This window comes from Bacillus paralicheniformis, assembly GCF_001042485.2.
In the GTDB taxonomy this organism is placed as follows: domain Bacteria; phylum Bacillota; class Bacilli; order Bacillales; family Bacillaceae; genus Bacillus; species Bacillus paralicheniformis.
Map to the genome: position 1 here is coordinate 1 of NZ_LBMN02000012.1, position 113793 is coordinate 113793.

Sequence of the window (113793 nt, forward strand, 5' to 3'; positions counted from 1 at the left end):
TTGTCAACAGTCTGAAGCTGCCTGATCAGGCAGCTTTGGGATGTCCGGATATGTCGATAAATGCCGCAGCTCACTGCCGGCGGACAGCGTCTTTAATGTCTTCATACTTCTTCATCGTTCTGGCAAACAGCTCGTCAAAGACTTCCGGCATGGCATTTTGAATGACCTCCGCCCCTTCTCCGGTTATGCCGCCTTTTGTCGCCACCCGATCAAGCGTTTGTGCAAACGTCATGTCTTTTTCCATTAACAGCTTGCCCGTTCCCAGCAATGAATGAATCAGAAATTGAAACGCGTCTTCTTTCGTAAGACTGCTGTTTCTGACGGCAGCTTGAGCAAATTCTTCAAAGATCGAAGCGATGAACCCTGGTGAAGAGCTTGTTAAATTGCTTGCAGCGTCAATATCTCTCTCATGTATCTGTTTGACTGTGCTGAAAACGGAAAGATATTCTTCCAGCCGGCTTTTGTCCGCCTCAGCAACTCGCTCGCCGTGGACAACAAGCGAAACACCGATCCCGGCTTCAGATGTGAGGGTCGGAATGTATCTCGTCACCTGTCCGCTTGTCCAGTCGTGAAGCCGGTCAAGCTCGACCCCCGCGGCAATCGAAACAATGTGGACATCCTTCTGAAGAAACGGCTGTATGTTCTCAAGCGTTTCCTTTACCGCCATCGGCGGTACACAGATGAAGATCAGGCCGCACTGTTCGGCGAGCTCTTCGGCTGATTGACAGGCGACATTCGGGTAAAGTTTTCTCAGCTCCCCTGTTTTCCCGTCATTCCTTGAGCTGACGACCACCATGTCATCGCTGATTTTCTCCTGATCAAGCAGTTTCACCGCAATCATCTGCGCCATGCTTCCGTATCCGATAAATCCAATCTTTTTCAACGTTTAGAACACCTCTGACATGTCATATTATAAATAGCACCCTATTTATTCTATCCTTTTTCTTTGACAATTTCCCACAATGTTTTCATGTTTATCCCACAGTCTTTGATTATGATTGAGGCATCAAAGGATATGATAACAATAGGAGCGTGAAAATGATGGAATATAATAGAGAAGATCAGCTTGAAACGAAAAACGAACTCATCGTCTCCGATCAAAAGCCCGACCAGGCGATAAAAAAAGCAGAACAGCAAAAGCGGAGACTCTCATGGATGACGCCGATCCTCAGCGGCATCATCGGGGGAAGCCTCGTTCTCGGTGTCACGACATACCAGCATAGCAAAGACGAAACGGCCAATACATCCGTCCAGACACAAACTAACGAGACGTCAAACTCATCGGCTTCTTCCACTAAAGCGAATACCGAAAAATTGTCCAGCACGAATTCGTCTGACATTTCAACAATGGTGGAAAATGTATCTCCTGCCATCGTCGGTATTTCAAACTATCAAAAACAAACGGAGAGCGGTATGTTTGGTTTTGAAAGCAACAGCAACAGCAGCAGCTCAAGCGAACAAGAAACAGGCACAGGCTCAGGTGTCATCTATAAAAAAGCAGACGGCAAAGCATACATTATTACAAATAACCACGTTGTCGAAGGCGCATCTAAACTGACGGTTTCCCTGTCCAACGGCAAAGAAGTGGAAGGAAAATTGCTGGGCAGCGATTCCTTGACAGACCTTGCCGTTGTTGAAATTTCCGCTGAACACGTCGAAAAAGTCGCATCTTTCGGCGATTCGTCAAGCTTGAAAGCGGGTGAATCGGTCATTGCAATCGGAAATCCGCTCGGCAAAGATCTGTCCCGAACGGTGACGCAAGGCATCATCAGCGGTGTTGATCGGACCGTTTCCGTTGATACGTCCGCAGGCCAAACCGAGATGAACGTCATTCAAACAGACGCGGCCATCAATCCCGGCAACAGCGGAGGCGCCCTTTTGAATACAAAGGGCGAAGTGATCGGCATCAACAGTATGAAAATCAGTGAAAGCGGAGTGGAAGGCATCGGATTTGCGATTCCAAGCAATGATGTCAAACCGATTGCAGAAGAGCTGATGTCTAAAGGAAAAATTGAGCGTCCGTTTATCGGAATCGGCATGATGGATCTTGAGCAGGTGCCGGAAAACTATCAAACAGGCACCCTCGGATTAAGCGGCAGCCAGTTAAACAAAGGCGTCTACATCCGCCAGGTCGCTTCAGGCTCCCCTGCTGATAAAGCGGGCCTTAAAGAGAACGATGTCATCGTCAGCTTTAACGGAAAAGAAACCGATACGGGAAGCGCGCTGCGCAACCTTCTTTACAACGATGCAAAAATCGGGGATACGGTAAAGGTTACCCTCATTCGAAATGGCAAAACAATGACAAAACAAATGACGCTTGACCAAAAAGAATCCGCATCATCTTAACAGCATGCCCCCTTTTAGGCTGTCGGCTGCGCCGGATGCCTTTTATATAAAAAAACGAGGTCCTTTTCGGGACCTCGTTTTCTATTGAATCGGTTTCAGCCGCGCTTCAATCTCTTTCCGCCGATGTTCCAGGTACGGCGGCAGCGCAAGGCTTCGGCCGAGCTCATCGATAGATTCATCAACGGCAAAGCCCGGCCCGTCAGTCGACAGCTCAAAAAGTATGCCGTTCGGTTCTCTGAAATACAGCGCCTTAAAATAATAGCGCTCCACAATCCCCGAATTCGTAAAGCCGTTCTCGTTGATTTTCTCATGCCACTGTTTAAGTTCTTCTTCATCTTTGACACGGAATGCGACATGATGGACGCTTCCTCTCCCGGGACGCTCTCTTCTGCCGTCATCTGACTCTTTCACATGCACCTCCGCGCCTGCTCCTCCTTCACCCGATTCAAAAATGTGAAGCGTACGGCCGGTTTCATCAGCCTGTTCCTCACCGATTTTATGAAAGCCGAGAATATCGGTCAGCACCGCAGCTGTCGGACCGGCGTCCTTGACAGTCAATTCGACCGGGCCGAGCCCCCTGATCGCGACCTCCTCAGGAATGACGCCGTTTTTCACAGGCACTCCATGATTTTTTCCCTTTTCATCAGCCACAAGCATCATGTTCTGTCCTTCATGGTCTAAAAAGCGGAGAACGCTCCGCCCCGCACGCGTCTCGATGTCGTAAGTCTCTGCGCCGAGCTCATGAAGCCGCTTCTTCCAAAATTCGAGTGCTTGTTCGCCGGGAACCCGAAGTGATACGGACGAAATGCAGTTCGTCCCTTCCCGTCTCCTGGCAAGCATCGGAATTTCGAAAAATGTCAAATCTGAACCCGGAGACGCGACTTCATCACCGTAAAACAAATGATACATCGTCGGCTCATCCTGATTGACCGATTTTTTTATCAGTTTCATGCCAAGCCCTTTGACATAGAAATCCAGATTATGTTGAGCGTTGGCAGTTAAAGCGGATACGTGGTGGATGCCATTTACGTTCATTCTATCATCTCCTCATTAAATATCTCGAATTCGAGATTTCTTCTTTCTCAAAAATAGGCGATTTGATTTGAAAAGTCAACCAAACCGTCTTACAGACCTTCTTTCCTGTCTGCCCCTAAAAAAACTAACAATAACTCCGAAATGACTTAAAATGGTTCGGTTATTCCTGCCCCCTTCGGGTTTTACGACCTTAAAATGTTTAACATACACAAAAAATGCGAAAATCTGAAAATTTATTTAATTTTTCTTTTTTAAAAAAGGTATTACAATATAAAAATAGTTTTCTATAAAAGAGATTACATCAATGGGAGGCATCGCAATGAATGCAGAAGCAAACGGACTAAAAAAAGAGATAGGCTTGTTATTTGCGCTATCTCTTGTGATTGGAACGATCATCGGTTCCGGCGTGTTTATGAAGCCCGGCAGCGTGCTTTCCTATTCCGGAAACGCACAAATTGCTCTTTTTGCCTGGATCCTTGGCGGAATCTTGACGCTAGCAGGCGGGCTGACAATCGCCGAACTGGGCGCTCAAATTCCGAAAACGGGCGGGCTTTACACATATCTTGAAGAAATTTACGGCGAGTTCTGGGGGTTCTTATGCGGCTGGGTGCAGATTATCATCTACGGACCGGCCATCATCGGCGCACTCGGATTATATTTCGGCTCGCTAGTGGCCAACTTGTTTTCCTGGGATAAATCATGGACTGCACTCATCGGCATTATCACCGTCGCCTTTTTATGCATCGTCAACATTGTCGGAACAAAATACGGCGGAGCGGTACAGACGGTCACAACGATCGGAAAGCTGATTCCCATTGTATGTATCATTGTGTTCGGTCTATGGCATGGCGATGAACATATTTTCAGTACAGTTACGGAGAGCATCGCCAGCCAAAACTTCGGAGCGGCGGTATTGGCGACGCTATTCGCGTATGACGGCTGGATCCTTCTTGCGGCACTCGGCGGAGAAATGAAGAACCCGGAAAAAGTGCTCCCGAAAGCGATGACAGGCGGGATACTGATCGTCACAGCCTGCTACCTGTTCATTAACTTGGCGCTGCTTCACATTCTTCCTGCCGATCAGATTGTCAAGCTTGGTGAAAATGCGACAAGCACAGCCGCTACAATGCTGTTCGGACCGATCGGCGGCAAGCTGATCTCCATCGGAATTATCGTCAGCATCTTCGGCTGCTTAAACGGAAAAGTTCTGTCTTTTCCGCGCGTGATCTTTGCGATGGCTGAGAAAAAACAGCTTCCGTTCTCCCGCTGGATCTCGCATGTTCATCCGGCATTCCATACGCCTTGGATCGCGGTCATCGTCCAGATGATGTTCGCTGTCATCTTAATGATCATCAGCAATCCGGAAAAGCTGTCAGAGGTTTCGATTTTTATGATTTACATTTTCTATGTCATGGCGTTTTTCGCGGTATTTATTTTGCGGAGACGGAAGAACGGCCAAGGGAGAGCTTACAGCGTGCCGCTCTACCCTTACCTGCCTGTTGCGGCTATTCTCGGGTCATTGTTTGTTCTTATCAGCACGCTTATCACTGACTTTTACAGCTGCCTGTGGTCAATTTTGATCGGCCTCGTCGGTCTCCCGGTTTATTTTTGGATGAAAAAAAGAAATAAAAACGGCTCAGCCGCCTGAGCCGTAAGCCGCCGGCTCATGAGCCAGGCGGTTTTTTTATCCCTTCACAGACCCGATCAGAATGCCTTTGGCAAAATGCTTCTGCAAAAATGGATACACGGCTAAAATCGGAAGCGTCGCAATGACGATGACGGCCAATTTGATCGATTGTTCAGGCGGCACCGTTTCCATCATGTCATTCGTCGTCCCCGTCAGATCCGAAAGAATCGTCACTTGGCGCAGCACCATTTGCAGCGGCCATTTCGCGCTGTCATTGATGTACAGCAAAGCATGGAAAAAGTCGTTCCAAATGCCGACCGCATAAAACAGCGCAAAAGTTGCAATAATCGGCTTTGACAGCGGCAGCGCGATCCTTAAGAACACGCCGATTTCTGAACAGCCGTCAATCTTTGCCGACTCTTCAAGCTCTTTCGGAAGCTGCTGAAAAAAGTTCTTAATAATAATGAGATTGAACGGATTAATCGCCATCGGCAATATTAGCGCCCAGTACGAATCGAGCAGTCCCAGTGATTTGACGACAATATACGTCGGAATCATTCCTCCGCTGAAAAGCATCGCAAAAATAACGAGATTCAAAAGCAGGTTTCTTCCCTTAATGTGCCGTTTCGCAAGAGGATAGGCCATCGTAAATGTAAAAAAGAGCTGGACGATCGTTCCCACAACCGTAATGAACACAGACACCCCCATGCTCCTGATAAATGTCGGCGTTGAAAAAATATAGCGGTACGCGTCAAGCGAGAATGTCTCAGGAAAGATAAAGAAGCTCTTTTCCGCCAGCTCGGCCTCCGTTGCAAAAGATCCCGCGATAATATACAGAAAAGGCAAGACGGTTATCAGCCCGCAGCAGCCGAGAAAGAGCACATTAAACCAATCGAATACCCGCCCCGCTTTTGTGTTATGGATCGTTTCCGCACCGGACATCCTTTTCACCTCCATTCATTAAAACAGACCGTCCTGGTCAAACTTTTTCGCGATATAATTGGCGCCGAATATCAGAATGATTCCGACAACCGATTTAAAAAGCCCGACTGCCGTACTATAGCTGTATGCACCTTGCGTAATTCCGACAACATAGACATACGTGTCAAAAATTTCAGCCACGCTCCGGTTTAAAGAGTTGGTCATTAAAAAAATCTGTTCAAAGCCGATGTTTAAAAAACTGCCGATTCTTAAGATGAGAAGCACGACGATCGTGCTTCTGATGGCCGGAAGGGTAATGTGCCACATTCTCCTTAATCTGCCTGCCCCGTCCATCACTGCCGCTTCATACTGCTCCTGGTCAACCGAAGCGAGCGCCGCCAGAAACAGGATCGTTCCCCAGCCCGTCTCCTTCCATATGCTTTGCAGCACAATCATCGGCCTGAACCATTCGGGATCCGAGAGAAATGCAATCTCTTTGCCCGTTATGCTTTGCAGCATTTTATTCATCACGCCCGTATCAACTGTAAAAAAGACAAATGTCATGCTGACGACGATCGTCCATGAGACGAAATGCGGAACATATATAAACGTCTGAATGCACCGTTTATAGATGGCATGTCGCAGTTCATTCAGCATGAGTGCGACAATCAGCGGAGCCGGAAATGCAAAAATCAAATCGAGAGCGGCGAGCATGAGCGTGTTGCGGAGCAGGCGGAAAAAGTCAGGGTTCATAAAGAAATCTTTAAAATACTCGAACCCGACCCATTCGCTCTGCCAAAATCCGAGATAAGGCGAATAATCTTTAAAAGCAATGAACACGCCCCACATCGGCCAATATTTAAATATGAGAAAATATAAAACACCGGGAACAAGCAGAAGATAAAGCCATTTATCCCGTTTTACGGCTTGCAGCCCAGTCGGTTTCTTTTCTGTCTCAACAGCGGTTTTCCCTGTTTTAGCGGTGATTTCCACGTGCTGCATCCCCCCTTTCGTATACTGGTTGAAGATCTGAGCTATTTCGTCTCCTTGTAGCGTTTGTTCAGTTCTTTCATCAAATCTTCACCACCGCTTTTATACCAAAGCTGCACGGCATCTTGAAAGCCTTTTTCATCGATGTCACCGATGATAAACTGCGTTTTGGCATCGAGAATGATGTTGTCAAGCTGTGCCCCTTTTTGGGTGTAAACATCTGAAACGAGCGATTCAGCCGGATTGAATACGGCGATTTTTTCCCCTTCTTTGAGAATCTGTTCACGGTGTTTGAACAGCTTTGATTCTTGTTTTTCCACATGGTATCTTTGTTCGGGAATGCCCATGCTGAACTGCGCAAGACCTTCGTGCTCATAAAGCAGTTTTTTATTATTTTTTTCAAGGGACGTGTACGTTCCGTTCTCAAGCTTATAGTTGCGCCCTTTTATACCGTTGTTGGCAATAATTTGTGCCTCTTCATCGTTCATTTTATCCAGGAAGCTGAGCACTTCTTTCAATTCTTTTTCCGTTTTGACGCTCGCTTTCGGAATGGCAATCATTCCGGCGTATCCCGATGTCGGGAATGTATACGTTCCTTTCGGGCCTTTGACCGTTCCGGTGACGTCGATCACATCCTTGTTAGCGGGATCTGCTTCTTCCATTGCGCTTTGAATTTGTGAGGCCCGCGAACCGGTATCGACGATGACACCCGCTTTTCCTTTGACGATTGGATCGTTCCACTTCGCTGAATCCATGACGGCGAAGTCTTTATTGATCAGTCCCTCATCATACAGCTTTTTGAAAAACCGCAGTGCTTCCATATACTCTTCTGTCGTGAAGTCCGGAATGAGTTCACCTTTTTCGTCTATTCCGTAGCGGTTTGGTGCGCCGAACCACGTCTGCATAATATCCCACGGGCTCCCGTTTCCAAGCCCCATCCATTTCGGCACCACCATGCCGTACGTATCGTCTTTCCCGTTTCCGTCGGGGTCTTTTTCTTTAAACGCTTTCAGCACGTCGTAAAATTCGTCGATTGTTTTCGGCATCTCCAGACCGACATTTTCGAGCCAGTCCGTTCTGATGATGATCGAAGCGCGGATCAGGTCCCTCGCCCTGTAAATACCGTAAATCTCGCCATTGATGGAACTGTTCTTCATCACTTTTTTATCGGCCTTTCCGAGGTTCGGGTAGTCTTTTAAATAAGGTGAAAGCTCCCAAAACGCACCTGATTTGACAGACTTGATAAACCCCGGGGACTTGTCCGTGACGACGATGGCTTGCGGCAAATCTCCCGAGGCCATGACGATGTTGAATTTATCATTATAGGAAGAGTTCGGAACCCATGTCACTTTGATTTGTTTTTTCGTGTATGTTTCGAGCGCTTTTAAAGACGGGCTGTTTTCTCCCGGACTTTCCGGCGACAAGAGCGGAGCCATAATATGAATGGCATCCTTTTCTTTTCCTTTCCCGTCTTGATTGGCCGTCTCATTTGCGCTGCACCCCATCAAGAGCAAAAAAACAGCGGGTGCAGCGAGCCATTTGTTTCCCTTCAGCTTCAGTCTTGCCATTGTACAATTCCCCCTTTTGATCGTCTCAATTGTTCCACTTAAATTTAAAGCGCTTACATTTTTCCGACAACCTTCATTTTTTGCCTTCATGTGCGAGCGGGATGTTCTTTCATTGCCTTGATGATCTTTTCTTGCATGTCCAGATCGGGCGGCATATCTTTAAGCAGCTCGAGCACGGCTATCAAGTTTAGGCACCATTGTGAGACGCAGTTTGTTGTAACCCAGGGAATTTCCGTGATCGTTTTCCAGGCATGGATTTGTTTTGGAGTGATCGGCAGCGGTGTATGGCTTTGTTTTTCATCGAGCAACAGGCGCCACACTTGTTCGGCGAGCTTCCGGTCTTGGCGGAGCCGGGCAGCGTAAGCGGCCATGGCAGCGGAGAACATCGGCCAGTGAAATAAATCATCGTGAAGCTTCCCGCCGCTCCTTTTGCGCTTTTCTTCATCAGTCAGCAAATAAAATTCGCCGAATTCCCCTAGCATCTCCTTCCATTCCACATCCTCAAGCAGTTCTGCAAGCTCCATCCATGTTTGCGGAGCGCCGAAGGCGATGACCATATGATAGCCGCCATGATTCCCGTCCCCCATATGAAGCAGATCTGAAGCTTCAGGATCGTATCCGAAAGTCGGTCCGGACAACAGACGAAGCGGCAGCGCTTTAAGCCGGCCGATCCCCCGTTTGATTTTATCAAGGTACGCTTCATCGCCTGTCCGCTCCCATTCCGTCAGCCAGTTGGAACAGAACGCCGCCCAGTCGGGGCCTACTCTTGCGTGGGCGGGAAACTCTTTTTCTGGATAATAAGCTCTCATCGGATCAAGCGTCTCAAGCGCTCGATCGGCATCTTTTACTTCAGATAACACGTCTCCCGTTCTCTCGTCCGCCGTCAAAAAGTAATAAGGCTTATGAAGGCCGGCCATGCTGATTCTCGCTTCCTTGCACCCGCAGCCCCAATGGAGGACATTGTGCCTTGAACCGAGGCCTTTATACTCCCCGAAATGATAGCAGTCGACTTCGCTAGTGTGACGGGTCATCGCTTCCGCCATTCTGAAGATGTCTTCCCTACCGGATCTGAAAAAAGACTGCCAAAGCCAGAGGTTCGGAACGAGTTCCGTATTTTGCCATGCATAGCCGCCAAGGTCGTACCGCCATACATGCCGGATGGCATCGTACGTATGCATCACATCACCGTAATGCCAATAGCCGTACCAGCTCCGCTGATCGACTTCGTTCATGTAAAACTTGAGAGCCTCGTCAAGCTGATCTTCAAGCACAGCCGAGAGCGGGCGCCGTTTATCTTTCAGGCTCCAAACGCCCAGCACGCGGGTGTGATAATAATAGTCAGGCTCACAAATAAGCAGCGGGGGATTTTGCCATTCGTCCGCCGCTCTATTCAGCTCTTCATCGATCGGCGGATTTGCAAAACAGGCGAGGCTGACTTCGCTCGTATTGGCAATGCCGACGGCCGTTGACCTCATTTCGGCAAACCCTTCATATGCGCTTTCAACATGAGTGTCTTTTGAATAATGACGGAAATCCATCGCTTCAGCTTCAGGAGGCCAAAACCATACCGCCAATTTCGTTTCCCCGCCGGCAAGACCTTTCGCTTCAAGCGATGACGGATATTTTTCAAAGAAGTTCCTGAGCCCGAGTGCGATGCCGCCGTTTTCCCCGCCTGCATACATCAGCCCTTTCGCTCTCTCCCCATGAATCGCGTCCACCCAGGCGCAGCCTTTGCCGGTTCGCTTTTTTAAGCGCCAGTGAACAGGGGAATCCTGGATGAGCTTGAAATCGTTCCAGACGGCGTTTCTCTCGGCATCGCGCACGACTGCCGACTTTTCCGGTACAGGCTGTCCCGCAATCTGTCGTTCATAGAGTCCGTTTGTTTCATTGAATCTTCTCGTCACAAGCAGCTGAGAAGCCTCTCCGTAAATCCCTCCGTCGGCCGCATAGCGGATATGCCTGTTTCTCGGCGCTCCGCTCAAAACCGCGCTCATCTCGAAACCGAGTCCTTTGATCCATTCTGTTTCTGCTTCACAGTCGATGAAGATCGTGTGCACGATCCGGATGGACGGATCACCGGCATAGAAAGACAGCCTGACGGTAAAAGGGAGCCAAACATCGATGCCTCCGCCGAGGTGGACGCCTTCAATCTTGACGACTGTCTTAACCGGACCGTTTTGTTCGATTGCCGTACGTTTGATCATGCTCTCAAACCGTTCAATATGATACATGCATTGTGAATCTGAGCCGCTTCTTTTTTCTTTTAAAGCGATGAGCCGCCCTTCTTTCGCCATCATTTCCCCGGAAATGGAAATCGAACGGATGAGTTCCGTCCCCGATTTTCCAAGCCTGCAGACTATCGCGCCCGTATTCACCGTGATTTCATCTTTCTGCTCACTGACATTCATGACGGTTTTAGGGACGCCGGCCCCCCCTTTTTTCAATGTAAATCGGCTACCGCTTTCTTTAGGGAAGACTGCGGCATGCCCCGTCCATTTAAGCGAGCCGTCAGGCCAATACGCGAGCGGCCATGTTTGCAAACACGGGGCGTTTTTCGAAGCAATGGCGACCGTCTCTCCTTTTTGCAGCACTCCTTTTGCCCAAGGAACTCCCCAGGTCACCCCGCCGAACGCGGCAGGCGCCCTATTCAGCCATTTTAGTTCAGTCTGTGCTTTCATAAGTGTTCCTCCTTTCTGTTTAACCGATTGGTCAGTGAATATTTTCCTGTTTAGCCTTTTGACCGTCAATATTCCTTTTTTGCTTATATTGGAGAGGTGTCTGCTCCTTTTTTTGCAGGCATCATCCCTTTTTTAGCAAAACGAAACAAAAAAGCCGCGGGCAAGCGCCTGCGGCGATTCATTTATTCTCTGAAAACAAAACCACGCGGTATTCGTGCGGGCCGAGTGTCACGCGTCCGGATACGGGCCTGTCGGACAATAAATCGGTTCCGTTTCCGTCAAGTGTCACTGCGCCTCCTTTGCCGTCCATATTGATCACGACCCAGACAAGACCGTCTGCTCCTTTCCGGGGCGCGACGACTGTTCCGGGAGTGGCATCGGTTTTCTGTGTAACACCCGCTTCTTCTGCGTAATGACTGATCAGCTTTTTCATCATGATGTCACCCGCTTCGCCTGCCGGCATCGACCCGAGCATGACGATTTTTCCTTTTCCGCATTTATGCTCTGTGATGAACGCTTTTCCTGACGCCGGGCCTTTTTCAATTATCCCGACAGCTTCGGTGCCGCCGGCTTTAAAAACAGCGCTCCACAGACTCAGCGGCGCCTTTACGCCAAACGCCGCTCCACTCGAGTTCCGCTCATCCATCGGAAATGTATAAAGCGTTTTGACTCCGGAACTTTTTTCCAACTCCCCTAATCCGCAATCAGTGTGAACCGTATGATTTTCTGTTCTTCCGCCCGTCAGCGGACCCGCAATCCAAATGCCGCCACTTTGTGCAAAGGCTTCGGCTTTTTTGATAAACGCAGGCGGAAGATAGTGAATAAACGGCGTAAACAGCAGTTTATAGCCGTCAAGCGAGCTCCCTTCAAGAATGACATCTCTGTGAATGCCCATCTTTAACAATCGGTTATAAAACTCGGTGATCAGTGTTCTGTAGTGAAGACCCCGATGTGGCTCCGTTTTCAAAAACACCTTTGCACGATCCGAATAGACGACGGCTGTTTCAGCCTGCAAAGGGTCCGTCGCCAGCATGATGTGCTCAACCTCCCGTCTCGCCTGCTCGACTTCGAGCACATGATCATATCCCACATCAGGCTCCCCCCATGCGCTGATCACTGATCCATGCGGCTGTTCAGATCCGGCTCTCTGCTGACGCCACAGCCAATAGCAGAACGCGGCTCCGCCAAGAGCATAAGAAGAGACCGCTTCAGCCTTCAAATAGCCGTTTTGATGAGGCACGGCATAGCTTTCAAGCGAAGCGCTGTAGGAAGGGCTCGTTTCCATTATCCAGAACGGCCGTCCTTTTTTAATGTTTCTCCATAAATCACAATTAAACAAAAAGGCGTCACTGTTTTCCTGGCTGGCGTACGTATCAAACGAGGCGAAATCAAGGCTCTTGAAAAGATCTTCATGATCAACGCCGAACATGACGCTGCTGTTATGGGTGATCGGGGCGTTGGAATATGTTCTGATCACCTCAGCCTGCTCACGCGCAAATTCAGAAATCTTGTCCATCGAAAACAGCTGATACATCGTCCTTAAAGAAGAATTGTGCAAAAACGGGGTCGGTCCGGGCTGCGGAACTTGCTCGAAGCGCTGATACGTTTCGCTCCATACGCCTGTACCCCAAGCCTCATTCAGACGGTCAATCGTCTGATAGCGGTCTTCCAGCCATTTGTGCCATAATGTGTTGCACGTTTCACACATGCATTCTGCGACATGGCATTTGAATTCATTGTCAAGCTGCCACCCGATCAATCCCGGCAGTTCTCCGAGCTCTTTGGCGATATGTTTGATGATCAGGCGGGCCCGCTCTCTAAAATACGGATGGTTTGTGCAGGCATGCTGCCTCGAACCGTGTCCCATCGTCTCTCCTTTTTCATTCACATGCATTCTTTCCGGATGCCCGTGGGTCAGCCAGATCGGCGGTGTCGCAGTCGGTGTGCACATGACCGTTTCAATTTTGTTATCGTGGAGCTTTCGGATGACGCCGGCAAAAAATCCGACATCGATCCTTCCTTCTTCCGGCTCCATCCTTGACCAGGCAAACTCCCCGATTCTGACGACATTAATCCCTGCTCGCTTCATCATCCAGATATCTTCATCCAGCACGTCCTCATCCCATAATTCGGGATAAAAGCAAGCGCCGTGGTACAGTTTTCCGTTCATCTTCATACCGTCTCTTTAACAAACGGCAGACCGAGCTCTCGAATGCCGATAGAGACAAGCTTCGCCATTTCCCGGGCCCCTTTTTTCGTAAAATGTGTGTAGTCGTTGACATTTTCCGAGATCATAAAATATTTAAATACCTCGCTGTACCCTTTTTCTGCAAAATGCTGCAGGCTTTTGTCCATTAAATCGATCAAGCGGACGTTTTCTTCACTTGCCACCTGCTTCATCGCGATGCAGTAGTCCGGGAAATCGTTCAAAAAGACGCCGTCCTTGTAATGGAGCCTTGCGACAGGCGTGATGAGAAGCGGCGAAGCTCCTTTTTGACGCGCGCCGTCGACGTACATTTTCAAGTATTGTTTATACGTTGTATACGGCTCAGTATAGCGTTCTGGTTTGTCTTTCGACGCGTCATTGTGCCCCATCTGAACGAACAGCCAATCGTTCTGTTTGATTACATCTAAAATCGATGCAAGCCTTCCTTCTTCAACGAACGTTTTTGAACTTCGGCCCCCGATGGCCCGGTTGATCACCTGTACATTTCCGGATACATAAGACTGGAGAAATTCGCCCCAGCCTCCTTGAGGCGAATCCGCCTTATAATTTTGCACGGTCGAATCGCCGGAAAGATAGATGCTGATTGTCATCACGACCACTCCTTTTTATGAAAGAATTTTATCAATTGTGTCGAGCTCTTCAGCTGAGAATCGAGCGGACTTAAGAGCAGCGGCATTTTCTTCGATCTGTTCGGTTTTGCTTGCACCGATCAGCACCGAGGTGACGCGCGGATTTTTTAAAAGCCAGGCTATCGCCATTTGCGGCAGGGATTGGCCGCGTTCGGCCGCCACTTGATTCAGCTTGCGGACTTTGCCGAGCACGTCTTCTGTGATGCTCTCGGCCTGCAAAAACGGACTGTTCACATCTGCGGCTCTTGACCCGGCGGGAATCCCAGTCAAATATTTCGTTGATAAAAGCCCTTGAGCAAGAGGTGTAAACGCGATCGCCCCGGCTCCTTTTTTCTGCAGCACTTGCAGCAGGCCGTTTTCCGGTTCTCTGTGGAACATTGAATATTTGGGCTGATGGATGAGGAGCGGAACCCCGTATTCTTGCAAAATATCGGCCGCCTTTTCGGTCTGTTCGGCGCTGTAGTTCGACAGACCGACATATAAAGCTTTTCCTTGCCTGATGATATGGGCGAGCGCTCCCATCGTCTCTTCCAGCGGTGTATGGGGATCAGGGCGGTGCGAATAAAATATATCGACATAATCTATGCCCATTCGTTTTAAACTTTGATCAAGGCTTGCGACGAGGTACTTTTTTGACCCCCAATCGCCGTATGGTCCGGGCCACATCGTATAGCCGGCTTTCGTGCTGATGACCATTTCATCACGGTAGCGGGCAAAATCGGTTTTCAGCGCTTTTCCGAAAGTTTCTTCGGCAGAACCGGGGGGCGGACCATAATTATTCGCCAAGTCAAAGTGGGTGATTCCCAGATCGAATGCTTTTCTTAACAGTGCTTTGGCATTTTGAAACGAATTGGCTTCTCCGAAATGATGCCAAAGCCCTAAAGACAAAGCAGGCAGTTTTAAACCTGAATGCCCGCAGCGGTTGTATTTCATATTTTCATAGCGTGTATCACTCGCCTGATACTCCATATGAATCCCTCTTTTCATTTTGGAATGAAATCGCTTACCATTCATTTTATGGGAACAGGCTGTGAGATTACAATCATACTTTTTTGTATATTTAATAAACCTGAATGTACCGGCGATCTCTGTCACTCTTCATGTCTCTTACAGGGAGCGGTATAAATATTCGGCCGGGGCGGCTTGTCCATTCCGGTTCCCAAATAAAATCCGGGGTGAGGCGGCTGATTGTAAGCGACATTTTGCCAGGCTACCCCCAAGCGGTAGACGGGATCGTGCATGAACGTATAGAAACGATGTTCAGTCAGCTCGGTCGTTGTGTATATTCGCAGAGCATCGCTTCGCGTGGTGCGGAATACGACATCTTCGCGCCAATCGCCGAATAGATTGGCCTGAAGCACGGGCGTCCCTTTCGTCCAATTGTTAGACAGCGTTCCCTCAGCAGTGAGCAGATTGACCAGCCTGCCGCTGTGATAGTCCCATTTATCAATTTTCGGGATGCCGGCGGGTTCTTTCCAATCGTGATCAAGCAGCTCGCGGAGAAGATCGCCGTCCCACCAAATCGCAAAATTGGCAGAAGCCGGAGCGGCGTCGCTGAGTTTTTCTCCCTTACTCGTATAGAGGCCGTATGCTTTTCCTTCATTACCCGGGGGATCGATCGCCCAGACAAGCGCACCTTTATAGCGAGGATCGATATGCGCGGCCATTCCCCGCCCAACATCTGTATCGGCCGGCACTCCCCAGAGGATTTCCCCTGTACCCGCATCGCGAAATGAGAGGCCGTACGGAAGGCGCGGGTCTTCATGCACTTGAAAGACTTCCAGCCCGGGCCGATCCGGGTCAAGATCACTCACATGCATGGCGTCACCGTGTCCAAGCCCTGTCGTATAAAGCCCTGTTCCATCATGATCCACGGCCATCGCACCGTAAATGATCTCATCTTTCCCGTCATCGTCGACATCAGCGACGCTCAGACTATGGTTTCCCTGCCCTGCATAGCCTTCGTTACCGGGCTTGTCGCTGTCAAATGTCCATAGCTTGGTCAGCTTGCCGTCCCGGAAGTTGTAAGCGGCAAGCACCGTTCTTGTGTAATAGCCGCGCGCCATAACAAGGCTCGGCCTTTCACCGTCCAAATAGGCGATGCCTGCCAAAAACCGGTCCATGCGGTTGCCGTATCCGTCTCCCCAGTCCTCAAGCCTGCCACGGGGCGGATCGTAATCCACGGTTGCCAATTCCCTTCCCGTTTCCCCGTGAAAAATCGACAAATATTCAGGCCCGTCCAAAATTCGTCCATCTTTATTTCTGTAATCGGCAGCCTGATCGCCGATCACCCGTCCGGTTCCATCAACCGTTCCGTCAGCCGTCTTCATGGCGATTTCCGCTTTTCCGTCGCCGTCAAGATCATAGACCATCAATTGGGTATAATGGGCGCCCGCGCGGATGTTTTTCCCGAGATGAATCCTCCACATGAATGTCCCGTCAAGCTTATAGGCATCGATGATGACTTCTCCGGTATAGCCGTTGTGCGCGTTATCTTTCGAATTGGACGGGTCCCATTTGAGCACAATTTCGTATTCTCCGTCGCCGTCGAGATCTCCGATGCTCGCGTCATTGGCGCTGTACGTGTACTGTACGCCGTCAGGTGTTGTCCCGCCATCAGGCTTGTTTAACGGAACATCCAAGTACGGCTTCTGCCAGACAGCTGTTTTGTGCGACGTCTCGACTTCCTTATCTCCAAGAACCTTTGTCACATAATAGACAGATTCTCCGTTTCCGTGTTTATCAAGAAAGTTGGTCGATGATGAAACGGGTGTTGAGTTGATTCTGTGACCGTTGCGATATAGGTTAAAAGCTGTTTCTTCCGGATCTGTTCCTAAGAGCCGCCAGCTGAGAAAAACCCCTTTTTTTGTTTTTATGGCCACAAGTCCGCGGTTTAAGTGTTCCATTTGCCTCGGTTTTGCCGCCGTTTTCAGCGGCCGAACGCGTTCAGCTGCTGCATGTACGTCTTTTTCTCCCATCGTCCTCTCTCCCCTTTACGGTTTGGAATGGTGAAACGGGAGAACCGGAGACCGGCTCTCCCGCGCCTTATTTTTTGAGCGAGTGTTTCAGCGGATACATGTTCAAATCGGAGATTTCTTCTGTCACGAGCCTTGCCAACTGGCTGGCACCGAACTCGTGAAAATGCACCCTGTCCTGGATTCCGTCTGGATAATTCAGGCTTTCTCCCGGCTCTAAAAACATAAATACGTTTTTAGTCGCTTCAACGCCGATCTCGTTGTAATAATCGATGCTTTTTTTATTTAAATCGATCACCGGAACGTTCATTTCCCGTCCGAGCTGTCTCATTGCGTTCGGATATTCTCCGATGCTGTTGTAAAAAACGCCCGTTTCATCATAGGTTCGTTTACTTTGAGAAGTGACGAGCACAGGCCGTCCTCCTTTTTCGCGGGCTTTGTTAATGTAGGTTCTCAAGTATTCCTGAAATGTCGTATACGGATCTGTATGACGGGCCGCATCTTGCCCGGCGTCATTGATGCCGAACTGAATCAACAAATAATCGCCCCGTTTCATCCGGTTCAAAATCGTATCCAGCGACCGTTCATCCACAAAACTTTTCGCGCTTCTCGCGCGTTTCGCCTGGTTGTCGATGACGATTTCATCCGAGAAATAGCCGCCTAAAAATTGCCCCCTGCCTGCCATCGGCGCATAACCTGGTTCATAATCGGAGACCGTGGAATCTCCCGCCAGAAAAACCGTCTTCTTGTCATCCGTTACATGATAAGCCGTCTTCGTCAAGACCAGCGCATTGAGGCGCGGCGCTGTTCTCGCTGCTATGGCTTGAATGGAAAGGCGGCCGCCGGAAATATGAATCGGAAACGTTTTTTCGTTGTATCCGCCCGCTTCCGCTCCAAATGAATAGAGCTGAATCATGCCATTTGCCCGTACGTCCATGTTCGTTTTTGCCCGGGCATCTCCGGTTATCAGCCGGACATGATATTGACCGTCAGGCAAATCGACCGTAAACGCCGTTCCATCCGGTATGCAAAAGTCTGAACGAAGCGGATCGGCGATACCGCGGTCCGTACAAGTCACCTTTGTTGTGTCGTCAAATCCGTAGCCTTTTAAAGGGGTATAAGCCGATTGCGCGTCTATCGGAATAAAGCCCGAAGCAAGAGGCCCGTCACCGAAATCAAACCGATACACCTTCGAAATTTCGACGGCATACACTTTTGGCTGAGGTCCTTTCCACTCCAAATCGAGACGCCCGTCATCCACCGTAACGGTGAACGCTTTTTCGGCTGAACTTCCCTTTGCTCCGGCCGGGATCGTCCCCATTTCCTCTCCTTCGGCATAAAGCTTCAATTCACCGCGGGATGAGGCAAATACGGTTACGCGGTATTCGCCAGGAGAAAGAACCGCCAGAAAAGCCGTCCGGTTCACGACACAATAGTCTTTCTTGAGCGCTTCTTTTTTTTGCGTCTTTTTGCACACAGCGTTCCCTGCCCGTGAAAACCCGTAGCCTTTACCATTTTGATACGCGGAGGCCTCGTTCACTTTCACATAATCCTTCTCAGCGGGACCTTTTCCAAAATCGAACAGAAAAAGATCCTGACTGTGATGTTCGGCAGCGGCTTTCGGCTGCGCAGGTCCCTCAATCCCCGTGCTGAAGAAGAAAAGGAGAAGGATGGCCCATACGCAACGAACATATCGCTTCATTATGCAGCTCCCCTTTTCCATCAGCGTGTATAAATGTTCGGCTTCTCAGGTGTCTGCATGCCTTCGCCTAAATAAAAGCCGGTGTGCGGCGGCTGGTTGTAGCCGACATTCTGCCAGGCGATTCCGAGGCGATAGACGGCATCATGCATCAGCGTATACAAGCGGTGTTCCGTCATATCTGTCGTCGTGTAGATGCGCAGTTCGCTGCTGTCATCTGCTCGCCAGATCACTTCTTCGCGCCAGTCTCCGAGAATGTCAGCCTGCAGGGACGGCGTCGCTTTTGTTCCGTTATTTGCCGAAGCTCCAGATGCTGTCAGCAAGTTAACGGTTCGCGAATTTCGATAATCCCATTTATCAATTCTGTTGCTGTCCAGAAGCTCTCTTTGGAGATCGCCGTCCCACCAGATGCCGAAGTTCGTTGATGAAGGCAATGTGCTCCCGATTTTTACGCCTTTTGCCGTATAAAGACCGCCGTTCGCCCATACTTCCGCTCCTTCGTAGCGCGGATCGATATCAGCAGCCATCCCGCGTCCGACATCCTTGCCTGCGTGCACTCCCCAGATGATCTTTCCCGTTTTCGCGTCCCGGAAAGACAATCCATAGGGAGAATTGCTGTTTTCATGCACTTGAAAGACTTCGAGTCCCGGTCTTGAGGGGTCCAGGTTTCCTGTATGCATGGCATCCCCATGTCCCCATCCGGTTGAATAAAGGCCTTTACCGTCATGATCGACAGCCATCGCTCCGTATATGATTTCGTCCTTTCCATCTCCGTCAACATCAGCGACGCTCAAACTGTGGTTACCTTGACCGGCATAGGCGCCATTTCCGGGAGCGTCCGAATCGAACGTCCACAGTTTGGTCAGCTTTCCGCCTCTAAAGTTGTAAGCGACAAGCACTGTTCTCGTGTAATAACCGCGTGCCATGACAAAACTCGGCCGCTCCCCGTCAAGGTATGCGACACCGGCCAGAAAGCGGTCAACCCTGTTGCCGTAGCTGTCTCCCCAATCGGCTACATTTCCCCGGGCAGGTTCGTAGTTGACCGTTGTAAGCTCAGCGCCTGTATCGCCTTTAAAAACCGTCAAATACTCAGGCCCTGACAAAATTCGGCCTTGGGCATTGCGATAATCGGCGTTTGCATTTCCGATCACCTTTCCCTTGCCGTCTTTCGTCCCGTCGGCTGTCTTCATGGCGATTTCCGCTTTTCCGTCGCCGTCAAAGTCATAGACGAGAAACTGTGTATAATGGGCGCCGGCGCGAATGTTTTTGCCAAGGTTGATTCTCCACATCATGGTCCCGTCAAGCTTGTATGCGTCAATCAGCACGTCTCCCGTGTATCCGTCCTGTGAATTATCCTTTGAATTGGAAGGATCCCACTTGAGAATGATTTCATATTCGCCGTCTCCATCAAGATCGCCGATGCTCGCATCATTGGCGCTGTATGTGAATGACACCCCATCAGGCGTTTTTCCCCCGGCCGGTTTTTGCAGCGGAACAGATTTGTATGGTTTATTCCAAACTCCGGCGGTTTCAGAAGGAGCCTGCTCCACGCCGTTCAAAACGGCGCGCACCTGGTAAACGGCATTCGAATCCCCGCCTGCATCCTGATAATTTGTACTCGATGTAATCGGGGAACCGTTCAGCTTCTTTCCGTTTCGATACACATTAAATGAAACAGAAGCGGACTCGGTTCCGAGCAGCCGCCAGCTCACAAAGACACCGTTCCCCGTTTTAACAGCGACAAGCCCCCGGTTCAGCGACTCCATTTGCCTTGCCTGCACAGCCGTCCGCCCGTCTGCTTCCGCTTGTTCCGAGAAGCCGGTCACAAGCGTAATGAATAAAAGAGATGACGCAGCCAACAGTTTTTTCCACCTTTTATTTCCTTTTTTCATCATCTTCTCCCTTCGCCTTTTTGTAAGTGCTTACTTAAAAGGGATTCTATTACGGCTTCCATTTTTATTCAATTGCACTTTTTTGCCGAAGGGAAAAGATGTGTTCAAGTCCGATTTAAAGCGGTTCTCCTTTTTCAATTGATACTTTTTTGCTCACTTTTCTCATTTTTGCACGGTTCAGCTAGCCTTCCAGGCGCAAAAAACAGCGATGTGCAATGAACATTAATACAAGAGCAAACAAACTGACACCATAAAATGGAATCAGTCCCGGAACCGTCAACAGCACATAAACGACAAAGCCTCCAGCAGCAGCCATTCCGGCCGTCGTCAAAGGACGAACGAGACCGATCAGTGCAGCCTGTGAAAAATAGCGGGCAAACGGCAGCTGAACGTGAACGTAAAGCGGAAAAATATACACGAAAACTACGACATACATGAGTCCGGCCATCAGTGTGGCATAGCTGATGATGATTGAAAATAAATCCTCACGGACGCGGAAAAATTGATAGTTTACTAATAAAATTGTGCCGGCGGCGAGGAGGATGAGGCCAAGTCCGTTTGTTTTGAAAAACTCTTTTTTATACGTTTGATAAAACGTTTTGAATACCGGTGCGTCCGTCCGGCCGAGCAGCCACTTGCGCACGACCGTGAACATCGCGGCCGTGCTCGGAGCCCAGCCGAAAACAACGCCTCCTCCCAGCGTGAATAGAACCCAGAGCGCGTTCAGCCAGGCGATTTTCATGATCGCTTCACAAGCGCCGTACATCATCGCCATCACGCCTTTTTCCCGCATGTCCGATCCCCCTTTCAGTCGCGCAGCAGCCTGCGCACTTCAAAGTTGGCGTAGGCTGCTTTCAGCGGAGCCATTTGCCTGAAACCGATTTTTCCTCCGCCGTAAACCGGGCCGAAACGCCTGCCATCATCCTCCCATTCTAAAATGGGCAGCCCGTTGATTGAAAAATGAACGCATGCCCCGTCTTTTATGAGCTTCATCCGGTAGGGAGGCAAAGCGTCATTAGCGGGCGGAAGCGGGTCGGCTCCCTCACAGACGAGGTGAAAACCGCGGCTTTTCCTGAGATTGCATGTTCGGAATGCTCTTTCATCAGCATGCTTATGTCTGAAATATGACAGGTGCAATGTATTAATGTCCCCTGAATGATATTGCGGATAATTCCCTGTTCTCTCCGCCAGCCGTCCGTCGAATAAATCTTCCCCATTCATGCCGGTTGCTGCAAAAAATATCATGCATAAGCCGGGCTCCCGCACAGGATAGAAATCCCACTTCACAACTATTCCATCAGGGAATGTCTCAGGACACCAGTAAACAAAATGGGCATCGTCCCCATATTGCTCAGCGTCGAGTTCGTTCTCCATCTGCAGGCGGCCGTGCGGAAAACGAACGATTCCTTTCCCTTCCATTACCCAGCCGCGGAGATCTTCAGAAGATGATAAAGGGTTTTGATACATCAGGCTTCCTTCTCTTGCATTACACTCCGGCACGGAAATCGCTCCTTTCACAATGAAGATAAGCCGCTAGAGGCAGACCGAGCTCTCTGATTCCTTCTGTTACCAGCCTGGCGACTTGGCGGGCCCCTGCCTCGGAAAAATGGGTATTGTCTTCGATTCCATTTGGATAATGAGGGTGTTCATCCGGCTGAAAGTGGACGAACAGCCGTTTTGAGCCTTCCATTCCGAGAGATTCATAGAGCGCTTTTGTTCTGGACCATAAATCGATCAGCGGCACTTCGAAGCGGTCAGCGAGCGCCTTCATCGCTTTCGGAAAATCCCCGAGTGTATCGGCGGGCTTTCCGTTTTGATCAAAGCGTCTGCGCTCTGCAGAAGTGGTCAAAACCGGAGTCGCAAGTTTTTCGCGAACCGCTTCCACATAGCGGACAAGATGCTCCTGATAGGTTGTATACGGGTCTGTTCCGTACGGCTTTTGATCGTTGTGGCCGAACTGGATCAACACATAATCACCAGGCGCAAGCCGCTCCGTCATGTCATCGAGCCGGCCTTCATCAATGAAGCTGTTCGAACTGGCCCCGACTTTTGCCATATTCACGACCGCAGCTTCATCTGAGAAAAACAGCGGAAGCATCTGTCCCCAGCCGGCCATCGGCGCTTCATGCGGGGGACAGTCTGCGACGGTCGAATCCCCGGCCAAATATACTGTCACTTTTGGCTTTTTGTCTGTTTGTTTCATAACACTCTCCCTTTCACGAAGATTCCTGATGAATCTGCCTGTAGCGGCTCGGCGGAATGCCGACCTGCTTCTTGAAAATCCGGTTGAAATAGCTGTGTCTGTAGCCGACCTCTTCAGAAACGTCATGGATTTTTTTATTCGTTTCAAGAAGGAGCTCTTTCGCTTTTTCGATTCTGAGACGGGTAACATAGTCGATAAAATTGATGCCGGTTACTTGTTTGAAAGCTTTGCTCAGCGTATACGAATTCGTCCCGGCTTGATCAGCGCAGCTTTCAAGCGAGATATCGTTCATATAATGCTGATGAATCATCTCAAGCACCTGTTCGACAAGCCGTTTTTGCTGTCTGTTTTTCCTGCCTTCCATTTCTTTAAGATACGGGCTTACGACACGCTCCATCATCCAGCCGACGGCCCTTTCCGGCTCCCTCAGCTCTGAAAGCTCCTGCAGCAGATTTTTTCGGCTGAACAATTCATAAGGGTGAAGGCCGGAATGAAAGATCTCTTCCTGGATCTTTGCCAACAGCTGCATCATGCCCGGCTGGATGCGGATTTCCGTCTTTCCTTTATCGGACAGCTCCCGGATGAACAGCCTGATCCGCCTTTCGACTTCATCCCTTTCTTCAAGCCGCAACGCCCTGACGACCTCTTTTTCAAGGGTGAACGGATAGTATGATTCAGCGGGAGGCATGTCTTCCCGCCGGCTTAAATCGATCACCTGGCTGGCGTTTTCGAACTGTCTGTAATGCCTGCCTTCTTTCACCTCTTCATACATGCCGGGAATGTCTTTTAACATATCAGCGGTTTTAGATACCGTCACTGTGACGTGTAGTCTTGATATGCCGCAGATCACATCCGTCAGCTCACGCACAAATTGGGCGGTTTCTTCCTTGAAGGCTGTTTTCCTGCTGCTCATCAGCAACACAGCGAGCGATAACGAACGGACATCGGTCATATAAATATGTTTGAATGTCCTGCCAGCCAGTTCGCGCGTAATGTTGCCCAGCAAAAAGCCTGCCAGACTTTCATCCTTTTTTGTAAAAGCTCCGTTCCCTTCGTAGAGACCCGTCAGCTGGATATCGATGATGGTAAACACATTGTCTTTCGCTTCCCAGCCCCACCTTTTCAGACGATCTCTCAAATTCCTCTCTGATTCATCTGCAAAGTATCCGCCGAGAAGGCGCTGAAAAAAAACGTTTGCAGCCTGTGGCATTTCCTTTTTCAGTCTGCCGCTTTCCTCAGTCAGGTCTTCCCAGCGCTTCTCGAGCCAATGAAATTCATCCGGAAAATGGGCGGCCTTTCCCTCTCCTGAGCAGAGCTTGATCAGCCTCGCGACAGGTGAATAAATTTTGTGTGACGCATACCATGCCAGAATGAAAGCAAGAACGATCCCGGCGATGCTGACCGACGCGACGAGCTTCGATAAAAACAACACCGGAGCTGTAATCGCCGACATCGGTGAAGCCGAGACATAGGTCCATTCCTGGCTCAATCTGTCCATTCGTCCGTATGAAACGGAATACGCCCCTCCGCCCCAATCCATCACAAAGGAGCCCTGTTGATTTTTTTGTTTCTCAAGCCTTTCTTTTAAAGCGCTTTCAAAATCGACTTTGCCGCCTTTGCTCCCAGAAAAAACAGGCTTTTGATTATGCTGAAAAAGAAGCGCTGTTCCCTTTGAATACGGTGAAAGGCTTTCCAGCAAATGCCCCATTTCTTTTTCGTCAAGCGTCAAAATCAGCGCGCCGAACGGCTCTGAGATGCCTCCCGGAATTTTGTGGACAAGCGCCATTCCGTACGGCGCGCGGCTTATGTCTTTCCAATAAACGTTTTGACCGCCTTCAAGCAGCGAATGATAGGCCTTTAAGATGTTCCGGTCTGTCATTCCGCTGTATTCCGGGTTTAAGAGAATCGGCTCCTTCCCTTGAATAAACAGTTCAACCTTGTGAATGAGCGGATTTTGATCCTGAAGCACAAACAGCGATTTTGAGAGCCTGTACGTCGTTTGAAAATCCGTTTGCAGATCGGCATCGGCCAGACCGTTCATCAGGCGCGGATCATATGCAAGCTGGGAGAGCATGATCTCAAGCCCTTCCAGCTTGTCATCGATTTGGCTGATTTGGCGTTTCACCTGGTTTTCGTGCATTTGTTGGAGCTCTTTTTCAATTTTTGCAGCGGAAAACAAATAGATTCCTGCACCCGTCAATAAACCGGGAATACACGCAATCAGCAGAATCAGCACAAAGCTTTTTTTGAAAAAACTCCCTTTTCGCCGTGAAACATACCTTTGATGCAGCTTTTTCATCCCTCTCCCCCCACTGCAATGAAAAGAATGTTTCTTTTTCAATTTCTATTGGAACGCACGCGACTTGGAGCGGACGACGTCGGCCAAAAAAGTCAGGGCAAGCCCCTGTCCCCAGCCTTGAATCCGTTTATACGGAACGTCTTTGTAACCCTGCGCATCCCGCATCACCGCTGTGCCCGCTGAAACGCGTTCCACCCTTCCGTCAGGCGCGACCGCATCTGTTATAGCTGAGAGCGCCTTCTGAACGGATTTGTGGTATAGCGAGCCTCTGTACAGCAGGCCGGAAGCAATCCCCGCAGATCCCGACACTTCAAGATATGAATCAGGATCCGTCAGTACGGTGTGCCATAAACCAGAAGGATGCTGAAGCCTGACAAGCGCGCTCAACAAGTCTCGAAGCGAACCGTCAATGATCATATATGAAGGATGCGTAACATCGATCAAAGGGAGCGCTTTTGCCATCGTCAAAGCTGCCCATCCGTTTCCCCTTCCCCAAAATATGCCTGACAGATTGTTTTTGGCCACATGGTCCCATCCGTGATAATAAAGATTGGTCTCCATGTCCTGCAAAAATTCTTCATGGCCGTGATACTGGCGCAGCCCGTCTTCAAAATATTCCTCGCTGCCGACAAGTTTTCCGATTCGGAGAAGGAACAAGCCCGCCATCATCATCGTATCGACCCATGCCTGTTCAGGGAATACATGTTTCTCTGAGTTGACGGTGTGCTGCAAAATCCCGTCTGCGAATCGGGGCGCTTCGCGGAGCACATAGTCCGCCATTTGCCGGGCGGTGTCAAGATAACGGTCATCTCCTGTCGCCTGGTAGAGCGACAGAAGGGTATGCCCGATGGATACCCCGTTGATCGACAGCTTAGGCAAGCCGTCTTCAAGTTTTTCATCCGTCCAGTTTTTCAAAAGTTCGAGGTATTCGTCATTTTCGGTTGCTTCATACGCCTCAGCGACGCCGTAAAACGCGACGCCGCCCGGCCAATCCCATTCGAAATCCATCTCAAATGTCCGCTTGACGATTCTGTCGATCACTTCATTCAGTTTTTCTTCATCAAAAACAAGCTTTGTCATGCACTTTTCTCTCCTTTGTTATTTTAATCCGCTCATGCTGATTCCTTGGACGATTGATTTTTGAAAAACGAAAAACACGAGGATTACCGGGACGAGTGAGACGACTGACATCGCAAACATCGCCCCCCAGTTAGACGCCGTTTCCGTATCTAAAAACAGCTTTAGTGCCAGAGAAACCGGGTAAAGCTCCGGCTTGTTCAAGTAAAGAAGCGGATTGATCAGCTCCTCCCACTTCCAGTAAAACGAGAAGATGGCGGACGTCGCGAGCGCCGGCGCGATCAATGGCAAAATGATTCTGAAAAAGATGCCGAGACGGCTGCAGCCGTCAATTTTTGCCGCTTCATCTAGTTCTACCGGGATCGTCCTGATGAACTGAATCATCAGAAAGATAAAAAACGCGTGCCCGAAAAATTGGGGAACAACGATCGGCTTGAATGAATTCAGCCAATCCAGCTTTGCAAAAATGATGTATTGCGGAATCATCAGCACCTCGTGCGGCAGCATCATCGTCACCATCATGCAGCTAAACCAAAATGCCTTCCCTTTAAACGGGATCCGCGCGAATCCGTAAGCGATGAACGCTGAGGACAAAACCGCGCCGACCGTCGAGAGGCCGACGATAATAAGCGAATTTTTAATAAATGTGATGAACGGCTGTCCGGCGATCCCTTTCCAGCCCTCCGTATAATTGGACAGGATCAAAGGGTCCGGGATGAGCGAATGGGATGTGGCGAATATGCTCGCACTTTCTTTAAACGAGCTTGCAATCAGCCAGATAACGGGATACAAAAGGATGATCGCAAGACTGGCAGTCGCGATATGAAACACGAGATGCCCGGCTCTTTTCTTTCCCTTTCCTGTGGGAAGCGGGGCAGGCGCTGCCCGCCCCGAAATGTCTTTTACCGGCTTCACCAGCTACCCCTCCTTCGATTCGTAATGCACCCATAAGGATGAAGTTTTGAACAATATGAATGTGACAAGGCCGATCAGGATCAGCATCACCCATGCCATCGCCGATGCGTAGCCCATTTGGAAAAAGTTGAAGGCCCGCTGGAACAAATAGAGGGAATACAAAAGCGTCCCGTCAAGCGGACCGCCTTCCCCTTTTGAAATAATGTAGGCCGGCGTAAAGGTCATGAAGGCTGAAATGGTCTGCATCACCAGGTTAAAAAAGATGATCGGGCTGAGAAGCGGGAGCGTAATGAGAAAAAACCGCTGAAATCTGTTTGCACCGTCGACGCTTGCCGCTTCCTGATACATCGGCGGGATATTTTTCAATCCGGCAAGAAAGATCAGCATGGAAGAGCCGAACTGCCACACCGACAAAAGAATCAAGGTCCACAATGCGCTTGTCGGGTCCTGATACCAAAGAATCTTCTTGTCAAAACCGAGGAAGAATAAAAGCGCATTGATAACACCGTCATTGCCAAATACATTTCGCCACATAATCGCGACCGCCACGCTGCCGCCGATAATGGACGGGAGATAAAAAAGCGTCCGGTAAATGCCGACACCTTTTTCGGCTCTGTTCAAAATCACCGCGATGAAAAGCGCAAACGCGAGGCGCAGCGGAACACCGGCGAGCACGTAATAAAACGTCACTTTCAGCGAGCCCCAGTACTTTTCATCATCTGTCAGCATCGCCTTATAATTGTCAAGGCCGACCCATTTGGGCGCGGTGAACAGATCGTAGCTTGTAAAAGACAGAAACAGCGAGGCTCCCATCGGAATGACGGTAAAGCATAAAAATCCGATAATAAACGGGGAAATAAAGGCGTAACCCGCCAAATTGTCAATTCTTTTTTTTCGCTTCACGTTCACTTCCTCCTGCATTTGATGAGCGGCCTTCCTCCACTTGCCCCGCTTATCATTGTTGGTTTCTTTTCAGTATCGCGTCCGCTTCTTTTCTGAACTTCGCGGCTCCTTCTTCAGGCGTGATCTTTTTAAACAAAATCTGGTCTGACGTGTCTTTTAGCAGTTTGATAACTTCGGCGCTGCCGATCGGTTCAGGCGGTTCCGCTTCTCCTGCGGACTCCGAAGCCCGTTCGACATATTCGAAAATCTTTTTCTCCTCTTCGCTCAGTTCTTTCTTCACCGTTTCCGCAATTTTGGAGGAAACCGGCACGCCTCTTTCTCCTTTGATCAGGGCATTGGCTTTTTCATTGTTAATAAAGAAGTCGATGAATGCAGCAGCTTCTTTTTTTCGCTCGGAGCTTTTCGGGATTGAAAACAGCATGCTCGGCCTTAAAAACAGCGCTTTTTCTTTCGCCTGTTCAGGAGGCAGCTTTAATGAAAGAGGCGCATCGGTCAGCTGTGCGAACGCCGAAAACTGATTTGAATAATTCCATGTTGCAGCCGTTCGGCCTTTAACGATAAAATCGTCCTCCATTCCCTTCACTTGCGCGCTTTCATCAGGTGTCGGCGATGCTTTTTCATCAACGAGCTTCACCTGCCGCTTGAAGTAATCGACAAACAGCTTGTCGTCTGAATAAGCAAGGCCTGTGCCGTCCTCTTTATAAAAGCGCTCGCCCTTCGTCCTCAAGTAATAAGGGAAAAAGACATCAGGCGGATGCATGCCGTTTGAACCGTATTGCCCCGTCTTCTCCTCGACCTCTAGCGCCAGGTTTTCAAAATCGGTCCACGTCCAGCTGCCGTCGTCAATCTCAACGCCCGCTTCTTTTAGCATGTCGTCATTTGTAATCACCGACAGCACATTCACACCGAGCGGGAAGCCGTATAACTGATCACCGATTTTGCCGCCTTTGATCGTCTTTTCATCAATCGCTTCGGTATTGATGGTCCCGTCCTTGACGTACGGAGTCAGATCTTCAAGCTGGCCTTTCTTGCCGTATTGGGATAAATACGCCATATCCATCTGAATCACATCTGGCAGCTGACCCGCCGCAGACATCGGGGCAAGCTTTTTCCAATAATCGTCCCAATTCGCAAACTCCGCTTCGATTTTGACATGCGGATGTTCCTTTTCATACAGCTCGATGATTTTTGATGTATAATCATGCCGAGGCTGTCCGCCCCACCACGCGACCCTCAAGGTAACCTTCTTTTTGCCGTCCGCACCGGCCGCCTCTTCAGTGTTTGAACTGCATCCGAACAGGCCGAGCGTCAGCAAAACGCAAAATGAGAAAAACACAAATCTTCTCATCAACATTTCCCCTCCTTGTTTTGTAAGTGCTTACATTTCATTTTAAATTCAACTTTTTGTCCCAGAAACTCAAAAAACAGAGAAGAATGTTAAAAAAACAGAGATTCCGTCAATACGCAAAAAACCGCCGGATATACCCGGCGGCATTAAAACGTGTTTTCTTCTTTTTTTCGAAATTCTGACGGGGTGAGTCCCGTGTATTTTTTAAAAACAAGGCTGAAGTATTTCGGATTATGGCCAAACCCCAGTTCCTCTGCCAGTGCGCCGATGGCCGTGTTTTTAGACTTCTTCATTTTCGCGATCGCTTTTTCGATGCGCACCTTTGCGACATAGCTTGAAAACCTTTCACCGGTTTCCTGTTTAAACAGCTTGCCGAGATAATCCGGATTCATGTACAGCATGTTGCGGGCTGCCCATTTCAGCGAAAGCTTCGGATTTGAGGCTTCCTTTTCGATGAGATCGAGCATCCTCCCGATTAAAACCGATGTCTCTCCTTCATCTTGGACGATCTGTGCGTATGCCTTTTCATACATCACGGAGGCTTCGCTGATACTGCCGCTTTCGCTGAGTGATGCTTCAGGTTCAAATTGAAGCAGATGGCGTGAAAGCTCTTGGACGCTTTTCATTTTTTCCTCAAGCACGGCGGGAGCCAATGCTCCGTCTACTGCACAGACAAGCACTTGTTGAACGCGGGCCGAAGCGATGACAGAACCGTTCAGCACCTCATCCGCAATCGACTCAACGCCTCGTGCATAGTCTTTGTCATCCCCGTCCCGGACGGAAAACAGGATCAGCCTGATGACCTTTTGCTCTGAAAAGAAGCGCAGGCACGTTTCATCCTCGATGCGGCCGCCCGTAACCAGCTCTTTTAGCATCTGCTTCATAAGATGCGGCTTCATCATCTCCAGATCGGTTTTCACTTTTTGTGCCGATTCCTCTTTTTTCAGCTCGCCGATCACGCTTTGAAGCGAATCTGTAATGTGGCTTTCATTGCAGGGTTTGAGCAAATAATGCCTGACTCCGTATGACATTGCTTTTTTTGCATATTCAAACTGGCCGAAGCCCGTCAGCAAAATAAACCGGATTGACGGGTGGTCGCGGGATACTTTCTCGATCAGTTCGAGTCCTCCCATCCCGGGCATTTTAATATCGCTGATCACAATATCGGGCCGCTCTTCCATAATCAGGCGGTAGGCGTCAATCCCGTTTTGCGCGGCTCCGATCAAAGACGTCCCGAACGAATTCCATTCGATCATGCTGGAGATGCCGTCGAGAATAATCCGTTCATCGTCCGCCAACAGCACTTTATACATCATCACACCCCGCTTTGAAATGGTATTTTAATCATCATTTCGGTTCCCTTGTTCTTTTCGCTTGAAATCGTCAAGCCGTACCCTTTGCCAAACATCAGCTGAATGCGCTCATCGATATTTTGCAGCCCGATTCCTCTGCCTCTTGTCCGGACAAGCTCTTTTCTCGCTTTTTCCAAAAAGTCTTCATCCATGCCCGGTCCGTTGTCAGCAACCGTTAAATACACAAGCCCGCCTTTTTTATATGCTTTAATGTGAATATGGCAAGGTTCAATGAAGGGCTCGAGACAGTATGTAATCGCATTTTCAGCCAAAGGCTGGAGAACAAGCTTAGGCACGCGGCATTTTTTCACCGCCGGCTCAATGTCGAGCTCAAAAACGAGCCGCTCCTCAAAGCGAAAACGCTGAATCGTAAAATAGTGGAGCACAATTTCAGCTTCTTCCTCGATCGTCAGCACGTCGGTTTTCATATTGATGGCATTCCTGAGCAAAAACCCGAGAGATTCAGTCATCTTTGAAATTTGCGGCTGATGGTTCGTTTTTGCCAGCCAGTTGATCGACTCGAGCGTGTTGTATAAAAAGTGGGGGTTGATTTGCGCTTGGAGCGCTTTAAATTCCGTCTCTTTCAGCATCAGCTGCTTCTTGTAGTTCTCGGCAATCAGTTCATTGATCCGTTCAACCATCGTAAAAAAGTTGCGGTTTAAGACGCTGACTTCATCCTGCCGGTCTGAAGGAGCGCGAGTGAGCGGCGCCAGTTTAAAATCGCCGTTTTGGACATTTTTCATGGCTGCCACCAGCTTCTCAATCGGACTCGTAATGCCCCTGGCCATTTTTCTTCCAAAGAGGACCGCAATCAGAAAGAAGAGGATAAAAAGGGAAATCAGGATCGTCTTCATCGCAGAGATTTTCGAAAACATAGCGTCAAAGGGGATCAGGCTCCAATACGTCCAATTCTTATACGCTGATTTGACATATGAAACGAAAAAGCGCTGGCCGTTTTCCTCCACAATGTCATATCCGTTTTCAGCATGGGAAGATAAACGAAGTCCATCGGTTTGGCTGAAAGGTATTTCAGAAAAAAACAGCTCCCGCCCGTCCGACATCGCAATCTTGCCCGCGCCTTCCCCCCAGTCTTTCGGAAGATCGCCAATCACCCGTTTTAAATCGGCGACAATCACCACTGTTCCCAGATGGTCAAGGTTTAAACGCTCATAGGAGCGGATTTCCCGGACGGATAACAGCTCGCCGGTTTCACCCGGCATGGGCTCCCACGTGTTGCTGCCTTTTTGGCGCGACGCTTTTTCGATCAGCGCATTCTTTTGCTCCCGCAATGCTTCGGTTAAATTCGCCCCTGCGGAATACTCGGTGCCGGAAGCATCAAACAAATGAATCGATTTAATGTACCGCTTAGAGCCGGTATATTCGGCAAGCTTATCCCAAATTTTGCTTTTCATCCGGTAGCGCCCGTATTTGTTTTGGCCTCGGCCGGCTTTCAGAAGGTTCGCTTGGATGTCAGCGTCAGTGGTCAGTTGATATGACACATCCTCAATCTTTTTCAATTCATCTTCAATGCTTTTTGATGATAGCATCAGCACCTGTGACGACTTCCTGTAAATCTGCTGGTCATATACACGGAACGCGTATTGAACGCCGCTCAAGATCAGGATGAGCGAAACGGCCATGATCAGTGAAATCAAGATAAACAATTGATCTTTAATTTTTAAATGCTGATAGCGGTTCACCGAACGAACACCTTCATTTCAAGCGTGTGACGGCAGCCTGCTTATCTGTCCGGCGCCCGTCGATTGCTCGGAACGCCTGAAACGAGAGCTTCGTCAAAATGAAGCTTAAAGCGCTGCCGCTGAAAAACAGAAGAAATGTGACATGAAATAAAGCGAGCAGAATCATGCCAAACGCGCTGATCAGCATGAAAAACGAGGTGAGCGGACGGGAAAAGCCGATGATAAAGCTGTATTTCAGCACTGCACTCCGTTTTAAATCGTAGTGGACATCAATTGGAAAAGCGTATAAGAGGATGATGGCGTAAATGATAAACAAACTGATGAACAGGCTTAAGATAACCGGCTGATCGTGAAAATAGACGGCCGCAATTTGAAAATCAACAATCAGCAATAAACCGACCAGACCCAATATCAAACCGAGAACGCTTGCTTTGGCCCATTTCTTTTTAAACGCCTGAAAAAACGTCTGAAACACCGGGATATCCGTCTTTCCCAGCGCCCACTGTCTTGTCACAGCGAACATCGCGGCAGTCGCCGGCGCTAAACCGAAGATGACCGCTCCCGCCAGCGTGAAGCCGATCCACAGCAGATTCAAATAGGCGAGCCGCATCACCCACTCGCAAAAGCGGTAAAATCCATTTGCCAACGTGTGAATCATGGTCTCCCTCCTTCGCAAATTTAGTAAACGCTTACAAAAAATATATTTCTCTTCTTTCGAAAAAAATCCTTTTTTCCCCGCTGACAGACGGAAGAAGGCTTGATCTAAAAGCCTTAGACCAAGCCCCTTGCTTCCGCTATTTAGCCGATGTCTTAATGTTGACGCCGACCGCCGTCCCGTTTCTGCTCGAATCGGCAACCCCCATAAATGTTTTGTTCTCCCGGTCAATGAAAATGCTTTGGACATTGCCGATTTCAACCGGATTCGCGCCGAATCTGTGGCCGAAGTCATTGAGCTTCAGTCTGACATCCTTCGGCATTCCGGATTCATAGCGGTACGAAGTCAGGCTGTTCGTATAGATTCTCGGCTCTTCAATCGCATCCTGAAGGCTCATGCCGTACTCAAAGTAATTCAAGATCGTCTGGAAAACGGAAGCAATGATCGTCGTTCCTCCCGGGGAACCGACAGTCAGCACCGGTTTTTCGTCTTTAAACACGATCGTCGGCGTCATGCTTGAAAGCGGCCTTTTATTCGGCTGGACTTCGTTCGCTCCGCCTGGAACCGCATCAAAATCGGTCAGTTCATTGTTTAAAAACAGTCCGTAACCGGGCACTAAAATCCCCGTTCCAAAAAGCTGTTCAATCGTAGTCGTATAAGAGACAACATTGCCCCACTGGTCCGTGACGGTAAAATGTGTCGTCTCCCCGATCGTCTTATCTTCAGGCTGAGGCACGATTTCATAATTCGGCTCTCCCGCCTCGTATTTCCACGGATCGCCCGCTTTCACATCGCGGTTCATCGAATCAAGGCTGATCAGCTGCTGCCGCTCCTTAATATAATCGGGATCGAGCAGCCCTGAGAGCGGAACATCGACAAATTCCGGATCGCCTGCATATGCCGCCCTGTCCGCATAGGCGAGGTGCATCGTTTCCGCGAGCAGATGATATTTTTCAAACGATTTTGGATCGTATTGCGATAAATGAAAATCGTCAATTAATTTCAGCATCTGCAGCATGAACACTCCGCCTGAGCTTGGAGGAGGCATGCTTGCGATATCATAGCCGTGGTACTCGCCCCAGATCGGCTTATCTGTTGTGACCTCATAGCGGGACAGGTCATCAGGTGTCATCGAACCCCCGAAATCCTGCACGACATCCGCAATCGCCCGGCCGATTTCTCCATCATAAAAGGCTTTTGACCCATCTTTCCGTATTAATTTAAACGTCTTGGCCAAATCCTTTTGTACGAGAATATCGCCTTCTTTTAAAGGTTCACCGTCCGGAAGGAAAATATCCTTTGCGGCCGTTTTGCTCAGCTTGTCCTGATGGTCCTTTATCGCATCGGCTAAAACCGAATCGATCGGGAACCCTTCTTCTGCAAGCTTAATTGAAGGCGAGATCAAGTCTTCCATTTTCTTCGTTCCCCACTTTTTATGCGCTGCTTCGAGCCCTTTCAGCGTTCCCGGCACACCGACCGCATTTCCGTGTCTCGACCTTTCTGAAAAAGGAATCACCTTTCCGTCTTCATCCAAAAACATGTCAGGTTCGGCACCCTCTGGAGCACGCTCCCTGCTGTTGACAATCGACGTTTCCTTCGTCTCGCTGTCGTAGACCATCATGAATCCGCCGCCGCCGATTCCCGACATCATCGGCTCCGTTACATTCAGTGCATACTGAATCGCAATTGCTGCATCAATGGCATTCCCGCCCTTTTTCAAAACCTCGGCTCCGATTTTTGATGCAAGCGGATGGGCCGTAGCCACCATACCGTCTTTCCCGACGGCGACTTTATCACCATCTCCGCCGCTCATGACCCCTTCTGCTTTTGACACCGGACTGAACAAGCAACCAACCGCCAAGCAAAACGCAACAACTAAGAAAGCTAACCGTCTCATCAGATCACATTCCTTTCCAGTTTATTACTACTATAACAGGAAAGTGAACTGAAAATAAGGAAAACTCCCAATTTTCTATTTTTTTGAACCTAAACTCCCAAATTCAACAAAAAAACCCTGTCATTCGTTCTTTTGACACAATTAGCTGAAAGGAGAAAACACCTATTATCATCATAAAATCCCGGATGCAGCTGGTGCTTGCGCCCATCTAAAAGATGTGAATATCTAAAAATTAAATGGTTTTTTTCGACTGCACCTGTTTTTTTTCGACAAAAAGTTATATAATATTTTGATGTGTGCATTGTCTCATTTAAACAATGGAGGGTTACAAATGTTGAAAAGAAAAAAAGACAAGTTTTCCGTGCTTTTGATGGAAATTGCAAAAAATTTAGACGAAACAGCTGAGTATTTTGTTAACTATAAAGTGACGAATCAGACAACCCTTAAAGAATTCGCGGATACCTTAAAAGAGTATGAGACAAAAGGAGATAATTATGTACATACGATGATTAAGGAGCTGAACAAAGCATTTATCACGCCGATCGAACGCGAAGACATCCTTCAGCTTACAAACAGCCTCGATGATGTACTCGACGGCATCGAACACTTTTCAGCCATGATGGAAATCTTCTCGATCACATCTTCAGATGAGCATATTGATAAATTCAGCGGCTATATCAGAGAATGCGCAAAAGAAATTCTGCTGACGATTGAATTGCTGGCGGAAAATCGCCTGAATGAAATTCAGCCGCACGCCATTAAAATTAAAGAATACGAACATAACTGCGATAACCTGCACCGCAAATCGCTGAAGAATCTTTTCGGAAAAGAGACCGATCCGATTAAAGTGATCCAGTACAGGGAAATCTATGAGACGCTTGAAGAAATCGCAGATTCATGCCAAAGTGTAGCAAACAATTTAGAAACCATCATAATGAAAAATGCGTAACGAGGGATTATAATGGATCTTTTATTTGTATTAACCATATTGATTGTCATCTTTGCTTTGGCATTTGACTTTATCAACGGGTTTCATGATACGGCAAATGCGATCGCCACCTCGGTATCGACAAAAGCGTTAAAACCAAGGCACGCCATTATAATGGCGGCTGTCATGAACTTCGCCGGCGCCATGACGTTCACAGGCGTAGCGAAAACCATTACGAGCGATATCGCCGACCCTTTCAAACTGGAAAACGGATCGGTCGTGATCCTTGCAGCTCTTATCGCGGGCATTACATGGAACCTGGTGACTTGGTATTTCGGCATTCCCAGCAGCTCATCCCACGCGATCATCGGAGCGATTGCCGGAGCTGTCATTGCATCGGAAGGATTCGCCGCGATTAAATACCACGGATTTATTAAAATTATCGAAGCACTTATATTATCGCCCGTTTTGGCGTTTGTTTTAGGATATTTGATCTACAGCATCGTCAAAGTCATTTTTAAGAACAGCAATCTGGCCAAAACGAATAAGCGGTTCCGGCGCGTTCAAATCGCGACAGCTGCCATACAGTCCTATACGCACGGCACGAACGATGCACAGAAAGCGATGGGTATCATTACGATGGCTTTAATTGCGGGTAACTTGCACAGTACAACCGATATCCCGTTCTGGGTGCAGTTTGCATGCGCCACAGCCATGGGACTCGGAACATCTGTCGGCGGCTGGAAAATCATCAAAACCGTCGGCGGAAAAATCATGAAGATCCGTCCCGTCAACGGTGTCTCTGCAGATTTGACGGGAGCCCTCATCATCTTTGGTGCGACGATCGTCCATTTGCCTGTCAGCACGACACACGTCATTTCTTCATCCATTTTAGGCGTGGGCGCTTCCCACCGGGTGAAAGGCGTTAACTGGGGCACCGCAAAGCGGATGTTGATCACATGGGTCATTACCCTTCCCATTTCGGCAACTATCGGTGCATTTGCCTATTTCATACTTGATTTATTCTTTTAATCAGCACACTCCCGTCCGAATCCAGGACGGGAGTTTTCATGTTTAAAAGAAAGCCGGCATAACAATAGAATAGGAACTGCACTATTTCTCGGGAAGAGGGAAACCAGTTATGCTGCTATTTTATCAATTCCTTGTTTGGCTCATTGTTTTGGCGCTGGCTCTGTATGTAGCTGCCGTGTGGCGTTTTGAAAAAAAGCTCACCGAAAAAACGGTCGCGATCCGAAAAACGTGGTACCTGCTTTCACAAACCCGCTTCATTACTTGATCGTTGCCGTTTTTTTCACGCTGACAGACGCTTTTATTTTCTTAAACGCCTACTTTAAAAAGCTCGGCAGCTCCGAACTCGCGACAGACACAAGAATGCTTCTCGAAGAAAACAACGACCTCCTCCACACATATCAAAACAGGCTGAAAACGTTTCAATACCTATTGAAAAACGAACCGATCCACATCTATTATGGAAATATAGAAGCGTATGCAGAAGGGATCGAAAAGCTCATCAAACGGTTTGCCGAAAAAATGAATATATCCGCTGCACTTTGCGAATATAATTCAGAAGAAAGCAAGGATCATTTGCTTGAGCATATGGAAAACCGGTTCGATGTTCAAGAAAAGCTTGAGCGCAAAGACGTTTATTATGAAGAAAACGGAAAAATGGTCCTCATTCCTTTTTCCATCCACGATTTTGACTATGTCATGAAGTTAACCTCAGAAGACCTTGTCACAGAATTTGACTACCTCCTGTTTACTTCTTTAACAAGCATCTATGATCTTCTGCTACCAAACGAAGAGGAAGGTGACGACTGATGGAGCCTGCTTTTCAGCAAGACCATGAAAGCGCAAAAAAGCGCCTCGCCTTTAAAATGTTTAAAAGGCAATCCAAAACCAATATCGCGAAATACGAAGTCAGCCCCCATACCGAACGGATTTTCCGGCAAAACGAACGGCTGATCGGCGAGTATAAAAGAAAAAAAGCTTAACGAGGACGGGAAAATTCTCCCGTCCTTATTCCGTTTTCCCGTTTCATACATACAATAAACCAATCAACTAAAAGCGCTGAATTAGGTGATGCTGTGAAAAAACTGAAAAAACAAGTCAAACACGTCGATTTCGCAAAATTTGGCCTGTCAGACTATACCTCTCTTCTCAGAAGAAGAAGCGAGAAAATCATTAAAACGCTGAACAAAAGAAAAAACAAACCGTGAAGCTTGGACTTTCCCCCTCCTTCCCTGCTGAGTAGGGGGGTTTTTTATGCCTCCAGCAGCAGCAAGTGCATCATAAAGGATGCCCCTGTCCGCCTTCTGCAACAGATTGAGGCAGCTTCTCAGAACGTATCGGTTTCACAAACAAAGCGACGCAAATAGAACCTGCCACCGCCAGCCCTCCCGCAAGCAAAAAAGCGCTTGTGAAAGCCCCGGTATACTCGACGATGTACCCTGTAACCGTCGGACCGATAATACCGGACGTATTGGCAAGAAAATGCATGAATCCGCTCACGCCCCCGACCCTGTCCGGATGAACGATATCCTGTATAATCGCCCAGTATGTGATGCCGGTCAAATACAAAAAGAAAACCGATAGTGCGACAAGGGCAACAGCTCCAAACGCAGTCGTGACAAGCCCGGCAAACCCAATGCATACCGCCGCAGCCAAAAGGCAGCACACAAGCACGGCTTTTCTCGAAAACATCTGTTTGCCCGTCAGCTTGAACAGATAGTCCGATATAAATCCCCCAAGCGCGAGACCGAGAAATCCGACAACCCACGGTATCATCGTTGCAACGCTCATATCGTGTATGCTCAGCCCCCGGGCTGACGTTAAATAGCTCGGAAACCACGTTAAGAAAAAGAATAAAATATAGTTGTAAGAAAAGAATGCGAATGCCGTAAACAGCACGGTCGGCTGCTTCAAATAAAAAGACAGCGGGATCCCGGTATCCTTTTTCGGATGCGTTTCTTTTTCAGGGGACAAACTGCGGGAATCGTCCGGCTTATCTTTCATGAATTTCATCCAGAACCAAGTCCAGATAAGCCCGATGATCATGATCAACACAAAGGAAGCTTTCCACCCCCAATGGATCGCGATCAATCCGACGATCGGTCCTGAAATGGCTCCGCCGAGCGGCGTTCCGCACATCGTCATGCCGAGCGCCCTTGCTCTTTCTTTTTGCGGAAACCAATTGTTGACCGACTTGCTCGTTGCAGCTGACAGCGGACCTTCCCCCATGCCAAAAATGACGCGGATGATAAACAGTGAGACGAAATTATATGTCAGTGCAATGGCGCCGCTGAAAACCGACCATACGACCATTGCAGCCGACAGCGTATGTTTCGCTCCATACTTATCTGATGCCCAGCCGCCGATAAAATTAAAGATGGCATATCCGATGAAAAAACTGCTGAACAGCATGCCCATCTGCGCCGGACGTATGTTCAAATCTTCCTGAATAAAAGGAGCGGCGACAGACAATGCTGAACGATCCAAATAATTAATCACTCCCGCCAAAAAAAGCATCACGATGACAAACCCGCGGCCGTTTGAAAACATGGGCAACCCCCTCTTTCCGGAATTTAGAAAACGTTTTCATTTTATGCGTTTTTACAGATGGATCAACACTTTCACAGGATTGGTTTCCGGAGCAAGTGCTGATTGAAATCCGTCAACAACATCGCGGAACGCAATCTGACCGGTAACAAACCGGTTCGCATCCGCTCCGCCATCCCTGATCGCTTTCATCACCGTCTCAAAATCGCTTCTTAATGCGTTGCGGCTGGATAAAATGGTCAGCTCCCGCTTGTGGATTTCAGGATCGGGCATGACCAGATGGCCGTGAACCAGTCCGACATAGATCAGCCGGCCCCCGTGGGCGGCGTACTGATAAGCGCTGTTCATCGATCCAAGGTGCCCTGTCGCGTCAAAGACAGCCGCCGGATAGTCGCCGTTCGTCAACCGTTTGATCTCATCTGCCGCATGTTCTCCCGCTAATACAACTTCATCGGCTTCAGCCCATTCACGGCTAAATGTGAGACGCTCATTTCTGACATCCATCGCGATGACTTTCGCCCCCTTCAATTTTGCGAATCTCATCACGCTGAGCCCGATAGGCCCCGCTCCAACGACAAGCACCGCTTCCCCTTTTTTGATATTTGCCCTTTCTGCAGCGTGGGCGCCGATGCTCAAACATTCAATGACAGCAGCTTCGCTGAGCGTCAATCCTTCTGTTTTTAGCAGGTGGTCTGCCGGGATGTTTATGTATTCCCGCATTCCCCCATCTGTATGGACACCGAGGACGTTCAGATTCACGCAGCAGTTGGGCCGGCCGCTCCGGCAGGCCATGCATGTCCCGCATTCCAAATAAGGAATAATTGACACTTGATCGCCAGGCTTAAGCATTCCGCCGGTATCATCGATGCTGACAATTTCACCGGACAGCTCGTGTCCGAGCACTCTTGGATAAGAGAAAAACGGCTGTTTTCCGCAATAAGCGTGAAAATCCGTCCCGCAAATTCCGATCCGTTTGATGCGGACCAATGCTTCCCCATCCTTAAGTTCCGGCATATTCACATCCGTCATTTTAAAATGATAAGGCTTTTCACACACAATCTGCTTCATGTATCGGCCTCCCCTTTATCGCATGGTTTAGACACCGGCATAAGCCGTAAACCCGCCATCCACCGGCACTGTTATACCGGTAACAAATCCGGACATCTTCTCATCCGCCAGCCAAAGCAGCGTCCCCAGCAAATCTTCCGGGCTGCCGAAACGCTTCATCGGGGTGTGAGAGATGATCTTCTTTGCTCTATCGGTAAATTCGCCGTTTTGATCAAGAAGAAGCCGTTCATTTTGATTGGTTAGGAAAAATCCCGGGGCAATGGCGTTGACCCTGATCCCCGTTTCAGCCAGATAGACGGCCAGCCATTTCGTAAAATTGTCGATGCCCGCTTTCGCCGCGCTGTATGCAGGCACTTTCGTCATCGGGATTTGAGCGCTCATTGAAGAAATATTGATCACGGATGCCCCTTTTTGGTTCAGCATCATTTTTGCAAATTGCTGTGTTGGAATGAAAGAACCGAGGAAGTTTAAATTGAGAACAGAACCGACATCATCGCAGTTCAGATCAAATAATGTCTTGATGTTGTCCTGGAAGAGGTGCGCGGAGCTGAATGTTTCATCTGATGTCGTGCCATTGGGGAGATTGCCGCCGGCCCCGTTCACCAATAGATCACAGCCGCCGAATCGGTCGGCCACAACGCGCTTCGCCCGTTCAATGCTTCGTTGATTGATAACATCACACTCAACGGCAATCGCTGCGCCGCCGGCTTTTCGAATAGCTTCGGCCACAAGCTCTCCTTTTTCAACGGTTCGATTAAGAATGGCAACTTTCATACCCTGCCGGCCGAGCTCTCTCGCCATCGCGCCGCAAAGCACCCCGCTGCCGCCTGTGATGACCGCAGTTTTCCCCGCTAAATTTTCATGGATTTCAAGCATTGTGAAGCCTCCCGTTTTTCTCTATTAAGCGAATCCCATATGCCCCATAAATACATGATACCGAGCGCCCTGTCATACAGACCGTAGCCGGGCCTGCACTTTTCATCCCAGATGTGGCGGCCGTGATCCGGACGCACATAGCCTGAAAAACCTGTTTCATGATAGGCTTTGACAATCCCGCAAATGTCAACGGTGCCATCTTTTGTTCTGTGCGATGTTTCGATAAAATCGCCGTTTTCGTAGACTTTGACGTTGCGGATATGGGCAAATGGAATCCGGTCAGCATACGCATGGATCATGGCGGAAAGATCGTTTTCGGGATTGGCCCCCAATGAACCGCTGCACAGTGTCACGCCATTAGCCGGATGATCGACAAGCTGAAGCAGCCTTCCGATGCTTTCTCCTGAAGTCATGATGCGCGGGAGTCCGAAAACCGGCCACGGCGGATCATCGGGATGGATCGCCATTGTGATTCCGCAGCGTGCGGCGGTTGGAATGATGTGTTCAAGAAAATAGTGAAGATGGCTCCAAAGATCCTCCTCCGTCACATTTTGATAGGCTTCAAACAGCCTTGTCAGATGCTCCAGCCGCTCCGGTTCCCAGCCCGGCATCGTGAATTCGGGGTGCTTGGCGATTTGATCGACAAGCGCAAAAGGGTCGATTGTGTGCACCTTTGCGTGCTCATAAAACAGAGCGGTGGAACCGTCTGGAGCCTTTTTGTATAAATCGGTCCGCAGCCAGTCAAATACAGGCATAAAATTGTAGCAGATCACCTTTACGCCGGCTTTGGCCAAATTTTCAATCGTTCGCTTGTATTTTTCAATATACAGATCTCTCGTCGGCAGCCCGAGCTTAATATCCTCATGTATGTTAACGCTTTCAACAACTTCAATGTGAAAACCGTGCTGTTCACACTGCCGCTTCACTTCTAAAATTTCTTCCAATGGCCATTCTTCACCTGGCGGCTGATGATGAAGCGCCCAAACGATCCCCTCTACACCGGGAATCTGCCTGATCTGCTCAAGGGTGACGGAGTCGTTTCCTTCTCCATACCATCTGAAAACCATTTTCATCACACTTCCTCCTCACCGATTCAATAAGATAAAATGATCTTTGTGACCTGATGGGGACAGTTTTTCGCTTTTTTCAACGCCTCTTCTATTTCCGTAAAAGGCATGATCTCAGTCACAAAAGACCGGGCTATTTCAGGGTTTTCATTCAAAAATTGAATGACGCCGGGAAATTGATTGACGCTGTGTTTAGTCCCGTAAATTTCAATGTCTTTCTTTGTGAGAAGAAGGCCCGGAATCGTCACATTCTCCCCCGTTAAGCCGACAATGACAATGCGCCCGGCGGCAGCTGCCAAACTGATTGATTGCTCAATCGTCGCGGGAATCCCGGCCGCTTCGAACACAATCCCCGCTCCTTCTCCGTCTGTCAGCTTCAGAATCATTTGCTCGGCATCCTCTTCACCAGGCTGTATAACGGCATCCGCACCGAATGCCTCGGCAAGCTCAAGCCTTTCCCGTACGGGATCAACAGCGATTACACGGACGTCAAAGCGCTTTTTAAGCTGTGCCAAAATCGTTAACCCGATCGGACCCATTCCCAATATGACAATCGTTTCTCCTGTTTGAATATCCGCCCGCCGAACCGCCTGCGCTCCGATTGAAAACGGCTCGCACAACGCGGCGGTCGCAAAATCCATTTGCTCAGGAATCGGATGGACATGCGTTTCCGGGACAATGATAAAATCAGCGAACCCTCCTCTGCGAACCGATCCGATCATATCGATGTTCACACAGGCGTTTGTCCTCCCTTTCCGACAAGGGTAGCAGCCTCCGCACGGAATAGCCGGTTCAATTACGACCCGTTCGCCCGCGGATCGCTCCCTCACCCCCGCCCCCGTTTTTTCAATGATGCCTGCGAGCTCATGGCCAAAAATCTGAGGGTACTGTGCATATGGATTTGAGCCGTCGTAAAAATGCACATCACTGCCGCAAATCCCGGCGGCCTTTACCTTGACAAGGACTTCGCCGCTAGCCGGTTCGGGACGCGGAATGTCGCGAAATTCAATTGAAAATGGCTTCGTCATCACCGCAGCTTTCACATCACCACTCCTTTAAAAGCGCTTACTTTTGAAATAACCGGGAAACTCATTAATGAGCATCTGTTTATCGACGATCACCAGCTGCAAATGCTCTTCGGCAATTTTCTTGGCTTTCGCCTTCTGTTTTGTTCGAATCGCTTCTGTTAATGCTGCGTGCTGCTGATGAATGTTGTTCCAGTTAAAATCGGCGGCAAGCCTTAAAAAACGGATTCTTTGGAAGGGAACGTTCATCTGCTGAATCGCAGCCCAAACATTCGCTTTTCCGCAGCCTTCAAAAATCGTCTGATGAAAAGCTTCATCCAATTCAAACAAACTTTCATAGTTTTTCTGTGTGATCGATAATTCCTGCATCTTCACATTCTGCTCCAACTTAAACATAGCTTCCTCCGGAAAGTCTTCACACGCCAGTTCAGCTACAGCCTTTTCCAGGTTTTCCCGCATAAACCTCGCTTCCTCCACCAGATCAAGGTCGATCAGCGATACGCGGGTTCCTTTCTGCGGATAGACTTCGAGAAGCCCTTCTCTCGACAGCTGCAAAAAAGCCTCTCTGACCGGAGTGCGGCTGACTTCATACCGTTCTGAAATCTCTTTTTCCGATATCAGCTCACCCGGCACAAGCCGAAACTTCATGATCTCTTCCTTCAGCATCTGATAGATTTGGTCTCTGACAGAACGCGGGTTTAATTGTTTCATTGTCATGACTCTCACCTCCTCTCCGCCATACTACCATACAAGTATGGTTGTGGGGTAGCTGTTTTTTGAAAATTTTAAAAATATAAAGGAACTTTCAAAAGTTCCTTTATTTCAAGAGAGCCAGCATTTTCGCTTTTGTCTTCGGGCCGTATATCCCGTCCGCCCCCAAACCGTACATCAGCTGAAAACGTTTCACCGCATTTGCTGTCTTCACTCCGTAGTATCCGTCGATCCCGTGGTTTTTGGCCCCTTTATCTGGGTAATAATAAAGAGCCGCAAGGGCTGTCTGAATTTGTGTGACGGCCGTTCCTTTCATCAGCGGGCTTTTCACTTTATAAATGCCGGCGGGAAGAGTCCATGTCTTGCTCTTACCGCCCGCTGACGCTTCAGCGGCTGCGAGGGCTTTTTCGGTTGACGGGCCGTAAATGCCGTCGGCTTTAATTCCCGCTTTCTTTTGCAAAGAAGCAACCGCTTGCACCGTCTCGTTTCCGTAGCTTCCGTCCGCCCCGTATTTGGGCAGCGAAAAACCGGCCGCGATCAAGCGCGTTTGCAGCTTTTTCACATGAGCGCCTGACATTCCTTTTTTGAGTATAATGCCCGACGATGAGCTTGTTTTGCTGGTGGAGGCAGCCGACACGGATACGGTTTTCGTTCCCAAAATGGCGTCTACTCTTTTACGGAAAGCTGACAATTGGCCGGCATCTTTCACCCACGGGGTTGGACAGCTTTTGTTGGTGACATCGTAATGGCGGACAATCCGATCTGTGGACAAACCGTATGTCTTGCACAAATCAGCTACAAGCTCCGCCGCATTGCGAATCGTCTTTTCATGGATTGTACCGTCTTTTTCCACGCACATTTCGACCCCGAGCGCCATGGTATTGGCATTCGGCTTCAGGAAGCTGACATAGCAGCGGTTTTGATCATGCGCATGATAAGCGACTTCCTGATCGGGAATAATATGCTGTGCCTCATGGCGGTCGACAAAATAGTGAGCCGAGGCATAACGCTTGTCAATAATGCAAGTGCCATTGAAATAATTGCGCTCATTTAAAGCGGAGGCCCCGGGCGTCGCCGTCCAATGCATGACAATTCCATTGACTGCCGCAAGCTTCAGCCCGGGACGGGTGTATTGATTGATTTTTACAAAGTTCTTGATGACTTTGACCAATTAAAACACTCCTTATCAAATTAAAAAAGAACTGCCAATGGCAGTTCTTAAAAGAAAAAAGCCCTCTTACCAAAGGACTCTTAATCTGTTCTATATTTTTTCTTTTGACTGACAATACCGAAAAGCTTTTTTAGTGTTGTTAATGGTGATGTAACAAAAGCACTGATTTTTGAGAAGAAATTTGATCCTAACAAAGCCGAGATCAAAATTGCAATTCCGAAGTAAACTATAAATTGTGTATCAGCTTTCCAATCGGCCATGAACTCCGTCCTTCTCAATAAAAATACAAAGACAGGATGGAACAAAAAAATGGAAATGGAATGATCTCCCCATTTTGTTAAAACACTTTTTTCTCCCTTTACACTCGTTAATATAAGTAAGCAAAGCCCCCCAGATAATAAATAATGCAACATTATTTTTGCATGGTAACGCTCTCCTTCATTTAAGAATCGCTCCATTCCGAAACTTCCTCTGAATAATGATTCCAAATTAGGAGTGTATTGAATATAGAAAATAGCTGCAACCGCTGTAACCACAAATAACCCTTTTGCAATATTCTCTAGGATTGATTCATAAATCATTCTCAATTTATTTTTAGAAATGAAAAATCCCGCAAAGAAAAACGGAGCAAAAGAAATTGTACGCTGAAAACTGAGTGTATACGAGGTGAAATTCGGATATATTTCCTTTATAAACTCGACGACAGGTTCAGTATACCAGCGCGAATAAAAACTAAGTGCAAAAACAATCAGAAAGATAATAGTCTTGCCAACTTTTCCTGGTCTTAATTGATGGATACCCCACGCCAAAGCATACCAAAAAATCATGCTTACGATATACCATAAATGAAATTGGGGTTTACCAAAATGAAACTGCAAGGTTTTGTAATCACCTATAAAATATAAGTACCAATCAAAAAATGATTGAAAAATAATATACAATATAAAGAAGTTGATTATTTTGCTTACTGTTGCTCTTTTGGCTAAAAAACCGCTTATAAAAATAAATAGAGGCATATGAAAAGCATAAATCAATACAAAGATTTGATAGTAATTGCCCTTATACAATTCGATTAAATGTCCAAAGACTACTAAAAATATTAGCAATCCTTTAATGTTACTTATTTTCAAGTCTTTTTCTATCAACAGGCTTCCCTCCTTTTTTAAGGATATACGAAGGGAAGCAGCAGTACAATAGCGATTATTTTTTTAATATGCCTTGTTCTTTAAGGGTTTCTTTCTGCCTCCGACCTCTGCTCGTAATATAATTATTTTTATACCATGCAATAAGTGATGCGGTAATTGTAAAAGCCGCAGACCCGGCCACATACAGAGCGTCCGCCAATGTATTAATCTGATCTTCACCAATCGGCAAAACCGGCTTACCAAACATGATCAACGTCTGATTGACTAACGCAATAAAAAGAAGCACCGTTCTGACGACCGTGCCTTTGTCGATATGTTTCATCATCTTGTCCTCCCTTATCTCTGCAATAAATTATAAAAAACAGCGATCGCTCCGCCGATGATGCCGGTGCTGACCGCTGTAATGATCGCGCCTGTGATGCTGCGCTTGATCCAAGTTGTATTCTCTTCGATTTTGTTCAGTTTTTCGTTAATTGAGATGATTTGCTGATCGTGGCGGTCTGATGTTCGTTCGAGTGTGCTGACGCGCTGTTCGAGTGATTTTTGATCAGCCTTAATTCCATTCAACTCATTCTCAAAGATGTTTGTTTCATTTAAGATCGTCAACGAATAGTTCCACTCCAATCTTTATACACTTTCCATATGTCTTCATATTAAATAAAATGTTGCTTATCCAATTTGGGACATGGTGACATATGCAGTCGCAATGGTTATAGCCTTCCCAGTATTCCTTGGCGTAATGTAAAAAGTAACTTTATCACCCGCTGCAAATTTTTGTTGCAGAAAAAGTACACATGTATTATCTGTTGTTGCGGGGTACCAGGTTCCCAGTCTTTGATACTCTTTTCCTCCGACATAACAACTTAATATATTCTCTGAATTAACCGTAATGTTTTTGCTAGTAACATACAGCCTTATTAAATAAAGACCGCTATTTTTTAAAGTTATTTCCGAATTTGATATATTATACTCTTCTAAATGATCAGCTCTTGTGACGCCAAACACTAATTTTGTCGGAATATTCTCCGACGCAGAAACAGAAGAATGTTCATGATCATAAGTATCTACATATGTTCTTTTATTAAAGTCTTCAACTGTCATCACTTTTTTCCAGCCTTTGAAAATGCCGTCAGTGTGTATTGTCCCTAACCATAATGAGTTGTCATAGCTTCGCCAAGCTTGTATCGTCTTTCTTCCGGCACCGGTTTCAATTACATCGTAATTGAACCAGGAGTCGTCGTTTTCTACAGGGTTGTTTTGAACAACATGGCCCATAGCATAATAAAAACCTGTCGGCAGCGTTAACAAATCCGTTCCGTCCGGCAGTTTTGTGCGCGTTCCATTACTATCTGTAATTTTATATAACTGTGCATTGTTCCATTTTTCCCGTTCATCTTCATTCACATGGAGATTTGTATTTCGTTCATGAGCATCAACCTTGGCTTGCGCACCATTAGTCGTTTCTTGGGTCTGCCATGGCGTCCATGTTGTTGAATCGGATTTTCTAAATCTAAAATACGACTGTTTCCCTTCGTACGATTCATAAGCAGCCTGAACTAAAGTATTGCCGAAGCTCATGACAAGCAAAAATATCCGATTTGATGAAGGTGGTGAGTTGATTCCTTCATTATAGATGAGATACATGCCTGTCTCTGTCAAAGTGTTAAAATCTGTTGTTTCTGAACTGCCTCTGTAAAAGACTTTTCCGTTATTTTCGGTTAATTTATATAACTGCCCTGCGCTCCATTTTTCCCGTTCTTTGTCAGTGATGTGAATCGAATGGTCGCTGGCATGCGCATCAGTATACGTTTTAGCCTTTTCTTCAGCTTCCTCAGCCCGCTTTGCAATCCGTTCATCGTTCACATTCAGCTGATCTATCGCTTCGTTAAATAAATCGGCATGGGCGCGGTCTGTTGTTTCAAAGCGTCTCGGTTTTTGGATGTCCACCTTGTTTCAGCTCCTTTAATAAATGTCGTCGATTTCGAAGACGAACTCGATGTCGCCGTCTTTTTGCTTGTCTGTCATCGTTCTGACCGCTGTGAATTTTCCGGCTTCATCGACAAGGGCAAGCTCGTTGATCGTCTCTCCTGCCAGTTCGCTTTCTCCCAAAGTGCATGTATAGCGGACTTTCGCCGGCTCCATGAAGACAAAGCCGTCGATTTCCTTTTGCAAGAGTTCGTTTTTCAGCGCCTGTTCGTTGCCCTGTAAAGCAACGGGTTCACCTTTATCGTTTGTACCTCCGTTTCCGAAAGCCATTTTTGTGATTTTGGTGAGCTTGCCCCCCTCAGCCCGTGCTTTTGCCATTTGCTGTCTCGCATAAAGCGTTGTCACTGTTAATTGTTGTGCCATTTTGATTTCTCCTTTACAATGCGATTTTTTGCGCCGCTGCTGCCAGCTGCTTCGTTCCGTTGAGCAAAAATGCGCCGTTTAACGTCCACCACTTCTCCCTCATTTCTAGCGCGCCTGCTTGCTTAAATTCATGCTCGCATTTGCAGCTGATTTTGAAGGACTGGATCTGTTTGTTTTGATTGGTAATGCCGGTTTTCATGCCTGCTTTTGTTTGCTGTTTCCGCCGGTTTTCAGCGGTCGCCTTTATCGTCAAGCTCGAGGCGGACCGGATGTATTGCCGCTTCTTGTGGCGCAGTGTGAGCTGCTGTTTAAACCTGCGGGGCAGACCGTCGATTTCTCGAAAACCGTTCAAGTAGAATGAATCATCAAGCAGATACTGTCCGTCCAAATAAACCGGTATCGTACCGAAAAATCCGTTTTTGCTTCTTAAAACAAGTCTGTTATGAATGCTTTTCGGCGGCCGATATTCATAATGAAACCCGCCCCGGAATGTATAAGCCAAATGGGCGGGCTTCATATGATTGACGGTTTGAATAATCGAAGGTATAAACTGCAGATCTTCACCGTTTACGCTCAGCAAAAAATGATACCGTCCGGCCGTCAGTCTGACGGAGGCGGACGGCTGTTTTAAAAAAGCATTAACCGCGCGCTCGATCGAGCGCGCAGTAATCGGCGGAATATTGGACATCTTGGTTAACAGTCGCGCCCTTCGAATATCAACGCCGTCTGAAGCCTCGCGTCTGACATTCAAAATCTTTTCCCACCTGTCCAGCCCCCATGTGGCCGTCGTGACGAAAAGCTGGTCTGTTATATCGAAAATCTCTTGATTTTGCTTCTCAAATTCGGGCGCCTCGGCCGCTAAAATGTCTTGGATCTCCCGGATTTCCGTCAAGTATGGCGGCAGATGAAAAGCCATTTCATCAATCTTGCTCAATGATGGTCACCTGCCCCAGCTTTGGAATTTCCGTTTCTGTCAACTGCAGATTTTTCGCTTCCCCGTTGATGAAGACTTCCGAATAGTCACTGACAGAGGACGATTCATAGATCATGTTGTTGATTTGCGAGAGACGGATGACGCTTTCTTTAAAGGCCATTTCTTTAAACAGCTCTGTGATTTTTTCTGCAATTTCCTGTTTGGCTTCATCGATCGTCCGGCCTGAATCAGGAATGATTTTTGCAGATATGCTGACGTCTTTCCAGACCGCACTTTCAACCGCAGTATAAGCTCCGATCGGCGCCATACCTTCCCCTTTTCCCGGATCGGGATCGATATATTGCTTGACTCTTTCGATTAATGCATCAGAGGCAGGTTCCATTTTCGCGTTTGTAATGACAACCTTTACGGTTCCCTCGCCATTCCACAGCGGAAAGACCTTCGCTTTGCCCACGCCGTCCACTTCTTCGGCCCATTGTTTGTAATGCATCTGATTCGCGCTGACCGCTTCGCGGCGGACGCGGATCAAATACCTTTCATACAGCGATTCATCCGTCTCCTCATCACGGCCGGGAATTTCAAGACTTCCCATAACCGCCTTTTCAAGCCCTGGAATGGTATCGAGCGGAAGTAAAGGCCGCCCAGACAGATTGGCGTTTCCTTTTGTCCCGGCCGTTTCACATTCAAGCTTGCCGTCTTCGAGCATGGTAAAATATAAGTCTTCCAGAAAGAAGCGGGTTCCGGGGGGAACCGATACGCCATCCGTAAAGGCTGCTGACCAAATGGCTTTGGACGCTTGATAGCGCTCAAGACCGGCCTCAGCCGCCCTTCTGTCCAAATATTCGCCCTCAGCCGTATCCGCATAAACCAAATTCAGCACTTGATCAAGCCAAATATAAGAAAGCGCCAGCTCGGCAGCTGCCGGGGCAAGCGCATTCCAAATGACGCTGTTTTCACGCTTGTCAATTTCATCTGAAATCCGCTCAAGCATGCGTTCCATGATCTCTTCAAATGTCTGGTTTTCAAACATCTTCCCCTATCACCTCCTCGATTTCCAATGTCCCTTCATCGGTTTCAACCGAAAAAGACACATGGAAGGCATCGCCTTGACGCTCAATCTCGAAATCAGTTACCGCAGAAATTCGGTCGTCATATATGAGGGCTTCCTCAATCAGTCTCGGTATCTCCATTTCTTTATAAGCGTCGGTCGTTTCATGATCTGAAAGAACCTCCTGCAGTTCATTTCCGATATTATGGCTGTAAACGGCATATGTGTAACGCTCAGTTCTCAGCGCCATGTAAACCATTTGTTCGACCGCTTCGAGTCCTGAAATCATATCACCCGTCATCCTGCCCGTTTCAAAATCAATTTTGTACGTTTTTGAAGTCTCAATCACTTCGCTGTCATCCTCGATATCTTCAAAAGATACTTCCGGTGAAAGAGCCATCCGAGCCACCTCCTACTCCTACACTCTGTCTATCACGAAAAACGACTGCCCTCCAGGCATGGCGGCAATCATCACGTGGTCGCCGGCATGCAATTGGCTGTAAAAGCGAATCGTTTTGTCTTCTCCGTCAATCCGGATCTGTTCCGTATGTTCTGTCAAATGCCTGGCCACCACCAGTAAGTCGGAGGGGATCACCAATTTATCATGATTGCGGAGCTTCAGCTTGAGCGGAGAAGCGGACACGACTTCAGCCGGCATGACATCAACAGGCGATTCAGCGTTTACGGCTCCAAGAGCCAGCTCTTTTATCGCATCGCTTAATTTCATGAAGTCGCTCCTTCAGGTATTGTATTTTTCGCGACGACATCAATCGTCATCACATGCTTTGTCCCTGCAAAATCGTGTTTATCTTTATCAACCCAATAGGTTTCTTTAATTCCCGCTTCCGGAATCGATATATAAACCGGCAGTCCGCTTTGGACTTCCGGTATGCCGAGCGCCTGTATGCTCTTCAGCTCTTTTTTGACGCCTTTCTTTTCAGCCTGTATCTTCTTCGCCCGGTCGCGCAGCTGCGCCTCGTTAATATCATCCGAAACCGTTTCTGTGTACTGGAGAACGCCGAATCTTTTCATACCGGCTTCATCGCTGGCTGATGCGGTATAGGTTTTGTTATCTTTCTGCTTTCTCAGTTTCACCCGGGTTGCTGTTTCATCAATTGACGTACTGTAAGCGTAATCGGTAATGTTCACACCTGTTTCCAAAACCCAGATATTCTCCGGTTCGGGCCACGCTCTTAAACACAGCTTTCCCTTTTCGGCATACAGCCGATAGTTTTTTCCGGTTTGCTTTTTTGTTTCCCTCAGCGCTTTTAAGATGATGTCATACAGGCTCGTATTGTCTTTAAAGACGAGTGATTTAATCGTATGTCCGGTGCTTGCGATCGCGCCTTTGGGAATTTGAAAATCGTTCGCAATTCGTTTGACAATGTCAGCGGCTGTTTTGTTCGAGAATACATAGACATCCTGGTTTTTCACCAAGTACTGAAGCATGTCGTACGCTTTAAACGTAAGCGTATATTCTTTCGGCACCCTGCTGAACACAATTCCGCGAAACAGTTCTTTTCCTTTCCATTTAAATAAAACGGTATCGCCTTCCTGCACGCTGTAATATTTATGGCTTCCCTGCTTGATCACAATCGACGCTTCGATCGAACGAGGGGCCTGGTACCTTTCTCCTTCCAATGTGACGCTTTCGGTGACAAGTTCATACCATTCGCTTTCTTTTATGACAAATAATTCGATCATCGCTATCCCCTGCTTTTGATTTAACAGAAAAACGCCGGTTCACCCGGCGCATCTTTTTATGGTATTTTCAGCTTTTGCCCCGGAAAAATCCAGTGCCCCGGCTGTTTGATGTTTCGCTTGCTTCGTTTGATCATCGCCTGTTTGTTCGCGTTCCAAATTTTCCGCCATTCCTGACTGTTTCCGTAAAAACGGCCTGCGATGTGCCAGAGCGTATCGCCTTTTTTGACGGTGTACATTTTTGGAGCCGGTTTGGACGGCCGTTTTTTCTTCGTTTTCTTTTTTTGCTTGATCTTCCGAGGTGATGCTGTTTGATACTCTTTTAATGTGAGATCAAAATCCCGGTCACCGATATCCTTTTCACCCTCACGATGCGAAAAGTTTTCGATGCTGCATGTGAAATTGATCTTCGTGCCCGTGACGAGGAATTGAACCGGTTTTTTTGCTTTCATCCACTTCTCGATTTTGAGAATCGCGTTCTCCGGTGAAAGAAACCCTTTATATTCCGCAAGCGGAGAATACTTTTTCGGAAAATGAGACGAAAATGAAATCGTCTTTGCTCCCGGTTCATTGATAAATGTAACCTCGCCGAACTTTGACACCTTTACAGACTCGTTCGCAAGATTATTGCTGACGTCAAGCTGCTCGGGAAGCACAGGGAGGCGCAGCTTTTCCTTTCCTTGCGTCAGCCAAAATTCGTACACGGATTTAGTCATAAGCTACGCTTCCTTTCGTCCCAATATGGATATCCCGTTCAAGCTCATCGACAAGAGCGCGCTTGATTTTCGCAATCAATGTTTCCTGGTCGCGCTCACTGTGATAATGATTGTCGCCGGTAATATAGATGTTGACTTCTTTGGCGCCGTTTCCAGCCGGCTGCCGGGATCGGGCCCCGCCTGCGGTGGCTGCAGCCGCCTGACCGCTTGAAATGGAACCGGATCCTTCAGCGGGGTTATGCACTTCCATTCCGAGCGCGCCTGCAGCCCGTTGAAGCAAATATCTGCCGCGGATGCCGCGCTCTTCGGGAATGATCCATTCGCGCTTGCCGCCTTCACCCACGCGGGCGATCTGCTCGCTGGTGATCAGGCCGCCGTTGGCATAGCCTTTATAAGCTCCGCCTCTTGCCATGCTTTTAATCCCCGGTGTGTTAAATGGCGACCCGTATCGTGATTTGATGTAATTGATGGCCGCTACCGCGTTGTGAACAGGATTGAAAATATCATTCATTCCTTTTCCTTTGTACGCATTAAACGTTTGGCCGATCGTCTGCATCAAACCTCTGCTCGGGTCTCCCCGCTTGGCGTTAATGTCCCAGCCGTTAGAGGCGCGCGGATTTCCGCCGGATTCCTTTTGAGCAATGACAGAAAGCGGCTGCAGCCACGACGCCGGTGAACCGGTAGCCATGATCGCCTGCATCAGCCACGACTTTACATTTCCGCCGACGGCGCCGATTCCGGAAAACGCAGCAGCCAGTGAGCCCGCTTGTTTTTCCGCAAAACTTTTGACATCGACAGAACTTAAACCTTTGACAATCCCGACCGACGCAAAACGCCCGAGATTCATCATAACCCGGGACGGAGAATGAATATCCAGCTCTTCGCGAAACGCTTTTTCCACTTTTTTCGCCAAGTTGTTTGCAGCTTGAGAAACTTCGCTGCCTTTTCCATTCATGCCGCTGATAAAGTGTCCGACCATTCCTGATCCCCAGCCTGCAGCCGACTGTTTCGAATCAAGGAACGGCTTGTTGATATTTTTATCAACATACTGCGATGTCCCGGTCGGTGTTGCATTTTGCCCGGAAGCGAAGTTTTTGACTGTATTTGCGCCCCAGGAAGATGACGTCTTCACCGTTGTTTGATAAGGCGCATTTACTTTTGCTTGAAGAAAACCGCCCGTTCCGGTCGCGGTAGTATTTTGCCCGGAAGCGAACCCGGCGACCGCCTGTTTTCCGTAATTAGACGATTCTGCCGGCAGGCTGCTAAACGGCTTGCTGATGTTTTTTTGCTTCCATTGATCAAGGGAAGGAGCGTTTGAGCCAATCCCTTTGTCAAAGCCGCCGGTGAATTCCCGACCGAAAGCCTGCGCCTCTGCCGTTATATTCCCGACGCCGACAGCAGGCGACACAGAAGCCGAATATGAAGCGGTGCTTGAAACCGGAGAAGAAGCTCCCCCGTCTCCCGCCGCGGCCCCCATATCGTCAACAACGCGCATGCCGAGCTTGGTCGCTGCCTGGGCAAGCAGCATCTTCCCGCGGCCCCGGTTGTTTTCCGTCGGGATGACAAATTCGTTTCCGGCTTCACCGATCCAGGAGATGGTCGGTTTTGTGATGTAGCCGCCTGTTGCATTTTTATCAGGATTATCTCCTGTCATGAAGTTGATGACAGCATCAATACCGCCGCCAACTTTATCCCATATTTTACCTACCCATCCGAATGCTTTCTCAAAACCGTCGCTGATCAATCCGGCAATCTTTACAATTGGCTTTTGAATATTTTTCTCAAACCAGCCGGCGACGCCTTCCCAAATGTCTGTTACCGTTTTTTTGGCCGCTTGAAATTTTTCTCCAATGGCTTCTTTTACGGTTGAAAACGTATTTTTTATCGGATTCCAAACCGTATTTATAAACCATGAGGAAACCGCGCCCCAAACTCTTTTGATCATGTTCCAGGTGAATTGAAAACGATCCCAAATCCCAGTTGCCACTTCAATGACTTTTGAAACTACGGGATTCCAAACATTTTCCGCAAACCAGCCGGCGACCGCCGTGAATGTCTCTTGTATCATCGTCCAGGCTGTTGTCAGCTGATTCCAGATCCCTGTCGCTACTTCAATCACCTTGCTGACAACAGGATCCCATACATTCTCTGCGAACCAGCCGGCGACCACCATGAATGTTTCCTGAATCATCGTCCAGGCTGTTGTCAGCTGATTCCAGATCCCTGTCGCTACTTCGATCACCTTGCCGACAACCGGATTCCAGACATTTTCCGCAAACCAGCCCGCAACTGTCATGAATGTTTCCTGAATCATCGTCCAGGCTGTGGTCAGCTGATTCCAGATCCCTGTCGCTACTTCGACCACCTTGCCGACAACAGGATTCCAGACGTTATCTGTAAACCATCCTGCTATCATCGACCAGTTTTCTTGAATGGCTCCGAGTGCCTCAGCCGATTTATCTTTTATCGTATTCCACGCTTTCTCGACACCGCCGTTGTCATCGAACATCTTCCCGAAATATTCACCGATACTTGAGCCGCCCAAGCTTCCGACCATACCTCCAATGGCCCCGCCGATTGCCGTCCCCCCCACAGGGAGAATAGCTGTGCCAATTGCAGCACCTGCTGCTGCGCCAGCTAAACCGCCGCCAATTCCTCCGCCTGCCGAACCGACTTTTTCGCCTGCGTTTTCTTTGTTCATATCCATTAACTCAGTCGCTGATAAAAGCGCTCCAGCATATGGGAGGGCTTTGCCTCCAACTTTCCCCACTTTTCGAAGACCTTTCATAAACTTGCCGCCGGATCTGTTTCTTCCCGGTCTTGTTTCTCCATTAGTGGAGGTTTCTTCACTTCCTGGCCTGCTGCTTGTTGCAGGTTCATTGATTATAGAACCTCCGCCTCCACCACAGCAGCAACAACCGCCTCCACTTTCTTCACCTTTAAACACCTTACCGAGAATGGCATCAAATGATTTGTCCCAAATCTTCTCGGGAAGCCCCTTCACCCATTCAACAAATTTACTTTTACCCGCCTTTAGAATTTCAGTCCATATGGCCTCAGCTTTCCCATCCGAATCTTTTTTGTCTTCTTTTTGTTCCGTTTTTACAATTGCGTCAATTTTAAGGATACGTTTAGCCTCAATGCTGTTAAGCTTTTTTTGCAAAGCATTCAATTTCCCGGTCGCCTGGTCGTTAATCGTAAGGGTGGCTTGATATTCCCTTGCTAAATGATTTTTCAAATAGGAGGAAATCCTGCTGGCTGTCTGGGTGATTTTATCAATGACATAGAGCGTTGCAGAGTATCCTTTTTGCAATGCACCCTTCATGTAGCCGGAAATTTTTTGAACAGCCGGGGTGACTCGGTCATTAACGGCTGCAGTTAAGAAGTATTCAGCTGATGACAATTCAGACATGATGCTTCTGATCTTTTGAATGCCCGGTGTTGCCTGATCATTTATTACAATTGAAAATTGATAGTTGTCAGGCAGCTTTTGTTTAAGCTGATTTGAAATATTGTCGATGGTTTTGCCGGCCTTATCGACTGCTGAAATTTCAAGCTGCCATGATTTCAGGTTGGCTTTTAAGAAAACATTAAGTTTTTTCAATGTTTTCTCTGCTGTTTTCGTTTTTATTTTCATTGCGAACGGGCGGCTGAGTTTTTTTCGTCTTTTTTCCAGGTCTTTAAACCCCTTCTGAATCCTTCGCAGCTTCTTAGATACCCGGTCTTCAAGTTCAAAACGTGCCGTCAGTTTTGCCATGGATTATGTACCTCCTTTCCGCGCTTCTTTTTCCAAGATTTGAAGTTTGTAGCTGATGAGTCCGTATAAAAATGCTTTAAACGGTTTTGGGGCTTCGTACAGCTCCCGGAGCTGGGATGGAGAATAGTGAAGTTCGTGCATCGCAAAATAGAGATACACCGCTTCTTTATTCCCATCCTTGATTAGTTTTTTGCTTCTTCTTCCAGATCTTCAAGATCGTCTTCAAAGCCGTTGATTTCAATCGCTTTGTTGAGCCAGTTCGCATATTCCCCTCCGACTGACAGAACGCGTTTGGCTACTTCGACCGGGTCGGCCGTTTGATAGGCTTCTCTTAATTCCTTTGAACGGAAATCAGGATAGATCGTCGATTCAATGGCGATTCGGGCGTAAAAGCGCTGGGTGTCGAGATCCTTGACGCGGCCCCTGCCTTTGATGTTTTTATAAGTCGTATTTTCTTTTTCAAGCTCGTCAATGCGCTCGGTTGTAATCGGCTTAAACACAAACGGAATGACATTGCCCTTTTTATCGACGAACCGCTTTGAGATCGGCACTTTGATTTCTTCGGCTTCAACGGTGTGTCCCGGCATAAAAAAGGATAAATCATATACTTTTTCTTCTTGTTTTTCGCTCATGTCTGCTTGCTCCTTTAACATTCAATTTTTAAATGAAAAAGCACCCTCGGCTTGACGAGAGTGCTTGGTGTTATATGTCCTGACTACTAGCCTATGTTTGAAAAGCGGGATACGGGGCTCTTTTTTAAAACGTATCTTTCAGTTTTTCAGGAACGTCAAAATCTTCAAATGTGAACGGCACTTCTTCTTCCAGCGCTTCTGAATCGACGTCAAGGCCGGCGATTTTGGCCGAGTCAAAATTCACATCATACAGTGTGACACGTTCCGTTCCGCGGCCTGATGACTGGTCGTCAAGGACGGCCTGGAGCGTGAAATACGGATCTTCGCCTTTTTTTACATAGTTCATCATTAATGTGACAAATTGAGACGTGACTTTATAAAATGTCGCCGTTCCCGTGCCGTTTGCACCTGTTGTCTTGTGGCCCGTCATGCGGCGGCCCATAATATTGACTTCGGCTTTATTCTTTTCGACGTTTGCCTCAAATGTTTTGATATGAGCCATCTCTTGTCCGTCGAGAAAAAGACGGCCTTCTTTTCCGGAAATCGTGTTTTGCGCTTTTAATGCCATATTATTTTACCTCCACATTAAAGTAGAATTTTTCTGCTGCATCAACCGGCTGAACGGCCAAATCGATTAAAAACCCGTCGCGGTCTTCATTCAGTGTGATGGCAATATCGCTTTCAGAATCAAAACCGGTAATGCCGCCGGCTTCCTGAAGCGCCGTCATATACTGAATGATCAGCGTTTTGACGTACTGCAAACCGTCGTCAGAAGCAGGAATGTCGCTGCCGCTTGCTTTTCGCGCTTTGATTAAAGCCTTTAATTCGCGGGTCAAATTATTGTTAACTCCGTCAAGGACGCGGATGATTTTATTTTTCGAGAATTTTTTGTTTTTGTCGGCAGTGAAACTCGTTAAAGAGTTGATGTCTTTTTCGACACTGACCGATTGATCGCGTGCATCAAACGTAAATAAAAACTCGCCTTTTTTCAGACGTTCGATGACCTGATCTTCATCCAGACGGTTCAGAACATCAACAGCTCCTTCGTATTCGACAAATGTCAGCGACTGGTTAAAAGTCGCGCCTGCGCTTGCTCCGGCAACCCATGCCGTCGCTTTTTCAGGCGTGATTTCTGTGCCGTCTTCCAGCACGACGCCTCCCGTTACATTGATGATGCCTTCATCGTCTCCGGCATAATCGGCGACTACGCCTTGGACTTTCTGGCCCTGCTTATCGCGGAGGCGTTTGATGAAAGCGGCAAAAGTGGCTTTCAGCTGTTCATTGTCTGCAACCGGAAGTGCGATCGTATTGAAGTATTCCGTTTCGGCCGCATCTAAAAACGCGGTGTAATCGGCAACGCTTGCTGTTCCGTTCTCTCCGCCTTCCAGTTTTGTGCCCGCTGTCAGTTCAAGCGCGCCTTCCCCTTGAAACGCGACGTACGCATTTGCGGTAAGCTCTTCTGCCGTTTTGACGGTTTGTCGGTCAGCTTCATCTGTTCCGACAAAGGTTGTGACATCAAACTTTTTAGAATCGAGCACATTTTCGGAAATGCGGATTGAAATGTCGTTCCCTTTCTCGCCCCCGTATTTTGCCGTTACACTCAGCGTTTCGCCGATTTGGGCTTTCGCCGGCGCTCCTGTGTTCAGACGGTACAGCAAAACGGTCTGTGCGTTTTTCTTCGCTTCGCGGAAAAGCAGAAGAGACGGATCATCGATGTTCAATCCCACTTTTTTATTTAAATCTTCAATGCTGGAAATCGATACGAATGATTTCGGCTCCCCCCAGCTCATGACGACAGGAAGGGCAACTGTGCCGCGCTCCCCGACGGAAACCCGCTCCTCTGCTGTCGTTTTAAAATTAAAATAAATGCCGGCACGATCTTTTTCTTTGCCTGGTGTAAATGTTCCGCCGTTCATTAATTCATGACCTCCTTGGCTAAAAATGTTTGAATAAGCTGACTTGCCTCAAGCTTTGAAATCTGCTCTTCTTTCACATGAAAAAGAGCACCGTCGAGAACTTCCGGTTTAATGCCGAAAAGCTCTTTCGCGTGCTCCCTCAGATCCTCGATGTAGAACAGCGCTTCTCGTTCCTCAAGAGGCGCCTTTTTTGCTTCGGTCTTTGTTTTTTTGCTGACTGTCAATTATTTCACCCCGTTTGTAAAATCGATTGTTTCCAGAGAAAGTTCGTTTTCCCGTTTGTACCAGTAGCGGCTGTTCCATTGAATAATAATGGACGCGGTGCCGGAATCCCCTATCCTCGTCTCGATCTGGCTGATCCTCAAGCTGTCTCCCGTGTCTTTACCCGACCGGTCAATGAGCGGGATGATGTGTCGCGCTTCCCTTACGGCGTCTGCAATGCGCTCGGCATGATCGTGGGCCTGCTGTGAATCATGGTGAAACAGTTTCACATTCAGGGTGAAGACTTTTTTAAATGTTGAAACTGTATCATTTTCATCAAAAACAGAAGGGGGAGGAAAATATAGCGACGGTATTTGAAAATGGTCGGGTATTTCCTTTTCATAACAGACGACAGGAAAGACTTGATAAAAGAAATTCATAACAGATCCCGTTTCGTCGTTCAAAGCTTCACCTCCTTAAAGGGAATTCAGCCATGTTTGCAGCTCTTCATTCAGGCGTTTTTCAAATAAACGCTCAAATATGTAAAGCGCATGCTCCCAATAGCCTGTTCCCTTTACCCATTGCCGTTTTAAAACCATGCCGGACGAAGAAACGGGATCGTATTGAAATCGGCCGCTGTGCCATTGTCCCGGAATCCACCTGACTTCCTCTTTTCCGCCTGTCCAATGGCCGTCATTTACGAATGAGGCGTACTCTAACTCCGTCCCGACTTCAAGCGTGAGTCCGCCTTTTTCGATTTCCCATATGTTCCCTTCAGCCCCTCGCTTGAAAGAGCGCATAAGGCTGCCGGTATCAATCGATCCGGCGCGTACGATTTCGTCGCGGACCAGATCTAAAAAATCGGTTCCCGTCTGTTCAAGCCACTTGGCAGCTTCAGTTCGAAAGCCGCTCTGCCCCGCTTTTTCCAACGTCCGCGATAGCTGTTTCAATCCTTTGATTTTCATAGTTTTTCATCCCTGACCGCTAAGACTTCCAGGTGATGGCCTTTGATGTTGCGCGGCTGCTGGAGCGTGTAGCTGACACCGTTCCAGACCGCAAGATCGTGAAGGCGCACATCTGCATCCGCCGGAAAATGGGCCAAATATGAATGATAAATGACCTGTTCGGGATCTTGCTGGACGATCGACTGATTTTTTTCCGTAAAATAGCAGGGAACGTTTTGAAGATCGGGTGTTTCCCCGTATGTGCGAATCGGCTGCAGGTTTGGCGCGGGAATGCCGTACCTTGCTTCCTCTGCATGATCTTCCTTTAAATGATAGATATCGCAACGGTCGCTTAATAGACTTTTGTAGCTCATAGCGGCCGCACCTTGAATCGGACAGATTCATAATCAAGAATAAATTCTTCGAGCAGTTTATAGACGTCGGGCTTCGCCAGGCCACCGCTTCTTGAGAGCGTATAGGAGTAGTCACCCAATTTCTCAGATTTGTAGCCTTTCAAAAGCGATTCATCACCGTTTTTCAATGCAAAGTACTGTGCCAGCTGCAGCAAAGCGAGCCTTGCCTTTTCCGGCAGCGGATCATATTTTTCATCTGTAAAACGATGCCCCGTGATCTGCTCGGCTTCCGCTTCGGCTTCAAGGATATCCTGCCGCAGCAATTCCTGCGGTCGGTTTTTCACGGCTTCAATAACGGAATATTGAATGATATCGTCGGGCGTGATCAGCATGTTCATCACATCCTTCCAGAGCTTTTAGCTGTTGTCCGGGGCGCTTTCGCTTGTGCTCGGACTCGTTTCCCGCCGATTGGCGATGCTTTCAGTGAAAACGTTCGGACTCAGGCATTTACTCTTTTACATTGACGATTTTTGCAACCGCGTCTTCTTCTTCGAATTTGCTGTCCAGTTTTGCCGTCAGGACAATGATAAATTTGCGCGCGCGAATGTCTTTATCGACTTCAATTCTGATATTGCGCGAGAAACCGAGAATAATATTTTTCGGATGCGTCAAAATAATGTCTGATGCTTCGGCGGCTGCATCTCCTTCTCCGTACGCATACGGCTGAATATTTGAGACCCCTTTAACAGGCACGCCAAAAGCGGTTGAAAGCCCGCCCTGTACAGCCGCATCCCCGAGAGTGGTTTGACGGTCTGCGACGCGGTCTTTCCATTCGATCTCCTGACCGAGCGATGTGTAGAATCTGAATTCCTGCGGAACGCGCATATATTTTGCCGGAACAGCTTTCAGTCCCTGTTTGAAAAGCTGTCGGCTGATTTGCTCCCCGCCTGCATCGACGATGTGAGAGACGGACTGCTTCCGGATTCCGTCAAGTTGAGCAAGGTATGGATCTGAAGACGCAACATCACCGTTGACGATCAGTTCTTCAATATCCACAGCGACCCGTTCCGCCAGCATTTGCATCAGCGTCTGTTGAAGGCCGTCTTTTTCAATGTTATTTTCGAGCGTGTCATAAGTAATGTTGACTTCGGCAATGACTTCTTTCGCATTCAGTTCAACCGTGCTGGTCACCGGTGCGGTTAATTGGTCCTTCGCCAATGCTTTACCTTCATCAGCCGCTCTTAAAATCCGCTGGCCAAAACCGATTTTTTCAAATTTTTGCGAGTCGTTTTCCATTTGAATCACACGTGATTCGCTGAAAATTGTCGGCGTGTTTTGCACCATGCGAATAAATGCAGAAGCCTGCGCCGGATTCATTAATCCTCCGCTTTTCAACGTCGCAAGCGACATCTCGGCTTTACGAATAATCTCTTGATTTCTCATGTTCTTCCTCCTCCAAATTAAAGCAATCCGCTCCAAATCGATTTTTTAACTTCTTCTTCTCCTTCTTTTTCAGCCGCTGCCTGCTTTGAGGCACCTCTCATCTTTTCGAGTGCTTCGATGCGCGCAATCAGAGGGGCGAGCATGTCCTCGACGATTTCCTTCACATGTGCATCCTGGTCTGTCTGCTGCTCTTTTTCGTCCGCCGCTTTATCTCCTTCCAAATCGTCAAGACGTTTGAGAAGCGGAGCCAAGACGGCTTCAATCGTTCCTTGAACTTCTGATCGTTTCATCTTTTTTTCTTCCTCTCCCGTTTTTTGTTTGTCGCCGGCAAAAAACTGCTTAAACAGCTGAAAGAAACTGCCGGTCTCATCAGAGCCGGCGCGGGGCGGGTGTTCGACAGTTTCGGCAGTGCCCGCCATGCTGTAGCCGGTGATGCTTCCTTTTTTAATCTGTTCCCAGATCTCATCGCCGGCTTTTGTCACCAGCACCCAAGAGCCTTTCACAATCGTTTCGCCGTTTACTTCAAAATCAGCCGGCGCAACATAGGACTCCACGACTTCTCCGACGCCTCCCTGGAAATTGTGATCCTTGTCGATCTTCCGGGCATTTTTCAGAAAACCGTGGGCGGCTTTTTGGATTTCGTCAGCCGTCATAAAATCGCCGTGGGCATCCGCAACGTCCGGCTCGTAGACCACGCCGTAGACGAGCTTCTTTTCATCCTCGGCTTTTGCAATCAGCTTGACTTCCTTTTGAAATGTCGGCGGTTCACTCGACTTCGTCATAAAAAATTTCTTTTTGTTCGCCGCTTTGTCGACATAACTGACGAAATTGATCTTGGCATTTTTAAGCTCTCTCGGCACGAAGTGTTCACCTCCTTTCAGTGATCTGCTTCAATGTCTCGACGGCTTCCTGCAGTTCAGGGAGCAGCGCTCCGGCTTCTGCTTCAGCACTCTTTGCGCTTTCCTGGTAACCGAGCGGTCTGCTGAATTCTTCCTCCGGCCATTCATCAAGCGTCTTGCCGAGCACTCTGCCGGCCAGGTCGCGCAGATCATTTGCAGATACCGCCCCCGCTTGAATAAAAGGACCGAGCACTTTTGCAATCTCAAGCGGATCGCGAAAGTCCGGTCCTTTCAATTGAAGCCTCGCGTGGAAAATGTTTAAATCGCGGAGAAACAGCGTATTCAGCTTGCCGATCAATATTTTCCGCTCCGGTTCAAAAACCTGTTCTTCGGTGATTTTGCGGGCGGTATCGGCTGTCGCCCTGTTATATTCATGGGCATCACCGGTGTAGAGCGGTGGGAGCCTGAAGGAAGAGCGGATTTTATTTCGCGTTTTCTCGTCATATTCAAGAAACAGCGCATCTTCCTGCAAAATTTCGGCGAGGGATTTGATGTCCACTTTCACCGGCGTAATGTCCTGGCTGCCGTGAATGTCTTTTTCCTGGGCGATCCCCTCCGCTTCGATGAGCAAAAATTTGTGGGCATTTTCAACGCCTTCCAAGTCGTTCATGTATTCCTGCAGCTCTCTGTACGAAGCCTCTGAGAGCATGCCGTTTTCAACCGTAATGACGGCGGGTACGTGCCGGCCTTGTCTGAAGTACATATAATTCAGCTCTTCCGCTTTCCGCGCTCCGTACAGGTTGACGATATTTCCGATCCAGCGCGGAACGCCGTAGACGCCGCTGCCGATTTTAAAATGGATCGCTTCATTCGCGCTTCGTTCAGGCGGAGTCTGTCCGTTAAACGCACCGGTGGTCATATCCATGACGCGCGGATCGCCGTACTCTTTAAAGTACACCTTCCTGCCGTCAATCATCTGAACGTATTTGCGGAACCTTTTCTCCCTTTTGAACGTTTTCAGCGATCCGTTTTCCATGTAGGCGAATTCAACTTCGATCGGTTCTGTCAATCCGCATACGCGCATATTTTTGACATCGAGGTATTCAATTCCGGCCGGCTGCCCCGCACCGTTTCTGAGCACCTCCAAAAACCCGTTTCCCGTTTTTTCGCGGTCCTCTATCATATGGCTTAAAATCGTTTCAGCCGATTCATCGAAATGAAGATGGCGGCAAAAATCTTCAAGCCTTGTCCAATCGGTCTCAGCAGCCTTTTTCTGATCGGGCGTCACATCCGCACCATTAAAATCAAAAGCGTACTCGACATCAAGCCCGAACCCCGCAATATTCGTTTTATAGGCGTCAATGCACTGCTGAAGAATGGAAGAATATTCAGCAATGGCTTTCAGTTCTTTCAAATTGTACGGCGGTGCGATAATCTCATCTCCGTAGATCTCCGAAAATTGATCTTCATATATTTGTTTTGTTACAGGCTCGTGAAAACGGGATTTCATGACTTTCGCTCTTACCGTTTGCTGAGTGGACATACACTATCTCCCCCTTTTCCTGTTCGGACGTTTTCTCGCTTCCGGCTCAGCCTTCAAATCGGTGACTTCATAATCATCAAGCGCGTACCATAGCGCGGAAAGCGTGTGAGGATCAATTGTAAACTGATCCTCTTTCAGATTGCCGTCTTGATCCGTCGCATAGGTCAGCGGCTGCAATTCGTAGATCGTATTGGCACATCGGTCAGAACAGAATATTTTTTTAAACCGCTTGATTTTTTTCGTATATTGCAGGCGCGAGCCTTGGAACTTGCGGGCTGCGGTCATGTTGAAACCGTTCTGCCTGAAAAACTGAATGCTTTTCGGCTCGGCCGGATCGGCTTTGATCAGCTCCTTCGTAACCGCGAATTCGTTAAGCTCTTCAGCCGTCTTGTCGTCTGTCATTTTATTTTTGTAGTACTCCCAATAAATATAGAGATATTTTTTGTCGGGATCGACGGCCGCCCGGACGACGGCATTGTATGATTCCTCAAATCCGAAATCCATTCCGGTTCTCTTCAGCGGGTTGGAAATGGCGGAGATCCGCCTCATGACCTCCTCATGCTCCATCACTTCAAATTGCGGCAAAACCCTGGTGCCGTTTACCCCGAACCGTCCTTTTCTGGCAATCCGGTACAGGTCAGGGTCATATGCTTTCATATCATCAAGCTGTTTGAGGTAGCTTTTCGGCAAAAACAGGTTGTCATCAGCTGTGGAATGGTGGTAAAACGTATCACCGACGACAGCGACCCGCTTTTCATACAAAACCTCATCATCCAAAATAAACCGCTTGTTCCGCTCGTCCTTGAAAAAGTGTCTGTACGTCCAGTTTGACTGGCTGACGGGGTTTGTCGTCAACATCATATACAGCCTGTGATCAGGATGCCTCAGCCGGCCGATCAGTTCCTTGAAGCCTTCATACTTCACTTCCGAACATTCTTCGATCCAAATCAGCGAGATGTTGTTGACGGATTTCAATTTCGCCGGGTTATCCATCCCTTTAAAAATAATCCGGCTGCCGTTTGCAAACCTGATGTGCATCGGTGAAGAAACCGCCTCGGCCGCCTTTTGAACACCCAGCTCATCGATAATGGTAGCGAATAAAGAAAAAGTCGAATCCCTGTGTGTTTCAAACACTTCCCTTACAACAAGAGCGGTGCGCTTTTCCTGCAGCAGCTTTAATACGACTTTTAAAGCGGTATGATAGCTTTTCGACGAACCGTATCCGCCGACAAGAAATTGAAACGTCTGATCCCAGTTAAACAAATAATCTTCAAAATGCGGATTGACTTCTTTCATGATCAAGCCGAATCACCTTTTCGGGTGATGACCACTTCAACGGATCCTGATTCCGCATCTTTGTCGGCTTTTTGTCTGGCGAGCTTCAGCTTCTCATTTTCAATTTTCCGCTTAAATGAATCAGGGAAAAGGTCGAAATACTGCGAGAGCTTCTCGAGCGCCTTCATTTTATCGGCCAGCTTGATTGCGATTCCTTCTTTCCCGAGTTTCGCTTCTGTGATAACTGTGCCATCGACGAGGTCGGAATGTTTCACATCGACAAAGCTGATCTCTTTCATAACCGGATTGTTTTCTTCATCAAACAGCGGTCCGGACTTTCCGACAGCCTGTACCTCTTTTTTGCCGAAAGTCACATAATCGGTGATATCGGCAAACGCGATTTTTACATAGACTTGGAGAACATCCATCGCCTCGACGAATATCTCCCCTACCATTTCTTTTTTGATCCGCCTGATTTCATCGGCCACCTTTTCGTTTTTCAGAAGCCGGCAGCCTGTCACATGAGCGCTGGCCGGGGAATAGCCCGCTTTTACCGCTGCTTGGGTGGCATTGAAGCTTTTCACATAATAGATGCAAAACAGCCGCTGCCGTTCATTCAGCCCTTCATTGCGGATGTCTGCTTTTCCTCGGCTCGTATCATCCCCGTTTACAGCCTCTTTCCAGCGGTCGCGGATTTTCCAAACGCTGACTTTTTTATTCGAAACGCCGAGTTCTCTTGCGATTGCGAGATTCGTAATGTTTCCCCCGTATTGTTGATAGAGACGAAAAGCTTCATCCCTTTTTGGATCCCTTTTCCTTGGCATTGTTCATCTTCACCGCCTCTCATTCTCGGAAACAGTAATATTTCATCGCTATATGAATCTTCCTTTATGAACAGGATGCTTAGTTATATATTTTTCTCTTTTCACTTATAGGTGGCAAACGTATGACAAAAGACAGATATATCGTTATGCCATACAATCGAGAGGCTTTTCGATTTGTTTTGTGATTTTCAGCTGCGCTCGTTTCACATTGGTTTGAACAGTAGACTTTTTGATGCCGAGCATGGCGGCAATCCGCTCATAGGAAAACTGTTCGACCTTATGTAAAATGAAGATTTCTTTTTGGCGTGCCGTAAGGGCAGACAGCGCGGTTTCAATCCGGGCTTTATCGTACGCTGACACTTCTTGAGCCGGTTCAAATGAAATCTGTTCTGAGAACGTGTCGATGATCAGCGGATCTTTCAGCAGCATCCGTTTATAAGCGTCTCGCCTGTCAATCGCCCGTCTGATTCCCGGCTCCCTTCCGTTTTCAAGCCAGTCGATCACATATTCCAAATCGGTCATCATGTTTCTGATCAGTTTTTTATCTTTTAATTGTTCAGCAGTCAGCCCTTGTTCATCCTGATAGGCCCGATACAGCTTTTTCGTGTTTTTCAGCGCTCTTTTATATTCGAAAAGCAAATCTTCCATTTTGTGTACCTCCGTTTTTTGAAATAAAAAAGGACACCAATCAGCCGCACAGTAAGATGTGCATCTGATCAGCGTCCGCAGGCTTTCCGTCTTGGACTAATATTCAAGTTGTAGAGCTATAGCTTATAGCCGATTTCAAACTCGACCCTTGCGAGGTCTCCCTTTCTCGTTTCAATGACAGTTTTGCCGTGTTCAGGAGCCTCGGCCTGCCATGCTGTGCCGTTCATTCCGTCAAGAACGATTACCGTCACCTTTCCTTTTTTAAGGCGGCTTGCAAGCGTCGTATCGTTGATATTTGTTAACTTTGCCGGATGGTTCATCTTTTTTCCTCCTCTTCAAATTCCGCTTTTGCGACGACTTTTTCTAAAATATTCATCAATTGATTCTCAACTGAATCACTGGAAGCAGGCCGTTTTCGCTTCAAATAGGCAAGCGTGAGCTTCGCTGCGGTCAAAAGTTCGGGAGCCGCGGCGATTAAGCGGGCATTTTTTTCCTTGGAATATGCGCTGTAGTCGGCAACTTTGGCAATCACCCGCCCGCTGGAATAAGGAAACCGTTTCTTTTCGGCTTTGTTGTAAGCTGAGTAAATGTACAGGTCGCTATTTGTTCTGACGACGCGCCATGGTGACGGGCTGTACGTCGCACTTTCGTTCTTCACGTTTGTCTTCCTCACTTTCCGTCTTCTTCGTGCCATCGTTTCATTTGTGCGTCTCTTTTTGCCGCTGTCCAGATGATGAGAATCATCGCTTTTAAACATTTAAGCACCTTGTTTCACCCTTGTTTTCATTTTTGCAATCAGCGCTTCCAGATGTTTGATCACATCCGTCAAATCACCGCTTTCGGCGCGGCAGTTTGGACAAGCGCGGAACATCGTTCCGATCCTTGCGTCCTGATGGACTGATTTTCTCCCGTTACATAGCGGGCACATCAAACCATCCCCTCCAGTCTATGATTGATGCCGAAAGAGCTCCCGTTCACGATGACGAGAAAGTCCTGGCACATTTCAACCAGCCTCGTTCCGAGCGCTTCGTCTATGCTGACAATTTCTTCAACGCTTAGCTCGCTGGACAGCATGATCGGCTTATGGTTCAAATAACGGTAATTGACGACGGCATATGTCTGTTCGATCTGCCATTCTGTCGCCCGCGGCCTGCCTCCCACCGGTTTAAACAGGTCATCGAGAAACAGCACCTCGACTTGCTTCATCCGGTTCAGCTTATCCTCAAGCAATGAGAAATCCTGTTTTAAATCATTGAATCCTTCGACAAACGGAAAATAAAGAACGGGTACGAAGAGCTTCCTCATCAGCTCATTGGCGGCGGCCGTCAGCAAATGAGTCTTCCCTGAACCGGGTCGTCCCAAGAGCGCGATGCTGTTTTTGCGGCTTTCCCGAATGTCCCGGTAAGCTTGTACATATTCAACGGCGCATTCATACGCCTCTTTTACAGATTGGTGCTTTCCTTTCGTCTTGAACTGAGCAAAATTTAAGTTTTTAAATTGTTCGGTGATTTCGCTCGATTTCAACAGCTTTTGCGCTTTCCGCCATTCGCGGCAGGCGCATGATACCCATACTTCCATCGTGCCGCGCCGTTCGATAAATCCGAGTTCATCTTTGCATTTCGGACAGTCATACCGTTTTGCGGCGGATTCTTCCGGTTTGTCCCCCTGTGATAGACGGCTCCTGTTTCTCAGTTCGTCCATGATCTCTTCGATTGTTCTTTTGGACATTGTTCTCCCTCCTGACAGTTGTTTTCTCTTCCGCTTCAGCCAGCCGGCCGATTATATATTTTTCACAGTAGCTGAAGACCTTGATCGTTTCATTGCGGCTTCGGCGCCGCGCCTCATACTCTTCAAAGCATTGTTCAAGCCATTTGATTGTTTGCGGAATAGACACTCCGCGGGCGACAATCCGGGCGATGGCCTGGTAGTCTTTTGACGAGGGATGGACAGGCTTTCCTTCCTGCAAAGACCTAAGGGCGGCAAATCGGTCTGCTATTGTTTTTATGGAAGTCATATTATGTTTTGTGTTGATTTGTGTGATATCTTTATTGGATTGGACAAGGATGTCCGCACGGCCAGTCTCTTCTGTCCGAACAGAACTGCCTGACCGGACATGGCTGGCATAGGCAAATTTCTTTGAATGTCTGACTGACAAAATCATTCCGTAAGGCGCTCTTGTGACTGCAATGTAGCCGTTTCGTTCGAGAAGAGCGAGCCATCTTCTAACCGTTTTTTCGTTGACGCCGAATTGAAGAGCCAATTCTGCGGCTTTCAGCGGTTTGTTGCCGAGCACGATGCCCCATGTCATCCCATCGCGTTCGATTTCCTTAGTTGTTGAACTGATGCACCATAAAAACAGCCAAATGGCATTGCCTATTTTCTCGTAGTGCACAGGTGTTAAAAGCCCTGAGTAAACGGAAAAGGGATAGCTTTGATCGAGCGGACGGGACATTCATCTTCCCCCTTCCTTGTGCCTTCTGCGGTTCAGTCTGAGATACCGTTCGTATTGGCCTTTACGATCGAATTGGAATACAGGCTTTCCGTCTTTCGTAAAAGCGATGAATCCCCCGGCTTCGCCGAGCCGCCATTGATCAAAACGGTCTGAGCTGTAGGAAATCACAATTTTACCCATTCTGCCTCCTTGTGGATATCCGGCGGGTCCGCCATGTCTTCGCATTTGCTCTCTGTCGGCTTCCTTTGGATAGCCGTGCGTTCGAATGTGTGTGACCATCGGATGTTCAAGATTCATGACATCGCCTTCTTTCATACAGAGTTCCTTTGATACAATATGTATCCAAACAGACCTGAAAAAGATCGGGAAACAGCAATCGATCAGGAACTGAGTAAAGCGTTTCGAATTTCAGCATCGTTTCTCTGCCGGGATTGCGTGTTCCCCTTTCGATTTTGCGAACATAAACCTCGGAGAGTCCAAGCCTTTCCGACACTTGCTTTTGGGTCCATACCCTCTTACAACGCTCTTCGATCAACCGTTTTCGCACATGTTCTCACTCCCTGTTTTTGATACAATACGTATCTGATGATTTGATTATATATGATACACTTCTTATCATCAATACTTTTTTGATACTTTTTTTATCATATATTTATTTCGATACATTTTGTATCTATAATAGAGATAAACATGCCGAATTGAGGAAGAGAGGTCATTCTATGTTAGGCGGCAGACTGAAGAGCCTGAGAGGAAAACGGACACAGGAAGAAGTTGCAAAGCAGATCGGTGTATCGCGGGCCCGCTACTCCCATTACGAAAACGGAAGAAGCGAGCCGGACTATGAAACATTAAAAAAACTCGCCGATTACTATAAAGTGACGATTGACTATCTGTTGACAGGAACGGAAAAGAAAAAAACGATTGAAGACGAAATCGCAGATCCGGATCTGCAAATTGCATACCGAGACATGCAGGAATTTTCCCCCGAAAGCAGACAGCAGGCCATCGAGTTCATTCAATACTTAAAAGAAAAAGAGAAAAAACGAAAGCCCGGAGATAAACAAAACGGATAAAAAAGGAATTTTTATTAAACATTACCTGATGAGCGCCGATTTAATAGTTAAGACGATAAAAAAGGGAAAGATTTGCTAAAGAGGCTGCTCATCGTATATGATAGATCTGCATGAAAACATGACAGCCCCTTTGACGGGCTTTTCTTTCCCGCTAAAAACAGAACATTTGTTCGAAAGGGTGTCTCGTATTGAAGTTTTACTTATCTCACCTAGAAGAATACGTCAAAAATATGTATCAAAAGTTTGGTTTTTTTGAACCCCACCACATTGATATGAATCGCATAGCCGCTCATTTTAACATTTGGATTCACTATGAAAATGTCAACAGCATGATGATTAAGCATGACGGCATGTACAGCATCATTCTCAACAGCAGCCTTTCAAAGGAAAAGCAGTGGGAGGATTTTGCCCATGAGTTATGCCACGTATTAAAGCACGCGGGAAACCAGCTTTATATGAATCAGATGTTCAGGGAGCTGCAGGAATTCCAGGCCAATCAATTTATGTACCATTTTTGCGTCCCTACTTTTATGCTTTTAAAAATGGATTTTCCCCAGCTGCGATGCCAAGCCGCTAAAATGATCGCCGACCTCTTTAAAGTCACGGAATCGTTCGCTGTCAAACGGATCGAGCTCTTTGAAAAACGGCAAGCCGGGATCCAGTTTCATGAGGCATGGATGGCGAGCCTTTCCCAAGAGAGCGAATCAGCGAATGCTGCTCGCCTTAAAGAAGAAGACGAACTTGCACGCTACCGTCGGGAAACCCGCCGCCCGTACACAACGGCAAACGGCGTCGGCAAAATGGTCGCGGCAGAAAGCCGGCCGGCGTATATGCTGAGAAAATAAAAAACAGCCGGCTCAGCTCCCGGCTGCACTCGGCCCATATGCGATGCGGGCTCCTGCCTTCAAAGCTTTGACATAGCGGGAAAACACCTCATTTTGAGACGTTCGCCTGCCCTTTAATGTGAATTGCTCAAACATCGCCTTCCGCTGGGCAGTGCTGATTTCAAACTGCACGCTTAACCCTGTTTGGCAGCGATTGTTGATGCTTGCAGGGTTTGTACCTGAAAGATATCCCCTTTCAGCCGCCAGCTCCGCAGAAAATCCGTGCTTCTCCAATGTCTCCGCAAACAACAAGGCGCGCCTTCGATCTGTCCCCCCGATGAGCGTATGCCGGCGGAAAGGCTCGTCATATCCGTGGAACGCCAGTATGTATCGATGTCCTGCAGCCATTCGCACGGCAAGCGGGCAGTCAAAATGGGCGCTTGTCACATGAAGACTCTTATTGCCGCGCCTTTTCAATCCTTCCAATAAATAAACCGAAGAACCCGCTGCAAAAGCCCTGACAATTTCACTGATGCCCGGTTCGATCCCGCCCCCGTGGGGAGCCATCACAAGCAGTGCGCTCCCTGCATCCCGCGCAGCCACCGAATAATCGGTTCCTTCTATTTCATTTTCTGCCATCTCTGTAAAGCTGCCGTATTGGTCAGTTAAAGCCTGCTTCATCTCTTGATTTTTTGCACCTGCCTGTCCTGTTTTTATGTAGTGTACCGGGAGTCGCAGCGGTTGTAAATATGTTCCCTCTAGGAAAATAAAAATCTCTTTATGAGATTTAAAAGATTAAAGCAATTGAACCAAAATCGAAAATCACCTAAGGCACGAAAATAATTCTTCTAGTAAACACGTCGGTTTTAGAACAAGCAAATACGAAATATGATTAACAAAGTAAGGTTGCCGGCTGACAGCCTTTTTCATTTGGGATCCTATCCTCTTTGCAGCCCTTATGAAAACGCTCCAAATATGATATATGGCGATTAATTAGGTCTCGAAAAACACCTTAGGAATTTTTCAGAACGCTCTCTCCACTCCCCCCTTCCACACAAACTTTAACCCCAAAATCTCATTAATAACTCACAACCGGATATTTTTCTGATATCATGAATATACACTGCATGATTAGGAATGAATGTTTAATGATTAAAAAAACTCTCGGTACCATGTTCGCAGTGACTATGATCTTTCTGTTGATCCTCACTGTGTTTACGCTCTTATTCGGGTCTTATTATTTCGGCGTTGCCGGCTTTTTCGCGATTTTCGGCGTGACATACGAATCGCCCTGGTCGCTCTTCTGGTATATCCTTTTATCCTTTGGCCTCGGTGCGCTGTTTGAAATCCCGGAAAAGATTTTGAGCTTTATGATCGGTCATAAAGCCGTGACCTTTATGATCGAATGTTTTTTTACGTGGCTTGCCATCCATCTCGCTGATGAATTGATGGACAGCATCACCATCCCGCTGGATGTGGAAATCATCGCCTGTCTGTTTTTATTCGTCATTCAGCTGGCATTTGAAGACAACAAAGAAAGAAACCGGACATACGAGGATTGAGAAACATTCGCGAAGGGAGAATAGAACTGTGACGTTTATCATTTTAATGGCCGGAATGTTTCTTTTTATTCAACTCAAAAAACCGTTCCGCAAGAAAATCTTCGGCTACGTTTTTTTGGCCGTTTATTTAACGGTGCTCGCACTCTATACCATCAATTCCACTTTTGTTCACCTCATATCTGACAGCCTTTTGTCGATCTTGGCAGTGATCGCTGTGGCGCCGCTGCTTGCCGGCTTTCTGAAGCCTTCAGCGGATTCCCGGTGAACCGAATATGGACAAATCGTCCTTTTTCTAAAACAGGCCTTCAAAAAAGGTCTTTTTTTTCGTTAAAATTATATAGACCGATCAGTATAAAATCATAAGGGAATGATAGGATGGCAGAAAAAATGAGCAGCCGCGACAAAATATTGCGGGCGGCTTCACGATTGTTCCGCAAACAAGGCTACCATGCCACAGGTCTGAGCCAAATCACAGCCGAAAGCGGAGCGCCGCGGGGATCGCTTTATTATTATTTTCCCGGCGGCAAAGAAGAGCTGGCGCAAGAGGCGATTCAATTAACCGGGGAAAGAATCAAAGCGTATATATTGTCAGCGATCAGCCATGAAGCTGATCCTGTCAAGGCGTTTCAATCTTATATCCAGATGATGGCTGACGGAATCGAGGAATACATCATGGAAGAAAACGATGATATTCCAATCGTATCCGTCGCCGCAGAAACGTGGTCGTTCAGCGAAAGGCTCCGCCAAACTTGTGAACAGGTTTATCAAGACTGGCAGCTTGTCTATCAGGATAAACTGCTCCAGTCAGGCTACGCGCCGGAAACGGCCGAGACGCTGAGCGTCGCGATACAGGCGATGATTGAGGGTGCGTATGTGCTCTCAGTGACGAAAAAAAACGGTCGGCCTCTCAGTGCAGCCGCCGAACAAATTCCTTTTTTACTAAAACGATCATAAAGGGTGGGAAATGCAAATGGAACATGCTAAAAAAGGCTCCTTCATGATTATCGCCATTTTAATCGTCGGAAATTTTCTCGCTCTGATTAATGAGACGGTTATGAATGTGGCTTTGCCGAAGATCATCGACGATTTCGGCATTTCAGCGAATACGGCCCAGTGGCTGTCAACCGGATATATGCTCATGATCGGCATCGCTGTGCCGATTACCGCGTTTTTAATGCAGCGCTTTACGACAAGGCAGTTGTTTCTGTCTGCGATGACATTGTTTACAGCGGGAACCTTTCTGGCCGGAATCGCTCCGGTCTTCCCGCTCGTTCTCGCCGGACGGATCATCCAAGGCTCAGGTACAGGTTTGATACTGCCGCTTGTGATGAATGTGATATTGACTTTGATTCCGCCGCAAAAACGCGGAACGATGACCGGAACCCTAACGCTCGTTATTTTATTTGCCCCGGCGATCGGTCCGGTCATCTCAGGCTATATTGTCGAGCATTATTCATGGCGCGTTGTTTTCTTCATGATGCTGCCAGTATCGGTTTTCATGATTTTTTATGCGGCGTTCCGCCTGAAAAATGTAACCGAACTGACGTATCCGAAAATTGACATATTATCTATTCTTTTATCGACTGTCGGGTTTGGCGGAATCGTTTTCGGCTTCAGCAACGCCGGGGAAGCTGCGGGCTGGAGCAGTCCGAAAGTGATCATCGGACTGGCAGCCGGTGTCATCGGATTAATATTGTTCGTCATGCGCCAGCTCAAATTGAAAGTGCCGATGCTTGATATGAGGCCGTTTCAGTCAAAAATATTTTCCGTCTCGGTTATCCTGATGTGGATCGTGATGATGCTACAGTTTTCGATGATGCTGATTTTGCCGCTTTACTTCCAGATGGCGCTTGAGCTGTCACCGCTTTATACAGGCATTCTTATGCTGCCGGGCGGCCTTGTCCTGGCGATGACATCTCTTGTTGCAGGACGCCTGTTTGATAAGCTTGGCTTTAAACCGCTGTTGATCACCGGGTTGATCATTGTGATTGCCGTCCTTTCGCTGTTTACGAATATTTCAAGCGATACGCCGATGGCGGCGGGAATGATGCTGTACGCCGGCTTCACACTCGGCGTCGGGTTAACGATGGCTCCGATCATGACGCTCGGTTTAAACCAGGTGCCCAAACCGCTGTACCCGCATGGCTCGGCGATTATGAATACGGTCAATCAAGTGTCAGGGGCCATCGGTCCGGCATTGTACACGACAATTCTGACGACCGTTTCGAATCGCTTTATCGCGCATTCTTCAGGAGCCAGCCGTCAGGAGCTGCACATGCAAGGTATGACAGAAGGCGTTCATATGGTTTATTTCGTAGCCATCGTCTTTGCAGCAGCTGCTCTTGTGATTTCGGTTTTTGTGAAAAGCAGTCGCGGGGAACATCATCCAGCATAAACATCGATCCATCAAAAAAATGCAGGAGGCATGAAGCGCCTCCTGCATTTTTTTATATTAGTTTAAAATTTTGACCTTTACGGTTTTGACGCCCCAATTGAAAGCGTCTTTTTTATCTGGAATAAATACGTCTATTTTATGGCCTTTAATGGCGCCTCCGGTGTCTTCAGCCGTCGCTTCGCCGTAGCCTTCCACATATACTTTCGTACCGAGCGGAATCACGCTTGGATCAACCGCGATGACTTTTGCATCACGGTTCGCATTCAGGTCGACTCCCGTTTTTGTGATGCCTGAAATGCCCCCGTCATTTGCCGTATACGCAGTTGCAGTCACTGTGATTTCCTTTTGCACGTTGACAGGCTGATCGTTTTGTTTTTGCGCGGACTCTTGTTTCACAGGCGCTGCAGCAGCAGCCTCTCCTGCTTCTCCATTTATCGCAATCGTTTGCCCTGCAATAATCAGGTCCGACTTCAGATTGTTCCGTTTTTGAAGATCGCTTACAGTTACACCGAACTCTTTTGCGATTTTTGAGAGCGTGTCCCCTAGCTGAACGGTGTACTGCTTTTCTTCAGATTTTTCTTCTTGAGAAGAAATGTTCAGCTTTTGACCCGGTAAAATCAGATCTGATGAAAGCTGATTCCATTTTTTTAAGTCCTTGAGGTTCATTCCGTAGTTTTGAGAAATCCCCCAGAGCGTGTCTCCTTTTTGAACTTCGATTTCTTTTGCTGAGGCAGTCGCTCCGAATGCAGTCGCCGACATAGCTGCGGCTGCAGCCAAGGACATGATTGTCTTCTTCATAAGTTAAATCCTCCCTTGTTAGCCCTTTTGAAACTAACAGGGAAAATCGTAACACAGCAAAATGTCACCGCTATGACAGATTGATGCGAATTTCGTTACAGTTTTTTTACTGATAAAGTTTGATTTTATGTAAAATTCTGATTTTCAACAACATGATTCCTTTATGTTTCAGACGTCCTCTTTCCTGCTCTTGACGCTGGTTCAAGCTGGAATTCTTTTTCAGTATAAGATGTTTTTTCAACATGAAGCTTTTGTGTTTATGAGAAGAGAAATTCGGGAAAACGAATCAATAAACGTAATTTATTTTCCTAAACATATAACCCCAGTCGCTTTTATGTCGTCATATATTAGAAAACAGCGGAGGAAAATTTTTCTCGCAAATCTCTTGTAATCCATCTGTAATTATTGTAACATTTGTAACATAAGAGATATATTTAAGGAGAGAGGAACATGAAAAAGTTAATCGTTTGTTTATTAGCTGTTTTACTCATCTTACCTGCCGGAGCATCTCTCGCAGCGAAAAACCAAACATCAGGGAATTTAACAAATAAACAAGTCATGCAAATGACTTTGCAGGCACGGGAGCACTTTTGGAATACGATGAGCGGCCACAATCCAAAAGCGAAAAACTCAACTTGCCAAACCAAAACATTTGAATACCGCGGTCTTCCATATACGTATATGTGCAGTGAATTCAGCACAAAAGCAAAGTTAACAGATTACTTGGCACCGGTTTTCACAAAAGACGCCATTAAAAAAGGATTTGAAAAATACAACATTATGTCTTATAAAGGAAAAATGGCCGTTCCTGTCGGCGATGGGGACAACCTCTTAGGATGGGACAAAGCAACAATCAAACTGATTTCTCAAAAAAACAATACCCGCACCTATGAATTTTCCGTACCGGCATTGGATGGATCGGTGACTGCGAAAAGAAAGATCACGTTTGTGAAAGAAGACAAAAAATGGAAAATCAATCAGCTCGATGCTGCCATCTAAACGAAAAAAGCTAATGTCTAAAAACGGACATTAGCTTTTTTCCGTCAAACGGTCAGCTCAACGATGTTGCCGTCAGGATCCAGGATGACGCTTTCATAATACCCGTCACCCGTGACGCGCGGCTTTCCGGCAACCTGGTATCCTTCCTTTTCAAAGCGGCTCGTCATCTCGTCAACCTCTTGCCGCGACCCTAAGGAAAACGCCATATGTGCATAGCCGGAAGCGTTTTCCTCTCCTTTTGCAAGGTCGGGACGTCTCATCAGCTCAAGCCGTGTTCCCGATTCAAACTGAATGAAATAGGATTCGAAATGCTTTTTCGGATTGACGTATTTTTCATTCGCCTTTCCGTGAAAAAACCGGGTATAAAAGTCTTTCATTTCCTCTAAATTGTTCGTCCATATAGCGATGTGTTCGATTTTCATAAAATCTCCCTCCCATTTCATCATACCATATAGACCCTCTGCCTTTTTTTACACCTTTTTAAATTGATAAGTATTCATAAAAATCCCGATGCAGATCATGAAGGCGCCGATCAGGATGCTGATTGTGACCGGTTCATGCAGCTGCAGCCAGCCGAATAAAAGGCCTAATACGGGAACAAACATTAAAGCCATCGATGCTTTTGACGCTTCGATTTGATTCAGGATCCAAAACCAAATGACGAACGTCAAAGCCGTAGAGAATAAACCGTTAAATAAAAGAGATAAGATCGCCTCATTTGACCAGTGAATCGGCCGGGCCGGTTCCAGTATAAAAGAGAAGATCAATAACATCACCGCCCCTGTGAGAAGCTGCCATGCATTCATATGAATCATATCTGTATCTTTAAATTTCAGTTTGCTGTATACATTGGCGATGCCCCAGCTGAGCGCTGCGATTAAAACACAAAGCTCTCCAAATATGACATTTTGATCAACATGCAGAATCCCTCCTCCTAATATAAACAAAAGACCGATCAACCCGGAAAATAAACCGAGCATTTTATACACATTGATTTTCTCGTTTAATTTAAAATGACTGATGACAGTGACAAAAATCGGCATGGTATACACCAATACAGACGTTTTTCCCGAATCGACAAACTGCATGCCGTAAGTTAACACCCCCATATAACCTAAACCCATCAATAAACTCATCACCAGATAATGCTTGATATTCTCCTTTCCTATTGAACGCTTCCTTCCTTTGATCAAGAGAATTACAAACAAAGGAACGGCTCCAATGAACAGCCGCAGTGCCGAAAATAAAACAGGGGGAATGTCAGTGATTGCGATTTTCATCGTCACCCAGGTATACCCCCAAATAAGCGTTACAGAGATGATCCCCAACAGTACTTTAAACATAAACCGTCACCTTTCTTCTTTGTTTCATGTACAGCATATGCTATATTGGATGATAACTGAAATACATTTTTATTATCGGAGGTATAACCATTTGGTTATGAACATGAACAGCCTTCACATCTTTGTGAAAGTCGCGGAGACACTAAATATGACAGAAGCCGCCAACGAGCTGTATATTTCACAGCCGGCCGTGAGCAAAGCCATAAAAACCATGGAAACGTCGCTCGGGGTCAAATTGTTGATTCGGGATAAACAGAACAAGTTAAAGCTTACTGACGCGGGAAAGGAAATCGCCGTACTGGCCAGACAGATGATTGTGATTGAAAACAAAATATACCAAGTGGCCGATCAAGAAAATCATCTGCTCAGGGGGAAAGTCAAAGTTGGCTCGTTCCCCGCCGTCTCAACGAATATTTTGCCGCAGGCTATCGCCTCCTTCAAGTCAAAGTATCCGCTCGTACAAATCGAGCTGGTCGAAGGAACCTCCGACCAAATCAAGCAATGGGTCGAAACACGCCTGGTTGATTTAGGCATCGTCGCCTCTCCCTTTGACGGTTTCGAAAGTCAAGTATTGTTTCAAGACCGGATGGCGGCCGTCATCCCTGAGCAATATCATCACTTAAAAGACGCACCTTTCATTGATCTGAAAAAACATCAAAATGAATTGATCTTTTGCAAGGGCGGGCACGAAGTCGCGGTATCTCAAATCTTTCAAAAACACCGCCTCGAATTAAAAGAAAATCTGACTGTGCAAAACGCGGAAACATTGGTCAATATGGTCAATAACAACTTGGGGATCGGCTTGATTTCTAACTTTTCGCTTTCCTCCGTATCCCATCGGTTGATCAAAAAAGACATCTCTCCTCAAATTATCCGCGAGGTCGGCATGATTACACCCTCATTTGAAGAAGCAACACCGGCGGCTGCCGAGTTTATGAAAATGATCATCGAGTCGGAAACGGTTCGATCATTTTCGTAAACAGAAAACGCCTCAGCACCGATCAAAGGGCTGAGGCGTTTTTTAAAAAATGCTCATCAATCATGGAAATTCGTTCCGTCCGTCGTTTCTTTAACAATTCCGGCGCGGATGACGAAATCTCCGAAATGTTCTCCTTCATTGCGTTCTTTCGCATAGCGCGGAAGAATGTCGCGAAGTTCTTTTAAAATTTCTTCTTCACCGATGTTTTCCCGGTACATTTTACTTAGACGGCTGCCGTCAAAAGCGGCGCCGAGGTACATGTTGTACTTGCCAGGGGCTTTTCCGATGAAGCCGATTTCGCCGAGCGCATGGCGGGCGCAGCCGTTCGGGCATCCCGTCATGCGGATGGTAATCTCTTCATTCTTCAAGCCGTTTTCTTCAATGATTTCATCAATTTTGTCAATCAGCTTTGGCAAATATCGTTCCGCTTCGGCCATCGCCAATCCGCACGTCGGCAGTGCGACGCATGCGATCGAGCTGCGGCGGAGCGCTGTATAATGCCTGCCGTCAGTCAAACCAAACTGTTCGATCAGTTCGCTGATCTTTTTCTTCTTTTGGCTTGTGACATTGGCAATGATCAAGTTTTGATTGGCTGTGAGGCGGATATCGCCGGTATGAACTTTGGCGATCTCCCTTAAGCCGGTCATCAGCTTGTAATCATCATAATCAGTGACGCGGCCGCCCTCAACAAACATTGTAAAGTGCCATCTTCCGTTTACACCCTTTACCCAGCCGTAGCGGTCGCCGTTATGCTCGAAATGATACGGCTTTGCTTCAGCGAGGCTCCAGCCGAGGCGGTTTTCCAGCTCGTTTTTGACCGTTTCCAAGCCGAGGCGGTCAATTGTGTACTTGAAGCGGGCATTTTTGCGAACCGAGCGGTTTCCGTAGTCCCGCTGAATCGTAATCGTTTTTTCGGCGACATCATATAACTGATCAGGCTTGCAGAAGCCAATGACTTTGGCAAGCTGCGGATACGTTGCTTTGTCTCCATGGGTCATGCCCATGCCGCCGCCGATCGCGACGTTGAAGCCGATGAGTTTGTCATCCTCCACAATCGCGATAAACCCAAGATCCTGGGAAAATACGTCGATATCATTTGACGGCGGAACGGCGATGCCGATTTTGAATTTCCGCGGCAGATACAGCGGTCCGTACATCGGTTCGACTTCTTCCGCATCAGGCGTGCCGGCCACTTTTTCTTCATCAAGCCAGATTTCATGATACGCACGTGTGCGCGGCAGGAGGTCATCACTCAGCTTTTTCGACCATTCATACACTTCTCTGTGGATTTCTGATTGATACGGATTGGAAGCGCACATGACGTTCCGGTTAACATCCCCGCATGCTGCAATCGTATCCAGCATGGCTGAATGGATCGATTGAATCGTTTTTTTCATGTTCCATTTTAAAATGCCGTGCATTTGGAAGGTTTCCCGGGTTGTCAGCTTCAATGTGCCATTTCCGTATTTCCGGGCAAGCTCATCCATGACAAGCCACTGCTCAGGCGTTGCGACACCGCCCGGCATCCGGACGCGCAGCATGAACTGATACGCCGGCTCAAGCTTTTGCTTTTGACGCTCATTGCGGAGATCGCGGTCATCCTGCAAATAGCTGCCATGATGCTTCATCAGACGGTTGTCGTCATCGGAAATTCCGGCTGAAAGCGGCTCAAGCATCGATTCCTTCAGGGTGCCGCGCAAATAGTTGCTTTCTTTCTTAATGCGTTCTACATCACTCGGCGGGCCTTCAGGCGCTTTTAATATTTCGTTCCCCATGTTGAAAAAGTCCCCTTTCAATCAAAATCAGTATACATCGCGCTGATAACGTTTTTGCTTTTTCATTTCTGCCAGATAGGCTTCAGCTTCCTCGCGGCTTTTGCCGCCTTCTTTTTCGATAATTTCAAGCAATGCGTTCTGAACATCTTTGGCCATGTTGTTCTTGTCGCCGCAAACGTAGAAAGTCGCTCCTTCTTCAAGCCACTCAAACAGTTCTTTGCTGTGCTCAAGCATGCGGTGCTGTACATATACTTTTTCTTCCGTATCCCGCGAGAACGCGACATCCATTTTTGTCAGCACGCCGTCACTCAGCCACTTTTGCCATTCTGTCTGATATAAGAAATCGGTGACGAAGTGCTGGTCGCCGAAGAACATCCACGATTTCCCCGGTGCTCCGGTTTCTTCGCGCTCCTGCATAAATGACCTAAACGGCGCAACACCTGTGCCCGGACCGACCATGATAATCGGAGCCTCCGGATTTTCCGGCAGCTTAAAGTTTTTATTCGGCTGAATAAAAACAGGCAGCGTGTCGCCAGGCTGAAGGCGTTCAGCACATAAAACCGAGCAGACCCCTTTTCGGTCTCTGCCGTGCGTATTGTAGCGGACAGCGCCGATCGTCAAATGCACCTCATCCGGATTTGCAGCGAAGCTTGATGCGATCGAATAAAGACGCGGCGGAATTTTTCGAAGAATCGAAACAAAATCCTGCGGAGCTACTGCGATCGGACCGAAATCCTGAACGAAATCAATCAGGTCGCGGCCTGCGATATATGCTTTTAATTGATCCGCGTTTTCCTGAGCGACAAGCTCGCGCAGCTTTTCATTTGCAATGAGTTCTGCCGCCTGCTGAATAAATTTTTTTGTCAGCACCGTAATTTCATAGTAAGAAGTCAACGCTTCTTTCAGGGAAAGGTTTTCCCCTTGATCAACCGTGACGGTAGCATTCGGATCCCATTTCAGCTCGGCCAGCAGCATGTTCACGAGTTCCGGGTCATTTTCCGGAAAAATGCCGAGCGCATCGCCAGGTTCATAAGTCAGGCCTGAGCCTTCGAGCGATAATTCAAGGTGGCGCGTTTCTTTATTTGATCCGCGGCCGTTTAAATTCAAATTTTCCAGCACTTCCGCTCTGAACGGATTTTTTCTCGAATATACCGTTTCTCCTCCTGCTGCTTGCGGTGCTGCCGTTTGAGCAGGTGCTGAGCTTGCGCCCTGTTCCTGTCCTTCGTTTAAGCTTGAGATGACACCCTCAAGCCATGCTGCAGCCGGTTCATCATAATCGAGATCGCAATCGACGCGCGGATGGAGCCTTGTGCCCCCCAGCTCACCAAGCCGCTGATCAAACTCTTTTCCGGTCTGGCAGAAAAATTCATACGACGTGTCGCCAAGAGCCAGCACAGAATAACGGAAATCATCGAGCTTCGGAGCCCGTCTGCCATGGAGAAATTCATGGAATGACAGCGCGTTGTCCGGCGGATCCCCTTCTCCGTGCGTGCTGACGACGATGAGAAGGTTTTTTAATTTTTTCAATTGGTTCGGCTTAAAATCGCTCATTGCAGAGACGGTAACTTGAAAGCCCCGTTCTGTAAGCGTCTTAGCCGCGTTTTCAGCAAGTCCCTGTGCATTTCCTGTCTGCGACCCGAATAAAATGGTCACTTCTTTGGAAACAGGCTGGGCCGGACTTGCAGCCGGAGCTTCCGCCGGCAATGTTTCAAGCGCCGCCGCGGCATCGGCGGTTTGCACAGCCGCCAGATAACCGCTCAGCCAGGCTTTTTGTGATGCCGTCAAAGTTGGCAGAAGGCGGTTGAGGAGCTCTGCCTGCTCCTGGTTAAAAGGACTGTTCATTACCTGAAGTTGCAACGATATCCACCTCACTAAGGAATAAAAAAATTATGACTTGTTTGAAACGGAAAAGGATTACATTCATCATATATCCACTATTCCTATAAATCAAATCGGTTTTATTGACGCAAAACATCTGTCGATCACGGCTTTGCTGCAAAGAAATATTGTAAGCGCTCACTCACCACGTCCCCTTTACCGCTCGGCGTCAGCCTGCTTCAAACCAAACATTCCTAAAAAAGATTCTAATTTAAAGTTTACTGGAATACTCAACATTAGTAAAATATATATTAATTATCACAGCTATTAAAATTTTTAATAAAGGAGAGATTCGTGTGCATTATGATGCGCTGAAGACATTCGTTACCCTTGCAGAAGTCAAAAATTTCACAAAAACGGCCGAGCTTCTTCTCATGTCACAGCCGAGCGTGAGCATGCACATTAAAAATCTTGAAAAAGAGTTCCAGACGAAATTATTTGAACGCTCTCCGAAATATTTGAAAATCACGCCGACCGGTGAAATTTTATACGACCGCGCCAAACAAATGATCACCATATATGAACAAACGCGGCAGGACATTCTCGATCACCACAACTCGATCAAAGGCGAGCTGAAAATCGGTGCAAGCTTCACAATCGGCGAATACATTTTGCCATCGCTCTTGTTCGACCTTCAAAAAGAATATCCTGAGCTCGAACTCAAGGCGGTCATTGGAAACACGGAAGAAATCGTGCAGTCCGTCCGCCTGTACAAAGTGGACATCGGCTTGATCGAAGGCCAGACAAATGAAAAAGAGCTTTCTGTCCACGCCTTTATGCAGGACGAATTGTTTATCACCGCTTCAAGTAATCACCCGCTTGCCGCCAAACAGGACGTGACAATGGCCGATCTGCAAAATCAAACATGGGTAACACGCGAAGTCGGCTCAGGTACACGCGAATACTTAAACCATGTCATCCGTTCAAACGGTTTGAAAGTCAAGTCGTTTCTGACGATCAGCAGCAACCAGGGGATCAAAGAAACGCTCATGACAGGCATCGGCCTGTCACTCCTGTCTGAAAGCGTCATTGAAAGAGACGTGCAGCATGGAAACCTTTCCGTGATCCGGCTGAAAAATCAAACCTTTACCAGGACGCTTTCATATATATATTCACCCGTCATGCAAGACAAAAAAAATGTAAAAACCTTTATTAACGCTTTGAACCAAAGAACAGCTTCGGAATGATGATCCGTTCTTCCTGCCCGCTTCACGAAATGTTTGTTTTCGTTTGTCCAATGTGTGAATCATCACTGGAAACGATTGACTGCCGGCTGGAGATTCCATATCCTGGAACTATCACATAGGAAAAGAGATGATGGTTATGAAGTGGTTAAGTAAAAGTTTAGTTGCTTCATCATTACTGGCAGGTATGCTTGCTGTTTCGGGAAGTCCCATGCATGTACAAGCCCAGGAACTCTCTAAAACTGAAAGTCTCTCTTCTCACGCATCTGCACAAGGAATCTTCGCCCCTCAGGCGATCGTCATCAACAGGCCGATGAAAGTCGGACAGGAAGATCAATACGTCGGCATTTCAAACGTGTCCTACAGCGGCAGCGCCATTACCGTCAGCGTCACCTCGGACCGCGTGTACGTAAAAGCCGTCAGCCCAGGCAAAGCGACATTTTCGTATCTCAATTCATTGGGACAGCTGGTCATCAACAATATTACGGTCACCCGATAACACTTAAATCCGCGGGAGAAATCTCCTTCCCGCGGATGTTTGATCAACTCCAACATTCACCGCGTCTATATAAAAACACCAATCACATAGAATTGGTGTTTTTGCCGTCAACGTATTTAATTATTTTCGCCGGATTGCCGCCGACGATGGCATTGTCCGGGACATCTTTTGTCACGACGGCTCCGGAAGCTATCACTGCATTGTCGCCGACCTTGACGCCGGGATTGATGACCGCTCTGCCGCCAATCCAGACGTTCCGTCCGATGATGACAGGTATCCCGTACTCCGCACCGCTTATCCTTTCGGACGGATCGAGCGGATGGGTCGCCGTATAAATATGAACGCCCGGTCCGAGCATACAATGATCACCTATCCGGATTTCGCATACATCGAGGAAAACACAGTCAAAATTGGCGAAGAAATTTTCCCCGACATGTATATTAAAGCCGTAATCACAGCGAAACACCGGTTCGATGTGGAGCGTTTCCCCTGTTGAACCAAACAGCTCTTTGATCAGCTTGGTCCTTTTATTGTCGTCGATTTCGTTCGAATGGTTGAATTCATTCATAATGTTGCGCGCCTTGAGTCTGTCATGGCACAGCACCGGATCAGAAGCAAGATAAAGCTCTCCGTCCAGCATTTTTTGCTTTTCTGTTTTCATTGGTTTTTTAGTCTCCTTAACTGCATTTTGATATTGGCTACATCAATTGCAACACGAGATTGAACACTTTTACAATAAAATAGACATTGATGAGCAGCAAAAGCAAGATAACAGCCTTCCGCTTCTCATGTTTAATTTCATAAACGAATTTCCACATAAAAAAGATTGCTAAAAATACGATTAAAATACTATCAACACTTTTAAGTATCAGATCCATCCAATTCCTGCTCCCTTTTGACTTCTATATAAGACAATATTTTCATAACGCGCGGCGTACTGCAAGACTCTTTCCCAGTTCTTTAAAAAAAAATCGAAAAACTGTTGACGAACCCATCTAATCTGCATATAATAGAACTTGTCAGCAAAACAAATACCCAGTGTTACATATCATGATTCCGTAGCTCAGCTGGGAGAGCGCTACCTTGACAGGGTAGAGGTCGCTGGTTCGAGCCCAGTCGGAATCATACCAACAAACCCTTGTATATCAAGGGTTTGTTTTTTTATGCATTACTTTAAATACGCCCTGATGAATTGAATTGTTGGCGAATTGTTGGCAAAAAACTTCTTTAATCAATGACATTGATGCTGCTGGAGCATGTCAGTTTGCATCGAGAATTAGAAACTTACCACAATAGAGTGAAAAAAGCCGGTTCTTGATATGGCCCAAATAAAAGACACGGAACGTGTTATATGCGAGGCGATGGAATTCAACTCGGTTCTGATCATTAGTGTATACAGAGACGGTTTTATTGAAGAAGTAACAGGACATGTTAATTATATAGATGAAGTAAAACAGAGGCTGCTGCATGTGAAGTATTTAAAAGGGATACAAATTTTATGAATCTGTTTAATGTGATTTACGCAAAGTTTAAAATAAGACCAAGTAAATTTCTCCCCGAAAATTTGTCCAAATAATGTTATAATGAAGAAAAAGAAGGGTATGCAAACTATGGGAGATATTGTTTCAGCTTTTTTGGACAAGAGTCCACCTTGGTTTTTTATCATTTCTAGTATTATTCTAATTGTTATACTCATAATTATCGGTGTTTTTGTATATATTGCTGTAAAACGATTTGCTGATAATGCAAATAAAGAAAATAAGGTTATCAAGCTTTTAGAAGAAAGAGAAACACTTAAAAATGAAAATCTGCACAATAAGCTACTTACAGAACAACTAACTGTCGCTATCTCCAATGCTAAAACCTTTGTCGATTTGTTAGTGTTAATACAAAAAAACCGATCAGGTTCGACTGGCGATGATGTACTACATGCCATCAATAAAATTTTGGAGGGACTTACCGCTGTCATTAAAACTGACATTGGCGAAATGCACAGATGCGGGTTTTGGATAAATGATGACACAGGTCTTAGGTTACTTTGTGGAAGTTCGGGCTTTCCTCTTGATTATCCGGGTAATAGAGTTTTAGATATAAATCACTCTATAGCTGGACGATGTTTTAGAAAATCAGAATCAATAAATATTGTTGATGTGACCAAAGATGCTGACTGGAAAAAATCAGATTCTTCTAATACATATAGCTCACTGATATGTATTCCAATAAGTGAATGGGGAGTTGTTACCATTGACGCAAAAAGAGAAATGAGTGATAATACGTTACAAATAGGACAACTTTATTGCTCTATTATAAGTGGCATTTTAGGTGAATATTACGAACTTGTACAAGATGAAGATATTGGTGACCAAAACCTTGACAGAGATTTCGATGATTTTGTTGATGAAGTTGCTGCTAATGTTGAATCTTAATCTAAGGAGTTGATTAAATTGAACAGCAAATATACACTCCAAAAAACAGCAATAACCAAGCTTTTTAATGACAATAAAATTTCAAAAGAAGATTTGGAACTGATGTTAGCAAAACTTGAAAGAGAAGCAGACTTGATAGATCAACAAAAGAACAAACGAAAAGAATTAATTAAAAAAGCTCGATATAGAATATTCGAACATGTTTAAAAACCCCTTCCACTTTAGAAGGGGTTTTTTATTTCTATTTTAATAAAGTTTTAAGCTTTGCTTTAGTGTCAGATCCATAAATGCCATCTGCAGACAACCCGTGCATTAACTGGAAACGTTTGACTGCGTTCGCCGTTTTCGGTCCGTAATAACCATCTATGCCGTTATTCTTCGCTCCTTTGTCTGGATAGAAATAGAGGGCAGCTAGAGCCTCTTGAATCTGTCGGACGCCTGTCCCTTTCATCAGTGGGCTTTTCACCTTATAGATGCCAGACGGCAGCGGGTAGGATGTTTTTTTGCCGTTAGAGGAAGGCTTTTTCTTTTTCGCTCCAATGGCTGCAAGGGCCTTTTCCGTTGCTGGACCGTAAATTCCATCCACCGCGATACCCGCTTTCTTTTGTAACGCTTTGACAGCTTGCACCGTTTCATTTTCGTAAGACCCATCAGCCCCGTATTTCGGCAGTGAGAAGCCAGCGGCAATCAAACGTTTCTGCAGCGCCTTGACCTGGGAACCGGACGCCCCTTTTTTCAGAATGGTCCCTGTGGATTTGCTTGACTGGCTCGTTGATGATGTTGTCTTTGACACCGTTTTATTTCCAAGCAGGGAATCGACTTTTTTCCTGAATGTCGTCAGCTGGCTGGAATCGCTCACCCACGGTGCCGGACAAATTTTGTTTGTTACATCGTAATGGCGGACGATTTTGTTAGTAGAAAGACCGTAACGCTTGCACAGGTCGGCAACCAATTCAGCGGCATTCTGAACCGTTTCACTGTGAATCATGCCGTCTTTTTCGACACACATTTCAACGCTGATTGACTTTGTGTTGGCGTTCGGTTTAAGAAAACTCACATAACAGCGGTTTTTATCATGTGCATGGTACGCGACTTCATTTTCAGGAATGATGTGCTGCGCTTCTTTACGGTCCACAAAATAATGAGCTGAAGCTTTGCGTTTAATGGCTATACATGTGCCATTGAAGTAATCCCTCTCATTCAATGCAGAAGCGCCCGGCGTCGCCGTATAGTGCATGACAATCCCTTTCACTCCTGCCAACTTCAGCCCTGGACGAGTATATTGATTGACTTTCACAAAGTTTTTCACGACTTTAACCATTTGAACTCCTCCAATTTTGTTTTAAATAAAAAAGGCTGCCAGCCGGCAACCTCATTTCGTTAATCCCTTTTGTTTCAAAGTCTCTTTCTGCAACTTTCCTTTGCTTGTGACATAGTTGTTTTTGAACCAAGCGACCAACGTCGTGACGATTGTAAAAATCGTGGAGCCGGCCAAATACAAAGCGTCGGCCAACGTATTGACCTGATCCTCGCTGATCGGCAAAGCTGATTTTCCAAACATGATCAATGTCTGGTTTACCAATGCAACAAAAAGAAGCACCGTCCTGATGACCGTGCCTTTGTCTAAGTTTTTCATATTGTGTTTACCTCCTTATTTCTGCAGTAGATTATAAAAAACAGCGATTGCGCCGCCAATGATGCCGGTGCTGACCGCTGTAATGATCGCGCCGGTGATACTGCGCTTGATCCAAGTTGTGTTTTCCTCGATCTTGTTCAGCTTTTCATTGATAGAGATAATCTGCTGATCATGGCGTTCAGAAGTTCTTTCCAGGGTGCTGACACGTTTCTCAAGCGTTTTTTGATCCGCCTTGATCTCTTTAATCTCTTTCTGAAAAACTTCGTATTCGTTTGTTTGCGACATCTCCCTTAATCCTCCCGTTCTCACATCGTTTTCACCTCCTCCGAGGCAAAATAAAAACACCGTTTTTTACGGCGTGATCTTACAAGAAATGAGTAACCACAAGGTTTTTAATTTTCACGTCTGTTTCTCCGTTATTGGTCAACATAAGTCGCGGAGAGGCAGCTAATAAATCAACCTTCTGAGCGTCTCGGTCATTATTTTCTAATACAATGACATCTTCATAACCCTTCAGGGTATAGTTGCTTGTTCCCGGGATGATGTAAGTCATGCGAACACTCAGATTCGTCTTTTCATAAAGATAAATCGCGAGTCCAAGCTGATGACCTGCCGATCGATTGAGGTTATGAAAGAAAAGGGAATTCAAAGTCAAAAGGAATTAGCTGAGTTGGTTGGTACTACAGAGGCAACAATAAGCAGATTTAAAACGAATAACAGATATGACATCACAACATTATTTATTATTAGTAGAGGATTAAACGTGCCTATAGAGTATGTTAAGGAGATTAAAGACGAACAGTAAACCATATAGTGCGGTAGGGCATGAAAAAGCGCATATAAAGAAAAAAGCCCGTCTCTGGTGAGCGGGCTATTATTCTATCATCGAGTACACAACTCATCTTTACATTCTTCTTTAGGTTCAGCATCCACGGTATATGACAATATTTCTTTATTTCCCGGATCATACAAACCTTCAAACTCTTTATCTCCGTTCGTATGTCCCTCTACTGTTATACCTCCCATTGGATTAATATAATAATCATCGGAAAAGTGGATATTATCAACATCTTTATAATTGGTTTTTAAAAACTTTTCCATATGATTCTGAGCTTCTTCAAATAAAGCAATCTCTTTTTCTTTTTGATCGTGCTGATGCTTCATAAAAAATCCCCCAACTGCTATAATTATTAAAATAAGGATAATTATGTACTTTTTCATTTGAAAATCAACCCTTTCTTATCCTATTTTACAAAAATAAAGAGGCGATGTATATGAGCGACAAGATAAAAGTTCCAAAAATAACAGATAAAACTTATTATACGCTAAGTCAAGAATCTTACAATCGCGATAGATTAGATAGTAAGTTAAAGACAGGGAAACCAATACAAACAGATCAAAAAACCTATTGGTTTGTCGAAAAGATTAAGAGAGACCATGATACAGGACTAGATGCCGTAGTTTTTTCCCAGGGCAAAAAAACTGAAGGTGGTAAGTGGGTAAAATCAGATAACCCTAAAAATGTCGTCGTAGCCTTCGCAGGAACTGATCCTAAAAGCCAATTCTTTCAAGATGTTGTTGACGCTGACGGCGGTAACGTTGTTATGGGTCTTGATCCGAAAAAGAAATCGCAATACATAATCGAAAAAGATGCGAAGGATACATCAAAAACAATAGGAAAATACAACGCAACCCCCTCACAAGACGCGATGCTTAGCACCGGTAAATACAAATTAATTACGAAAACGTCCCAAATCGGGCAAGCTGACGATCTGGTACGGGAAGTTAAACAAAAGTATAAAGGCACCTCGACGGTTATTTCAACAACCGGACACTCTCTTGGCGGCGCAGAGGCTGAATACAGCGCTGTGAACAATGATATATGCGCAGTCGCATTCAACAATCCTTCCGTCGTTAAATTGCATGCTGAAGAAAAGCAAAAGGAGATCCGAAGCGGCAAATATGACTCGTCTGTAAAAGCGATTGTCAATCCGGATGATATGACTGGTTCCGGCTGGTGGGATGAGTACGAACGACACGCAGGCAGAACAATATATACCAAAGACCCCTCTACTTCGCGTGTGGAACGACAAATACGACTAGATCCGAAGTATAACGGCGGTATATTTGGCACAGTGTTTAATGTCGCTGTAGACTACATTGCTACGACAGCAATGGGAATGCCGGATACACACGGACTCAACAAAGGCAACTTTACCTTCGACGAAAACGGCAATGTTCAAAATATAGAGGGCGATGAGCTCGTATACGATAAAAATTTAAAAGCAATGCTTCCACCGGAAGTTGCATCCGGAAGTGGCGCAATTAAAGTAACACCCGAAGTCGCTAAGCAGCTCGCGCAAAAAGTAAATGCGATGATCAACGATCTCCGGACGATGAAACGGGAAGCCGAAAACGCTTATCAGGAACACGACGCCGAGATCAACGATCTGAAACACGATACCTACCGTCAGGTCGGCCACGGTTTATACGACAAGCTGACACTCGAAGATGTAAACAATACGCTGAAAAACCTGGCGCAGTCGTTTGACAAAAAAGGCAATCCGCTCTTTTACGATGTTCATGCCGAAAAAGCGTACATCGCCTCATTAAAAAATACGATTTCAGATTTAGAAGACATCAGCGGGTACCTTGCGCAGATCGCAAAAGATTTTAAATCGAAAGATAAAATGCTGGCAAACTGGCTTAAGCTTTAGGAGATGACATAATGGAAAATTTCAATAAACTCGCCTCACTCAACAACTTAAACGGTGATCAAGAAGATACGCTCCTCATACGACGCAATCAGCTTCAAATGCTGAAAACGGGCATGAGAGTAACGGCCGCAACTAAGCTTGAAGGCATTAAAACGACACTAAGACCGAAGTTTAAAATAGACGATATACAAAAAGAAATGAACAGCGTTTATTCATCGCTTCTCTACAGCTTCGAAGGAAAAGCGCGGCAGGCGCTCGCTCAGCGAATCAGCCAAAGCGCCCAGCAGCTTATTGCGACAGAAAAGGACGGAGAGAGCTTTGTGAACGGATTTAAGACGAGATAGAGGCGCCAAAATAGGCGTCTTTTTTCGTTAACATACCACTGACTGACCGTTGACTTATAGGATTGCTATCGCCTACCTTTACAGGGTAGAGGTCGCTGGTTCGAGCCCAGTCGGAATCATACCGAATCGAACGGCAGGAAAACGTTGATTTTCAACGGATTTTCTGCCGTTTTTGCGTTTGATTTTTTCCATTCTTACCTCTCATACTCTATATGTCTTCATTCAACAAAAAACAGTCGCTGATCGAAAGAGTTATGGTAAAATATTGTTTGTACAAAGTTCGGGCTCACTCAAGGGAAGTTGGCTCATCCCCTATGAAAGGGGGTGAGGCTTATGACAGCATACGAAACAATCTCGTTAATGATTGCTTTCGGCATGTTAATTGCCGTGTTGTCGAAGAAAGAAAAATAGACTTCCCTTGAGCCCTGGTAATGTTCAAAGGGAAGTCTATATTTAAAATGACTGAGCCAAGCCCTTGTTGGGCCGCTTTGTACAATCGACTCGACTGTTGGCGCAGTCGGGTCTTTTTTATTTTATGCATTTCTTTTAAAAAAATACACCTGAACGTTTGAGCGATACGTTGATGACGCACCTGTGGTCTTTTTATGATTTTGACAGTCTATCTTCAAATTCATATTACCAATTTCAACCCACTAAATCAACTAATAGTGTCATTCACCTCTCGGGATAAATGAAAATATTCGAGGGTAAACCGTGCTTCTTCTTCCAATGCTTTTGAACAACCACATTATTTTTTCATAATTCACAATATCCAAAATAATCCAAAGTAAGTCGAATTAATCACCTCCAACTCTTTAACATTCAGACGAAAAAATGACTTTTGTTTGATTGTTTTTTAAATATGGATATTTTCTGGGTTTTCCACTTTATTTCAGGACTACAAAACAAGTCCTTTGTCTGATTGAGAGAGACCGAACCCCTGCTAAAATAAAGTGCGTGTTGTTGGGAAATATTTCTCAAAGGGAGGACCGATTGTTAAAGGATATGGAGATTTGAAAGGAGAACAACTGTGGCTAAGACGATTATTTCTGGTTTCATTTTATTTTTTCTGCTTATTTTTTCGGGAGCTGAGCCAACATCAGCGGCTTTTTGGGATACAAAAGGAGACAACGTTATTCATGATCCTTCCATGATTAAAGAAGGAAATACATGGTATACATTCGGTACTGGTATCGGCAATGGAATCCGCGTCATCAAATCGACAGACGGAAAAACGTGGAGCCCAGCGCCAAGTATTTTTACAACTCCATTATCATGGTGGAAAAAGTTCGTGCCAAACCATGAAAAAAACCAATGGGCGCCTGATATCAGCTATTACAATGGTCGCTATTGGCTTTATTATGCGGTATCCGCGTTCGGCTCCAATACTTCGGCGATCGGACTGGCTTCAACAGACCGGATCTCTTCCGGAAATTGGCGCGACGACGGGCTTGTCACCCGGACGACGACCTCGAACAATTATAATGCGATCGACCCTGAGTTAGTCATTGATAAAGAAGGAAATCCGTGGCTGTCCTTCGGCTCGTTTTGGAGCGGCATCAAGCTGACAAAGCTTGATAAAAAAACGATGAAACCTACAGGGAAGGTTTATTCGATCGCATCAAGGCCGAGCCATGGCGGAGCGGTTGAAGCGCCGTCTATCACATATAAAAACGGCTACTATTATTTATTCGTTTCGTTCGATAAATGCTGTCAAGGTGTGAACAGCACGTATAAAATCGCTTACGGCCGCTCAACAAAAATCACGGGACCTTACTATGACAAAAGCGGCAAGAAAATGACGGAAGGCGGAGGCACAATCCTCGACTCCGGAAACGACCAATGGAAGGGCCCGGGCGGCGCAGATATCGTGAACGGCAACATCATCGTCAGACATGGTTATGATGCGCTTGACAATGGAGCGCCTAAGCTGCTGATTAATGATTTATACTGGGATTCCAAAGGCTGGCCGAGGTATTAGCTTTTAAACCGAGCAGAAAAATATCTGCTCGGTTTTTTCTGTTGTTTTAGCAGTCCAGCTTTGCAAGAGCTCCATCCAAAAAAATGTTTAATCTTCCATATCTTCAAAGTATCGATCATTTTGATCAACTTTTTTGATAAATCCCTCTATAGAGTCAGCTATTTTTTTATCAAAAAAGAATACCGATGACTTATCGGTATCATTTAAATCAAGCGTTAAATATACACCTTCATTTACCTCATAAAAAACAAGCCTGTCTTCATCTTCATATATATCATCTAAATCAGGGTCAAATTCGTAAATATCTTCCCTTAAAGTGATATCTGTGATAGTAGCGGGATCTAAAAATCTGTTTATTGCACTTTTATTCCCTCTTATAAACCCGTACCCAATTTCTAAATAAAATTCTCTGAGTTCTTTAGGAAATCGAAAACCAAGTCTATCTTCCGCTTTTATTAGATCGTTTTCTTTTAGCTCATAAAACTCATGATGACTATTTTTTATAAAATTAAATTTGTTCAGCCTCATGAACCTCCTTATAGATGGCATCAGAAACGATTAATTTTCTTCCTGACAAACAACGTTCATACCTTGCTGCTTGATTCCACTATCCGCACCGCTTCTTCCTCTGCGCCATTTTGATAAATAATCAAGCGGGTTGCGACACCATCCTCCAAAATAAATTCCACTTCAACAGACAATGACCTGAGGAAAAAGCGCGTTTCCGAAGCTGGAAATAATTCAAAACGGATCTGTCCGGTGATTTGCATATAAAGCCGGTTCTTATCAACTGTCACATCAGCGGCGGTGCCATCCTGAAGTGAATAACTTCCGACATATCTTTTGTAAATGGCCGGATCGATCTCTTTTTTCTTTTTATCGGCAGGGCGATCAGGGATTTTGTAGGCCTTGTCAAACAGGATATTTTCAACGGCTTCAAAGATGGCCTGTTCATATTCATCATCCTGTTCCACATTGCTCAAATAAATGAAGGTTTTTCGTTGATCGATATATCGGATCATTACGGTTGAATAGCCTGGCCAGCCGCCGCTGTGACCGACAATTCGCCCTGTTTCAGGACTGTCCCGAAGCACCCATCCACACCCGTAATCTACAGACTCTCCGTTTTTCAGAGACGCGGGAGTAAAAGCAAGCTCTTTTGAGACTTGATTGATCAAACAATCTGTATATAAGGCCTGGTCAAACAAATATAAGTCATGAATGGTTGAGTTTACGGTTCCGTCCCCCTGAATCCCGTCAAGATAGGAGACATATTTTGTTTCTTCAACATCATCAGGCAGAACGTACTGTTCTGTATGCACGTCATACACATATCCATACGCATAGTTCTCAATGGTTTCAGGTTGAAGCCTTCTGTTATACACCCTTGAGTTCCGCATTTCCACCGGTTCAAAGATATTTTTTTTCATATATTCGGCAAAACTCAGACCGGATGCCTTTTCAATGATAACCGCAAGCAGCACATATCCCGTATTGCTGTACAGCCAACCTTCACCCGGGGCAAAATAGCGTTGCGGCTGATGATTCATCAGCATATCAACGATATCTTGATTAACAGCAATCTTGTTATGATCCCAATGTTGTAAAAACCACTCCATATAATCGGGCAGACCCGCCGTATGTGTCAACAAATCGTGAATCGTTATGCCTTGATAAGGAAATCCGGTTATCCACCGTTCTACGGGATCCTCAATATTCAATACCCCTTGCTGTGCTAATTGACGGATGCCCAAAGCAGTGAACGGCTTGGATAGCGATGCTAATTCAAATAAGGAATCCTCCTGCAATAAACGCTTATCTGCCAAGTTTGCATAACCGAAGGCGCCTTGAAAAAGAATGTCTCCGTCTTCAGCGACTAATACCGCCGCGTTGATCTGCTTTTTTTCATTTAACACACTAAACAGGTTAACAAGTTGTTCTCTTTTTTTCTGTTTCACTTTTCCACCTCCCTTTCTTTATACGCATATGGAAATAAGAGGTTTCAACTAAAAAAAGACAAGACTGCTTCTTGTCTTTGAAATCGCTAGTCTACAATTCTAATAAGTTTCAACATCCTTTTCACAAGTCACTCATTGATCTACGGTGCGACTCATTAGCCCCAGCACAAACGAATGTCAAATCGATTTTTGATTTCGGCGAAAAAATGTTGCAAACAGCAATAAAACGTTGCTCAAAAGACTTGCCGCCCCTAACCAGACGAGCCATTCCGCCTTTGTCCCCCAGGAATATCCAATGATGATCAGAGCAATGCAGCTTGAGAAAAAGGGTCCTGTCCTGTCTAATTTTGTGCCGCGGCGAATGGTTTCCTTTGTCTGCAGGAATTTATCTTTTGCATGATAGAGCTTCTCCTTTCCTTTGATTTTAAAAGTTGTTGCTTTTACATAAAGATTATTTTTCATCATTTTCTCCTCCGTAGCGGCGTTTCTCAAATTCTCCGAGAATCTTTTCTGTATCTAATGAATTTCCTACGCCAAGCTGAATGTTTGCATTCTCCTCAAAGCCGTCTTGTTCTTCACCGTCAAAACGGTAAAGCTTTTGCAGCAGCCACCAAAATGTCGCAACCTCTTCGGCAGCAAACTGCTGAAACAAGTCAGCCAAGAAATAGACGGACCTTTCGGAACAATCCACCAGCGCTTTCTTTCCTTCAGCGGTCATTTCAATATTAATAGAGCGTTTGTCTTTTTGATTTGGCACTGATTTAACATAACCTTTTTTGATCAGACCTGTCATCAGCTTGTTGGCGGTCTGTTTGGTTGTGCCAAGCTTTTTGGAGATATTCGTAAGCGTGGCAGTTTCAGTCGGCAAATGCGCGATGGCGATGAGTGCCATGTGTTGCCTCGAAGTTAATATTTCCATGTATTCATCACCTCGGGTTTGCACCTTATTGACAACTGAAAACAATGTCGCATAGCTTTGCTGCATCAAATGTAATTCGTTGATTAAGCTGTTGGTATCCATTTGTTCTCTCCTTTGAATATAGTCAACATGCTGACGAATATACAATACTCTTACTCGTTAATTTTGTCAACATGGTGACTATTTTTTCGTGATTGATCAATTGGACATTCCGTTTTACACTATTTAATTATCTGATAATTAAAAATATAGGATGAGAATAGGGGGAATATAATGAATTCTTCACTCATTTCAGCGGATGATGCATGGATGCTTTGGGGGTTTATTGCGGTGTGGGCGGCGGTGAGTATTTATTTGGAGCAGCGGTATCGCTGGGCTGCGGCAGTATCGGGGGCTGTACTGGCGCTGGGCGGATCAATGCTGTTTACGAATGCGGGGATTCTTCCGGCCGAGTCGCCCGTCTATGATGCGGTGTGGTCCTATGTTGTTCCGCTTGCGATACCTTTGCTGCTTTTTCAAATCAATGTGCGGAAGATCCTGAAAGAAAGCGGCAGGCTTTTGATGATCTTTTGCATCAGCGCCCTGGGCACTGCTGCCGGAAGCGTGATTGCTTTTTTTCTGTTTAAGCAGCAGATTCCGCACCTTGAGAAAATCGGCGGGATGATCAGTGCCTCTTATATCGGCGGAGGCGTGAATTTTGCGGCGATGGCCGCGAAGTTCTCAACTCCCGGTGAATATGTATCATCGACGGTGGTTGCGGATAATTTTATGATGGCTCTTCTTTTTTTCATTTTAATGGGGATACCGGCGCTTAAATGGTTTCAAAAGCGCTTTGGCGTTCATGAAGAGACGGCCGGCAGCAAAAATCAGGCGGAAGCCTATTGGAAAAGAAAAGAGATGTCCTTGCAGGACATTGCTTTAAACATCGGAACCGCCTTCGCGATCGTTGCTGTGTCTGTAAAAACAGCGGCCTTTTTCAAAGAGCGTTTTTCTTCTGACGGCGGGTTTCAGTTTCTTGCCTTTATCTTGGGTGACCAGTTCCTGCTGCTGACGACGCTGACAATTTTGCTGACAATCGCCTTTCCCCGCTATTTTGAACGGCTGCGCGGCACACAGGAAATCGGGACTTATTTGATTTACTTATTCTTTGTGGTGATCGGCATTCCGGCAGACTTGCGGATCATTCTCATGAACGCACCGCTCCTTTTGGCATTTGTGTTTGTGGTTGCCATGTCCAACCTGCTCGTAACGCTTGCCGCAGGAAAGCTGTTGCGTTTTCGGCTCGAGGAAATTCTCTTGGCCTGCAACGCATCTGTCGGCGGTCCGACAACAGCGGCGGCGATGGCGATCGCCAAAGGCTGGCAGAGCCTCGTCGCTCCGGTTATGCTGGTCGGGACGTTCGGATATCTGATCGGCAATTATGTCGGCACCCTCTTGGGCACATGGTTTTCTACCCTGGTTTAAACGCAAAAAAAGCCGCAGATTCCCTGAAGAGTCTGCGGCTTCTTTTATGATCGGGCGAACGCTCCGGATACGGCTTCCAATGCACGGGCAAAATCGGCCTGCAAATCATCGGCATGTTCCACACCGACGCTCAGCCGCAGAAGGCCGTCGGTAATCCCCCGTTTTTCCCGCTCTTCTTTCGGCATAGCGGCGTGTGACATTTTTGCCGGATAGGAAAGGATCGACTCCACAGCGCCGAGACTGACGGCAAAGACCGGAAGAGAGACGCGTTCCACAATCTTTTTCACGGCTTCTGCATTCTCCAGCTCGAACGAAAGGACGGCGCCGGCGCCATATGACTGGTGCCTGTGAACTGACGCACCCGGATGCGAAGACAGCCCCGGATAATACACTTGTTTGACGGCCGGATGCTTTTCAAAAAATTCAGCGAGCTGCTGAGCTGTTCGAGATGCTTTTTCAAGCCGAACCTGCAGTGTTTTCAGCCCTCTCAGCACAAGCCAGCAGTCTTGGACGCCGAGAACAGCGCCGAACGAATTTTGCAGCTTATAAAGTTCTTCCCCGAGCTTTTTGTCTTTCACAACGGCAAGTCCTGATAATACGTCGCTGTGTCCGCTTAAAAACTTCGTCGCGCTGTGTAGCACAACATCGACGCCGAGCTCGAGCGGCCGCTGCAGCGCCGGGGTCATAAACGTGTTGTCAAGAAACGTCAGACAGCCGTGCGCCTTGGCAAGCTTGACGACGCCTCTGATATCCGTAATGCCGAGCGTCGGATTTGACGGTGTTTCAAGGTAGATGACTTTTGTATTTTCCCTTATGTTTAAAGCAATTTCATTTAAATCCGTCATATCGACGAAAGTATGTTCAATCCCGAAGCGGCTCAGCACTTCCGTAATCATCCGGTAAGTGCCGCCGTACACATCTTTTGTGACAAGCACGTGATCGCCCTTTGACAAAAGCAGAAAGGCGGTGGAAATCGCGGCCATTCCGGATGAAAAAGCAAATCCCCTCGTCCCTCCCTCAAGCTCGGCTATCGTGTCTTCAAGCGCCGTTCTTGTCGGTGTTCCTGACCGGCTGTAGTCATATTCGCCGAATTTGTCAAAAGAGCCTTGATGAAAGGTTGAGGCGTGCTGGATCGGCACGCTGACGGCTCCGGTTGCTCCGTCCGTTTTATTTTGGTTATGAACAAGCCGTGTTTCAAGCGTCCAGTTTTCATGACTCATGCGGAACCGCCTCCCCTTTTACTTTTTCCAGCGCAGCTTTTAGATCCTGCTTTAAATCGGAGACGTGTTCGATTCCGACTGAAAAGCGCAGAAGTCTGTTGCAGACGCCGTTTGCAATTCGGATGTCTTCCGGGATATCCATATGGGTCTGTGTCGCCGGATAGGTGATGAAGCTTTCGACTCCGCCGAGGCTTTCGGCGAAACAGATCGTCTTGAGATTTTTCAGCAACGGATTAACCCATTCTTCTTTTTGAACGCGGAATGACAGCATGCCGCCTTTTCCCGGATAAAGAACATCGGCAATTTCCTCCTGCTCTTCCAAAAAGGCCGCAAGTTCCCGCGCGTTTTCCTGATGCTGTCTCATCCTGAGAGCGAGCGTCTTCATCCCTCTCATTAAGAGCCATGAATCGAACGGCGATAAAACCGCGCCGATGGCGTTTTGGTGCTGGAACATTTCCTCAGACAGCTCTTCGCCTTTTGCAACGACAAGCCCCGCCAAAAGATCGTTATGACCGCCCAAATACTTCGTCGCGCTGTGAATGACAAGATCAGCGCCGAGCTCAATCGGCTTTTGCAGAACCGGTGTATAGAACGTATTGTCAACAATGAGCAGCAAGTCGTGCTCTTTGGCGATTTGCGCGATTTTTTGAATATCAGCTTCCTGCATGAGCGGATTTGTCGGCGTTTCTACAAACAGTGCCTTTGTATTGTTCGTGATTTTCGACTTGATACAGTCTTCGTCTGAAAAATCGTCGTAGAAAAAGCGAAGTCCGTATTTCTTCCATTCGTTTTCAAAAAGGCGGTACGTTCCCCCATATAAATCGGACGAAACGATGAGCTCATCCCCGCTTTGAAACAGAGCCATGATCGTCTGAATGGCAGCCATACCGGAACTGAACGCAAAGCCGCGCGTTCCCCCTTCGAGTTTCGCGATTGCATCTTCAACAAGCTGTCTTGTCGGATTTTTTGTGCGAATGTAATCAAACCCTGTGGATTCCCCGATCCCTTTGTGCCTGTACGCAGAAGAGAAATAAACGGGAGGATTGACAGTTCCCGTTATTTCATCACTGCGGTTGCCGATTTGCGCCAGCGTTGTTTGTACATGTTCAGTCATATGACACCATCCTTTTAAAAATAAAAAACCCCTTCTTCATAAGAAGAAGGGGGATTATGCGCTTCTTCTTATCTTCCAAGCATCTGCTTGCTGGATTTAGCACCTTGGTACACTGACATCGTCAGTGCAGACCGGTTGCTGAGGTTTCAAAGGGCCAGTCCCTCCACCTCTCGTGATAAGAATCTCTTCAATTTTCTGATTGTTCTTTACTTTAACCTAAGTCAAGACATTTTTCAAGGGTCATTTTTAAATCTTTCCTCATATTGAACATGGTATGATGAAACCAAACGACGGAACCGGAGGAATCAGATGCCAAAAACAGAGCGATTAATCGAATTGATGATGACCGTTCATACAAAACGAAAATTTACGGCCGGGGAGCTCGCAGCAGAATTCGGGGTTTCCTACCGCACGATTCTCCGCGATCTGGACGAGCTGAGCGCGCTCGGCGTCCCGATCTATTCTGAAACAGGCGCGAACGGAGGCTATTATTTGCTGAATGAACCTGTGCTTCCGCCGCTCTTTTTTACACAATCAGAGGCGGCGGCTATGTTTTTCGCGTATCAATCTCTGCAGTTTTTCGGATCGCTTCCCTTTGATGCGGAAACGCGGATGGTTTTAAAAAAGTTCTACCGCCACCTTCCCGTGGAAACACAGGAGCGGATTGATGCGATGAAAGACAGAATCGTGTTCTGGAATCCGCATCGTCCAAAAGCCGCCGAACATTTAGAAACGCTTCTTGATGCAGCCATCAATCAATCCGTTTTGACGGTCGTTTATGACGGAACAGACGATTGCGCGGAGAGATCCATCCAGCCCATCGGCTTGTTCAGCTGGAACGGCTTCTGGTACTGTCCGGCCTATTGCTTTAAAAGGCAGGCGTTCAGACTGTTCCGCGCCGACCGCATCCTTCGGGCGGAAAAAGCGGCCAGCCCGCTGGCCCGCCAGCTTCCCTATCGATCGGTTCTCAGCTGGATCAAACATTCGGAGAGCGAGTGCTCTGAACCGGTGCGGCTGCAAGCGGAACTGACACGCAGAGGAGCCAGGCGGGCTGCGGCTGATGTGGACTTATTCAAGATCCTCACCATGCGGGATGACGGGACGGGGGCGATCGATGCAAACCTCCCCAGACCAGAACTTGAGTATTTCGGGGAACTTTTGTGGAACCTCGGCACTGAGGCAACTGTCAAAGAACCCGCGGAAATCAAGCTTCAGCTGAAACGAAAGGCTTCTGACATTTTAGCAAGGTACGACTGACTTTTTTTTAGAATCGTGACAAAGCCTGTCAGGATTAGGTGATACTTTTAGAATAATGCCAAATGGAAAGGATGAAGCAAATGAATCAAGTTCAAGCCCTGCGGAGCGATTTGTTCCACGAGATGGAGACGGGCATCCGCTCCACGTGTCATCTTCTGAAAAAAGTGAAGGAATCTGACTGGTCTTACCGGCCCGCCGACCGCATGCGAAGCCTGAAAGAACTGGCAAGCCATCTGACGGCCATCCCAGAAGCCGACATGGCTATCATGCAGGAAAAGGAAGAGGCCGCCATCTCCCGAATTGAAAAGAAGTATAGTGCATTGCAGTCGGCTGACCAAATGGCTGAAGCGATGCAGAAAGGATTCGCCGCTTTTCAAACGTATATGACTTCCCTCTCCGACGAGGAATTTTTGACGAAAAAAACAAAGCCGTTTTACCTTGATGAAGGGATGACCCAAAGCCGCTGGCTGACGGAAACGCTCACCCACGTCTTCCATCACAGGGCCCAGCTGTTTAATTATTTAAAACAGCTCGGCTATGACGTCAACATGTTCGATCTGTATCTTTAAAAGGTGTTCATATGAAGCTGCCTCTGACAAAAAAAGAACGGTCAAACTTAAGGACAGCCAAGGTAAAAATAAAAAACACGGCATATATGGATCTGTCCGTCCTTGCACATACGCTCGGTTCGTCTTTGGAGCGCGCCGCATACATCAAGGCGCTCGCCCAGTTTCAAACCGCTCCTTCCATCGGGCCGAAAATGGCGCAGTGCGCCGTTGACCTGGGCTACTATTCCCTTGGCGACATCAAGCATGAATCAGGTGCGGATTTGATCATCCGCCTCGAAAAACTGAAAGGCTACTGGGAAGATCCTTGTGCAGAAGATGCGCTGCGATGCATCGTCCATTACGCCAACGATCCCGAAAGCGCTAAAAGCTGGTGGGATTTCACAGAGGAAAGAAAAATGTACCGCGAACGCTGCGGATACCCTCCGGATAGACCGTCAACGCCCTGGTACGAAAAAAAACGGACATAAAAAATCACGGCTGCCGAACAGTTCGGCAGCCCTTTTCGCTTCTTTCACAAGAGAATTTCGTGTTAAAATGAATGGAAACGTTCACAAACATTATTTCTGGAGGAATTCATCTTGGCTATGAAAACAGGAGTCATTCAGGAGAAGAAGCTTTTTTCGGAAGAGCTCGGCGAGGAAATGGAGCTTCTCGTCTATTTGCCGTCATCCTTCTCGCCGCTTTACAAATATCATGTGATCATCGCACAGGATGGACATGACTATTTCCGCCTCGGGCGCATCAGCAGACAGGTGGAAGAACTGCTGGCGAACGGCGAAATCGAAAGAAGCATCATCATCGGCATTCCGTACAAAAACGTACAGGAAAGAAGGCTTACATACCATCCGGAAGGGTCAAAATTCGAAGCGTATAAACGTTTTTTGGCAAATGAACTCGTCCCTTTCGCCGACAGTGAGTACCCGACATACCAAGTCGGATCAGGCAGGACGCTGATCGGAGACTCGCTCGGAGGAACGGTTTCCCTCATGACGGCGCTTGACTATCCGAATATGTTCGGAAACGTCATTATGCAGTCACCTTATGTCGACCGCCATGTTCTCGATAAAGTGAAACAGTCCGATTCCCTGCAGCTTATTTCAATTTGCCACCAAATCGGAGAGAAAGAAACCGCCGTCAAAACGACTGATGATCAAATTTTGGATTTCACCGGTCCAAATGAGCAATTAAAAGAATTGCTTGAAGAAAAGCAGACAAACTACGATTTCAAAGCTTTCGACGGGGATCACAAGTGGACATACTGGCAGCCGCTCATCACCCCCGCTTTAAAAAAAATGCTGTAGCTCTCTGTATATCGGCCCATCTTTGATATACTAAACCATATCAATTGTTTAAGGAGGGAACAAAATGAAATACGGTATTGTGCTATTTCCATCAAAAAAACTTCAGGACATTGCAAATTCCTACCGAAAACGCTATGACCCGAATTACGCTTTAATTCCGCCCCACCTTACATTAAGAACACCTTTTGAAGTGTCCGAAGACGAGATCGCGAGCGTCGTAGGACACCTGAGGGAACTTTCAAAAGAGCTGAAACCGGTCACGCTGAAGATTACAAAATTCAGTTCCTTTGCCCCTGTCAATAATGTCATCTACATGAAAGCCGAACCGACAGAAGAATTGACGCAGCTTCATGAAAAAATGTACAGCGGCGTTTTGGAAGACAAACCCGAATATGCGTTTGTTCCCCATGTCACAGTCGCACAAAAGCTGTCAGATGATGAGCATTCCGACGTCCTCGGCACGCTGAAAATGAGAGACGCGTCCCACGAAGAAGTCATCGACCGCTTTCACCTGCTTTACCAATTGGACAACGGATCTTGGACCGTCTATGAAACTTTTATTTTAGGAGCGTGAAGAAAGCCAGTGGAAGCCGTCATTGTGAAGAATCAACAACAGCTTGAAGACGCCTTCTTTGTTAGAAAGGAAGTCTTTATCAAGGAGCAGCACGTATCACCGGAAGAAGAAATGGATCATCTCGATCAGGAATCTTCACATCTCGTCATCTATGACGGAAAAGAGCCGATCGGCGCTGGCCGGCTACGGCTTGTCGACGGCTATGGCAAACTTGAACGAATCTGTGTACTGAAAAGCCACCGCTCCCTCGGCATCGGCAACCTGATCATTCAGGCGCTTGAAGAGGAAGCCGCCAAGCAAGGCGCGGTTCAATTCATGCTGAACGCGCAGACACAGGCTGTTCCCTTTTACGAAAAACACGGCTATAAAGTCGTGTCTGAAGAATTTTTAGATGCGAATATCCCCCATGTCAAAATGGTCAAAAAGTAACCGTTCCGCTTTTTAAGCGGAACGGTTTTTCTTTTCCTCAGAAAACATTTCATAGTTTGTTCATCTTTTGTTTATCGTTTATTCAACATTGTCTATTAAAGTTGTTTCTAAGCTTTTACGAAGCCCTACACAAAATAGACGGGAGGTAAACAGCCGAATGCCGTTATGAACAAAAAAAACATCACCACACTCGCCCGTTTCGGGATAGTCGGAGCCGGAAACACACTCGTTGATTTCGCCGTGTTTTTCATCCTTACGTCCCTCCGCGTACCCTATCTGGCCGCACAGCTGTTTTCCTATTCGGCAGGCGTAGCAAACAGCTATATCTGGAATCGGACATGGACGTTTCAAGTAAAGGAAAAAGCACATGGCGCGGAAATCGTCCGGTTTATCATAATCAATCTTGCAGCAGCGGGCGCTACATTTGTCCTTCTGTATATTTTTCAAAAAGCCGGCCTTTCCCTTTTTGTCAGCAAAATGTCCGCAACAGTCGCAGGAATGGCGATCAACTTTATCGGAAACAGGCTTTGGGTGTTTCAAAAACCCGGAACAGATTCATAAAAAAGACCAGGAGTGAATAACCATGAAAGTAAAAAAAGCAGTCATCCCAGCAGCCGGTTTGGGTACAAGGTTTTTGCCGGCAACAAAAGCGCAGCCGAAAGAAATGCTGCCGATTGTCGATAAACCGGCTATACAATATATCGTGGAAGAAGCTGTTCAATCAGGAATAGAAGACATCCTTATCATTACAGGAAGAAATAAGCGTTCGATTGAAGACCATTTTGACCGCTCTGTTGAACTGGAGCAAAACCTGTTCGCCAAAGGAAAAAATGATGTGTTAAAAGAGATACGCGACATCGCCGATATGGCGAATATTCATTATATCCGGCAAAAGGAGCCCCTCGGTCTCGGACATGCGGTGTTATCGGCCAAGCATTTCATCGGTGATGAGCCGTTTGCCGTCCTTCTCGGCGACGACATCATGGTGTCAGAAACGCCGGCGCTTCGGCAGCTGCTCGAAGTATTTGAAGAATATCAGACAGAAGTAATCGGCGTTCAGCCAGTCGATCCGGCGGACGTGAGCAAATACGGCATTATTCAGACGTCCGCGCAAAAGAACAAAGTATATCAAATTGACGATCTTGTGGAAAAGCCGTCTGTCAAAGAAGCCCCTTCAAATATCGCGGTTATGGGCCGCTATGTGCTGAGGCCTTCGATTTTCCCTGTGCTCGAACAAACGAAGCGCGGTGCGGGAAATGAAATTCAGCTGACTGACGCACTAAGGGAAATCTGCCGGGAACAAAGCATGTATGCGCGCAAATTGGAAGGAAGCCGCTTTGATATCGGCGACAAGCTGGGCAGTTTTAAAGCGAGTACGGAAATCGCTCTTATGCGGGACGAGATGCGGCCAAAACTGCTCGCCTACCTGGAAAGCGTCCTAAAAAAAGAAGCGCAGAAAGGAGCATGGCAATGACATCCGTACTCGTTACAGGAGGAGCCGGATACATCGGCAGCCACACCGTACTCGAATTAACAAAGCAAAACCGCTCCGTCGTCGTGCTTGACAATTTATCTACCGGACACAGGGAAGCCGTCAGCGGGATCAGCTTTTACGAAGGCGACATCGGTGATGCGGCACTTGTCAAAGCCATCATCAAACATCATGATGTCGATGCTGTCATCCATTTCGCCGCCAAAAGCCTTGTGTCCGAATCGATCGAAAAGCCTGAGCTCTACTTTAGGGAAAACACGCTCAAGTCTTGTGCATTCTTCGAAACGGTCATCAAGGAAGGCGTCAAAAACATCGTCTTTTCGTCGACCGCCGCCGTATATGGCATCCCGGAGAACGTCCCGATCAAAGAGATAGCCCCCCTCTCCCCTGTCAATCCTTACGGGGAATCGAAGCTGATGATCGAAAAATACTTGCACTGGGTCGGGAAAACGCACGGTGTCAAATGGGCAGCCCTCCGCTACTTCAACGCGGCCGGCGCCGCTTTAAACGGAGCGATCGGCGAGGATCACGATCCTGAAAGCCATCTCATTCCCCTCGTCCTGCAGACGGCTTTGGGACAGCGAAAGCAGCTGTCCATTTTCGGAGATGATTACCCGACGCCGGACGGAACATGCATCAGGGATTATATTCACGTCCTCGATCTGGCTTCCGCCCACCTGGCGGCTCTTGACAGGTTATATGAAGACAGACTGAAGCAAAATGTTTATAATGTAGGGACAGGAGCCGGACATTCCGTAAAAGAAATCATTGAAACCGCGGAAAACATGACAGAGCGAAGCATTGCAGCAAAAACGGACGAGCGCAGAGCGGGGGATCCGCCAGTGCTTGTGGCGGACAGCCGGACACTGATGGAAGATACCGGATGGAAGCCGCAATACAGCGATTTACAAACCATCATTCAAAGCGCGTGGCAATGGCACAGGGCGCATCCGGACGGTTTTTGAGATTCGCTTGTTTCCCGCGCGGGCGGCAGGGAAACATCCCGGCGGCTGCTCCAACGTTCGGCTGATGAAATCAAAAGCAGGGAGAAAAAACGAAAATGGGAAGCATAGTGAATGATATTTTAATGTGGCTGACCGATCTTGGCTATTTCGGCATTGCAATCGGTTTAATGATCGAAATCATCCCGAGTGAAATCGTACTGGCCTACGGCGGATACTTGGTGTCAAGCGGCTCTATTACGATGACAGGGGCCGTGATCGCCGGCGTCATCGGGGGAACGATTGCTCAATTGTTTTTATACTGGATCGGCTATTACGGCGGAAGGCCGTTTTTATACAAATACGGAAAGTACTTATTGATCCAAAAGCATCACATTCAAACGGCCGAAAAATGGTTTGAGAAATACGGCGGAGGCGTTGTCTTTTCCGCCCGCTTCATTCCCGTGGTCAGGCACGCCATCTCCATTCCGGCAGGAATTGCGAAAATGCCGATTTTAAAATTCACAGGTCTGACCGTGCTGGCCATCATACCGTGGTCGATATTATTCGTCTACCTCGGCATACAGCTCGGCAGCCGGTGGGACCATGTTGAAAATGTGGCGAGAACGTACACGACTCCGATTATGATCGGAGCGGCCGCTATGATTATTCTGTATTTCGGACTCAAAAAACTGCGCAAAAAATAACGAAAACCCCGGTATAAAAGCCGGGGTTTGTTTCATCTTTCAAACGGACTCGTTAACGTAGCGTCCGCTTTCCGCCTTTTCCGCAACACGGCGGTTCAGCGTTTTTTTTCGCTTCTTTTCCAAGACCCGCCTAAAAGCCGCAGTCTGGTTTTCCTCTCTTTTTTCGACTTCGCGGTAGGCGCGCTCGCTTGGGATATTGGCGGTTTTTTGTATATGCGCATAGTTCGATTTTTGGCTGATGCTGCGATTGGCGTACTGTGTATATTGATCATGATGGACAGGCGGCAAATATCCCATTCGATCTCCTCCTCATCAGCTTTAATTCCCAAAAATCTACTGTTTTAAACGGTTTTCATTTGATATGATAGACGTTGTCTCATAACACTAGACGATTACCCATTAATTGGAGGACCTCTTTTTGAAATGCGCCCGATTCAATAACCGAGACATTCATATACATACATATTCGAGAGAACACCTGCAATTCCTCTTTGATGAAGCAAGAAAAGACAGAATCACGTGTAAACATTGCGGCTTGCCTCTCAGACTGAAATTGTCGATTCATGAAGAACCACATTTTTTCCACCGGGAAAACGGGGATTTTTCTCAATGTGAAGCAGCTTGCTTAAACGAGAAGACAGAGCAAACCAGACAGAACGACTATACAGAAAGCGGCGTGTTCCGTCTCCCGAAAGGCAAAGCGATCGGAGAGGAAAAGAAGACGGATGCGGACTTCTGGACGCCGCCTCGCGAAGCTTCCATCCATTCTCCTTTCTCCCCAGCGGAAGAAACGGCCCCGGAACCGGTCTTTCCGAATGTGCCGCTGAATGAGAAACAGCTTGCCGCCGTGACGGCCCCCGAAGAACCCCTTCTCGTTCTGGCCGGCGCGGGAAGCGGAAAAACACGGGTATTAACCGCGCGAGCGGCTTATATGATATCCCGGCTCGATATCCCGCCTTCCGCCATTTTGCTCGTCACATTCACGACAAAAGCCGTGAAAGAAATGAAAGAGCGGATGGCCTCGCAATACGGATTGCCGATGCAGACTGTGAACCGCCTCGTGACAGGCACCTTCCACAGCTTTTTCTACAAAATTCTTTATCACCATGATCCGGCAAGATGGAATGGCGAGCACCTGCTGAAATGGGAATGGCAAAAAGAACAATACATCAAAATGGCCCTTGCCGAAGAAGGGCTTGATGAAAAAGATTTTCCGGTTGATCAGGCGATCCAGCAGATCGGCTACTGGAAGAACGCTTATCTTCCGGGCGAACAGATTCCGCTGGAAGACGAATGGGAAAAGCGGGTTCACCGGCTGTACCGTCAATATGAAGAACAAAAAGCTGCGCGGCGCCAATTTGATTTCGACGATATGGCATCTGCATGCTGGCAGCTGTTTCAAGAACAGCCAGACATTTTAAAACGATATCAGACGCGCTTTCACGCGATTTTGATCGACGAATTTCAGGACATTAACCCTGTTCAGTATGCCATCATCAAGCTGTTGGCGAGCCCGGAAAACAACCTGACCTGTGTCGGGGATGATGACCAGTCAATCTACGCGTTCAGAGGCAGCAGCCCTTCTTTTATACTCGATTTTGAAAAAGATTATCCGAAGGCGAAAACGGTCCGCCTCACGACGAATTACAGATCGAGCCATCCGATTGTGGCAAGCGCTGATATGGTCGTGAGGAAAAATAAAAAGCGTTTTCCGAAAACATTAAGTGCCGCGAGAGATGACCGCCAAAAACCGCTTATATTTTATCCTTATGATGAAGAGGAAGAAGCGATTATGATCGTCTCTGATATCCAAGAAAAAATTGAAATGGGCGCTAAGCCTGATGACTTCGCCATCCTATACCGGACAAACAGCAGCGGGCGCGCAATCTTTGAACGTCTGCACCAGTCAGCTATTCCGTACACGGCTGAACAAGGCGTCCGGTCGTTTTACAGCAGGAGAATCGTCCGGCAGATCCTGGCTTATCTCTACTTAAGCCAAAATCAGGATGACGCGGAAGCCGTCAAACAGATTTTACCCGCCCTCTTTCTCAAGCAGTCCGCATTAAATACGCTTAAAGCGCTCTCGATTACCGAAGATTGCACGATGGTTCACGCGCTTGAAAAACTAACCGACATCAAACCGTTTCAGCTTGATAAAATAAAGAAAATCGTTCCTTTTTTCACAGGCTTAAAAACGATGAAACCAGTTGAAGCGATCTCTTTCGCAGAGGAAAAAATGGGATTTTCCGATTACTTAAAAAAGCGCGGTAACGAAGGAAACAAGCTCGAAAAAGGGTCTGACGATCTGCGGGATCTCAAAACAGCGGCAAAAAAATTCAAAACGATCCCCGAATTTCTTGAGCATGTCGATCATATGAGAGCAGCGGAAAAGCAAAAAGCTGACGGATACGGTGTTCAGCTTTTAACAATCCACCGTGCGAAAGGGCTTGAATTCAAAACGGTCTATATCCTGGGGGTGCAGGACGGCTCGATTCCGCATGACTTTGCCCTTGAGACAGCGAGAAAAGGCGACGAAACCGCTCTTGAAGAAGAGCGGAGGCTGCTGTATGTCGCCATGACCCGGGCCGAGGATCGTCTGTATATCAGCGTCCCTTCCGTCAGAAGGGGCAGAACGGCATACCGCTCAAGGTTTTTGCAGCCTGTTTTACGCCCGAATCCCCAGGTCCAGCTGCAATAAAAGACACCGTGCCCTCCTTTTATCGGAAGGCGCGGTGTTTATTTTTTGCTGTTCATCATTTTCGCGATCGTGTTGAAATCCATTTTTTCCTTGCCGCTTACAATGGATTCAACAATCTTATCTTCCATTTCCTTCGGAACCCGTTTGTTCGCCAATTTAGCGACACGCTTAATCACACTGCGGACCGTATTTTCATCCTTGAAGTTGGCATTTTGCAGCGAATTCGCAAGCTGCATGACCTCATTCATGCTGACGCCCGTTTTCTTTTCGATGTTTTTGAAAAATTGATTGTCCATACCTATGCCTCCTTTTTGGGAGTGATACGCTATCTTATGCATCTTTGAAAAGCCTTGTGCTTTTCCCGTTCAAAAAGAAGAGGGCCCGGCACACATGCCGCCGCCCTCTTCGCTTCAACTCAAAAACTAATATTTAAAAGAAGCGCCGACAATAATGAGAAGAATAAACAAGACAACGATCAATACAAACGTTGAACCATAGCCGCCGCCATAGCCTCCGCTGTAGCCGCCGCCGTAGCCTCCGCCACAAAAGCCCATCTAAAGCACCTCCTTTTCTCCCTACACGATATGACAGTTGATAGGATTCGCTTGGATTGATGCATAGGGCTTCCGTGGATTATTTATAGATGCCCGGCAGACTCACGTCCTCTCCCAGCCATTTTTCAGCATTCTCTGCAAACGCTTCGACCTGCCTGCCGAACTGTTCGGCAGAACGGTCAAATGTCTCCAGTTCCTTCTGCTGCTCAAAGATCACCCGGTCATGGCCGGCTTGCGTTTGATCGTGCTTGCGGCATATTGATTCAACCAGCTGTTCAAATACATTCATCGCTTTTCCCCCTTATGATGGTGTATGCATCAGAAGAAAAATTGGCAACAAAAAAACCGGACTGTATCCGGCTTTTTTTGATATTAATAGGTTCTCTTCTTTTTGCCGCATCCGCAGCCTTTTTTCTTCACTTTTTTTGAGAAAGTGGACTGATGATTGCTGGAAGCGTTCGTTAATCGGCCTTGCTGCCTTCTTTTCACTTGTCTCATTGCATTCCTTCCTTTCTCATGCTTATACGCCATTATATGAGTCTTCTTTTCATAAGTTGCCAATGATAAATCCCCATTCAATCGAGCCATTTGGACACGATCGTTTCCAGTACCCCAGCAAGGCCTGCTATGGCAAGCAGAAGAATCAGCCATTCGGCAATGGTCGGAACAAAGGCGTAAAGAACAAGCAAAAACGCGGTACACCACACACCCGTGCACCAATAACAGCTCAACAGCTCGCCGATCCACGCTCTCACGCCTTTTCCTTTCATGACAAGATACGTCTCGGTCTCTCCCGTTTTTTCGTTTTTTTCTTCAACCTCTTCGTGAAACAGGCTTCTAAACGGCGCCATGATCGTATCAAACACGACCAGCCGTGTCAGCCGAAATACCGCGATAGAAAATAGAATATATAAAAGCCAGCTTTGTATCACAGGGCTCCCCCTTTCCTGCTTCCAAATATATGCCGGAACCGCCTTCCCTAAAACAGCAAATTTGGGTGCTGAAATGTATGTTTTCCTCATTCCGCTAAGTTACCGGTCTGCATTTAATAAAGTGTGGATAAGAAAGGAGTGAAAGTTATGTCGTTTCATGAAAAAGCCGAAGCGCTGTACGCAAAAACATTTGACGAATTATACCGGGAATATGACCAGCTCATTGAAGTGATTGATTCCGAACATGTCACTGTAAACACGGCAAACATAACAGCAGCTCTCTCTTTACAAGCCACTGTGATCTCTTTGACGATTTTATCGGCTCAGCTTGCGATCGAAGACGAGGATACAGCAGACATCGTAACAGAACATGTTTTAGCCGTACACAGGCTGCAAAGCAGGAGAAGAGTCATCATCAAAGTCATCGGCAGCCGCAATGTCACCATTACGCTTTCCTCGCTGGAGATCCTGCTTTCCGTCCAAGTTTTAACCGAAGTGCTGATCGCGCTTATCACAGAGCTTGACATACTTTAAGCCTTCCTTTCTTTCTAATATTTTTTGAGAAATTGAGGTGAAAAACAATTGGCAGATCGCGAAAAGCTTAAAGCGGAAGTAAATCCGCTGACAAATACGCTTGTGCAAAATATCCTTAGAAAACACGGCGTTTCAAAAGACAATGTGCGAACGCTGTCTGAGGAAGAAAAAGAAAACATCTTAAAAATACTCGAAGATTTAAAGGCGCAGTCCGAGGCTCTCATCCAGCGGCAGCAGGAAAAGAAGAAAGAAGCGAACAATGAATCATCATCACAATCCGAAGAACGCCCGAGACGAAGAAGAGAACGTTCAGGTAAAAATAAATTAAGAGAAAAGCTGAGACAAAGAAGGCAGCAGGAGAACACCGCCCAAACCGAAGAAAAAAATGGGGATTTGGAGTAGGGTATCTGCCATATACAAGTTCGAGCCTTCAAACATTTAATAATAGTAAATGGAAGGAGGAAAACAAATGGAAACTAGACCATATTCTTGGGTTGCGCTAGATCCAGAATGCGAGCATCCGGGAACTGAGTATTATCCGAGACACCCTAAGAAACACGTTTGTGACGATTACAACTGCAAGTGCGGTAAACACGATGCATTTATCAATCAGGAGCTCGACCAGCTCAACCTGAACAA

127 protein-coding genes, 1 tRNA gene, 3 pseudogenes and 1 riboswitch (1 of these 132 only partly in view) are annotated in these 113793 nt (G+C 47.0%); of the genes and pseudogenes, 41 read left to right on the plus strand and 90 right to left on the minus strand.

Translation table 11 applies throughout. The features are described 5' to 3' along the window. Positions 1-70: 70 nt before the first annotated feature. On the minus strand, positions 71-883 hold the full coding sequence (gene proG / locus ACH97_RS09100; protein ID WP_020451076.1) for a pyrroline-5-carboxylate reductase ProG: 813 nt from the start codon (positions 881-883) through the stop codon (positions 71-73). 158 nt (positions 884-1041) lie between these two features. On the opposite strand from proG, the gene ACH97_RS09105 reads away from it, so the two are divergent. Then, positions 1042-2346 carry a S1C family serine protease gene (locus ACH97_RS09105; protein ID WP_035399929.1) on the plus strand — a complete coding sequence of 435 codons (1305 nt, stop codon included), beginning with the start codon at positions 1042-1044 and terminating at the stop codon, positions 2344-2346. An 81-nt stretch (positions 2347-2427) separates the two neighbouring features. On the opposite strand, the gene ACH97_RS09110 is transcribed toward ACH97_RS09105, so the two are convergent. Then, complete coding sequence (locus ACH97_RS09110) at positions 2428-3381, minus strand: ring-cleaving dioxygenase (protein WP_020451074.1); 954 nt, start codon at positions 3379-3381, stop codon at positions 2428-2430. Positions 3382-3700: 319 nt separating this feature from the next. Between ACH97_RS09110 and ACH97_RS09115 the strand changes: the two genes are divergently transcribed. Beyond that, positions 3701-5029, plus strand: a complete 1329-nt coding sequence (locus ACH97_RS09115) for an APC family permease (RefSeq protein WP_020451073.1) — start codon at positions 3701-3703, stop codon at positions 5027-5029. Between the two features lie 36 nt (positions 5030-5065). On the opposite strand, the gene ACH97_RS09120 is transcribed toward ACH97_RS09115, so the two are convergent. The 22 genes from ACH97_RS09120 to ggt form a co-directional block, all read right to left on the minus strand. Continuing rightward, a complete protein-coding gene (locus ACH97_RS09120; protein ID WP_020451072.1) occupies positions 5066-5950 on the minus strand; it encodes a carbohydrate ABC transporter permease in 885 nt (294 codons plus the stop codon). Between the two features lie 18 nt (positions 5951-5968). After that, on the minus strand, positions 5969-6922 hold the full coding sequence (locus ACH97_RS09125) for an ABC transporter permease (protein WP_020451071.1): 954 nt from the start codon (positions 6920-6922) through the stop codon (positions 5969-5971). Positions 6923-6963: 41 nt separating this feature from the next. Then, positions 6964-8487 (minus strand): extracellular solute-binding protein, encoded by a 1524-nt coding sequence (locus tag ACH97_RS09130; protein WP_020451070.1) that lies wholly within the window; start codon positions 8485-8487, stop codon positions 6964-6966. An 86-nt stretch (positions 8488-8573) separates the two neighbouring features. Further along, complete coding sequence (locus ACH97_RS09135; protein ID WP_057957830.1) at positions 8574-11165, minus strand: exo-rhamnogalacturonan lyase family protein; 2592 nt, start codon at positions 11163-11165, stop codon at positions 8574-8576. Between the two features lie 178 nt (positions 11166-11343). After that, positions 11344-13341 carry a beta-galactosidase gene (locus ACH97_RS09140; RefSeq protein WP_033155141.1) on the minus strand — a complete coding sequence of 666 codons (1998 nt, stop codon included), beginning with the start codon at positions 13339-13341 and terminating at the stop codon, positions 11344-11346. Continuing rightward, entirely contained in the window at positions 13338-13982 is a 645-nt protein-coding gene (locus tag ACH97_RS09145) for a rhamnogalacturonan acetylesterase (protein ID WP_048350313.1), read from the minus strand. Before ACH97_RS09145 ends, ACH97_RS09140 begins: the two co-directional genes overlap by 4 nt. Positions 13983-13997: 15 nt before the next feature. After that, positions 13998-14990: an L-glyceraldehyde 3-phosphate reductase gene (gene mgrA, locus ACH97_RS09150; RefSeq protein ID WP_020451066.1), complete on the minus strand. Its 993-nt coding sequence runs from the start codon at positions 14988-14990 to the stop codon at positions 13998-14000. 122 nt (positions 14991-15112) lie between these two features. After that, the gene (locus ACH97_RS09155) at positions 15113-16999 is read right to left on the minus strand and encodes a rhamnogalacturonan lyase (protein ID WP_020451065.1); all 1887 of its coding nucleotides are present in this window, start codon (positions 16997-16999) and stop codon (positions 15113-15115) included. 67 nt (positions 17000-17066) lie between these two features. Continuing rightward, the gene (locus ACH97_RS22820) at positions 17067-18698 is read right to left on the minus strand and encodes a rhamnogalacturonan acetylesterase (protein WP_020451064.1); all 1632 of its coding nucleotides are present in this window, start codon (positions 18696-18698) and stop codon (positions 17067-17069) included. Positions 18699-18718: 20 nt separating this feature from the next. Further along, the gene (locus ACH97_RS09170) at positions 18719-20587 is read right to left on the minus strand and encodes a rhamnogalacturonan lyase (protein ID WP_020451063.1); all 1869 of its coding nucleotides are present in this window, start codon (positions 20585-20587) and stop codon (positions 18719-18721) included. Between the two features lie 181 nt (positions 20588-20768). After that, positions 20769-21380, minus strand: coding sequence for a YesL family protein (locus tag ACH97_RS09175; RefSeq protein ID WP_020451062.1), 612 nt, complete (start codon positions 21378-21380; stop codon positions 20769-20771). A 14-nt stretch (positions 21381-21394) separates the two neighbouring features. Then, a complete protein-coding gene (locus ACH97_RS09180; RefSeq protein ID WP_048350297.1) occupies positions 21395-22054 on the minus strand; it encodes a YesU family protein in 660 nt (219 codons plus the stop codon). 19 nt (positions 22055-22073) lie between these two features. Further along, a complete protein-coding gene (locus ACH97_RS09185; protein ID WP_020451060.1) occupies positions 22074-22790 on the minus strand; it encodes a rhamnogalacturonan acetylesterase in 717 nt (238 codons plus the stop codon). Positions 22791-22803: 13 nt separating this feature from the next. Then, the gene (locus ACH97_RS09190) at positions 22804-25089 is read right to left on the minus strand and encodes a helix-turn-helix domain-containing protein (protein WP_020451059.1); all 2286 of its coding nucleotides are present in this window, start codon (positions 25087-25089) and stop codon (positions 22804-22806) included. 45 nt (positions 25090-25134) lie between these two features. After that, positions 25135-26169, minus strand: coding sequence for a glycoside hydrolase family 88/105 protein (locus tag ACH97_RS09195; protein WP_020451058.1), 1035 nt, complete (start codon positions 26167-26169; stop codon positions 25135-25137). Positions 26170-26187: 18 nt separating this feature from the next. Beyond that, the gene (locus tag ACH97_RS09200; protein ID WP_228119646.1) at positions 26188-26997 is read right to left on the minus strand and encodes a carbohydrate ABC transporter permease; all 810 of its coding nucleotides are present in this window, start codon (positions 26995-26997) and stop codon (positions 26188-26190) included. A gap of 87 nt (positions 26998-27084) precedes the next feature. Then, complete coding sequence (locus ACH97_RS09205; protein ID WP_041817190.1) at positions 27085-28002, minus strand: carbohydrate ABC transporter permease; 918 nt, start codon at positions 28000-28002, stop codon at positions 27085-27087. A gap of 34 nt (positions 28003-28036) precedes the next feature. Continuing rightward, entirely contained in the window at positions 28037-29332 is a 1296-nt protein-coding gene (locus tag ACH97_RS09210; protein ID WP_373368078.1) for an ABC transporter substrate-binding protein, read from the minus strand. A 146-nt stretch (positions 29333-29478) separates the two neighbouring features. Beyond that, positions 29479-30645: a response regulator gene (locus ACH97_RS09215; protein ID WP_020451054.1), complete on the minus strand. Its 1167-nt coding sequence runs from the start codon at positions 30643-30645 to the stop codon at positions 29479-29481. A gap of 2 nt (positions 30646-30647) precedes the next feature. After that, the gene (locus tag ACH97_RS09220) at positions 30648-32384 is read right to left on the minus strand and encodes a sensor histidine kinase (protein WP_020451053.1); all 1737 of its coding nucleotides are present in this window, start codon (positions 32382-32384) and stop codon (positions 30648-30650) included. 13 nt (positions 32385-32397) lie between these two features. Next, positions 32398-33042 carry a YesL family protein gene (locus ACH97_RS09225; RefSeq protein ID WP_020451052.1) on the minus strand — a complete coding sequence of 215 codons (645 nt, stop codon included), beginning with the start codon at positions 33040-33042 and terminating at the stop codon, positions 32398-32400. Positions 33043-33178: 136 nt separating this feature from the next. Next, the gene (gene ggt, locus ACH97_RS09230; protein WP_020451051.1) at positions 33179-34936 is read right to left on the minus strand and encodes a gamma-glutamyltransferase; all 1758 of its coding nucleotides are present in this window, start codon (positions 34934-34936) and stop codon (positions 33179-33181) included. A 331-nt stretch (positions 34937-35267) separates the two neighbouring features. Between ggt and ACH97_RS09235 the strand changes: the two genes are divergently transcribed. From ACH97_RS09235 to ACH97_RS24000, 5 genes and pseudogenes are all read left to right on the plus strand, one after another. Continuing rightward, a complete protein-coding gene (locus tag ACH97_RS09235) occupies positions 35268-35885 on the plus strand; it encodes a DUF47 domain-containing protein (RefSeq protein ID WP_020451049.1) in 618 nt (205 codons plus the stop codon). 12 nt (positions 35886-35897) lie between these two features. Beyond that, positions 35898-36896, plus strand: coding sequence for an inorganic phosphate transporter (locus ACH97_RS09240; protein ID WP_020451048.1), 999 nt, complete (start codon positions 35898-35900; stop codon positions 36894-36896). A 109-nt stretch (positions 36897-37005) separates the two neighbouring features. Then, positions 37006-37703, plus strand: a pseudogene (locus ACH97_RS09245) (type II toxin-antitoxin system SpoIISA family toxin). Beyond that, positions 37703-37876: a type II toxin-antitoxin system SpoIISB family antitoxin gene (locus ACH97_RS09250; protein ID WP_020451046.1), complete on the plus strand. Its 174-nt coding sequence runs from the start codon at positions 37703-37705 to the stop codon at positions 37874-37876. Before ACH97_RS09245 ends, ACH97_RS09250 begins: the two are co-directional and overlap by 1 nt. A gap of 93 nt (positions 37877-37969) precedes the next feature. Continuing rightward, the gene (locus tag ACH97_RS24000; RefSeq protein ID WP_023856733.1) at positions 37970-38101 is read left to right on the plus strand and encodes a hypothetical protein; all 132 of its coding nucleotides are present in this window, start codon (positions 37970-37972) and stop codon (positions 38099-38101) included. Positions 38102-38171: 70 nt separating this feature from the next. Here ACH97_RS24000 and ACH97_RS09255 read toward each other — a convergent pair whose 3' ends face one another. The 41 genes from ACH97_RS09255 to ACH97_RS22825 form a co-directional block, all read right to left on the minus strand. Next, a complete protein-coding gene (locus ACH97_RS09255; protein WP_020451045.1) occupies positions 38172-39443 on the minus strand; it encodes an MFS transporter in 1272 nt (423 codons plus the stop codon). A gap of 51 nt (positions 39444-39494) precedes the next feature. Beyond that, a complete protein-coding gene (locus ACH97_RS09260; protein WP_020451044.1) occupies positions 39495-40508 on the minus strand; it encodes a zinc-binding alcohol dehydrogenase family protein in 1014 nt (337 codons plus the stop codon). Positions 40509-40535: 27 nt separating this feature from the next. Then, the gene (locus tag ACH97_RS09265; protein ID WP_020451043.1) at positions 40536-41384 is read right to left on the minus strand and encodes an SDR family oxidoreductase; all 849 of its coding nucleotides are present in this window, start codon (positions 41382-41384) and stop codon (positions 40536-40538) included. Then, positions 41360-42457 carry a mannonate dehydratase gene (uxuA, locus tag ACH97_RS09270; RefSeq protein ID WP_020451042.1) on the minus strand — a complete coding sequence of 366 codons (1098 nt, stop codon included), beginning with the start codon at positions 42455-42457 and terminating at the stop codon, positions 41360-41362. Before uxuA ends, ACH97_RS09265 begins: the two co-directional genes overlap by 25 nt. Before the next feature lie 20 nt (positions 42458-42477). Continuing rightward, positions 42478-43494 (minus strand): zinc-binding alcohol dehydrogenase family protein, encoded by a 1017-nt coding sequence (locus ACH97_RS09275; RefSeq protein WP_020451041.1) that lies wholly within the window; start codon positions 43492-43494, stop codon positions 42478-42480. A gap of 12 nt (positions 43495-43506) precedes the next feature. Further along, positions 43507-44193, minus strand: a complete 687-nt coding sequence (locus ACH97_RS09280; protein WP_020451040.1) for a GntR family transcriptional regulator — start codon at positions 44191-44193, stop codon at positions 43507-43509. 100 nt (positions 44194-44293) lie between these two features. Continuing rightward, positions 44294-45358, minus strand: a complete 1065-nt coding sequence (locus ACH97_RS09285) for a peptidoglycan recognition protein family protein (protein ID WP_020451039.1) — start codon at positions 45356-45358, stop codon at positions 44294-44296. Between the two features lie 80 nt (positions 45359-45438). After that, positions 45439-46503 (minus strand): acyltransferase family protein, encoded by a 1065-nt coding sequence (locus tag ACH97_RS09290; RefSeq protein ID WP_048350282.1) that lies wholly within the window; start codon positions 46501-46503, stop codon positions 45439-45441. 55 nt (positions 46504-46558) lie between these two features. Continuing rightward, positions 46559-46825 carry a phage holin gene (locus ACH97_RS09295; RefSeq protein WP_041817189.1) on the minus strand — a complete coding sequence of 89 codons (267 nt, stop codon included), beginning with the start codon at positions 46823-46825 and terminating at the stop codon, positions 46559-46561. Positions 46826-46839: 14 nt separating this feature from the next. Further along, positions 46840-47109 carry a hemolysin XhlA family protein gene (locus ACH97_RS09300; RefSeq protein ID WP_020451036.1) on the minus strand — a complete coding sequence of 90 codons (270 nt, stop codon included), beginning with the start codon at positions 47107-47109 and terminating at the stop codon, positions 46840-46842. Between the two features lie 63 nt (positions 47110-47172). Further along, positions 47173-48450 carry a pyocin knob domain-containing protein gene (locus tag ACH97_RS09305; protein ID WP_020451035.1) on the minus strand — a complete coding sequence of 426 codons (1278 nt, stop codon included), beginning with the start codon at positions 48448-48450 and terminating at the stop codon, positions 47173-47175. A 15-nt stretch (positions 48451-48465) separates the two neighbouring features. After that, positions 48466-48852 carry a phage tail-collar fiber domain-containing protein gene (locus ACH97_RS09310; RefSeq protein WP_020451034.1) on the minus strand — a complete coding sequence of 129 codons (387 nt, stop codon included), beginning with the start codon at positions 48850-48852 and terminating at the stop codon, positions 48466-48468. Positions 48853-48865: 13 nt separating this feature from the next. Next, positions 48866-49786 (minus strand): YmfQ family protein, encoded by a 921-nt coding sequence (locus ACH97_RS24445; RefSeq protein ID WP_048350281.1) that lies wholly within the window; start codon positions 49784-49786, stop codon positions 48866-48868. Further along, positions 49773-50816 carry a baseplate J/gp47 family protein gene (locus ACH97_RS09320; RefSeq protein ID WP_050820764.1) on the minus strand — a complete coding sequence of 348 codons (1044 nt, stop codon included), beginning with the start codon at positions 50814-50816 and terminating at the stop codon, positions 49773-49775. Before ACH97_RS09320 ends, ACH97_RS24445 begins: the two co-directional genes overlap by 14 nt. Continuing rightward, complete coding sequence (locus ACH97_RS09325; RefSeq protein ID WP_020451031.1) at positions 50809-51234, minus strand: DUF2634 domain-containing protein; 426 nt, start codon at positions 51232-51234, stop codon at positions 50809-50811. The genes ACH97_RS09320 and ACH97_RS09325 overlap by 8 nt, the downstream gene beginning before the upstream one ends. Before the next feature lie 18 nt (positions 51235-51252). Beyond that, positions 51253-51561 (minus strand): DUF2577 domain-containing protein, encoded by a 309-nt coding sequence (locus tag ACH97_RS09330; RefSeq protein WP_023856723.1) that lies wholly within the window; start codon positions 51559-51561, stop codon positions 51253-51255. After that, a complete protein-coding gene (locus tag ACH97_RS09335) occupies positions 51558-52538 on the minus strand; it encodes an XkdQ/YqbQ family protein (protein ID WP_050820765.1) in 981 nt (326 codons plus the stop codon). Before ACH97_RS09335 ends, ACH97_RS09330 begins: the two co-directional genes overlap by 4 nt. 56 nt (positions 52539-52594) lie before the next feature. Next, complete coding sequence (locus tag ACH97_RS09340) at positions 52595-53251, minus strand: LysM peptidoglycan-binding domain-containing protein (protein ID WP_020451028.1); 657 nt, start codon at positions 53249-53251, stop codon at positions 52595-52597. After that, positions 53244-57008: a transglycosylase SLT domain-containing protein gene (locus tag ACH97_RS09345; protein WP_020451027.1), complete on the minus strand. Its 3765-nt coding sequence runs from the start codon at positions 57006-57008 to the stop codon at positions 53244-53246. Before ACH97_RS09345 ends, ACH97_RS09340 begins: the two co-directional genes overlap by 8 nt. Before the next feature lie 3 nt (positions 57009-57011). Beyond that, a complete protein-coding gene (locus ACH97_RS23415; RefSeq protein ID WP_095290311.1) occupies positions 57012-57149 on the minus strand; it encodes a hypothetical protein in 138 nt (45 codons plus the stop codon). Positions 57150-57190: 41 nt separating this feature from the next. After that, on the minus strand, positions 57191-57640 hold the full coding sequence (locus ACH97_RS09350; RefSeq protein WP_020451025.1) for a phage tail assembly chaperone: 450 nt from the start codon (positions 57638-57640) through the stop codon (positions 57191-57193). Positions 57641-57764: 124 nt separating this feature from the next. Then, positions 57765-58208, minus strand: coding sequence for a phage tail tube protein (locus ACH97_RS09355; protein WP_020451024.1), 444 nt, complete (start codon positions 58206-58208; stop codon positions 57765-57767). Between the two features lies 1 nt (position 58209). After that, positions 58210-59556 carry a phage tail sheath family protein gene (locus tag ACH97_RS09360; RefSeq protein ID WP_020451023.1) on the minus strand — a complete coding sequence of 449 codons (1347 nt, stop codon included), beginning with the start codon at positions 59554-59556 and terminating at the stop codon, positions 58210-58212. Further along, positions 59556-59780: a YqzN/YkzM domain-containing protein gene (locus ACH97_RS09365; RefSeq protein ID WP_020451022.1), complete on the minus strand. Its 225-nt coding sequence runs from the start codon at positions 59778-59780 to the stop codon at positions 59556-59558. Before ACH97_RS09365 ends, ACH97_RS09360 begins: the two co-directional genes overlap by 1 nt. Next, entirely contained in the window at positions 59781-60221 is a 441-nt protein-coding gene (locus ACH97_RS09370; RefSeq protein WP_048350218.1) for a hypothetical protein, read from the minus strand. It abuts the gene before it with no gap. Positions 60222-60233: 12 nt separating this feature from the next. Next, on the minus strand, positions 60234-60722 hold the full coding sequence (locus ACH97_RS09375; protein WP_026579861.1) for an HK97 gp10 family phage protein: 489 nt from the start codon (positions 60720-60722) through the stop codon (positions 60234-60236). Then, the gene (locus tag ACH97_RS09380) at positions 60719-61075 is read right to left on the minus strand and encodes a YqbH/XkdH family protein (protein WP_026579862.1); all 357 of its coding nucleotides are present in this window, start codon (positions 61073-61075) and stop codon (positions 60719-60721) included. The genes ACH97_RS09375 and ACH97_RS09380 overlap by 4 nt, the downstream gene beginning before the upstream one ends. Then, positions 61072-61446, minus strand: coding sequence for a protein YqbG (gene yqbG / locus ACH97_RS09385; RefSeq protein ID WP_023856716.1), 375 nt, complete (start codon positions 61444-61446; stop codon positions 61072-61074). The genes ACH97_RS09380 and yqbG overlap by 4 nt, the downstream gene beginning before the upstream one ends. Before the next feature lie 115 nt (positions 61447-61561). Further along, positions 61562-62497 carry a phage major capsid family protein gene (locus tag ACH97_RS09390; RefSeq protein WP_048350217.1) on the minus strand — a complete coding sequence of 312 codons (936 nt, stop codon included), beginning with the start codon at positions 62495-62497 and terminating at the stop codon, positions 61562-61564. A 17-nt stretch (positions 62498-62514) separates the two neighbouring features. Beyond that, positions 62515-63357 (minus strand): XkdF-like putative serine protease domain-containing protein, encoded by an 843-nt coding sequence (locus ACH97_RS09395; protein WP_048350216.1) that lies wholly within the window; start codon positions 63355-63357, stop codon positions 62515-62517. 7 nt (positions 63358-63364) lie between these two features. Beyond that, entirely contained in the window at positions 63365-64879 is a 1515-nt protein-coding gene (locus ACH97_RS09400; RefSeq protein ID WP_048350215.1) for a phage portal protein, read from the minus strand. Between the two features lie 3 nt (positions 64880-64882). Continuing rightward, positions 64883-66181 (minus strand): PBSX family phage terminase large subunit, encoded by a 1299-nt coding sequence (locus ACH97_RS09405; protein WP_048350214.1) that lies wholly within the window; start codon positions 66179-66181, stop codon positions 64883-64885. Next, a complete protein-coding gene (locus ACH97_RS09410; RefSeq protein WP_048350213.1) occupies positions 66178-66978 on the minus strand; it encodes a terminase small subunit in 801 nt (266 codons plus the stop codon). Before ACH97_RS09410 ends, ACH97_RS09405 begins: the two co-directional genes overlap by 4 nt. A gap of 144 nt (positions 66979-67122) precedes the next feature. Next, positions 67123-67626, minus strand: coding sequence for a sigma-70 family RNA polymerase sigma factor (locus ACH97_RS09415; protein ID WP_048350212.1), 504 nt, complete (start codon positions 67624-67626; stop codon positions 67123-67125). Between the two features lie 116 nt (positions 67627-67742). Continuing rightward, the gene (locus tag ACH97_RS09420; protein ID WP_048350211.1) at positions 67743-67946 is read right to left on the minus strand and encodes an XtrA/YqaO family protein; all 204 of its coding nucleotides are present in this window, start codon (positions 67944-67946) and stop codon (positions 67743-67745) included. Further along, on the minus strand, positions 67943-68284 hold the full coding sequence (locus ACH97_RS09425; protein ID WP_048350221.1) for a hypothetical protein: 342 nt from the start codon (positions 68282-68284) through the stop codon (positions 67943-67945). Before ACH97_RS09425 ends, ACH97_RS09420 begins: the two co-directional genes overlap by 4 nt. 99 nt (positions 68285-68383) lie before the next feature. After that, entirely contained in the window at positions 68384-68554 is a 171-nt protein-coding gene (locus ACH97_RS23745) for a hypothetical protein (RefSeq protein ID WP_165583463.1), read from the minus strand. Further along, positions 68554-69354, minus strand: coding sequence for an ATP-binding protein (locus ACH97_RS09430; RefSeq protein ID WP_020451009.1), 801 nt, complete (start codon positions 69352-69354; stop codon positions 68554-68556). Before ACH97_RS09430 ends, ACH97_RS23745 begins: the two co-directional genes overlap by 1 nt. Next, entirely contained in the window at positions 69254-70078 is an 825-nt protein-coding gene (locus ACH97_RS09435; protein ID WP_020451008.1) for a helix-turn-helix domain-containing protein, read from the minus strand. Before ACH97_RS09435 ends, ACH97_RS09430 begins: the two co-directional genes overlap by 101 nt. After that, entirely contained in the window at positions 70079-70375 is a 297-nt protein-coding gene (locus tag ACH97_RS09440) for a hypothetical protein (RefSeq protein ID WP_020451007.1), read from the minus strand. Next, positions 70365-70625 carry a helix-turn-helix transcriptional regulator gene (locus ACH97_RS22825; RefSeq protein WP_020451006.1) on the minus strand — a complete coding sequence of 87 codons (261 nt, stop codon included), beginning with the start codon at positions 70623-70625 and terminating at the stop codon, positions 70365-70367. The genes ACH97_RS09440 and ACH97_RS22825 overlap by 11 nt, the downstream gene beginning before the upstream one ends. A gap of 172 nt (positions 70626-70797) precedes the next feature. Between ACH97_RS22825 and xre the strand changes: the two genes are divergently transcribed. Both xre and ACH97_RS09450 read left to right on the plus strand, forming a co-directional pair. Continuing rightward, on the plus strand, positions 70798-71151 hold the full coding sequence (xre, locus tag ACH97_RS09445; protein ID WP_020451005.1) for an HTH-type transcriptional regulator Xre: 354 nt from the start codon (positions 70798-70800) through the stop codon (positions 71149-71151). A gap of 188 nt (positions 71152-71339) precedes the next feature. After that, positions 71340-71996 carry an ImmA/IrrE family metallo-endopeptidase gene (locus ACH97_RS09450; RefSeq protein ID WP_020451004.1) on the plus strand — a complete coding sequence of 219 codons (657 nt, stop codon included), beginning with the start codon at positions 71340-71342 and terminating at the stop codon, positions 71994-71996. 12 nt (positions 71997-72008) lie between these two features. Here ACH97_RS09450 and ACH97_RS09455 read toward each other — a convergent pair whose 3' ends face one another. Then, positions 72009-72656, minus strand: coding sequence for a poly-gamma-glutamate hydrolase family protein (locus ACH97_RS09455; RefSeq protein WP_020451003.1), 648 nt, complete (start codon positions 72654-72656; stop codon positions 72009-72011). A gap of 467 nt (positions 72657-73123) precedes the next feature. Between ACH97_RS09455 and ACH97_RS09460 the strand changes: the two genes are divergently transcribed. From ACH97_RS09460 to ACH97_RS09475, 4 genes are all read left to right on the plus strand, one after another. Next, a complete protein-coding gene (locus ACH97_RS09460) occupies positions 73124-73537 on the plus strand; it encodes a regulatory YrvL family protein (RefSeq protein WP_020451002.1) in 414 nt (137 codons plus the stop codon). A 28-nt stretch (positions 73538-73565) separates the two neighbouring features. Next, positions 73566-73802, plus strand: a complete 237-nt coding sequence (locus ACH97_RS09465; protein ID WP_048350210.1) for a hypothetical protein — start codon at positions 73566-73568, stop codon at positions 73800-73802. Between the two features lie 110 nt (positions 73803-73912). Then, positions 73913-74491, plus strand: a complete 579-nt coding sequence (locus ACH97_RS09470; protein ID WP_048350209.1) for a TetR/AcrR family transcriptional regulator — start codon at positions 73913-73915, stop codon at positions 74489-74491. Positions 74492-74507: 16 nt separating this feature from the next. Further along, complete coding sequence (locus ACH97_RS09475; protein ID WP_048350208.1) at positions 74508-75932, plus strand: DHA2 family efflux MFS transporter permease subunit; 1425 nt, start codon at positions 74508-74510, stop codon at positions 75930-75932. Positions 75933-75989: 57 nt separating this feature from the next. Here ACH97_RS09475 and ACH97_RS09480 read toward each other — a convergent pair whose 3' ends face one another. Further along, complete coding sequence (locus ACH97_RS09480; protein WP_025811608.1) at positions 75990-76730, minus strand: 3D domain-containing protein; 741 nt, start codon at positions 76728-76730, stop codon at positions 75990-75992. Positions 76731-77180: 450 nt separating this feature from the next. Here ACH97_RS09480 and ACH97_RS09485 point away from each other — a divergent pair, with 450 nt between their 5' ends. Then, positions 77181-77729 carry an IseA DL-endopeptidase inhibitor family protein gene (locus ACH97_RS09485; protein WP_020450997.1) on the plus strand — a complete coding sequence of 183 codons (549 nt, stop codon included), beginning with the start codon at positions 77181-77183 and terminating at the stop codon, positions 77727-77729. A gap of 44 nt (positions 77730-77773) precedes the next feature. Here ACH97_RS09485 and ACH97_RS09490 read toward each other — a convergent pair whose 3' ends face one another. Both ACH97_RS09490 and ACH97_RS09495 read right to left on the minus strand, forming a co-directional pair. Continuing rightward, on the minus strand, positions 77774-78151 hold the full coding sequence (locus ACH97_RS09490; protein ID WP_023856701.1) for a VOC family protein: 378 nt from the start codon (positions 78149-78151) through the stop codon (positions 77774-77776). 48 nt (positions 78152-78199) lie between these two features. After that, a complete protein-coding gene (locus ACH97_RS09495) occupies positions 78200-79072 on the minus strand; it encodes a DMT family transporter (RefSeq protein WP_020450995.1) in 873 nt (290 codons plus the stop codon). A 91-nt stretch (positions 79073-79163) separates the two neighbouring features. On the opposite strand from ACH97_RS09495, the gene ACH97_RS09500 reads away from it, so the two are divergent. Then, entirely contained in the window at positions 79164-80051 is an 888-nt protein-coding gene (locus ACH97_RS09500) for a LysR family transcriptional regulator (RefSeq protein WP_020450994.1), read from the plus strand. A gap of 56 nt (positions 80052-80107) precedes the next feature. Here ACH97_RS09500 and cysI read toward each other — a convergent pair whose 3' ends face one another. Together cysI and ACH97_RS09510 are read right to left on the minus strand one after the other, a co-directional pair. Beyond that, the gene (gene cysI, locus ACH97_RS09505; RefSeq protein WP_020450993.1) at positions 80108-81826 is read right to left on the minus strand and encodes an assimilatory sulfite reductase (NADPH) hemoprotein subunit; all 1719 of its coding nucleotides are present in this window, start codon (positions 81824-81826) and stop codon (positions 80108-80110) included. A gap of 27 nt (positions 81827-81853) precedes the next feature. Beyond that, complete coding sequence (locus tag ACH97_RS09510; protein ID WP_020450992.1) at positions 81854-83683, minus strand: assimilatory sulfite reductase (NADPH) flavoprotein subunit; 1830 nt, start codon at positions 83681-83683, stop codon at positions 81854-81856. A 317-nt stretch (positions 83684-84000) separates the two neighbouring features. Here ACH97_RS09510 and ACH97_RS09515 point away from each other — a divergent pair, with 317 nt between their 5' ends. Together ACH97_RS09515 and ACH97_RS09520 are read left to right on the plus strand one after the other, a co-directional pair. Then, entirely contained in the window at positions 84001-84891 is an 891-nt protein-coding gene (locus ACH97_RS09515) for a LysR family transcriptional regulator (protein ID WP_020450991.1), read from the plus strand. A gap of 136 nt (positions 84892-85027) precedes the next feature. Continuing rightward, positions 85028-85387: a hypothetical protein gene (locus tag ACH97_RS09520; RefSeq protein WP_023856697.1), complete on the plus strand. Its 360-nt coding sequence runs from the start codon at positions 85028-85030 to the stop codon at positions 85385-85387. Positions 85388-85469: 82 nt separating this feature from the next. Here ACH97_RS09520 and ACH97_RS09525 read toward each other — a convergent pair whose 3' ends face one another. Together ACH97_RS09525 and ACH97_RS09530 are read right to left on the minus strand one after the other, a co-directional pair. Continuing rightward, positions 85470-86048: a maltose acetyltransferase domain-containing protein gene (locus ACH97_RS09525; protein WP_020450989.1), complete on the minus strand. Its 579-nt coding sequence runs from the start codon at positions 86046-86048 to the stop codon at positions 85470-85472. Positions 86049-86085: 37 nt separating this feature from the next. Continuing rightward, positions 86086-86265 (minus strand): hypothetical protein, encoded by a 180-nt coding sequence (locus ACH97_RS09530; protein WP_011197793.1) that lies wholly within the window; start codon positions 86263-86265, stop codon positions 86086-86088. A gap of 174 nt (positions 86266-86439) precedes the next feature. On the opposite strand from ACH97_RS09530, the gene ACH97_RS09535 reads away from it, so the two are divergent. From ACH97_RS09535 to ACH97_RS09550, 4 genes are all read left to right on the plus strand, one after another. Continuing rightward, positions 86440-86512 (plus strand) — tRNA-Val (locus tag ACH97_RS09535). 194 nt (positions 86513-86706) lie between these two features. After that, positions 86707-86889, plus strand: coding sequence for a YolD-like family protein (locus ACH97_RS09540; RefSeq protein WP_020450988.1), 183 nt, complete (start codon positions 86707-86709; stop codon positions 86887-86889). Between the two features lie 108 nt (positions 86890-86997). Beyond that, the gene (locus ACH97_RS09545) at positions 86998-87813 is read left to right on the plus strand and encodes a GAF domain-containing protein (RefSeq protein WP_020450987.1); all 816 of its coding nucleotides are present in this window, start codon (positions 86998-87000) and stop codon (positions 87811-87813) included. An 18-nt stretch (positions 87814-87831) separates the two neighbouring features. Continuing rightward, positions 87832-88020 (plus strand): hypothetical protein, encoded by a 189-nt coding sequence (locus tag ACH97_RS09550; RefSeq protein WP_026579880.1) that lies wholly within the window; start codon positions 87832-87834, stop codon positions 88018-88020. Between the two features lie 34 nt (positions 88021-88054). Here the strand turns inward: ACH97_RS09550 and ACH97_RS24005 are convergent. From ACH97_RS24005 to ACH97_RS09565, 4 genes and pseudogenes are all read right to left on the minus strand, one after another. Beyond that, positions 88055-88309 (minus strand): annotated as a pseudogene (locus ACH97_RS24005) (peptidoglycan-binding domain-containing protein); the annotation flags it as partial. A 63-nt stretch (positions 88310-88372) separates the two neighbouring features. Further along, positions 88373-89134, minus strand: a pseudogene (locus ACH97_RS24010) (peptidoglycan recognition protein family protein); the annotation flags it as partial. 51 nt (positions 89135-89185) lie between these two features. Further along, a complete protein-coding gene (locus ACH97_RS09560; protein ID WP_020450985.1) occupies positions 89186-89449 on the minus strand; it encodes a phage holin in 264 nt (87 codons plus the stop codon). Positions 89450-89464: 15 nt separating this feature from the next. After that, the gene (locus tag ACH97_RS09565) at positions 89465-89734 is read right to left on the minus strand and encodes a hemolysin XhlA family protein (protein WP_020450984.1); all 270 of its coding nucleotides are present in this window, start codon (positions 89732-89734) and stop codon (positions 89465-89467) included. A gap of 343 nt (positions 89735-90077) precedes the next feature. On the opposite strand from ACH97_RS09565, the gene ACH97_RS09570 reads away from it, so the two are divergent. Beyond that, positions 90078-90254, plus strand: coding sequence for a helix-turn-helix domain-containing protein (locus tag ACH97_RS09570; protein ID WP_044805482.1), 177 nt, complete (start codon positions 90078-90080; stop codon positions 90252-90254). A 77-nt stretch (positions 90255-90331) separates the two neighbouring features. Here ACH97_RS09570 and ACH97_RS09575 read toward each other — a convergent pair whose 3' ends face one another. Next, on the minus strand, positions 90332-90670 hold the full coding sequence (locus ACH97_RS09575) for a DUF1433 domain-containing protein (protein WP_020450982.1): 339 nt from the start codon (positions 90668-90670) through the stop codon (positions 90332-90334). A gap of 53 nt (positions 90671-90723) precedes the next feature. Here ACH97_RS09575 and ACH97_RS09580 point away from each other — a divergent pair, with 53 nt between their 5' ends. The 4 genes from ACH97_RS09580 to abnA all read left to right on the plus strand — a co-directional run bounded on the left by ACH97_RS09580 (position 90724) and on the right by abnA (position 94491). Continuing rightward, complete coding sequence (locus ACH97_RS09580; RefSeq protein WP_020450981.1) at positions 90724-92166, plus strand: lipase family protein; 1443 nt, start codon at positions 90724-90726, stop codon at positions 92164-92166. 11 nt (positions 92167-92177) lie between these two features. Continuing rightward, entirely contained in the window at positions 92178-92510 is a 333-nt protein-coding gene (locus ACH97_RS09585) for a hypothetical protein (RefSeq protein ID WP_020450980.1), read from the plus strand. A gap of 333 nt (positions 92511-92843) precedes the next feature. Continuing rightward, positions 92844-92921, plus strand: coding sequence for a putative holin-like toxin (locus ACH97_RS24015; protein WP_023856690.1), 78 nt, complete (start codon positions 92844-92846; stop codon positions 92919-92921). Positions 92922-93540: 619 nt separating this feature from the next. Then, on the plus strand, positions 93541-94491 hold the full coding sequence (gene abnA / locus ACH97_RS09590; RefSeq protein ID WP_020450979.1) for an arabinan endo-1,5-alpha-L-arabinosidase AbnA: 951 nt from the start codon (positions 93541-93543) through the stop codon (positions 94489-94491). Positions 94492-94578: 87 nt separating this feature from the next. Here the strand turns inward: abnA and ACH97_RS09595 are convergent, their stop codons facing one another. The 4 genes from ACH97_RS09595 to ACH97_RS09610 all read right to left on the minus strand — a co-directional run bounded on the left by ACH97_RS09595 (position 94579) and on the right by ACH97_RS09610 (position 97470). Next, positions 94579-95013, minus strand: a complete 435-nt coding sequence (locus tag ACH97_RS09595) for an SMI1/KNR4 family protein (RefSeq protein WP_026579886.1) — start codon at positions 95011-95013, stop codon at positions 94579-94581. A 62-nt stretch (positions 95014-95075) separates the two neighbouring features. Beyond that, positions 95076-96449: a serine hydrolase gene (locus ACH97_RS09600; RefSeq protein WP_020450977.1), complete on the minus strand. Its 1374-nt coding sequence runs from the start codon at positions 96447-96449 to the stop codon at positions 95076-95078. Between the two features lie 177 nt (positions 96450-96626). After that, the gene (locus ACH97_RS09605) at positions 96627-96914 is read right to left on the minus strand and encodes a hypothetical protein (protein WP_224066935.1); all 288 of its coding nucleotides are present in this window, start codon (positions 96912-96914) and stop codon (positions 96627-96629) included. Beyond that, on the minus strand, positions 96901-97470 hold the full coding sequence (locus ACH97_RS09610; protein WP_020450976.1) for a MarR family winged helix-turn-helix transcriptional regulator: 570 nt from the start codon (positions 97468-97470) through the stop codon (positions 96901-96903). Before ACH97_RS09610 ends, ACH97_RS09605 begins: the two co-directional genes overlap by 14 nt. A gap of 171 nt (positions 97471-97641) precedes the next feature. Here ACH97_RS09610 and ACH97_RS09615 point away from each other — a divergent pair, with 171 nt between their 5' ends. Further along, a complete protein-coding gene (locus tag ACH97_RS09615) occupies positions 97642-98832 on the plus strand; it encodes a DUF819 family protein (protein ID WP_020450975.1) in 1191 nt (396 codons plus the stop codon). 44 nt (positions 98833-98876) lie between these two features. Here ACH97_RS09615 and metC read toward each other — a convergent pair whose 3' ends face one another. Both metC and ACH97_RS09625 read right to left on the minus strand, forming a co-directional pair. After that, positions 98877-100052, minus strand: coding sequence for a cystathionine beta-lyase (gene metC, locus ACH97_RS09620; protein ID WP_020450974.1), 1176 nt, complete (start codon positions 100050-100052; stop codon positions 98877-98879). Next, positions 100042-101166, minus strand: a complete 1125-nt coding sequence (locus ACH97_RS09625; protein WP_003180736.1) for a methionine biosynthesis PLP-dependent protein — start codon at positions 101164-101166, stop codon at positions 100042-100044. Before ACH97_RS09625 ends, metC begins: the two co-directional genes overlap by 11 nt. Positions 101167-101231: 65 nt before the next feature. Next, a riboswitch (SAM riboswitch) is annotated at positions 101232-101348 on the minus strand. A gap of 127 nt (positions 101349-101475) precedes the next feature. On the opposite strand from ACH97_RS09625, the gene ACH97_RS09630 reads away from it, so the two are divergent. The 10 genes from ACH97_RS09630 to uptA all read left to right on the plus strand — a co-directional run bounded on the left by ACH97_RS09630 (position 101476) and on the right by uptA (position 108436). Further along, on the plus strand, positions 101476-102423 hold the full coding sequence (locus tag ACH97_RS09630) for a helix-turn-helix transcriptional regulator (RefSeq protein WP_020450973.1): 948 nt from the start codon (positions 101476-101478) through the stop codon (positions 102421-102423). A gap of 80 nt (positions 102424-102503) precedes the next feature. After that, the gene (locus ACH97_RS09635) at positions 102504-102992 is read left to right on the plus strand and encodes a DinB family protein (RefSeq protein ID WP_020450972.1); all 489 of its coding nucleotides are present in this window, start codon (positions 102504-102506) and stop codon (positions 102990-102992) included. Positions 102993-103003: 11 nt separating this feature from the next. Beyond that, positions 103004-103459 carry a helix-hairpin-helix domain-containing protein gene (locus ACH97_RS09640; protein ID WP_003180732.1) on the plus strand — a complete coding sequence of 152 codons (456 nt, stop codon included), beginning with the start codon at positions 103004-103006 and terminating at the stop codon, positions 103457-103459. 111 nt (positions 103460-103570) lie between these two features. After that, a complete protein-coding gene (locus tag ACH97_RS09645) occupies positions 103571-104293 on the plus strand; it encodes an esterase family protein (protein ID WP_003180731.1) in 723 nt (240 codons plus the stop codon). Positions 104294-104357: 64 nt separating this feature from the next. Next, positions 104358-104867 (plus strand): YjcG family protein, encoded by a 510-nt coding sequence (locus ACH97_RS09650; RefSeq protein ID WP_003180728.1) that lies wholly within the window; start codon positions 104358-104360, stop codon positions 104865-104867. A 9-nt stretch (positions 104868-104876) separates the two neighbouring features. Beyond that, a complete protein-coding gene (locus tag ACH97_RS09655; protein ID WP_003180726.1) occupies positions 104877-105296 on the plus strand; it encodes a GNAT family N-acetyltransferase in 420 nt (139 codons plus the stop codon). Positions 105297-105461: 165 nt separating this feature from the next. Continuing rightward, positions 105462-105857 carry a GtrA family protein gene (locus ACH97_RS09660; RefSeq protein ID WP_020450971.1) on the plus strand — a complete coding sequence of 132 codons (396 nt, stop codon included), beginning with the start codon at positions 105462-105464 and terminating at the stop codon, positions 105855-105857. A 16-nt stretch (positions 105858-105873) separates the two neighbouring features. Further along, a complete protein-coding gene (gene galU, locus ACH97_RS09665; RefSeq protein ID WP_161517787.1) occupies positions 105874-106770 on the plus strand; it encodes a UTP--glucose-1-phosphate uridylyltransferase GalU in 897 nt (298 codons plus the stop codon). Continuing rightward, entirely contained in the window at positions 106767-107753 is a 987-nt protein-coding gene (galE, locus tag ACH97_RS09670; protein WP_020450969.1) for a UDP-glucose 4-epimerase GalE, read from the plus strand. Before galU ends, galE begins: the two co-directional genes overlap by 4 nt. Positions 107754-107848: 95 nt before the next feature. Next, entirely contained in the window at positions 107849-108436 is a 588-nt protein-coding gene (gene uptA, locus ACH97_RS09675; RefSeq protein WP_020450968.1) for an undecaprenyl phosphate transporter UptA, read from the plus strand. Between the two features lie 39 nt (positions 108437-108475). On the opposite strand, the gene ACH97_RS09680 is transcribed toward uptA, so the two are convergent. Next, positions 108476-108733: a hypothetical protein gene (locus ACH97_RS09680; protein ID WP_003180714.1), complete on the minus strand. Its 258-nt coding sequence runs from the start codon at positions 108731-108733 to the stop codon at positions 108476-108478. 121 nt (positions 108734-108854) lie between these two features. On the opposite strand from ACH97_RS09680, the gene ACH97_RS09685 reads away from it, so the two are divergent. Continuing rightward, positions 108855-111134: an ATP-dependent helicase gene (locus ACH97_RS09685; RefSeq protein WP_020450967.1), complete on the plus strand. Its 2280-nt coding sequence runs from the start codon at positions 108855-108857 to the stop codon at positions 111132-111134. A 38-nt stretch (positions 111135-111172) separates the two neighbouring features. Here ACH97_RS09685 and spoVIF read toward each other — a convergent pair whose 3' ends face one another. From spoVIF to ACH97_RS09700, 5 genes are all read right to left on the minus strand, one after another. After that, entirely contained in the window at positions 111173-111430 is a 258-nt protein-coding gene (gene spoVIF, locus ACH97_RS09690) for a sporulation-specific transcription regulator SpoVIF (RefSeq protein WP_020450966.1), read from the minus strand. Between the two features lie 126 nt (positions 111431-111556). Further along, positions 111557-111688 (minus strand): YjcZ family sporulation protein, encoded by a 132-nt coding sequence (locus tag ACH97_RS22835; protein WP_020450965.1) that lies wholly within the window; start codon positions 111686-111688, stop codon positions 111557-111559. 79 nt (positions 111689-111767) lie between these two features. Beyond that, positions 111768-111977 (minus strand): hypothetical protein, encoded by a 210-nt coding sequence (locus ACH97_RS09695; RefSeq protein WP_020450964.1) that lies wholly within the window; start codon positions 111975-111977, stop codon positions 111768-111770. An 83-nt stretch (positions 111978-112060) separates the two neighbouring features. Then, positions 112061-112186 carry a hypothetical protein gene (locus ACH97_RS24220; protein ID WP_254926386.1) on the minus strand — a complete coding sequence of 42 codons (126 nt, stop codon included), beginning with the start codon at positions 112184-112186 and terminating at the stop codon, positions 112061-112063. A gap of 77 nt (positions 112187-112263) precedes the next feature. Then, complete coding sequence (locus tag ACH97_RS09700; protein WP_003180704.1) at positions 112264-112620, minus strand: DUF1360 domain-containing protein; 357 nt, start codon at positions 112618-112620, stop codon at positions 112264-112266. Between the two features lie 147 nt (positions 112621-112767). Here ACH97_RS09700 and ACH97_RS09705 point away from each other — a divergent pair, with 147 nt between their 5' ends. From ACH97_RS09705 to ACH97_RS09715, 3 genes are all read left to right on the plus strand, one after another. Beyond that, a complete protein-coding gene (locus tag ACH97_RS09705) occupies positions 112768-113154 on the plus strand; it encodes a spore coat protein (RefSeq protein ID WP_020450962.1) in 387 nt (128 codons plus the stop codon). Positions 113155-113202: 48 nt separating this feature from the next. Beyond that, positions 113203-113556 carry a hypothetical protein gene (locus ACH97_RS09710; RefSeq protein ID WP_003180698.1) on the plus strand — a complete coding sequence of 118 codons (354 nt, stop codon included), beginning with the start codon at positions 113203-113205 and terminating at the stop codon, positions 113554-113556. A gap of 67 nt (positions 113557-113623) precedes the next feature. Beyond that, positions 113624-113793, plus strand: the beginning of a protein-coding gene (locus ACH97_RS09715) for a spore coat protein (RefSeq protein ID WP_003180696.1). Its footprint extends 337 nt past the window's final position; only the first 170 of its 507 coding nucleotides appear in the window; it begins with the start codon at positions 113624-113626; the stop codon falls past the right edge of the window.

Excerpts from the sequence above, each read along its gene's own strand:
- ACH97_RS09105 (WP_035399929.1), top strand. The coding sequence starts at position 1,042 with ATGGAATATAATAGAGAAGATCAGCTTGAAACGAAAAACGAACTCATC.
- ACH97_RS09110 (WP_020451074.1), bottom strand. The coding sequence starts at position 3,381 with ATGAACGTAAATGGCATCCACCACGTATCCGCTTTAACTGCCAACGCT.
- ACH97_RS09115 (WP_020451073.1), top strand. The coding sequence starts at position 3,701 with ATGAATGCAGAAGCAAACGGACTAAAAAAAGAGATAGGCTTGTTATTT.
- ACH97_RS09120 (WP_020451072.1), bottom strand. The coding sequence starts at position 5,950 with ATGTCCGGTGCGGAAACGATCCATAACACAAAAGCGGGGCGGGTATTC.
- ACH97_RS09130 (WP_020451070.1), bottom strand. The coding sequence starts at position 8,487 with ATGGCAAGACTGAAGCTGAAGGGAAACAAATGGCTCGCTGCACCCGCT.
- ACH97_RS09135 (WP_057957830.1), bottom strand. The coding sequence starts at position 11,165 with ATGAAAGCACAGACTGAACTAAAATGGCTGAATAGGGCGCCTGCCGCG.
- ACH97_RS09140 (WP_033155141.1), bottom strand. The coding sequence starts at position 13,341 with ATGAAGATGAACGGAAAACTGTACCACGGCGCTTGCTTTTATCCCGAA.
- ACH97_RS09145 (WP_048350313.1), bottom strand. The coding sequence starts at position 13,982 with ATGACAATCAGCATCTATCTTTCCGGCGATTCGACCGTGCAAAATTAT.
- mgrA (WP_020451066.1), bottom strand. The coding sequence starts at position 14,990 with ATGGAGTATCAGGCGAGTGATACACGCTATGAAAATATGAAATACAAC.
- ACH97_RS09155 (WP_020451065.1), bottom strand. The coding sequence starts at position 16,999 with ATGGGAGAAAAAGACGTACATGCAGCAGCTGAACGCGTTCGGCCGCTG.
- ACH97_RS22820 (WP_020451064.1), bottom strand. The coding sequence starts at position 18,698 with ATGAAGCGATATGTTCGTTGCGTATGGGCCATCCTTCTCCTTTTCTTC.
- ACH97_RS09170 (WP_020451063.1), bottom strand. The coding sequence starts at position 20,587 with ATGAAAAAAGGAAATAAAAGGTGGAAAAAACTGTTGGCTGCGTCATCT.
- ACH97_RS09175 (WP_020451062.1), bottom strand. The coding sequence starts at position 21,380 with ATGCGGGAAAAAGGCGTGATGGCGATGATGTACGGCGCTTGTGAAGCG.
- ACH97_RS09180 (WP_048350297.1), bottom strand. The coding sequence starts at position 22,054 with ATGTATCAAAACCCTTTATCATCTTCTGAAGATCTCCGCGGCTGGGTA.
- ACH97_RS09185 (WP_020451060.1), bottom strand. The coding sequence starts at position 22,790 with ATGAAACAAACAGACAAAAAGCCAAAAGTGACAGTATATTTGGCCGGG.
- ACH97_RS09190 (WP_020451059.1), bottom strand. The coding sequence starts at position 25,089 with ATGAAAAAGCTGCATCAAAGGTATGTTTCACGGCGAAAAGGGAGTTTT.
- ACH97_RS09195 (WP_020451058.1), bottom strand. The coding sequence starts at position 26,169 with ATGACAAAGCTTGTTTTTGATGAAGAAAAACTGAATGAAGTGATCGAC.
- ACH97_RS09205 (WP_041817190.1), bottom strand. The coding sequence starts at position 28,002 with ATGCAGGAGGAAGTGAACGTGAAGCGAAAAAAAAGAATTGACAATTTG.
- ACH97_RS09210 (WP_373368078.1), bottom strand. The coding sequence starts at position 29,332 with ATGAGAAGATTTGTGTTTTTCTCATTTTGCGTTTTGCTGACGCTCGGC.
- ACH97_RS09215 (WP_020451054.1), bottom strand. The coding sequence starts at position 30,645 with ATGTATAAAGTGCTGTTGGCGGACGATGAACGGATTATTCTCGACGGC.
- ACH97_RS09225 (WP_020451052.1), bottom strand. The coding sequence starts at position 33,042 with ATGATTCACACGTTGGCAAATGGATTTTACCGCTTTTGCGAGTGGGTG.
- ggt (WP_020451051.1), bottom strand. The coding sequence starts at position 34,936 with ATGAGACGGTTAGCTTTCTTAGTTGTTGCGTTTTGCTTGGCGGTTGGT.
- ACH97_RS09235 (WP_020451049.1), top strand. The coding sequence starts at position 35,268 with ATGTTGAAAAGAAAAAAAGACAAGTTTTCCGTGCTTTTGATGGAAATT.
- ACH97_RS09240 (WP_020451048.1), top strand. The coding sequence starts at position 35,898 with ATGGATCTTTTATTTGTATTAACCATATTGATTGTCATCTTTGCTTTG.
- ACH97_RS09250 (WP_020451046.1), top strand. The coding sequence starts at position 37,703 with ATGGAGCCTGCTTTTCAGCAAGACCATGAAAGCGCAAAAAAGCGCCTC.
- ACH97_RS09255 (WP_020451045.1), bottom strand. The coding sequence starts at position 39,443 with ATGTTTTCAAACGGCCGCGGGTTTGTCATCGTGATGCTTTTTTTGGCG.
- ACH97_RS09260 (WP_020451044.1), bottom strand. The coding sequence starts at position 40,508 with ATGAAGCAGATTGTGTGTGAAAAGCCTTATCATTTTAAAATGACGGAT.
- ACH97_RS09265 (WP_020451043.1), bottom strand. The coding sequence starts at position 41,384 with ATGCTTGAAATCCATGAAAATTTAGCGGGGAAAACTGCGGTCATCACA.
- uxuA (WP_020451042.1), bottom strand. The coding sequence starts at position 42,457 with ATGAAAATGGTTTTCAGATGGTATGGAGAAGGAAACGACTCCGTCACC.
- ACH97_RS09280 (WP_020451040.1), bottom strand. The coding sequence starts at position 44,193 with ATGACAATGAAACAATTAAACCCGCGTTCTGTCAGAGACCAAATCTAT.
- ACH97_RS09295 (WP_041817189.1), bottom strand. The coding sequence starts at position 46,825 with ATGAAACATATCGACAAAGGCACGGTCGTCAGAACGGTGCTTCTTTTT.
- ACH97_RS09310 (WP_020451034.1), bottom strand. The coding sequence starts at position 48,852 with ATGGCACAACAATTAACAGTGACAACGCTTTATGCGAGACAGCAAATG.
- ACH97_RS09320 (WP_050820764.1), bottom strand. The coding sequence starts at position 50,816 with ATGTTTGAAAACCAGACATTTGAAGAGATCATGGAACGCATGCTTGAG.
- ACH97_RS09325 (WP_020451031.1), bottom strand. The coding sequence starts at position 51,234 with ATGGCTCTTTCACCGGAAGTATCTTTTGAAGATATCGAGGATGACAGC.
- ACH97_RS09330 (WP_023856723.1), bottom strand. The coding sequence starts at position 51,561 with ATGAAATTAAGCGATGCGATAAAAGAGCTGGCTCTTGGAGCCGTAAAC.
- ACH97_RS09335 (WP_050820765.1), bottom strand. The coding sequence starts at position 52,538 with ATGATCGAATTATTTGTCATAAAAGAAAGCGAATGGTATGAACTTGTC.
- ACH97_RS09340 (WP_020451028.1), bottom strand. The coding sequence starts at position 53,251 with ATGACTAAATCCGTGTACGAATTTTGGCTGACGCAAGGAAAGGAAAAG.
- ACH97_RS09345 (WP_020451027.1), bottom strand. The coding sequence starts at position 57,008 with ATGGCAAAACTGACGGCACGTTTTGAACTTGAAGACCGGGTATCTAAG.
- ACH97_RS23415 (WP_095290311.1), bottom strand. The coding sequence starts at position 57,149 with ATGCACGAACTTCACTATTCTCCATCCCAGCTCCGGGAGCTGTACGAA.
- ACH97_RS09350 (WP_020451025.1), bottom strand. The coding sequence starts at position 57,640 with ATGAGCGAAAAACAAGAAGAAAAAGTATATGATTTATCCTTTTTTATG.
- ACH97_RS09355 (WP_020451024.1), bottom strand. The coding sequence starts at position 58,208 with ATGGCATTAAAAGCGCAAAACACGATTTCCGGAAAAGAAGGCCGTCTT.
- ACH97_RS09360 (WP_020451023.1), bottom strand. The coding sequence starts at position 59,556 with ATGAACGGCGGAACATTTACACCAGGCAAAGAAAAAGATCGTGCCGGC.
- ACH97_RS09375 (WP_026579861.1), bottom strand. The coding sequence starts at position 60,722 with ATGAAAATCAAAGGATTGAAACAGCTATCGCGGACGTTGGAAAAAGCG.
- ACH97_RS09380 (WP_026579862.1), bottom strand. The coding sequence starts at position 61,075 with ATGAGCTACAAAAGTCTATTAAGCGACCGTTGCGATATCTATCATTTA.
- yqbG (WP_023856716.1), bottom strand. The coding sequence starts at position 61,446 with ATGCTGATCACGCCCGACGATATCATTCAATATTCCGTTATTGAAGCC.
- ACH97_RS09390 (WP_048350217.1), bottom strand. The coding sequence starts at position 62,497 with ATGAGAAATCAAGAGATTATTCGTAAAGCCGAGATGTCGCTTGCGACG.
- ACH97_RS09400 (WP_048350215.1), bottom strand. The coding sequence starts at position 64,879 with ATGTCCACTCAGCAAACGGTAAGAGCGAAAGTCATGAAATCCCGTTTT.
- ACH97_RS09410 (WP_048350213.1), bottom strand. The coding sequence starts at position 66,978 with ATGCCAAGGAAAAGGGATCCAAAAAGGGATGAAGCTTTTCGTCTCTAT.
- ACH97_RS09415 (WP_048350212.1), bottom strand. The coding sequence starts at position 67,626 with ATGGAAGATTTGCTTTTCGAATATAAAAGAGCGCTGAAAAACACGAAA.
- ACH97_RS09420 (WP_048350211.1), bottom strand. The coding sequence starts at position 67,946 with ATGAACCATCCGGCAAAGTTAACAAATATCAACGATACGACGCTTGCA.
- ACH97_RS23745 (WP_165583463.1), bottom strand. The coding sequence starts at position 68,554 with ATGTGCCCGCTATGTAACGGGAGAAAATCAGTCCATCAGGACGCAAGG.
- ACH97_RS09430 (WP_020451009.1), bottom strand. The coding sequence starts at position 69,354 with ATGTCCAAAAGAACAATCGAAGAGATCATGGACGAACTGAGAAACAGG.
- ACH97_RS09435 (WP_020451008.1), bottom strand. The coding sequence starts at position 70,078 with ATGTCCCGTCCGCTCGATCAAAGCTATCCCTTTTCCGTTTACTCAGGG.
- ACH97_RS09440 (WP_020451007.1), bottom strand. The coding sequence starts at position 70,375 with ATGAATCTTGAACATCCGATGGTCACACACATTCGAACGCACGGCTAT.
- xre (WP_020451005.1), top strand. The coding sequence starts at position 70,798 with ATGTTAGGCGGCAGACTGAAGAGCCTGAGAGGAAAACGGACACAGGAA.
- ACH97_RS09455 (WP_020451003.1), bottom strand. The coding sequence starts at position 72,656 with ATGAAGCAGGCTTTAACTGACCAATACGGCAGCTTTACAGAGATGGCA.
- ACH97_RS09460 (WP_020451002.1), top strand. The coding sequence starts at position 73,124 with ATGATTAAAAAAACTCTCGGTACCATGTTCGCAGTGACTATGATCTTT.
- ACH97_RS09470 (WP_048350209.1), top strand. The coding sequence starts at position 73,913 with ATGGCAGAAAAAATGAGCAGCCGCGACAAAATATTGCGGGCGGCTTCA.
- ACH97_RS09475 (WP_048350208.1), top strand. The coding sequence starts at position 74,508 with ATGGAACATGCTAAAAAAGGCTCCTTCATGATTATCGCCATTTTAATC.
- ACH97_RS09480 (WP_025811608.1), bottom strand. The coding sequence starts at position 76,730 with ATGAAGAAGACAATCATGTCCTTGGCTGCAGCCGCAGCTATGTCGGCG.
- ACH97_RS09485 (WP_020450997.1), top strand. The coding sequence starts at position 77,181 with ATGAAAAAGTTAATCGTTTGTTTATTAGCTGTTTTACTCATCTTACCT.
- ACH97_RS09490 (WP_023856701.1), bottom strand. The coding sequence starts at position 78,151 with ATGAAAATCGAACACATCGCTATATGGACGAACAATTTAGAGGAAATG.
- ACH97_RS09495 (WP_020450995.1), bottom strand. The coding sequence starts at position 79,072 with ATGTTTAAAGTACTGTTGGGGATCATCTCTGTAACGCTTATTTGGGGG.
- cysI (WP_020450993.1), bottom strand. The coding sequence starts at position 81,826 with ATGGGGAACGAAATATTAAAAGCGCCTGAAGGCCCGCCGAGTGATGTA.
- ACH97_RS09520 (WP_023856697.1), top strand. The coding sequence starts at position 85,028 with ATGAAGTGGTTAAGTAAAAGTTTAGTTGCTTCATCATTACTGGCAGGT.
- ACH97_RS09525 (WP_020450989.1), bottom strand. The coding sequence starts at position 86,048 with ATGAAAACAGAAAAGCAAAAAATGCTGGACGGAGAGCTTTATCTTGCT.
- ACH97_RS09530 (WP_011197793.1), bottom strand. The coding sequence starts at position 86,265 with ATGGATCTGATACTTAAAAGTGTTGATAGTATTTTAATCGTATTTTTA.
- ACH97_RS09540 (WP_020450988.1), top strand. The coding sequence starts at position 86,707 with ATGGCCCAAATAAAAGACACGGAACGTGTTATATGCGAGGCGATGGAA.
- ACH97_RS09545 (WP_020450987.1), top strand. The coding sequence starts at position 86,998 with ATGGGAGATATTGTTTCAGCTTTTTTGGACAAGAGTCCACCTTGGTTT.
- ACH97_RS09560 (WP_020450985.1), bottom strand. The coding sequence starts at position 89,449 with ATGAAAAACTTAGACAAAGGCACGGTCATCAGGACGGTGCTTCTTTTT.
- ACH97_RS09565 (WP_020450984.1), bottom strand. The coding sequence starts at position 89,734 with ATGTCGCAAACAAACGAATACGAAGTTTTTCAGAAAGAGATTAAAGAG.
- ACH97_RS09570 (WP_044805482.1), top strand. The coding sequence starts at position 90,078 with ATGAAAGAAAAGGGAATTCAAAGTCAAAAGGAATTAGCTGAGTTGGTT.
- ACH97_RS09575 (WP_020450982.1), bottom strand. The coding sequence starts at position 90,670 with ATGAAAAAGTACATAATTATCCTTATTTTAATAATTATAGCAGTTGGG.
- ACH97_RS09580 (WP_020450981.1), top strand. The coding sequence starts at position 90,724 with ATGAGCGACAAGATAAAAGTTCCAAAAATAACAGATAAAACTTATTAT.
- ACH97_RS09585 (WP_020450980.1), top strand. The coding sequence starts at position 92,178 with ATGGAAAATTTCAATAAACTCGCCTCACTCAACAACTTAAACGGTGAT.
- ACH97_RS24015 (WP_023856690.1), top strand. The coding sequence starts at position 92,844 with ATGACAGCATACGAAACAATCTCGTTAATGATTGCTTTCGGCATGTTA.
- ACH97_RS09605 (WP_224066935.1), bottom strand. The coding sequence starts at position 96,914 with ATGATGAAAAATAATCTTTATGTAAAAGCAACAACTTTTAAAATCAAA.
- ACH97_RS09610 (WP_020450976.1), bottom strand. The coding sequence starts at position 97,470 with ATGGATACCAACAGCTTAATCAACGAATTACATTTGATGCAGCAAAGC.
- ACH97_RS09615 (WP_020450975.1), top strand. The coding sequence starts at position 97,642 with ATGAATTCTTCACTCATTTCAGCGGATGATGCATGGATGCTTTGGGGG.
- metC (WP_020450974.1), bottom strand. The coding sequence starts at position 100,052 with ATGAGTCATGAAAACTGGACGCTTGAAACACGGCTTGTTCATAACCAA.
- ACH97_RS09625 (WP_003180736.1), bottom strand. The coding sequence starts at position 101,166 with ATGACTGAACATGTACAAACAACGCTGGCGCAAATCGGCAACCGCAGT.
- ACH97_RS09630 (WP_020450973.1), top strand. The coding sequence starts at position 101,476 with ATGCCAAAAACAGAGCGATTAATCGAATTGATGATGACCGTTCATACA.
- ACH97_RS09635 (WP_020450972.1), top strand. The coding sequence starts at position 102,504 with ATGAATCAAGTTCAAGCCCTGCGGAGCGATTTGTTCCACGAGATGGAG.
- ACH97_RS09640 (WP_003180732.1), top strand. The coding sequence starts at position 103,004 with ATGAAGCTGCCTCTGACAAAAAAAGAACGGTCAAACTTAAGGACAGCC.
- ACH97_RS09650 (WP_003180728.1), top strand. The coding sequence starts at position 104,358 with ATGAAATACGGTATTGTGCTATTTCCATCAAAAAAACTTCAGGACATT.
- ACH97_RS09660 (WP_020450971.1), top strand. The coding sequence starts at position 105,462 with ATGAACAAAAAAAACATCACCACACTCGCCCGTTTCGGGATAGTCGGA.
- galE (WP_020450969.1), top strand. The coding sequence starts at position 106,767 with ATGACATCCGTACTCGTTACAGGAGGAGCCGGATACATCGGCAGCCAC.
- uptA (WP_020450968.1), top strand. The coding sequence starts at position 107,849 with ATGGGAAGCATAGTGAATGATATTTTAATGTGGCTGACCGATCTTGGC.
- ACH97_RS09680 (WP_003180714.1), bottom strand. The coding sequence starts at position 108,733 with ATGGGATATTTGCCGCCTGTCCATCATGATCAATATACACAGTACGCC.
- spoVIF (WP_020450966.1), bottom strand. The coding sequence starts at position 111,430 with ATGGACAATCAATTTTTCAAAAACATCGAAAAGAAAACGGGCGTCAGC.
- ACH97_RS22835 (WP_020450965.1), bottom strand. The coding sequence starts at position 111,688 with ATGGGCTTTTGTGGCGGAGGCTACGGCGGCGGCTACAGCGGAGGCTAT.
- ACH97_RS09695 (WP_020450964.1), bottom strand. The coding sequence starts at position 111,977 with ATGAATGTATTTGAACAGCTGGTTGAATCAATATGCCGCAAGCACGAT.
- ACH97_RS24220 (WP_254926386.1), bottom strand. The coding sequence starts at position 112,186 with ATGAGACAAGTGAAAAGAAGGCAGCAAGGCCGATTAACGAACGCTTCC.
- ACH97_RS09705 (WP_020450962.1), top strand. The coding sequence starts at position 112,768 with ATGTCGTTTCATGAAAAAGCCGAAGCGCTGTACGCAAAAACATTTGAC.